Annotated in this window: 116 protein-coding genes, 1 tRNA gene, 1 other RNA gene and 15 pseudogenes (2 of these 133 running past the window's edge); 54 read left to right on the forward strand and 79 right to left on the reverse strand. The window is 35.0% G+C overall.

Annotation, left to right across the window (positions count from 1 at the left end):
- Positions 1–811, forward strand: partial view of a hypothetical protein gene (locus ACWHVF_RS05525; protein ID WP_064125238.1) — the final stretch only. The gene continues 1,067 nt to the left of window position 1, outside the view; the window shows 811 of its 1,878 coding nt (coding positions 1,068–1,878); its start codon lies beyond the left edge, outside the window; its stop codon occupies positions 809–811.
- Here ACWHVF_RS05525 and plsY read toward each other — a convergent pair.
- The 9 genes and pseudogenes from plsY to recA form a co-directional block, all read right to left on the reverse strand.
- On the reverse strand, positions 802–1,380 hold the full coding sequence (gene plsY / locus ACWHVF_RS05530; protein WP_064125242.1) for a glycerol-3-phosphate 1-O-acyltransferase PlsY: 579 nt from the start codon (positions 1,378–1,380) through the stop codon (positions 802–804). The two genes, ACWHVF_RS05525 and plsY, sit on opposite strands and share 10 nt — an antisense overlap.
- Positions 1,380–1,649 carry a hypothetical protein gene (locus ACWHVF_RS05535; protein ID WP_064125237.1) on the reverse strand — a complete coding sequence of 90 codons (270 nt, stop codon included), beginning with the start codon at positions 1,647–1,649 and terminating at the stop codon, positions 1,380–1,382. The genes plsY and ACWHVF_RS05535 overlap by 1 nt, the downstream gene beginning before the upstream one ends.
- Before the next feature lie 10 nt (positions 1,650–1,659).
- The gene (locus ACWHVF_RS05540; RefSeq protein ID WP_064125236.1) at positions 1,660–3,126 is read right to left on the reverse strand and encodes an alanine/glycine:cation symporter family protein; all 1,467 of its coding nucleotides are present in this window, start codon (positions 3,124–3,126) and stop codon (positions 1,660–1,662) included.
- 1 nt (position 3,127) lies between these two features.
- Positions 3,128–3,829 (reverse strand): annotated as a pseudogene (locus ACWHVF_RS05545) (alanine:cation symporter family protein); the annotation flags it as partial.
- Between the two features lie 9 nt (positions 3,830–3,838).
- Positions 3,839–4,842, reverse strand: a pseudogene (locus ACWHVF_RS05550) (IS630 family transposase).
- 83 nt (positions 4,843–4,925) lie between these two features.
- Positions 4,926–5,569: pseudogene (locus ACWHVF_RS05555) on the reverse strand (alanine:cation symporter family protein); the annotation flags it as partial.
- 22 nt (positions 5,570–5,591) lie between these two features.
- Positions 5,592–6,362, reverse strand: coding sequence for a CDP-alcohol phosphatidyltransferase family protein (locus tag ACWHVF_RS05560; RefSeq protein WP_182319661.1), 771 nt, complete (start codon positions 6,360–6,362; stop codon positions 5,592–5,594).
- Positions 6,359–7,051 (reverse strand): phosphatidylserine decarboxylase, encoded by a 693-nt coding sequence (locus ACWHVF_RS05565; RefSeq protein ID WP_064125340.1) that lies wholly within the window; start codon positions 7,049–7,051, stop codon positions 6,359–6,361. The genes ACWHVF_RS05560 and ACWHVF_RS05565 overlap by 4 nt, the downstream gene beginning before the upstream one ends.
- A gap of 164 nt (positions 7,052–7,215) precedes the next feature.
- Positions 7,216–8,283 (reverse strand): recombinase RecA, encoded by a 1,068-nt coding sequence (gene recA / locus ACWHVF_RS05570; protein WP_064125339.1) that lies wholly within the window; start codon positions 8,281–8,283, stop codon positions 7,216–7,218.
- A gap of 141 nt (positions 8,284–8,424) precedes the next feature.
- On the opposite strand from recA, the gene truA reads away from it, so the two are divergent.
- The gene (gene truA, locus ACWHVF_RS05575) at positions 8,425–9,162 is read left to right on the forward strand and encodes a tRNA pseudouridine(38-40) synthase TruA (protein WP_064125338.1); all 738 of its coding nucleotides are present in this window, start codon (positions 8,425–8,427) and stop codon (positions 9,160–9,162) included.
- 88 nt (positions 9,163–9,250) lie between these two features.
- Here the strand turns inward: truA and dnaN are convergent, their stop codons facing one another.
- The 3 genes and pseudogenes from dnaN to ACWHVF_RS05590 all read right to left on the reverse strand — a co-directional run bounded on the left by dnaN (position 9,251) and on the right by ACWHVF_RS05590 (position 11,906).
- Complete coding sequence (gene dnaN, locus ACWHVF_RS05580; protein ID WP_064125337.1) at positions 9,251–10,408, reverse strand: DNA polymerase III subunit beta; 1,158 nt, start codon at positions 10,406–10,408, stop codon at positions 9,251–9,253.
- Between the two features lie 115 nt (positions 10,409–10,523).
- Positions 10,524–11,020: pseudogene (locus ACWHVF_RS05585) on the reverse strand (invasion associated locus B family protein).
- Positions 11,013–11,906: an RNA polymerase factor sigma-32 gene (locus ACWHVF_RS05590; RefSeq protein ID WP_064125336.1), complete on the reverse strand. Its 894-nt coding sequence runs from the start codon at positions 11,904–11,906 to the stop codon at positions 11,013–11,015. Before ACWHVF_RS05590 ends, ACWHVF_RS05585 begins: the two are co-directional and overlap by 8 nt.
- Positions 11,907–12,105: 199 nt before the next feature.
- Here ACWHVF_RS05590 and ACWHVF_RS05595 point away from each other — a divergent pair, with 199 nt between their 5' ends.
- Positions 12,106–12,255: a hypothetical protein gene (locus tag ACWHVF_RS05595; protein WP_156488216.1), complete on the forward strand. Its 150-nt coding sequence runs from the start codon at positions 12,106–12,108 to the stop codon at positions 12,253–12,255.
- Between the two features lie 583 nt (positions 12,256–12,838).
- Here ACWHVF_RS05595 and dapF read toward each other — a convergent pair.
- Entirely contained in the window at positions 12,839–13,627 is a 789-nt protein-coding gene (gene dapF, locus ACWHVF_RS05600) for a diaminopimelate epimerase (protein ID WP_179945588.1), read from the reverse strand.
- The gene (locus ACWHVF_RS05605) at positions 13,608–14,195 is read right to left on the reverse strand and encodes a nitroreductase family protein (protein ID WP_447933241.1); all 588 of its coding nucleotides are present in this window, start codon (positions 14,193–14,195) and stop codon (positions 13,608–13,610) included. The genes dapF and ACWHVF_RS05605 overlap by 20 nt, the downstream gene beginning before the upstream one ends.
- Positions 14,196–14,280: 85 nt before the next feature.
- On the opposite strand from ACWHVF_RS05605, the gene ACWHVF_RS05610 reads away from it, so the two are divergent.
- From ACWHVF_RS05610 to ACWHVF_RS05625, 4 genes are all read left to right on the forward strand, one after another.
- A complete protein-coding gene (locus ACWHVF_RS05610; RefSeq protein ID WP_447933242.1) occupies positions 14,281–14,808 on the forward strand; it encodes a biotin transporter BioY in 528 nt (175 codons plus the stop codon).
- Entirely contained in the window at positions 14,805–15,200 is a 396-nt protein-coding gene (locus ACWHVF_RS05615) for a DUF1284 domain-containing protein (RefSeq protein WP_064124750.1), read from the forward strand. Before ACWHVF_RS05610 ends, ACWHVF_RS05615 begins: the two co-directional genes overlap by 4 nt.
- 72 nt (positions 15,201–15,272) lie before the next feature.
- On the forward strand, positions 15,273–16,148 hold the full coding sequence (locus ACWHVF_RS05620; protein WP_447933243.1) for a tetratricopeptide repeat protein: 876 nt from the start codon (positions 15,273–15,275) through the stop codon (positions 16,146–16,148).
- 487 nt (positions 16,149–16,635) lie between these two features.
- Positions 16,636–17,647 (forward strand): IS630 family transposase gene (locus ACWHVF_RS05625; RefSeq protein WP_447933057.1). Its coding sequence is split into 2 segments (ribosomal slippage): positions 16,636–17,097 and positions 17,099–17,647, totalling 1,011 coding nucleotides; the frame shifts between segments, so codons are not numbered across the junction.
- Positions 17,648–17,856: 209 nt separating this feature from the next.
- Here the strand turns inward: ACWHVF_RS05625 and recG are convergent.
- Positions 17,857–19,878, reverse strand: a complete 2,022-nt coding sequence (recG, locus tag ACWHVF_RS05630) for an ATP-dependent DNA helicase RecG (RefSeq protein ID WP_064125204.1) — start codon at positions 19,876–19,878, stop codon at positions 17,857–17,859.
- A 171-nt stretch (positions 19,879–20,049) separates the two neighbouring features.
- Here recG and ACWHVF_RS05635 point away from each other — a divergent pair, with 171 nt between their 5' ends.
- Positions 20,050–21,000 (forward strand): hypothetical protein, encoded by a 951-nt coding sequence (locus ACWHVF_RS05635; protein WP_064125205.1) that lies wholly within the window; start codon positions 20,050–20,052, stop codon positions 20,998–21,000.
- Between the two features lie 9 nt (positions 21,001–21,009).
- Here the strand turns inward: ACWHVF_RS05635 and miaA are convergent, their stop codons facing one another.
- Complete coding sequence (gene miaA / locus ACWHVF_RS05640) at positions 21,010–21,903, reverse strand: tRNA (adenosine(37)-N6)-dimethylallyltransferase MiaA (protein WP_064125206.1); 894 nt, start codon at positions 21,901–21,903, stop codon at positions 21,010–21,012.
- A gap of 75 nt (positions 21,904–21,978) precedes the next feature.
- Between miaA and ACWHVF_RS05645 the strand changes: the two genes are divergently transcribed.
- Positions 21,979–22,449 (forward strand): hypothetical protein, encoded by a 471-nt coding sequence (locus tag ACWHVF_RS05645; RefSeq protein ID WP_064125207.1) that lies wholly within the window; start codon positions 21,979–21,981, stop codon positions 22,447–22,449.
- A gap of 151 nt (positions 22,450–22,600) precedes the next feature.
- On the opposite strand, the gene ACWHVF_RS05650 is transcribed toward ACWHVF_RS05645, so the two are convergent.
- Positions 22,601–22,738 (reverse strand): hypothetical protein, encoded by a 138-nt coding sequence (locus ACWHVF_RS05650; RefSeq protein WP_156488202.1) that lies wholly within the window; start codon positions 22,736–22,738, stop codon positions 22,601–22,603.
- A 110-nt stretch (positions 22,739–22,848) separates the two neighbouring features.
- On the opposite strand from ACWHVF_RS05650, the gene ACWHVF_RS05655 reads away from it, so the two are divergent.
- From ACWHVF_RS05655 to ACWHVF_RS05670, 4 genes and pseudogenes are all read left to right on the forward strand, one after another.
- Complete coding sequence (locus ACWHVF_RS05655) at positions 22,849–23,436, forward strand: L-threonylcarbamoyladenylate synthase (RefSeq protein ID WP_064125208.1); 588 nt, start codon at positions 22,849–22,851, stop codon at positions 23,434–23,436.
- A gap of 17 nt (positions 23,437–23,453) precedes the next feature.
- Entirely contained in the window at positions 23,454–24,275 is an 822-nt protein-coding gene (locus ACWHVF_RS05660; protein WP_064125209.1) for a DNA polymerase III subunit delta', read from the forward strand.
- A gap of 73 nt (positions 24,276–24,348) precedes the next feature.
- Positions 24,349–25,199: pseudogene (locus ACWHVF_RS05665) on the forward strand (hypothetical protein).
- A 58-nt stretch (positions 25,200–25,257) separates the two neighbouring features.
- Positions 25,258–25,908, forward strand: a complete 651-nt coding sequence (locus ACWHVF_RS05670) for a VirB8/TrbF family protein (protein WP_064125210.1) — start codon at positions 25,258–25,260, stop codon at positions 25,906–25,908.
- A gap of 6 nt (positions 25,909–25,914) precedes the next feature.
- Here the strand turns inward: ACWHVF_RS05670 and ACWHVF_RS05675 are convergent, their stop codons facing one another.
- The 5 genes from ACWHVF_RS05675 to ACWHVF_RS05695 all read right to left on the reverse strand — a co-directional run bounded on the left by ACWHVF_RS05675 (position 25,915) and on the right by ACWHVF_RS05695 (position 30,547).
- Positions 25,915–27,411 carry a proton-conducting transporter transmembrane domain-containing protein gene (locus ACWHVF_RS05675; RefSeq protein ID WP_447933244.1) on the reverse strand — a complete coding sequence of 499 codons (1,497 nt, stop codon included), beginning with the start codon at positions 27,409–27,411 and terminating at the stop codon, positions 25,915–25,917.
- Between the two features lie 156 nt (positions 27,412–27,567).
- The gene (locus ACWHVF_RS05680) at positions 27,568–27,762 is read right to left on the reverse strand and encodes a hypothetical protein (protein WP_156488203.1); all 195 of its coding nucleotides are present in this window, start codon (positions 27,760–27,762) and stop codon (positions 27,568–27,570) included.
- Between the two features lie 11 nt (positions 27,763–27,773).
- The gene (locus ACWHVF_RS05685) at positions 27,774–28,145 is read right to left on the reverse strand and encodes a holo-[acyl-carrier-protein] synthase (protein WP_064125212.1); all 372 of its coding nucleotides are present in this window, start codon (positions 28,143–28,145) and stop codon (positions 27,774–27,776) included.
- The gene (gene proS, locus ACWHVF_RS05690; RefSeq protein WP_064125213.1) at positions 28,142–29,410 is read right to left on the reverse strand and encodes a proline--tRNA ligase; all 1,269 of its coding nucleotides are present in this window, start codon (positions 29,408–29,410) and stop codon (positions 28,142–28,144) included. The genes ACWHVF_RS05685 and proS overlap by 4 nt, the downstream gene beginning before the upstream one ends.
- Before the next feature lie 60 nt (positions 29,411–29,470).
- Complete coding sequence (locus ACWHVF_RS05695) at positions 29,471–30,547, reverse strand: hypothetical protein (protein WP_447933245.1); 1,077 nt, start codon at positions 30,545–30,547, stop codon at positions 29,471–29,473.
- Positions 30,548–31,692: 1,145 nt separating this feature from the next.
- On the opposite strand from ACWHVF_RS05695, the gene recR reads away from it, so the two are divergent.
- The 3 genes from recR (at position 31,693) to ACWHVF_RS05710 (ending at position 34,601) form a co-directional block, all read left to right on the forward strand.
- Positions 31,693–32,280: a recombination mediator RecR gene (gene recR, locus ACWHVF_RS05700; protein WP_179945578.1), complete on the forward strand. Its 588-nt coding sequence runs from the start codon at positions 31,693–31,695 to the stop codon at positions 32,278–32,280.
- 162 nt (positions 32,281–32,442) lie between these two features.
- Positions 32,443–33,315: a hypothetical protein gene (locus ACWHVF_RS05705; RefSeq protein WP_447933246.1), complete on the forward strand. Its 873-nt coding sequence runs from the start codon at positions 32,443–32,445 to the stop codon at positions 33,313–33,315.
- 59 nt (positions 33,316–33,374) lie between these two features.
- Positions 33,375–34,601 (forward strand): KAP family P-loop NTPase fold protein, encoded by a 1,227-nt coding sequence (locus ACWHVF_RS05710; RefSeq protein WP_064125179.1) that lies wholly within the window; start codon positions 33,375–33,377, stop codon positions 34,599–34,601.
- Positions 34,602–34,646: 45 nt separating this feature from the next.
- Here the strand turns inward: ACWHVF_RS05710 and ACWHVF_RS05715 are convergent, their stop codons facing one another.
- Positions 34,647–35,270, reverse strand: coding sequence for a hypothetical protein (locus ACWHVF_RS05715; protein ID WP_064125180.1), 624 nt, complete (start codon positions 35,268–35,270; stop codon positions 34,647–34,649).
- A 78-nt stretch (positions 35,271–35,348) separates the two neighbouring features.
- On the reverse strand, positions 35,349–36,650 hold the full coding sequence (locus tag ACWHVF_RS05720) for a pyruvate dehydrogenase complex dihydrolipoamide acetyltransferase (protein WP_064125181.1): 1,302 nt from the start codon (positions 36,648–36,650) through the stop codon (positions 35,349–35,351).
- A 70-nt stretch (positions 36,651–36,720) separates the two neighbouring features.
- Between ACWHVF_RS05720 and ACWHVF_RS05725 the strand changes: the two genes are divergently transcribed.
- Positions 36,721–37,212: an SH3 domain-containing protein gene (locus ACWHVF_RS05725; RefSeq protein WP_064125182.1), complete on the forward strand. Its 492-nt coding sequence runs from the start codon at positions 36,721–36,723 to the stop codon at positions 37,210–37,212.
- On the opposite strand, the gene ACWHVF_RS05730 is transcribed toward ACWHVF_RS05725, so the two are convergent.
- The 7 genes from ACWHVF_RS05730 to ACWHVF_RS05760 form a co-directional block, all read right to left on the reverse strand.
- Entirely contained in the window at positions 37,209–37,712 is a 504-nt protein-coding gene (locus ACWHVF_RS05730; RefSeq protein WP_447933247.1) for a WBM0748 family T4SS-associated protein, read from the reverse strand. The two genes, ACWHVF_RS05725 and ACWHVF_RS05730, sit on opposite strands and share 4 nt — an antisense overlap.
- Positions 37,713–37,824: 112 nt before the next feature.
- Positions 37,825–40,770 carry a hypothetical protein gene (locus tag ACWHVF_RS05735; RefSeq protein ID WP_064125184.1) on the reverse strand — a complete coding sequence of 982 codons (2,946 nt, stop codon included), beginning with the start codon at positions 40,768–40,770 and terminating at the stop codon, positions 37,825–37,827.
- Complete coding sequence (locus ACWHVF_RS05740) at positions 40,751–43,105, reverse strand: VirB4 family type IV secretion/conjugal transfer ATPase (RefSeq protein WP_064125185.1); 2,355 nt, start codon at positions 43,103–43,105, stop codon at positions 40,751–40,753. The genes ACWHVF_RS05735 and ACWHVF_RS05740 overlap by 20 nt, the downstream gene beginning before the upstream one ends.
- Before the next feature lie 44 nt (positions 43,106–43,149).
- The gene (locus ACWHVF_RS05745) at positions 43,150–43,521 is read right to left on the reverse strand and encodes a hypothetical protein (RefSeq protein WP_064125186.1); all 372 of its coding nucleotides are present in this window, start codon (positions 43,519–43,521) and stop codon (positions 43,150–43,152) included.
- A 95-nt stretch (positions 43,522–43,616) separates the two neighbouring features.
- Positions 43,617–44,873, reverse strand: a complete 1,257-nt coding sequence (locus tag ACWHVF_RS05750; RefSeq protein ID WP_064125189.1) for a hypothetical protein — start codon at positions 44,871–44,873, stop codon at positions 43,617–43,619.
- Positions 44,874–44,995: 122 nt separating this feature from the next.
- Positions 44,996–46,024: an NAD(P)H-dependent flavin oxidoreductase gene (locus ACWHVF_RS05755; protein ID WP_064125187.1), complete on the reverse strand. Its 1,029-nt coding sequence runs from the start codon at positions 46,022–46,024 to the stop codon at positions 44,996–44,998.
- Between the two features lie 5 nt (positions 46,025–46,029).
- Positions 46,030–46,551 (reverse strand): cytochrome b, encoded by a 522-nt coding sequence (locus ACWHVF_RS05760; protein ID WP_064125188.1) that lies wholly within the window; start codon positions 46,549–46,551, stop codon positions 46,030–46,032.
- A gap of 942 nt (positions 46,552–47,493) precedes the next feature.
- Between ACWHVF_RS05760 and ACWHVF_RS05765 the strand changes: the two genes are divergently transcribed.
- Positions 47,494–47,853: a TrbC/VirB2 family protein gene (locus ACWHVF_RS05765; protein WP_064125292.1), complete on the forward strand. Its 360-nt coding sequence runs from the start codon at positions 47,494–47,496 to the stop codon at positions 47,851–47,853.
- A 2-nt stretch (positions 47,854–47,855) separates the two neighbouring features.
- On the opposite strand, the gene ACWHVF_RS05770 is transcribed toward ACWHVF_RS05765, so the two are convergent.
- The 5 genes from ACWHVF_RS05770 to ACWHVF_RS05790 form a co-directional block, all read right to left on the reverse strand.
- Positions 47,856–48,854 (reverse strand): pyruvate dehydrogenase complex E1 component subunit beta, encoded by a 999-nt coding sequence (locus ACWHVF_RS05770; protein ID WP_064125291.1) that lies wholly within the window; start codon positions 48,852–48,854, stop codon positions 47,856–47,858.
- A 67-nt stretch (positions 48,855–48,921) separates the two neighbouring features.
- Positions 48,922–49,197: an IS5/IS1182 family transposase gene (locus ACWHVF_RS05775; RefSeq protein WP_064125290.1), complete on the reverse strand. Its 276-nt coding sequence runs from the start codon at positions 49,195–49,197 to the stop codon at positions 48,922–48,924.
- Positions 49,184–50,195 (reverse strand): IS630 family transposase gene (locus tag ACWHVF_RS05780; protein ID WP_447933057.1). Its coding sequence is split into 2 segments (ribosomal slippage): positions 49,184–49,732 and positions 49,734–50,195, totalling 1,011 coding nucleotides; the frame shifts between segments, so codons are not numbered across the junction. Before ACWHVF_RS05780 ends, ACWHVF_RS05775 begins: the two co-directional genes overlap by 14 nt.
- Positions 50,196–50,247: 52 nt before the next feature.
- A complete protein-coding gene (locus ACWHVF_RS05785) occupies positions 50,248–50,631 on the reverse strand; it encodes an IS5 family transposase (RefSeq protein WP_447933248.1) in 384 nt (127 codons plus the stop codon).
- A gap of 6 nt (positions 50,632–50,637) precedes the next feature.
- The gene (locus tag ACWHVF_RS05790; RefSeq protein ID WP_447933249.1) at positions 50,638–50,781 is read right to left on the reverse strand and encodes a hypothetical protein; all 144 of its coding nucleotides are present in this window, start codon (positions 50,779–50,781) and stop codon (positions 50,638–50,640) included.
- A 533-nt stretch (positions 50,782–51,314) separates the two neighbouring features.
- Between ACWHVF_RS05790 and ACWHVF_RS05795 the strand changes: the two genes are divergently transcribed.
- The 5 genes from ACWHVF_RS05795 to ACWHVF_RS05815 all read left to right on the forward strand — a co-directional run bounded on the left by ACWHVF_RS05795 (position 51,315) and on the right by ACWHVF_RS05815 (position 55,254).
- A complete protein-coding gene (locus tag ACWHVF_RS05795) occupies positions 51,315–51,446 on the forward strand; it encodes a TomO hydrophobic C-terminal domain-containing protein (protein WP_447933250.1) in 132 nt (43 codons plus the stop codon).
- A gap of 87 nt (positions 51,447–51,533) precedes the next feature.
- Complete coding sequence (gene topA, locus ACWHVF_RS05800) at positions 51,534–53,984, forward strand: type I DNA topoisomerase (RefSeq protein ID WP_447933251.1); 2,451 nt, start codon at positions 51,534–51,536, stop codon at positions 53,982–53,984.
- A gap of 55 nt (positions 53,985–54,039) precedes the next feature.
- Positions 54,040–54,633, forward strand: a complete 594-nt coding sequence (locus ACWHVF_RS05805) for a hypothetical protein (RefSeq protein WP_082860888.1) — start codon at positions 54,040–54,042, stop codon at positions 54,631–54,633.
- Positions 54,634–54,786: 153 nt separating this feature from the next.
- Positions 54,787–54,936, forward strand: a complete 150-nt coding sequence (locus tag ACWHVF_RS05810; protein ID WP_156488234.1) for a hypothetical protein — start codon at positions 54,787–54,789, stop codon at positions 54,934–54,936.
- 42 nt (positions 54,937–54,978) lie between these two features.
- A complete protein-coding gene (locus ACWHVF_RS05815) occupies positions 54,979–55,254 on the forward strand; it encodes a hypothetical protein (protein WP_447933252.1) in 276 nt (91 codons plus the stop codon).
- 73 nt (positions 55,255–55,327) lie between these two features.
- Here ACWHVF_RS05815 and trhO read toward each other — a convergent pair whose 3' ends face one another.
- Entirely contained in the window at positions 55,328–56,176 is an 849-nt protein-coding gene (gene trhO, locus ACWHVF_RS05820) for an oxygen-dependent tRNA uridine(34) hydroxylase TrhO (RefSeq protein ID WP_064125491.1), read from the reverse strand.
- Positions 56,177–56,305: 129 nt separating this feature from the next.
- On the opposite strand from trhO, the gene ACWHVF_RS05825 reads away from it, so the two are divergent.
- The gene (locus ACWHVF_RS05825; protein WP_064125490.1) at positions 56,306–57,904 is read left to right on the forward strand and encodes an ABC transporter permease; all 1,599 of its coding nucleotides are present in this window, start codon (positions 56,306–56,308) and stop codon (positions 57,902–57,904) included.
- A 145-nt stretch (positions 57,905–58,049) separates the two neighbouring features.
- On the opposite strand, the pseudogene ACWHVF_RS05830 reads toward ACWHVF_RS05825, so the two are convergent.
- Positions 58,050–58,421: pseudogene (locus ACWHVF_RS05830) on the reverse strand (hypothetical protein); the annotation flags it as partial.
- A gap of 143 nt (positions 58,422–58,564) precedes the next feature.
- Entirely contained in the window at positions 58,565–59,278 is a 714-nt protein-coding gene (locus ACWHVF_RS05835; protein WP_447933253.1) for an IS5 family transposase, read from the reverse strand.
- Positions 59,279–59,321: 43 nt separating this feature from the next.
- Between ACWHVF_RS05835 and ACWHVF_RS05840 the strand changes: the two are divergent.
- The 4 genes and pseudogenes from ACWHVF_RS05840 to ACWHVF_RS05855 all read left to right on the forward strand — a co-directional run.
- A pseudogene (locus ACWHVF_RS05840) lies at positions 59,322–59,567 on the forward strand (terminase gpA endonuclease subunit); the annotation flags it as partial.
- Positions 59,554–59,778: a gpW family head-tail joining protein gene (locus ACWHVF_RS05845; RefSeq protein WP_064125487.1), complete on the forward strand. Its 225-nt coding sequence runs from the start codon at positions 59,554–59,556 to the stop codon at positions 59,776–59,778. The pseudogene ACWHVF_RS05840 and the gene ACWHVF_RS05845, both read left to right, overlap by 14 nt.
- A 19-nt stretch (positions 59,779–59,797) precedes the next feature.
- Positions 59,798–60,829, forward strand: a complete 1,032-nt coding sequence (locus ACWHVF_RS05850; RefSeq protein ID WP_064125486.1) for a PDDEXK nuclease domain-containing protein — start codon at positions 59,798–59,800, stop codon at positions 60,827–60,829.
- Positions 60,829–61,043 (forward strand): annotated as a pseudogene (locus tag ACWHVF_RS05855) (phage portal protein); the annotation flags it as partial. The gene ACWHVF_RS05850 and the pseudogene ACWHVF_RS05855, both read left to right, overlap by 1 nt.
- A 41-nt stretch (positions 61,044–61,084) precedes the next feature.
- On the opposite strand, the pseudogene ACWHVF_RS05860 reads toward ACWHVF_RS05855, so the two are convergent.
- Together ACWHVF_RS05860 and apaG are read right to left on the reverse strand one after the other, a co-directional pair.
- A pseudogene (locus ACWHVF_RS05860) lies at positions 61,085–61,207 on the reverse strand (PD-(D/E)XK nuclease family transposase); the annotation flags it as partial.
- A 160-nt stretch (positions 61,208–61,367) separates the two neighbouring features.
- A complete protein-coding gene (gene apaG, locus ACWHVF_RS05865; RefSeq protein WP_174516854.1) occupies positions 61,368–61,769 on the reverse strand; it encodes a Co2+/Mg2+ efflux protein ApaG in 402 nt (133 codons plus the stop codon).
- A gap of 99 nt (positions 61,770–61,868) precedes the next feature.
- On the opposite strand from apaG, the gene ACWHVF_RS05870 reads away from it, so the two are divergent.
- Positions 61,869–62,936 carry a 5-(carboxyamino)imidazole ribonucleotide synthase gene (locus ACWHVF_RS05870; RefSeq protein WP_064125485.1) on the forward strand — a complete coding sequence of 356 codons (1,068 nt, stop codon included), beginning with the start codon at positions 61,869–61,871 and terminating at the stop codon, positions 62,934–62,936.
- Between the two features lie 134 nt (positions 62,937–63,070).
- Here the strand turns inward: ACWHVF_RS05870 and ACWHVF_RS05875 are convergent.
- A pseudogene (locus ACWHVF_RS05875) lies at positions 63,071–63,474 on the reverse strand (hypothetical protein); the annotation flags it as partial.
- 125 nt (positions 63,475–63,599) lie between these two features.
- Between ACWHVF_RS05875 and coaE the strand changes: the two are divergent.
- Both coaE and ACWHVF_RS05885 read left to right on the forward strand, forming a co-directional pair.
- Positions 63,600–64,187, forward strand: a complete 588-nt coding sequence (coaE, locus tag ACWHVF_RS05880) for a dephospho-CoA kinase (RefSeq protein ID WP_064085566.1) — start codon at positions 63,600–63,602, stop codon at positions 64,185–64,187.
- Positions 64,188–64,206: 19 nt separating this feature from the next.
- Positions 64,207–64,428 (forward strand): hypothetical protein, encoded by a 222-nt coding sequence (locus ACWHVF_RS05885; protein WP_447933254.1) that lies wholly within the window; start codon positions 64,207–64,209, stop codon positions 64,426–64,428.
- Between the two features lie 40 nt (positions 64,429–64,468).
- On the opposite strand, the gene ACWHVF_RS05890 is transcribed toward ACWHVF_RS05885, so the two are convergent.
- The 9 genes and pseudogenes from ACWHVF_RS05890 to ACWHVF_RS05930 form a co-directional block, all read right to left on the reverse strand.
- On the reverse strand, positions 64,469–65,647 hold the full coding sequence (locus tag ACWHVF_RS05890) for a ribonuclease D (RefSeq protein WP_064125462.1): 1,179 nt from the start codon (positions 65,645–65,647) through the stop codon (positions 64,469–64,471).
- A gap of 73 nt (positions 65,648–65,720) precedes the next feature.
- Positions 65,721–66,492, reverse strand: a pseudogene (locus ACWHVF_RS05895) (IS3 family transposase); the annotation flags it as partial.
- Between the two features lie 276 nt (positions 66,493–66,768).
- Positions 66,769–67,479, reverse strand: coding sequence for a class II aldolase/adducin family protein (locus ACWHVF_RS05900; protein ID WP_064125461.1), 711 nt, complete (start codon positions 67,477–67,479; stop codon positions 66,769–66,771).
- Between the two features lie 63 nt (positions 67,480–67,542).
- Positions 67,543–68,793, reverse strand: a complete 1,251-nt coding sequence (locus tag ACWHVF_RS05905; protein ID WP_015589409.1) for a citrate synthase — start codon at positions 68,791–68,793, stop codon at positions 67,543–67,545.
- Between the two features lie 80 nt (positions 68,794–68,873).
- Entirely contained in the window at positions 68,874–69,143 is a 270-nt protein-coding gene (gene rpsT, locus ACWHVF_RS05910) for a 30S ribosomal protein S20 (RefSeq protein ID WP_006279236.1), read from the reverse strand.
- Positions 69,144–69,194: 51 nt separating this feature from the next.
- The gene (locus ACWHVF_RS05915; protein ID WP_182319746.1) at positions 69,195–69,920 is read right to left on the reverse strand and encodes a lysophospholipid acyltransferase family protein; all 726 of its coding nucleotides are present in this window, start codon (positions 69,918–69,920) and stop codon (positions 69,195–69,197) included.
- Positions 69,921–69,975: 55 nt separating this feature from the next.
- Positions 69,976–70,962: a tyrosine recombinase gene (locus ACWHVF_RS05920; RefSeq protein WP_064125458.1), complete on the reverse strand. Its 987-nt coding sequence runs from the start codon at positions 70,960–70,962 to the stop codon at positions 69,976–69,978.
- 361 nt (positions 70,963–71,323) lie between these two features.
- The gene (locus ACWHVF_RS05925; protein WP_064125457.1) at positions 71,324–71,959 is read right to left on the reverse strand and encodes a DnaA ATPase domain-containing protein; all 636 of its coding nucleotides are present in this window, start codon (positions 71,957–71,959) and stop codon (positions 71,324–71,326) included.
- Positions 71,960–72,088: 129 nt separating this feature from the next.
- On the reverse strand, positions 72,089–73,153 hold the full coding sequence (locus tag ACWHVF_RS05930; RefSeq protein WP_064125456.1) for an AI-2E family transporter: 1,065 nt from the start codon (positions 73,151–73,153) through the stop codon (positions 72,089–72,091).
- A 486-nt stretch (positions 73,154–73,639) separates the two neighbouring features.
- Between ACWHVF_RS05930 and ispD the strand changes: the two genes are divergently transcribed.
- The 4 genes from ispD to ACWHVF_RS05950 all read left to right on the forward strand — a co-directional run bounded on the left by ispD (position 73,640) and on the right by ACWHVF_RS05950 (position 77,584).
- Positions 73,640–74,851: a 2-C-methyl-D-erythritol 4-phosphate cytidylyltransferase gene (ispD, locus tag ACWHVF_RS05935; protein WP_064125459.1), complete on the forward strand. Its 1,212-nt coding sequence runs from the start codon at positions 73,640–73,642 to the stop codon at positions 74,849–74,851.
- Between the two features lie 852 nt (positions 74,852–75,703).
- Positions 75,704–76,588, forward strand: a complete 885-nt coding sequence (era, locus tag ACWHVF_RS05940) for a GTPase Era (RefSeq protein WP_064124728.1) — start codon at positions 75,704–75,706, stop codon at positions 76,586–76,588.
- A complete protein-coding gene (locus tag ACWHVF_RS05945; protein ID WP_064124729.1) occupies positions 76,581–77,375 on the forward strand; it encodes a 3'-5' exonuclease in 795 nt (264 codons plus the stop codon). The genes era and ACWHVF_RS05945 overlap by 8 nt, the downstream gene beginning before the upstream one ends.
- Before the next feature lie 29 nt (positions 77,376–77,404).
- The gene (locus ACWHVF_RS05950) at positions 77,405–77,584 is read left to right on the forward strand and encodes a hypothetical protein (protein ID WP_064124730.1); all 180 of its coding nucleotides are present in this window, start codon (positions 77,405–77,407) and stop codon (positions 77,582–77,584) included.
- Between the two features lie 538 nt (positions 77,585–78,122).
- On the opposite strand, the gene ACWHVF_RS05955 is transcribed toward ACWHVF_RS05950, so the two are convergent.
- A complete protein-coding gene (locus tag ACWHVF_RS05955; protein WP_064125063.1) occupies positions 78,123–79,379 on the reverse strand; it encodes a lipase family protein in 1,257 nt (418 codons plus the stop codon).
- Positions 79,380–79,732: 353 nt separating this feature from the next.
- Here ACWHVF_RS05955 and ACWHVF_RS05960 point away from each other — a divergent pair, with 353 nt between their 5' ends.
- The 6 genes from ACWHVF_RS05960 to ACWHVF_RS05985 all read left to right on the forward strand — a co-directional run bounded on the left by ACWHVF_RS05960 (position 79,733) and on the right by ACWHVF_RS05985 (position 83,473).
- Positions 79,733–81,637 (forward strand): WD0745 family porin, encoded by a 1,905-nt coding sequence (locus ACWHVF_RS05960; protein ID WP_064125062.1) that lies wholly within the window; start codon positions 79,733–79,735, stop codon positions 81,635–81,637.
- 113 nt (positions 81,638–81,750) lie between these two features.
- On the forward strand, positions 81,751–81,975 hold the full coding sequence (locus ACWHVF_RS05965) for a TA system antitoxin ParD family protein (RefSeq protein ID WP_064125061.1): 225 nt from the start codon (positions 81,751–81,753) through the stop codon (positions 81,973–81,975).
- Complete coding sequence (locus ACWHVF_RS05970) at positions 81,972–82,250, forward strand: type II toxin-antitoxin system RelE/ParE family toxin (protein WP_064125060.1); 279 nt, start codon at positions 81,972–81,974, stop codon at positions 82,248–82,250. Before ACWHVF_RS05965 ends, ACWHVF_RS05970 begins: the two co-directional genes overlap by 4 nt.
- A 68-nt stretch (positions 82,251–82,318) precedes the next feature.
- On the forward strand, positions 82,319–83,125 hold the full coding sequence (locus ACWHVF_RS05975) for a DUF2163 domain-containing protein (protein WP_064125059.1): 807 nt from the start codon (positions 82,319–82,321) through the stop codon (positions 83,123–83,125).
- A 31-nt stretch (positions 83,126–83,156) separates the two neighbouring features.
- Positions 83,157–83,243: transfer RNA gene (locus tag ACWHVF_RS05980), tRNA-Ser, on the forward strand.
- Between the two features lie 80 nt (positions 83,244–83,323).
- A complete protein-coding gene (locus tag ACWHVF_RS05985; RefSeq protein WP_245611032.1) occupies positions 83,324–83,473 on the forward strand; it encodes a hypothetical protein in 150 nt (49 codons plus the stop codon).
- A gap of 115 nt (positions 83,474–83,588) precedes the next feature.
- Here ACWHVF_RS05985 and ACWHVF_RS05990 read toward each other — a convergent pair whose 3' ends face one another.
- Positions 83,589–84,770 carry a class I SAM-dependent methyltransferase gene (locus ACWHVF_RS05990; protein ID WP_064125058.1) on the reverse strand — a complete coding sequence of 394 codons (1,182 nt, stop codon included), beginning with the start codon at positions 84,768–84,770 and terminating at the stop codon, positions 83,589–83,591.
- Between the two features lie 101 nt (positions 84,771–84,871).
- Between ACWHVF_RS05990 and ACWHVF_RS05995 the strand changes: the two genes are divergently transcribed.
- From ACWHVF_RS05995 to ACWHVF_RS06005, 3 genes and pseudogenes are all read left to right on the forward strand, one after another.
- Entirely contained in the window at positions 84,872–85,243 is a 372-nt protein-coding gene (locus ACWHVF_RS05995; RefSeq protein WP_064125057.1) for a hypothetical protein, read from the forward strand.
- Entirely contained in the window at positions 85,244–85,528 is a 285-nt protein-coding gene (locus ACWHVF_RS06000) for a DUF2610 domain-containing protein (protein ID WP_064125056.1), read from the forward strand.
- A 173-nt stretch (positions 85,529–85,701) separates the two neighbouring features.
- Positions 85,702–86,454, forward strand: a pseudogene (locus ACWHVF_RS06005) (IS5 family transposase).
- A gap of 172 nt (positions 86,455–86,626) precedes the next feature.
- Here the strand turns inward: ACWHVF_RS06005 and ACWHVF_RS06010 are convergent.
- A protein-coding gene (locus ACWHVF_RS06010; protein WP_447933057.1) for an IS630 family transposase occupies positions 86,627–87,638 on the reverse strand; the annotation gives its coding sequence in 2 pieces (ribosomal slippage) (positions 86,627–87,175 and positions 87,177–87,638; 1,011 coding nt in all).
- A gap of 142 nt (positions 87,639–87,780) precedes the next feature.
- Positions 87,781–88,611: a 2,3,4,5-tetrahydropyridine-2,6-dicarboxylate N-succinyltransferase gene (gene dapD / locus ACWHVF_RS06015; protein WP_064124715.1), complete on the reverse strand. Its 831-nt coding sequence runs from the start codon at positions 88,609–88,611 to the stop codon at positions 87,781–87,783.
- 73 nt (positions 88,612–88,684) lie between these two features.
- On the opposite strand from dapD, the gene ACWHVF_RS06020 reads away from it, so the two are divergent.
- Positions 88,685–89,113, forward strand: a complete 429-nt coding sequence (locus ACWHVF_RS06020; RefSeq protein ID WP_064124716.1) for a zinc-ribbon domain-containing protein — start codon at positions 88,685–88,687, stop codon at positions 89,111–89,113.
- Positions 89,114–89,231: 118 nt separating this feature from the next.
- Entirely contained in the window at positions 89,232–89,912 is a 681-nt protein-coding gene (gene rpe / locus ACWHVF_RS06025; protein ID WP_064124717.1) for a ribulose-phosphate 3-epimerase, read from the forward strand.
- Between the two features lie 136 nt (positions 89,913–90,048).
- On the opposite strand, the gene ACWHVF_RS06030 is transcribed toward rpe, so the two are convergent.
- The 4 genes from ACWHVF_RS06030 to truB form a co-directional block, all read right to left on the reverse strand.
- Complete coding sequence (locus ACWHVF_RS06030) at positions 90,049–90,324, reverse strand: hypothetical protein (protein ID WP_447933252.1); 276 nt, start codon at positions 90,322–90,324, stop codon at positions 90,049–90,051.
- Positions 90,325–90,533: 209 nt separating this feature from the next.
- On the reverse strand, positions 90,534–92,807 hold the full coding sequence (gene pnp, locus ACWHVF_RS06035; RefSeq protein WP_064125478.1) for a polyribonucleotide nucleotidyltransferase: 2,274 nt from the start codon (positions 92,805–92,807) through the stop codon (positions 90,534–90,536).
- 14 nt (positions 92,808–92,821) lie between these two features.
- A complete protein-coding gene (rpsO, locus tag ACWHVF_RS06040; RefSeq protein WP_006279944.1) occupies positions 92,822–93,094 on the reverse strand; it encodes a 30S ribosomal protein S15 in 273 nt (90 codons plus the stop codon).
- A 12-nt stretch (positions 93,095–93,106) separates the two neighbouring features.
- A complete protein-coding gene (truB, locus tag ACWHVF_RS06045) occupies positions 93,107–94,045 on the reverse strand; it encodes a tRNA pseudouridine(55) synthase TruB (protein ID WP_447933255.1) in 939 nt (312 codons plus the stop codon).
- A 140-nt stretch (positions 94,046–94,185) separates the two neighbouring features.
- On the opposite strand from truB, the gene ACWHVF_RS06050 reads away from it, so the two are divergent.
- Positions 94,186–94,587: a collagen-like triple helix repeat-containing protein gene (locus ACWHVF_RS06050; RefSeq protein WP_447933256.1), complete on the forward strand. Its 402-nt coding sequence runs from the start codon at positions 94,186–94,188 to the stop codon at positions 94,585–94,587.
- 21 nt (positions 94,588–94,608) lie between these two features.
- On the forward strand, positions 94,609–94,788 hold the full coding sequence (locus ACWHVF_RS06055; protein ID WP_064124730.1) for a hypothetical protein: 180 nt from the start codon (positions 94,609–94,611) through the stop codon (positions 94,786–94,788).
- Positions 94,789–95,309: 521 nt separating this feature from the next.
- Here the strand turns inward: ACWHVF_RS06055 and ribD are convergent.
- Together ribD and ACWHVF_RS06065 are read right to left on the reverse strand one after the other, a co-directional pair.
- On the reverse strand, positions 95,310–96,551 hold the full coding sequence (gene ribD / locus ACWHVF_RS06060) for a bifunctional diaminohydroxyphosphoribosylaminopyrimidine deaminase/5-amino-6-(5-phosphoribosylamino)uracil reductase RibD (RefSeq protein WP_064125437.1): 1,242 nt from the start codon (positions 96,549–96,551) through the stop codon (positions 95,310–95,312).
- Positions 96,551–97,750, reverse strand: a complete 1,200-nt coding sequence (locus ACWHVF_RS06065; protein ID WP_064125436.1) for a deoxyguanosinetriphosphate triphosphohydrolase — start codon at positions 97,748–97,750, stop codon at positions 96,551–96,553. Before ACWHVF_RS06065 ends, ribD begins: the two co-directional genes overlap by 1 nt.
- A gap of 47 nt (positions 97,751–97,797) precedes the next feature.
- On the opposite strand from ACWHVF_RS06065, the gene ACWHVF_RS06070 reads away from it, so the two are divergent.
- Positions 97,798–98,259 carry a HesB/IscA family protein gene (locus tag ACWHVF_RS06070; protein WP_064125435.1) on the forward strand — a complete coding sequence of 154 codons (462 nt, stop codon included), beginning with the start codon at positions 97,798–97,800 and terminating at the stop codon, positions 98,257–98,259.
- A 314-nt stretch (positions 98,260–98,573) separates the two neighbouring features.
- Positions 98,574–99,248 carry an ABC transporter ATP-binding protein gene (locus ACWHVF_RS06075; RefSeq protein ID WP_064125434.1) on the forward strand — a complete coding sequence of 225 codons (675 nt, stop codon included), beginning with the start codon at positions 98,574–98,576 and terminating at the stop codon, positions 99,246–99,248.
- A 238-nt stretch (positions 99,249–99,486) separates the two neighbouring features.
- On the opposite strand, the gene ACWHVF_RS06080 is transcribed toward ACWHVF_RS06075, so the two are convergent.
- Positions 99,487–100,185, reverse strand: a complete 699-nt coding sequence (locus ACWHVF_RS06080) for an alpha/beta hydrolase (RefSeq protein ID WP_064125433.1) — start codon at positions 100,183–100,185, stop codon at positions 99,487–99,489.
- A gap of 155 nt (positions 100,186–100,340) precedes the next feature.
- Here ACWHVF_RS06080 and ACWHVF_RS06085 point away from each other — a divergent pair, with 155 nt between their 5' ends.
- Together ACWHVF_RS06085 and ACWHVF_RS06090 are read left to right on the forward strand one after the other, a co-directional pair.
- Positions 100,341–101,477, forward strand: coding sequence for a cysteine desulfurase family protein (locus tag ACWHVF_RS06085; protein ID WP_064125432.1), 1,137 nt, complete (start codon positions 100,341–100,343; stop codon positions 101,475–101,477).
- A 1,010-nt stretch (positions 101,478–102,487) separates the two neighbouring features.
- A pseudogene (locus ACWHVF_RS06090) lies at positions 102,488–102,742 on the forward strand (IS4-like element ISWosp8 family transposase); the annotation flags it as partial.
- A gap of 411 nt (positions 102,743–103,153) precedes the next feature.
- Here ACWHVF_RS06090 and ACWHVF_RS06095 read toward each other — a convergent pair.
- Both ACWHVF_RS06095 and fumC read right to left on the reverse strand, forming a co-directional pair.
- Positions 103,154–103,468 (reverse strand): GIY-YIG nuclease family protein, encoded by a 315-nt coding sequence (locus ACWHVF_RS06095; RefSeq protein WP_064085789.1) that lies wholly within the window; start codon positions 103,466–103,468, stop codon positions 103,154–103,156.
- A 169-nt stretch (positions 103,469–103,637) separates the two neighbouring features.
- Positions 103,638–105,032: a class II fumarate hydratase gene (fumC, locus tag ACWHVF_RS06100; protein ID WP_064125156.1), complete on the reverse strand. Its 1,395-nt coding sequence runs from the start codon at positions 105,030–105,032 to the stop codon at positions 103,638–103,640.
- 509 nt (positions 105,033–105,541) lie between these two features.
- Here fumC and ACWHVF_RS06105 point away from each other — a divergent pair.
- Positions 105,542–105,802: a hypothetical protein gene (locus ACWHVF_RS06105; RefSeq protein WP_064125155.1), complete on the forward strand. Its 261-nt coding sequence runs from the start codon at positions 105,542–105,544 to the stop codon at positions 105,800–105,802.
- Positions 105,803–105,816: 14 nt separating this feature from the next.
- Here ACWHVF_RS06105 and ispG read toward each other — a convergent pair whose 3' ends face one another.
- The 15 genes and pseudogenes from ispG to ACWHVF_RS06180 form a co-directional block, all read right to left on the reverse strand.
- On the reverse strand, positions 105,817–107,097 hold the full coding sequence (gene ispG, locus ACWHVF_RS06110) for a flavodoxin-dependent (E)-4-hydroxy-3-methylbut-2-enyl-diphosphate synthase (protein WP_064125154.1): 1,281 nt from the start codon (positions 107,095–107,097) through the stop codon (positions 105,817–105,819).
- A gap of 17 nt (positions 107,098–107,114) precedes the next feature.
- Entirely contained in the window at positions 107,115–107,735 is a 621-nt protein-coding gene (locus ACWHVF_RS06115) for a TRP75-related protein (RefSeq protein WP_064125153.1), read from the reverse strand.
- Positions 107,736–107,932: 197 nt separating this feature from the next.
- Entirely contained in the window at positions 107,933–108,376 is a 444-nt protein-coding gene (locus ACWHVF_RS06120) for a hypothetical protein (RefSeq protein WP_064125152.1), read from the reverse strand.
- Between the two features lie 152 nt (positions 108,377–108,528).
- Positions 108,529–110,643, reverse strand: a complete 2,115-nt coding sequence (locus ACWHVF_RS06125; RefSeq protein WP_064125151.1) for an FtsK/SpoIIIE family DNA translocase — start codon at positions 110,641–110,643, stop codon at positions 108,529–108,531.
- Positions 110,644–110,922 (reverse strand): YggT family protein, encoded by a 279-nt coding sequence (locus ACWHVF_RS06130; protein WP_082860921.1) that lies wholly within the window; start codon positions 110,920–110,922, stop codon positions 110,644–110,646.
- 171 nt (positions 110,923–111,093) lie between these two features.
- Entirely contained in the window at positions 111,094–111,243 is a 150-nt protein-coding gene (locus ACWHVF_RS06135) for a type II toxin-antitoxin system RelE family toxin (protein WP_447933304.1), read from the reverse strand.
- A 115-nt stretch (positions 111,244–111,358) separates the two neighbouring features.
- On the reverse strand, positions 111,359–111,580 hold the full coding sequence (locus ACWHVF_RS06140; protein ID WP_006279415.1) for a hypothetical protein: 222 nt from the start codon (positions 111,578–111,580) through the stop codon (positions 111,359–111,361).
- Positions 111,581–111,663: 83 nt separating this feature from the next.
- Positions 111,664–111,975, reverse strand: a complete 312-nt coding sequence (locus ACWHVF_RS06145; RefSeq protein ID WP_064125150.1) for a type II toxin-antitoxin system RelE family toxin — start codon at positions 111,973–111,975, stop codon at positions 111,664–111,666.
- On the reverse strand, positions 111,956–112,177 hold the full coding sequence (locus tag ACWHVF_RS06150) for a hypothetical protein (protein WP_064125149.1): 222 nt from the start codon (positions 112,175–112,177) through the stop codon (positions 111,956–111,958). The genes ACWHVF_RS06145 and ACWHVF_RS06150 overlap by 20 nt, the downstream gene beginning before the upstream one ends.
- 102 nt (positions 112,178–112,279) lie before the next feature.
- Entirely contained in the window at positions 112,280–112,573 is a 294-nt protein-coding gene (locus tag ACWHVF_RS06155) for a type II toxin-antitoxin system RelE family toxin (RefSeq protein ID WP_306700832.1), read from the reverse strand.
- Positions 112,554–112,772, reverse strand: a complete 219-nt coding sequence (locus ACWHVF_RS06160; protein WP_006279413.1) for a hypothetical protein — start codon at positions 112,770–112,772, stop codon at positions 112,554–112,556. Before ACWHVF_RS06160 ends, ACWHVF_RS06155 begins: the two co-directional genes overlap by 20 nt.
- 200 nt (positions 112,773–112,972) lie before the next feature.
- Entirely contained in the window at positions 112,973–113,401 is a 429-nt protein-coding gene (locus ACWHVF_RS06165; RefSeq protein WP_064125157.1) for a ClpXP protease specificity-enhancing factor SspB, read from the reverse strand.
- Between the two features lie 22 nt (positions 113,402–113,423).
- Positions 113,424–113,759: a transfer-messenger RNA gene (gene ssrA, locus ACWHVF_RS06170) on the reverse strand.
- Between the two features lie 24 nt (positions 113,760–113,783).
- Positions 113,784–113,911, reverse strand: a pseudogene (locus tag ACWHVF_RS06175) (IS3 family transposase); the annotation flags it as partial.
- Between the two features lie 376 nt (positions 113,912–114,287).
- The gene (locus tag ACWHVF_RS06180; protein ID WP_447933305.1) at positions 114,288–114,875 is read right to left on the reverse strand and encodes a hypothetical protein; all 588 of its coding nucleotides are present in this window, start codon (positions 114,873–114,875) and stop codon (positions 114,288–114,290) included.
- A 156-nt stretch (positions 114,876–115,031) separates the two neighbouring features.
- On the opposite strand from ACWHVF_RS06180, the pseudogene ACWHVF_RS06185 reads away from it, so the two are divergent.
- Positions 115,032–115,343 (forward strand): annotated as a pseudogene (locus ACWHVF_RS06185) (IS110 family transposase) (its annotated part continues 111 nt past the right edge of the window); the annotation flags it as partial.

Here is a 115,343-nt window from a genome sequence, read left to right on the forward strand (position 1 = left end):
TGAAAATCAAAAAATAGTTGATGATTTCATCTCAGAAGTAAGTATTCCTTTAATGAGAAAATTATTGAGTATTACTTCTCAATATAGTGAACAAATTGTGCTAACGTTAATGAAAAATATTAGCTCTATAAAGTTAAATAAATTACAATGTTGTGAGCTGGTTCAGCACATGAGAAATAAACTGCAGGAGCATGGTTTAGGTGACCAAGAAAGTTTACTCGAAAACATCGGAAAAAAAGTATTCTTAGAGCTATTAAATCGAGATCTACTCGAGACAGATTTTTCTCTCAAGGATTCATCTTTGGATGGAGCTAAGAGAATAGCTAATAAGATAATAGTGGAAGAAGTGAAGGAATTTAAATTAAAAGCTGAGGGGACTATTGAGGGTCAAGTGGTTAGGATGTTAGATGGATTAAGGTTTCTACCACAAGAAAAAAAACTCTATAGAGTATATTCAGAACTCAGTCGAAATAACGAAAATGATAAGGAAAAAATAAAGAAAATTTTGCAAGAAAGGTTAGAAGTAACAAAAGCAGCAATGGATGAAATGTTAAAAGAAGGAGCTTCACATAAGCTAGAGTTAGAAATTGAAAGTGTATATGAAGGAAATAAAGATCACGTTACTCAACTTTATAAAAAAATAAGAGAAACAAAAAAGGAATTCATTGAAGATGGTCTTTTAACACCTCAAGAAGTAGAGAGTATAACAAAAGCAAAAATTATAAACTTAAACAAAGAAGACAAAATCATACCATCAAGCAATTTGTCTCGTATTTTAAGTGTCAATAATTTGGCAGTACATTATCTATAAAATTTATACTCTTTACCTTGCAGAAGATTCACAATATTTCTGTGGTGTTTTAGGAAGACCAGTGCTCCTATAATTAGTAATGTTAAGAACAAATTCCTCTGAAAAAAAAAGGACCATGCTACAGCCGTTGAAGTAGCACTGAGTGAAGCAAGGGAAGAGTATCTAAAGGCAAGAAAGACTATTATCCAAATTATTACGAATACTAAAGTAATATCGATGTTAAATGCTATCAGTATCCCTAGAGTGGTTGCAACGCCCTTTCCTCCACTGAATTTTAGCCAAATAGGAAACATGTGTCCTAAAACTGCTAAAATTGCAGATACATATATATAAAAATCGTTATTATCACAAAATTGTTGTGCTATATAAACGGCAATAAACCCCTTAAAGGAATCCAGAAATAATGCCAAAGCAGCAAGAAATTTATTTCCCGTCCTTGCAACGTTTGTAGCACCAATGTTTCCTGAACCTACTTCTCTTAAGTTTATCCCTTTTATTCTTGTAATGATTAAGCTAAACGGTATTGAACCTAATATGTAGGATAGTGTAAGGATTACGTACCTCTCCATCATTCTAGCATCCTCTCTCTTGTCATCCCAGTGCGTGACACTGGGATCCAGCGAACTTTGTTCGCAAACGAATCTAGTAGATAAATATAAAATTTTACATTAAAACATAGCACTATGGTGGAACTATATGCAAAATAGATCCCAGTGTCAGTTACTCGGATGACAAGAGGGAATTTTGGGATGACAAGAAAGAGTTTTGGGATGACAAGAGAGAGTTCTGAGGTAACAAGAAGGTGGTACTGGAATGACATCTGTTGTTGTACCTTCATATGCCAAAATTTAATTAATTTTATTATTCCTCAGCCTTTTTAGGTAGCACTGAACTTCATCGTTAATCTGATTACTAAACAGTATAAGCGCTGTCATGTTGATGAGAGCTAAACAAGAGAACAAAGTTCCACCGATATTGGCAATAGCCATTATATCTTTAGAAAGACCAGAAAAAAACGCTACAATTATTACTGCTATGCGGTATATCACTATACTTTTTGCACCGAATAAATATAGCCACCCCATTTCACAACAATATACAAATGAAATTACCGAAGAAAATGCAAACAAAGGTGCAGCTATGGTTAAAAGTATAGGAAACCATGGAGAAACTGTCTCAAATGCCTTTTGAGTAATTAATATCCCTTCACCAACACTAGTCTGGTATGCACCTGTTATTACTATTGTTATTCCTGTTAAACAGCAAATTAACATTGTGTCAAAGCATGGTTCTATCATAGCGACTAGTCCAGTTCTTACTGGTTCTTCATCTTTAGTTGTTGCATGAGTAATTGCAGCAGAGCCGACACCCGCTTCGCTGGCAAAGATTGCCCTTTGAATTCCAGCAACAAATGCTCCTACCATCCCTCCGCCAACAGCATTGAAATCTATCATAGTGGAAAATAATATTTTCAACGTATAACCAAGGTTATGAATATTAAATGCAATAATAATAATACAACTAAAGATATATATAAGTGACATAATAGGCACTAGTGCAGAAGATACTCTTGCTATCCTTTTAATTCCGCCAATAATCACTAGAGCAAGCAGCGCAGAAATTATGGAAGAAAGAAACCAAGAATGACCATCTACCCAACTTGAATAGCCAGATAATATGGAAACCATTTGGTTGGTTTGAAACGCTACACTTCCACCAAGACCTGATAATACAAAGAATACTGCATACATGGCAGCCAGCACAATACCAAGTTTTTTAAATCCAAATTCCTCCAGACCATTCCTTATATACTGAAAGGGACCACTAAACAATTGGTCCTGATCTTCTGTTCTATGTCTAAACGCCAACGTTACCTCAGCAAATTTTGCTGACATACCAAAAAAACCTGTAATCATCATCCAAGGCACCGCTCCTGGCCCTCCCATTGAAACTGCAATTGCGACTCCAGCAACAGTTCCAAGGCCTACTGTGCTTGAAAGTGCAGTCATAAATGCCTGAAAATGCGTAATATGACCATCATGGTGATTCGTGTCATATTTTCCACATAAAATAGCAAATGCATGCTTAAACATTCTTATGTTGAGAAATCCAAAACGTAATGTTAGAAACACATAACCAAAAACTAGTAGAAGGATTATAAATGGCACGTAAAGGATCTTGAAAAACAGTACTTCATTCATGAAATTATTTATTCCATTCAACACAGCATCATAACTTTCGTAAAAACCTGAAGCAGCGTACACATCATTAAACAATAGGCAAAATAACACCATACAAAGCAATCTATAAATCATGTTAATACCCTTTAGAATTGTAATAAGAATCTATTGTATTCAAAACTTCCCTTCTTAGTAGATATATTGCAACAGCATTTGGAATCATAAGGCACATAAACAAACTGTCACCTAGATAAGATATAAATTCTATATTTTTTGACATACAACTGATATACACTGAAACCACTATAAGAATTTGGAACGGTATCAGTATTTTTTTACTACCAAATAAATACAGCAGAGCAACTTCACAGTAGTAACAATAAGCTATTATTGTGGAAAATGCAAAGGAAAACATCATTAGCGGAAAAACTAACTTGCTGAACAAGGGCAAAGCTGTTGAAAATACCGAACTAATTAGTGTAATATCACCCACGTTATCAGTGCTGTGCATACCAGTGATAATTATCACGATACCAGTCAAAAATGAGATTAATATTGTGTCTATCAGTGGTGCAATCATTGCAACGCACCCAACTTTAATTGGATCTTCTTCTTTTACAGCTGAATGTGCTATAGCTGCTGTTCCGGTACCTGCTTCGTTAGCAAACACTGATCTTCTCACTCCGGCTATTAATCCGCTCAATACTCCGCTTCCTATAGCTGATTTATTGAAGATGTCTTGGAATATTATGGATAGAGCATTCAGCAAATTACTTCCGTTTACATAAATTAAATATATACACATACCCACATATAGCACTATCATAATTGGTGCTAATACCAATTCTCATTGTTGTGCAGTCAAATAGGATACATAGCAGAGTTGTTTAATTGTGGAGTAGGTAAGAGAAGTAATAAATTTACACAAAGCACTCTCAAGCAAAGCAATAGTATCGTATATTTTATTGCGCAAAATGTTCTGTTTTACATACAACCAAAGCCTCTCGACAGTCAGGTGAATATGGAGGTAGGTATATAATCTCAATATTTTTAGGTACCTTTAAATTTTTTGACTTATGCCAACTAGCACAGTCCATAACGAGAAAAGCCTTTCGTGTCCCCAGATATTGCGACATTTGCTCAAGAAATACATTCATGCAATCAGTATTAACGTTTGGTGCAAGCAAACTGGAACTTTCTCCATTTTCAGGGTTAACTGCACTGTAAAGATAAAAATTATGCCTACCTAATTTTATTTTAACCCGAGTCCTAGTGCCTTTTTTAAACCACCCGTGTCCAACTTTTGAATGTGTGCCAAACCGCGATTCATCGAAGAAAAACAGCTCTTTTTCAGGATACTTGCCAATAACTTCGTTGAGATTTTTTTTTGAATTCCTCTTGTTTTCTTTTATCTTGTACATTGTGTACTGGTCTTGGTGTAATATAAGAGAATTTCATCTTTTGCATATAGCGGTGTACTGTAGATTTGCTAATATTTAAGCCGAACTTTTCCTGGATTCTTATTCTCATTTCTTTAATGGTAATATTAGGATTTTCTCCTACCCATGCTTCAACTTGCTGTAGTTGAGCCTGATTTAATTTAGTTTTTCTACGCCGTTGTGGAGGAGCAAACAATTTTTCTTCTCTGCCTAATTTCAAGAGTTTTATCCACGAAGTTAGTGCGCTTCTTGAAATGCAATATATTTTTGCTACAGCCGTTATACTATGCTTTTTTGCTGCAATTACAGCATTTAGTTTTTTTGCAACATATGCATTGTTCCTTACTTTCTTCAGCATTTTTTTTGCTGATTTTACTACTTCTTCATCCAATAATTTTGATCTTAGTGCCATTTATACCTCAACTATTTTACTTACTTCATTATGGCTTTTCTTCCATTGTTGTCCATCTGTTTGCCGTGTAATGGGAATTGGTATAAGCTCGTTGAAACGAAAGCAATGCGCTTTATTCCTCCCAATATTACAATAAAGACAAGCAGGGATATAATAATGGATGCGTTGTATTCTAGGAGGTTATTTGATAGTGCTGCTATTTGATTTGCTTGAAATGGTATACCGCCCAAAATCATTGCAATAAGTAGCATAATCGCATAAGTGAAGGCAAGAAATCTACCAGTTTTTGCAAATCCAATCTTTGCAAGCCCGTATTCCATGTAATAAAAAGCACCACCAGTTGTATTTTCAGAGCGATAAGTGAATGCAAGCACCACCTCGGCAAACTTTATCGACATACCAAGTATTCCGGTAATTACCATCCAAAAAACTGCACTTGGCCCCCTATTGTGATAGCTATTGCAACTCCTGATATTGTTCCAAGACCAACTGTTCCTGAAATTACTGTTGCAAACGCTTGAATATGAGTGATTATGCCATTGTTGCTGTTATTACACTTTAGATTGAATAGTGTCTGTATTCCATATTTAAGTAACCTAAAGTTAATGAATTTGAACTGGGCAGTACAAAAGATTCCAGTTGCAATTACCCAAATAATTATAAATGGAATGTTGAATATCTTTATATACAGAAATGAATTTAATAGTTCACTTATCTTCAAAATCATGCAGTTTTCTATTTTTTGTTAGCTAACGAGTTTTATATGTAAAATATATATAAAACCCAATGCTTATTGGAATAGTAAGCGTATACACTATACCTAAAATTGGTAGAGTCATCCAGGGCTTACTGATGAAAAATACAATAAGTACTCCAAAAAATGACACAAATATATAGGATAGGCTTTTGGGAATATAAATATACTTTGCGGAGAAAGTTGGAATGTGACTTATCGAAAAAAATGAAATGGCCAAAAAGTAACAAGCTACGTTTCTTGTGTTAAAAAATCGCTCTATGAGAAGTAAGTATTCACTCTCATGAGATTGAAAGGTAATAATTATTGGTAACAAAGAAAGTAAAGCACACACTGGAGCTGGAACACCAGAAAAGAAAAATTTTTCCCAATGTGATTGTTCTGAGTGTAGCGAAACATTGAATCTTGCAAGTCTTATTGATATGCAGATTACGTATATCATTACTAAAATCCAACCTATGACTTTGATTTCGTTTAGCTTCCAAAAATACAAAAGAAATGCAGGCGCTGCACCAAAATTTAGAAAATCTGCAAAAGAATCAAGCTGGGCTCCAAAATCGCTAGTTGATTTTAGAATTCTAGCTATTCTGCCATCCATTCCATCTATTATTGCTGCAATGATGATAAAAATTACTGAGAATTCCCATTGTTCATTAAATGTAAATTTAAGTGAAGTGAGACCAGAACATAAACCCAATAAAGTTATAAAGTTTGGGAATAATTTAGTAATAGGTAAGAATCTACTGTTACTTCCATCGTTATTCATATAACGTCAAAAGTAAGCTTCTCTTGAACGTTTTCCTTATTTAAGTTTGCTATAATTGTTTCACCACCAATAACAGTTTGCCCTTCTGAAACTCTTACTTCTATATCAGCAGGAACATAAATATTTACTCTACTGCCAAATCTTATAATTCCAAACCTTTCACCTGTTTTTACGTTCTGGGATACTCCTAAATTACAAACGATACGACGTGCAATTAATCCAGCTATTTGCTCCACAATAATTTCTTTTCCCTTTTCGTATTCAATCACAATAACCTGCTTTTCATTTTCATTACTAGACCTATTGCTCATTGCGGATACAAACTTGCCTTTTTTATAACTCATTTCCTTTATCGTACCAGATATTGGTATACGGTTCACATGGACGTTCAAAACACTTAAAAATATGCTAACAAGCGTAAACTTCTTCTCTTCTCCATTTTCTGCCGATAAAGGATAATTAACTTCTTCAATTTTTGAAATCACACCATCAGCAGGACTTAATATAAGATCCTTATTGTTTGGCACAGCTCTTGCTGGATCGCGAAAGAAATAAGTACACAATAATGTCGGAAACAAGCACGTAACACCAAACCCCCAAGATATAGAGAATGCTATACACGTTACTATAAAGGAAACTACTATAAATGAATAACCTTCCCTATTTATATTAGGTAAACCAAAACACATAATCTTATTAACAATAATCTACTATTAACAACTTATCATCTATCACTCTTCATGAAAAGCTTTTTTTAACTGCTTCAGCAAAGTCCTCTTGATACAAGGTAACATTACAGATTAGCACACACCGTCATACTGTAACAACCCATCCAACACAAACTAAGTTTAGATCAGAACACGGATTCTTCTAAAAGTTGCTCACTATCCTCGTCTATTATAATAGAATTATCATGACTTCTGAGTAAATCTCTGATTTTTGTTTCTATTTCATTTGCGACTTCTTTGTTTGTTTTTAGGTAAGTTTTTACATTCTCTCTTCCTTGTCCAAGGCGTGTGTTGTTATATGAATAGTAAGCGCCTGCTTTTTCAAGCACACCAAGCTTTGCTCCCATATCTATTATTTCTCCGAGTTTTGATATACCTTCATTGTACATTATATCAAATTTCGCTTCTCTAAACGGAGGAGCAACTTTATTTTTTACAACTTTAACTCTTGTTTCATTGCCTGTAATATTTTCTTTGTCTTTTATTGTACCAACCTTTCTTATATCAAGCCTTATAGAAGTATAGAATTTTAATGCATTTCCACCCGTGGTAGTTTCAGGATTTCCATACACTACTCCTATTTTCATACGAATTTGATTAATAAATATCAATATACAGTTCGCTTTTGAAACGGCAGAGGTTAGCTTTCGTAGCCCGTGACTTAGAAGCCTTGCTTGCAGCCCCATATGTTGATCACCCATATCACCTTCAATTTCAGCTCTTGGAGTTAATGCTGCGACAGAGTCAATAACTATCACATCAACCGCACCAGAACACACTAAATACTCAACAATATGCAACGCCTGCTCTCCAGTGTCTGGTTGTGAAATCACTAAATCATCAGTGCTTACCCCAAGTTTACGAGCATATAAGACATCCAATGCATGTTCTGCATCGATAAATGCGCATGATCCTCCTTTTTTTTGTGCTTCAGCAATCACGTGCAAGGCAAGAGTGGTTTTACCAGAACTCTCGGGGCCAAATATTTCAATTATACGCCCTTTTGGCAGACCTCCAACACCTAGAGCCGAATCAAGCGCAATTGATCCTGTGGATATTGTGTCTATTTTTTCTACAGGGTTTTGCTTCAACTTCATTATTGCACCTTTACCGAATGCTTTTTCAATTTGGCTTATTGCATTATCTAATGCTTTTTGCTTATCATTACTTCTTTCTTCTAAGTTGTTTGCCATGGATCATTTATTAACTTGTATAACTTCCATGATAATCGAACGTGAACAACCTGCCAAGGGTTTTTTAATAACGAAGAACGTTATCGTAGAAAAATTAGCTACCTAAATTATATTAAGATAGAAAGTTAGATAGACTCTGCAGTGCGATACAAAATAACGATAGAATACAATGGTAGTAGTTTCTCTGGCTGGCAGAAGCAGCAACACTCTGCTAACTCAATCCAGGAGAAGATAGAAAATGCTATATTTAATTTTAGTGGTGAGAAAGTTACTTTGTACTGCGGTGGCAGGACTGATGCAGGGGTTCATGCTTTAGGACAAGTTGCTCATTTTGATATGGAAAAGGAATTTGAGCTTTATAGAATAAGAAACGCAATAAATTATCATTTAAAATCAATTCCCATAGTCGTGCTTAATGCAGAAGTTGTAGATGATGCGTTTCACGCACGGTTTTCAGCAAAAAGAAGATATTACGAATACAGAATAGTTAATCGCTATGCTCCTGCCGCTCTGGAGACAGGTTATGTATGGCAAGTGTTTAATCCACTTGATGTAAATATTATGCGTGAAGCTGCTAAACATCTACTTGGAAAACATGACCTTTCAAGTTTTCGTTCAAAAGATTGTCAAGCTGCAAATCCGATAAGAACAATTGATGATATCGATGTAATACAAAACGGGAGCCATATACACATCAAAATATCTGCTATTTCCTTTTTACATAACCAAGTGAGGATTATTGTGGGTACTTTAGTTGAATTTGGAAAAAATAGAACCAATCCGCAAGAAATGCTAAATATATTAAACCAATGCAAAAGAAATGCAGCTGGAGTTACTGCACCACCTTTTGGCTTATATTTGGTAAAGATAGATTACTAATTTAATAAAAAGTAACATGCTTAGTGAAATAAGTGTCATACCGCCACGGTATCTCCAGATCCTGCTAACAAGAAGCGGGATGACAAGTTTAAGTTCTCATTGGCATCACTACATATAATACACTTGAATCGTCTTCATCAGTGATAATTGTAGCACTATCACCATCGGCTAAGCTAAACTTACATTTATTTTTTATGCAGGATAGAACATCAAGCAAATAACGCGAGTTAAACCCTATTTCTATAGGAGCTTCATTGTAGTCCACTTCTATGGATTCAGTTGCATCACTGCACTCTTGAGAGTTTGAATGCAGAGTCAGCAGCTTTTCTTGTAGTGAGAATTTAATGGATTTTACTTTATCAGATACAACAACGGAAACTCGATCTATAACATCTGAAAGTTTTTTACTTTCAATAATCATATGCTTGTCTTGAGATGCTGGAATAACTGCTTTATAATTTGGAAAAGTTCCATCTATTAATTTTGATATTAGAATATATTCACCGCATGTAAACTTGATTTTTCTGTCTGAGAGTTTTACATTAATTTCATTACAATCGTCCAATATTTTTAACAGCTCCATAACAGTTTTACGTGGAATGATCACACCAAATTCGTCATTGATGTTCCCAGGCTTTGGTCTCTTTATACATGATAAACGGTGACCATCAGTTGCAACGCAGTACAGAAACTGCTCGTCTGTATGTAGATATATTCCATTTAAATTATACCTTGTATCATCTAGCGATACAGCAAATTTTGTTTTAGTTAATAAGTCTATCAGGTCCGTATTTAGTAGAATAAAATCATGTTTATAATTGTCTTCTTCAAGAGCAGGAAAGCTGCTTGAAACCACATTCGGTAAAGAAAAGTTTGCATTTCCGCAAGACATCAATAATTTTCTTTGGTTGTTTACTTCAAAATTGACACCCAAATCGGCGGGTAACTTCTTCACTATGTCATGTAAAGTATGCGCTGAAATTTTTACTTCTCCTTCTGTTAATACGGTTGCAGCAAGTGAGGCAAACATTGAAATGTCAAGATCAGTTGCCATTAATTTTATGCTGCCGTGTTGTGCTTTGATATTTATACACGCCAAAACATCTATTGCATTACGCCTTTCAACCACTCCACTTACTCTGGATAATGTATTTAAAAGACTTGTGCGGCTCACGCTAAAACGCATCTGCTCACACACAGAATTTTGCTTTTTGATTTCTGTATCTACACCTGCAACCTCTGACATTACTAACTCTCAAAAATATATTTTAAATGATATCCGCATTCCATATAAAGTAAAGTGCTATTCATTGAAAGAGTAGTCTAGTTTATACTATAGCTGGATATTCTGTTACAATGATTTACTTTGTATGGCATAAATCATGCATTTTTTGATACGCTTTTTGAAAACCAAGTAGGGAATAAGTATCATCAATGGTTACTGTTTTTGCTTTTCCATTCACTACCATTGATAATCCCTGCTTCATTTTTAGAATGAGATCTTGATCTATTTTTGTATGCTCTGCCCACGCAAAACTTCCCTGTATTATAGGCAGTGTATATTTAATTTTTTTGTCGATATTGAGAGCTACAGGCTCCTTATCATACTGAAAACCAGAGGTAACGCTTACCTCATCTGCTTTTCTATCAACATAACTGACCATTACATACGGCTTGCGATTGGTTGTATAATGCTCGCTTTTTTTTTAGGATAGGATACAATATAACATACTTTCTCTCCATCTTCTGATGCAGTATATACAAGCCAATCTTTATATTTTTCCTTCAATTGCACATCACTAACTGATGCAAAAGCGCCTATTGAAAAAAATATTAGAAATATAAAAAAACTACGCATGCAAACCAAATTTCAAACTTTCTGATTGTATATATTGTTTTACCTTAGCCATCGCCTGCTCAGCCAACTGTCTTATTCTTTCTCTTGAAACACAATATTTTTTACTAAGTTCATCCAGAGTTTGAGTGTTTTCGCACAAGTATCTACTAATAAAAATGTCTCTTGCCCTTTCGTTAAGGCTCGCTAGTGCATTGTTTAAAATTGTTTCTTTTAATTCTTTCTCTTCATGATTCTGATAGGTTACTTCTTGACTGACCAAGTTACATGGGATCATATCTTGCAACTCCCTTTTAGAGTCATCACCTATTTTTATGCAATCATTTAGCGACTGATCCTTACAAGCCAAACGGTAATTCATCTGTATAACGTCTCCTTCGGATACAGAAAGCTCATTAGATATTGCTTTTATTTCTTCATTATTTAAAGTTTCTCTGTTTGTATACTGTAAAATTCTTTTTTTTATTTTACGTAAACTAAAAAATAGTCTTCTTTGTGCTTGCGTTGTGCCTATTTTCACGAACGACCAAGATTTCAATATAAAGTCTTTTATTGAAGCTTCAATCCACCACACTGCATAAGTTGAAAAACGAAATCCTAAATCAGGATTAAACTTTTTTACTGCATGCATTAAACCCATATTCCCTTCCATGACCAGGTCCATCAACAATAGTCCATAATTTTTGAATTTCATTGCAATTTTCACTACCAAATTCAAATGGCTGGTAATCAATTTATGAGCAGAAGAAATATCCTTATATTGGTTCCAATTTTTTGCTAATCGTACCTCTTCCTCTTGAGACAGCATAGGAAATTTTTGCACTCTAGCAATATATTGCATGAGATTGGTTCTGTTATCAACACATAAGCTTGCCATTGGGGTCAACATAACAACTTAAATTAAAACTTCATATATATAATATATTGATTTTCCAGCAAAAATTCAAGCTTTGATTTGAAAAAAAGTACAAACCTTCTATCTAATTGGGATCTTAAAGACGATAAGCCCCAACATCAGCTACCTGAACACTATATATGACATCCTGCCAGCGCGTAATGATGAACATTATAATTTAAATACATAGTAAGTGGTGTTATTCCAGTGCCTTGCTTCTGCGTCATACCGCCACGGTATCTCAGCAGATCCCGCTAACAAGCAGCGGGATGACGGTTGTCAGGGCCAGCGCCCCTATGATGTCATCCCAGTGCTTGACACTGGGATCCAGTTTTTAATTTAACGTAATCAAGAACGTTGTAACCACTTTCTATGTTAGTTTACAAGCAAACTTTCCTGGATCCCAGTGTCAGCTACTCGGATGACACCCTACTAGCAGAAGTTACTCTCAAATGTTTGTTCATGTTAGCTACAAACATTAAGAAATTTACTAAATGAAAAAAAAGGCAAAAGAAGCCCTGGTCATTGTCTATTTTCAGTATCGGCATTCTTTAAGTCTTAAACACTGCAATTTAGCTGCTTTTAAGTGCAACTAACTTAAGCTATAAATGTTTAAGAAATTTACTAAGCAGAAAAAAAGGCAAAAGAAATCCCGTGTTAGCTAGTTGTCACTCTCTAATCCTGCAAATTGGCGTACTATACTGTCTTAAACGACTTATAAGCGCGTTTCAGCTTATATAGGTAAAAACCCAGAAATGTTGTGAAGACATAAGGTGCACATAGTGCAAAAAATTAAAAATAAGACGCCAACTACGTTGTTTTCTTGCTGTTTAATCTGCACAGATGAAGATAACTGAATACCTTCAGTTTCATGATAAGGGGGCTGGCGGAGTTTGTAAAGTAGTTTTGCATTGTGAAAGCAATTATCACAAAAATCCTATATCACCGGTCATGAATACGTTATTTGCCCATTCGATTAATAACTTCCCTCCTGGTAAATTTACTGAAGTCTGTTGGACAGTCAGATATCCACGTAGTGTGGATGTAACAAGTGCTGCACAGGCTGCACTACCGCATGATGCAGTAATGCCTGTACCTCTTTCCCAAACTCTTAAAGCTATTTCTCCAGACTTTTCAACTTGTGCAATACTAACATTAATTTTCTGAGGAAATAGTACGTGATTTTCTAGCTTTGGTCCTAAATTTCGCAATGGTATTTCACTTATGTTATCAACAAAAAAAACTATATGAGGGTTACCAATATTTACTGCAACAGGATCTTTTAGCATTTCAAGCTCTATAGGTAAGTGAAGAGTGTCACACTCAGTAGACAAGGGAATTTCATGCCATTTTAGCAAAGGTTTGCCCATGTTAACCTTTATGGATTTATCACCCACTTTAAAACACTCTAAAATGCGTTTGTTTACCAGCTCAATAGTGATATACTCAGTACCTTTTTCTGACATTATCAAATATCCAACACAGCGTGCTGCGTTTCCGCACATTTCAGCTCGACTGCCATCAGCATTATAGATATGCATAAAACAGTCTGCAGCATTAGACATTGTTATAATTATCACTTGATCACAACTGCTTTGATCAGCAATTTGTCTATGGTTCCAGTCTAAATTGTTTGTTGAACGTGAGTCTATGATAACGAAGTTGTTACCAGTGCCGTGCATTTTGATAAAATTTTCAGGACCTTGGCCACTCATCATAAAAAAATATTTCTTCTATTGGTCTCCTTTTTTTCTTACTTGTTTCAGCGCCCTCTTCTTCGTAACCAACCGCTATCACTGACATTACATTAAAATCATCGGATATGTTGAATTTTTCTACTATTTTATCTCTATCAAATCCACCCATTTGATGAGCCATTAAGTTCACAGATGCAGCCTGTAGCATAAGTGCATAATTTGCTGCACCAGTATCATGACTAGCCCAAAGATTTTCACCTTTGTCAGATTTACGGAAATTCTTAGCGCTTAGAGATATAATTAGTATTTGTGCATCTTTTGCCCATTTTTGATTAGATTCATCAAGGCAATTTAGCAGCTTTTCCCATGCGCTTTGATTGTTCTGTTTGTTGCATATTACGTATCTCCAGGGTTCATCACCAAAACATGAGGGAGTCAGCCTTACAGCTTCCATTAAAATATCCATGTCTTCCTGAGATATTGCTCTTGTAGGATCGTATGAACGTCCGCTGTGTCTTGCTTTCATCAACGATAATAGATCTTGTTTACTCATCATTTTTAATTTAATAGTGCATAAATAATTCATTGTAGCACAATATAAGCAAAATTTAAATTGCAAAACCTCTCATACACATATATTACATTTAATAAGTTATTTTTATTGGGAAGGTATGTTTATAACACAATCTAGCAGCAGATCAACACTGGCTGAAATATTGTCTTGCGTTTTACTTTTATTCTTGATGGCTCAAATAAGTATACCATTGCAGCCTGTGCCTATCACATTGCAAACTTTAGGAGTAATGCTTATTGGGCTTAAATTTAACCGCAGAACAGCATTCTATTCTGTGCTTACATATCTATCACTTGGTGCAGCAGGATTGCCTGTTCTTGCAAATTTTTCTGGTGGTTATCACGCTCTCCTTGGACCAACAGGTGGATATTTAATTGGCTGTTTAGCTGCTGTTATGGTAATGAGCAAAGTAAATGAATTACTGAACTCTAAGTATAAATCATTTGTATGTAATTCTTTAAGTTGTCTGGCTGGTACAGTTATAATCTTTATTTGTGGTGTTAGTTGGCTTGCTGTTTACTTGGGTCTAGAACAAGCAATAATGGTGGGTGTTTTACCATTTATCCTTCCTGGTTTGGTAAAAATTTTTCTACTTGTGGCAGTTTTGCAGTACTTAAAAAAGTGATAAGGTTTCGTCCTCATCATTTCATGTGCACTCTTGCATTTCAAGGGTATGGGTATTCTCATGGTTTTGTAGAAAATTACAAAAAGATAGCAAGTAAAGTAATCAGTGATCCTAATGCTCAAATCGAAGTAGTTGATAGCCTTGACAGTATTTGTAGTGCCTGCCCAAATCAGACTAAACAAGGTAAATGCACCAAACAAGCTAAAGTTTTAGAGCTAGATAGAAGACATAAGGAGGTTTTAGGGATAAAAGTTGGGGAGATTTTAACCTGGAATGAAGCAGTAAAAAGAATTAGAGAAAAAATGTCTTTAGAGAAATTCGACTACGCATGTGAGGGGTGTAATTGGCAGAAATATGGAATGTGCAGAAGCGCCCTTTTGAACTCACTCTAAATAGTGTCAGCCAATTAATAATATCTTTATTATTGTATGAGATAGGTAATTTAGCATTTATGAATTTGTAATGTGTTACGCATAGCTCAAAGAAATAAGGTTTACTGGTTACACGCTGCAGCCAATGCCACAACACTAGGATCTATGTTTGTCTGCATGTTAATTTGCGTTGTGATTTTATGGAGGTCTTCTGTTACCTATGCTAGTGAAAATTTGGAGATACAGAAGGCCTTTGATAGTGTTGTCAAGCATATAAAAGCTGATAAAAAATATAAAGATCTTGATGTTATCGAGAGAAAAAGTGACAAATTTAATATCAAAATTTCGCAGAATTCTGGCAAGAATTTTGACATATACTCTATTTTAAAAAAAGCAAAAGATTCCTTTGAGTTAGGAAATAATGAGACAGCTACTTCTCTCCTTAATCAGATCATCACAAAGTTTCCTTATCATAAAAATGCTTTAATTGGATTGGGAAATATTTATTACGCTAATAAAGAATACAAAAAAGCTGTAGAGATTTACACAAGACTGTTAAAAGAATACCCTAGTAACCCTTACATATTAAAAAATTTTCTGACGATAATCTCACAATATGATCCTGATCTGGCGTTGAGTGAAATGTTGAAATTGTATGATATACATAAAAATTATGCTCCTTTATTAGCAAATTTAGGTCTGATTTATATGAAAAAGGAGGATTATGTAAAAGGTAAAGAGTATATGACAACTGCTATTTCCCTTGATGAAAACAATATTTTTTATACCTATAATTTAGCTGTTATTCTAGATAAACTTTCAGATTTTAAAAATGCTACAATATTCTACTTAAAGTTGTTGAACATGGCTACAACTTCGAAAGATGTGAGTGAAAAAATACCTTTATACAAAGTGACAGAAAGACTAAAATTTATAAAACTCCACAGCACGCACCCAAAGATTTCATAAAAGCTTATAGCTTACCTAAATCTAATTTATCGTATCTGTTCAAGGGAGTGGCTAATGTGCAAATATTGAAGCAAAGTGTGTGACACACAGCTGTACGAACATTTGTTTGCAAAGGTAATTTGCACAACAAATGCATAACTGTACGAACATTGTGATTTTGGCCCATCAGGAGGGTGTCATCCCAGTGCTTGACACTGGGATCCAGGAATTTTATTAAGTTGGCGAGCATAAAAATAGCTGTTTTATGTTAAAATACAACGTTTTAATGATTATGAAAAAGCTGGATTCCAGTGTCAAGCACTGGAATGACACCATTCTTTTTTCTGGATCCCAGTGTCGGCTACTTGGATGACACCATTTATTGTAAGGACTTACCTCACATTTACTCTATGATTATCTTTTTATACCAATTCCCATTACACGGCAAACAGATAGACAATAATAGAAGACAAGCCATAATGAAATAAGTGAAATAGTCGAGGTATAAATGGCACTAAGATCAAAATTATTGGATGAAGAAGTAGTAAAATCAGCAAAAAAAATGCTGAAGAAAGTAAGGAACAATGCATATGTTGCAAAAAAACTAAATGCTGTAATTGCAGCAAAAAAGCATAGTATAACGGCTGTAGCAAAAATATATTGCATTTCAAGAAGCGCACTAACTTCGTGGATAAAACTCTTGAAATTAGGCAGAGAAGAAAAATTGTTTGCTCCTCCACAACGGCGTAGAAAAACTAAATTAAATCAGGCTCAACTACAGCAAGTTGAAGCATGGGTAGGAGAAAATCCTAATATTACCATTAAAGAAATGAGAATAAGAATCCAGGAAAAGTTCGGCTTAAATATTAGCAAATCTACAGTACACCGCTATATGCAAAAGATGAAATTCTCTTATATTACACCAAGACCAGTACACAATGTACAAGATAAAAGAAAACAAGAGGAATTCAAAAAAAAATCTCAACGAAGTTATTGGCAAGTATTCTGAAAAAGAGCTGTTTTTCTTCGATGAATCGCGGTTTGGCACACATTCAAAGACCGGGCATGGATGGTTTAAAAAAGGCGTCAGAACAAAAGTTAAGGTAAAATTAGGTAGGGAAAATTTTTATCTCTACAGTGCAGTTAATCCTAGAAATGGGGAGAATTCTAGCTTGTTTGCACCGAATGTCAACACTGATTGTATGAATATATTTCTTGAGCAAATGTCTCAATATTTGGGACCACGAGAAGCCTTTCTTGTTATGGATTGTGCTAGTTGGCATAAGTCGAAAAGTTTAAAGGTACCTAAAAATATTGAGATTATATACCTACCACCATACTCACCTGAACTCAATCCAGTTGAGAGGCTTTGGTTGTATGTAAAACAGAACATTTTGCGCAATAAAATATACGATACTATTGCTTTGCTTGAGAGTGCTTTGTGTAAATTTATTACTTCTCTTACCTACTCCACAATTAAACAACTCTGCTATGTATCCTATTTGAATGACCAACAATGAGAATTGGTATTAGATAAAAACCCAGAAATTTTTAAAGACATGCGATGCACGTAGTGCGAAAAATTAAACATGAAACGCCAAATACCCTAAGTTTTTTGTCATTAATCTGCACAGATTGCGAAGATAAATAAATAGCTTCAGTCTCGTGATAAGGGGGCTGGCAAAATGTGTCAAGCAAGTTTTTCGTTTCTGCGGGCTACCTGGTTTTCCTACTGAAATTTTGAAAAATGTAATCTACTTCTATATTCAAATATATCAAGCAGTAATTCAAAATCAGCCATTGCACCTTTTGCGTTATTATACGCGAGGTTGAGCAGCTCTCTGTCCTGATATAAATCAGCAAATTTAAATTCCATACATCCTGATTGTTTTGTGCCTAAGATATCTCCACTGCCTCTTAGCATCATATCCCTTTCAGCAATGTAAAATCCGTCCTGTGACTCACACATGATCTTTAACTTTGAAGATGAGCTTTTACTTAAATTATCGTATAATAATACACAAAAAGATGGCTTGTTTCCTCGCCCTACTCTGCCTCTTAACTGATGCAATTGCGATAACCCAAATTGCTCTGCATTTTCTATAATCATAATGGTTGCATCTGGCACATCTATACCAACTTCTATCACAGTGGTTGCAACAAGCAGAGAAAATTCATTTCTTTTGAAGGAAAACATAACTTGATCTTTCTGCTCCTGAGTCAATTTTCCATGTATTATGCTAACTTTATCAAGAAATGTTTTTTGTAATTCCTGAAAACGCATCTCTGCTGCAGCAATATTGGTCTCTTCGTTTTCTTCTATATATGGACAAATCCAATATGCTTTTTCGCCCCTGTTTATAGCACCTTTTAGCTTTTCAATAACATCTGGCACCCTACTAATGTTCATAGTTACAGTTTTTATTGGCAATCTGGATTTTGGTTTTTCTTTCAAAATTGAACATTCAACGTCACCATACATAGCTTGCTGCAAAGTTCTTGGAATGGGAGTTGCAGTAACGAAAAGTATATCGGCATTTTCTCCTTTTCCTACCAAGCGATTTCTCTGCATCACTCCAAATCGCTGTTGTTCGTCTATTACTGCAAGCCCTAAATTTTTAAATGTAACGTTAGCTTGAAATAACGCGTGGGTGCCAATCACTATATTTAAAACACCACTTGCAAGTTCGTTCATAATAATCTTTCTTTCCTTGCGCGAAGTTTTACCAGTAAGCAGCGCAACTTTTATATCGGTACAGGATAAAACTTCCTCAATCCAATTATAATGTTGCTCCGCCAAGATAGTAGTCGGTGCCATTAGAGCTGCTTGCATGTTGTTTTCTACCACATTTAGCATCGCAAAAAGTGCAACTACGGTTTTGCCACTACCAACATCACCTTGCAGCAAGCTTATCATGCGATACTTGGATTTTTGTCTCTCTGAGATCTCATCTATTGCACGAATTTGATCGTTTGTTAATTGAAACGATAATTCATTTAAAACTTGCTCTTTATATTTATTCAATACTATAAATTCTCTTCCCCTTTCTTTCACATGATTTTTTCTTGCAAGTTTCAGCGCTAGCTGATACGCAAACAATTCATCATAAGCAAGCCTTTTTCTACAAACCTCAGCTTCCGCCAATGAGCTTGGTCTGTGCAACTTTATGATGCTTTCCCTCCAACTTAACCATTTTTTTTGCTTGATTAATGTATCATCTATCCACTCTGGTAAATCAGGCAATTCCTTTAGATTAGAGCTTATTATGTTCCCAATGCGCTTATTGGTAATGCCACGGCATAATTGGTAAACTGGCTCTATGCAAGCTATTTCTTTAAATTGGTTGATGTCAAGCGACACGTAATCTGGATGAGTAATTTGCCAATGTTCAGCAAATTTTTCGAGTTTGCCACTGATGATCACATTCGCTCCAATTGGAAATAGTTTATATAAATACTTAACTGAGTAATTAAAAAAGACTATGAATATATACTGACTCTCACTTTCAACGACTATTTTATATGGTCTACCTCTAAAAGTGGGCGACTGATGCTCATAAACTTTTGCAATAAAAGTTATAAATTCTCCAGCTTGAGCGTCGGGCAGTGACTTACTTCTATCTACATAACTAAGTGGCCTATAAAATAGCAGGTCCATCACTTTGTCCCCACCACAAAGTTTAGGCAATATTGCGGAATGGAACTTAGGTATATTCTCCAGCCTGCTATTTAGAAAAATCTGATTGCTCATTGAGATTCATACATGTGTAAAACTGTTATAGAGTCTTCTTAAGATCCTGTCACCTTATAGTCAAACTATTTGCTATCATAGGACTTGCGTTTATATAAAATATTTTTATTGACTTATTAATCATTTTATGTACTATTATACTATTAGTAATTCATATACAGGGTATTAACAATGGATAGCTTTATACCAGAAGAAAAGGAAAATCCAGTAGTTACACTAAAGGCTCAAGCAGAAAAGTTTGATTTTAGCAAATTAAGAGCTGATGAAAAGAATACATTAGCGAATTCTGGTGAGGCGATGTTCTTAGATTTTTATAGAATGAGTTTTGTTGTTAACAAAAAAAGTATAGATAGCACTTTAATTTTTGCTTTAACAGAAGGAGCTAAGAAGAATGGGCTTGAAAAAGCTTGGGATGAACATTGCAAAAACGAGAAAGCTCCTGATGATAAAAAAACTGACCAGTACAAAAAGAAATTTGAAGAATTTTACAATCTAGGTACAAATTATACTAACCTATTACCAAAGGAAGAAGCCAGAAATTATCGACCATTTGCAAAACAGGTCTTTAAGGAGATGTTTAAACACGCTGGAGCTCAAGTCCCAAGCGACCCTATCTTGGAAGAACTAGTTACCAATTGTAATCAGGCAGGGTACGTAGGTGCATTATACGCTGAAGATAAACCTCTTTTTCATGTAGCTACAGCACATGAGTTAGTTTTCGGTTCTAGTCATACAACATATATTGATTGTAGTGATCCAAGTCATGCAACAATCAGAATTGAAGAAAAAATTGCAGTTTGCACTTTAGCAAAACCAGAAGAAGAATTATGTAAATTGGATAGTTCACTAAAATTCACACTTCAGTCTCAAGATGGAAAAGATGATGTGATATATAAAGATGGCAAATTGTCACTCACTGTTCCTAAGAGACTGAAGGACTATAATATGGGTGATAAAAACTTGTTTAACATCATAAAAGAATGCTTTCAAAAATTGTGCGAAAAATTTGGATTTTTTAAAATAAAAATAGGGCATGAATTGGATAAGCAACCGAAAGTGAACAACCATCTGGAAAGTGTAGAACCTCCTGTCCATAGCAATGAACATGGAAATACACCCTAAAACTAATAATCAAAATATCCCAAATTCTGTCAATTTGCTTGCACAGTAAATTACTTCAGCATTTGGAAATTGATTTTTAAACCAAGTATACTGACGTTTCGCGTAGTGTCTTGTGTTTGTTTGAGCAATTTGTATCGCTTCGTCTAAAGTAATCTCACCTTTCAAGTACTTTATAATTTCTGGCACTCCATGTGCTTTCATAGCTGGCAAATGTGGAGCTAAGTTCATACTAAGTAGCTTTTTTATTTCATCAATTGCTCCATTTTCGATCATTTTGATAAAACGAGAATTTATTTTTTGGTATACATCCTCACGTTTAGGCAGAATTGTATATATCTTAAGATTATTGAATAAAGGAGGCTGTCTATTTTCTTGCCATACAAAGATTGTCTTACCAGTTTCAGTGATAACTTCAAGTGCCCTTGAAAGGCGGTGCGAGTCATTCATGAATACTTTACCTTGAATCCTTGGATCTTTGCTTAGCACTAATTTGTGAAACTCCTCTTTACTTAAATTTTTCCTTAATTCGCTTACATTTTTTCTCACTTCCTGACTTATTTGTGGCATTGATGATAAGCCTTTGATTAAACTGCTGATGTAAAGCCCGCTTCCTCCAGTGATGATAGGTATTTGAGCATTTTCTAATGCGTGATTAACTTCTTTTTCTAAATCCTCTAACCATAGACCCACGGAATAATTTTCTTTTGCTGAAACATAACCATATAATTTATAAAATTCTTCTTGCTTTAGTGGTTGAGCAGTAATTATGGGAATTTCTTTGTATACCTGCTTTGAATCACAATTTATTATACTAATATTTCCATATTTTTCTATCAGGTTATCGCATAATTCTGATTTACCTGAAGCTGTAATTCCTGTAATAATTACTATATTGTTTCTCATTTATATTAATTTAATTAACATATGATAAGGTGTAGTAAAAATTTGGATTCTACAATCTAAAGTTTGGAGATTTTTATGGCAGAAAACAACGACAATAATTCATTTACTAAGCGTTTCACAAACAGAACTCCTGGCGGTACAGGGGAAGGTTTTTCCAGTAAGTATTCGTCTCAAAACACCAAAGAACGTGCGCTAGGGGAAAAAGGAAAAATTTCTGAATTAGCAAGCAAAAAAACCGAATCCAAGGAAGCTTTTTCTGAAAGTGGCGGCATAAAAAGTAAAAGCAGAACTGTCAATGAAAGATCTTTTGCTGATGCAACAAAAAGAAGTAGGTCAGATCTTATATACTTAGTCCGTGGTAAAGATCGTGGAAAATCAGCGTGGCATTATGTATTAGTTGATAAAGAGAAAAGAGAAATGTTTCTAGCAAAAAGCAGAACTGGCTCTATAGATGTTGCAGACTATGGAGAGATTTTGTATTCAGGATGGGGAGAGGATCCACCACAGGCAATAGTTGATAAAGTCAATGAAGAGTTTGGGTTGTAGCAAGTCTGCATAACAAATGGTAAGCTGCGTTGTATTATATTCACAAAAACTAGCGTATCTGTTTAGAGGAGTGGCTAATGTGCAAATATTGAAGCAAAGTGCGTGACACACAGCTGTACGAACATTGCAATATGGTACATAGTAAACGATGTCATTCCAGTCTGGAATCCAGCTTTTTCATAATCATCAAAATGTTGTATTTTAACATAAAACGGCTACTTTTATACTTAATAAAATTCCTGGATCCCAGTGTCAAGCACTGGGATGACACCATTTGTTGTAAACTCACTTTTACTCTATGGTCTTGCCGCTATCCTGAACGGATACAAACTAGCAGTTACTATATAAGATACAATGCAACAAAACTGATCTAGTTGTTATAAATAAGTTTTGAGCTATATGGTATCTAAAATAATAAATGCAATACAGAACAACTTGTTAGTGTGTTTTCCAACAGAAACAGTGTATGCTCTTGCTTGTAATGCACTAGATAATGAATCTATAGGAAAAATATATCAGATAAAGAAACGCTCTCAAAATAAACCACTGTCTATATTTGTTAGTGATATTTACAATTTGACAAAAATAGCAAAGGTAAAGGAAAGATATATTGATTTAATAAACCACTTTTCTCCTGGACCAATTACCTACATTTTACCACTTAAAAACAACAACATATTGCCAAACGAATTCTTTAAAGATAGTATAGGTATCAGAATCCCTGAGCATCCTATTGCAATTTCAATATTAAATAAACTGAAAGTTCCAATAGTTGCAACTAGTATAAATATTTCAGGAGAAAAAAGTGTATGTAAGGCAAACGATATACCACAATCCATTAAGCAACATTTATCTGTAGTGATTGAAGATGACGAATTAGTTTCTGGTATAGAATCTACTATTATTGACTTAACCGAAGATAAGATTAAGGTTTTAAGGGAAGGTGCAATTTTATTACAAACAGTAAACAATGCATTTTCAAACTAAGATCTATAGGAGAAAAAATGAAAAGAGTAATAGGTCACAACCAGGCCAAAAAAAAATTAATGAACAACTTATCTGTTCAGTCTTGGCTGATCTGTGGTAAAAAAGGTATAGGAAAAGCAACATTTGCAAAATCCTTCTCCAATTGGTTTCTTACAAAAAACTATGACGTAGCAGCATTGGACTTACACATTATTGAAGGTGATACTATCGGAATAGAAAAAGTCAGAGAAATGAAAAACTTTCTACACTTAAGTCCCATTCAATCAGAACACAAAATAGCTATAATAGATAGCTTAGAGGCAATGACTAATAACGCTAAAAACGCAATATTGAAAATATTAGAAGAGCCGCCAAAAAATTCTAAGATATTTATAATTAGCCATAAGCCATATGATATACAAACCACTATCTGGTGTAGGTGTTTTCAGTTGAATTTACTCCCATTAACTTATGATGAAACAAAGCAAGTTGCTTCATCTCAATGTAAGTTTGATGATCAAACGTTTGATGAAATGATTACTTTATTTCCTGGAATGCCAGGAATGATAATAAATGCAATAAGTAGTGATGCTTATGAAGCATACAAATGCTTTTATAAATTTCTTCATGATTTAAAGAATCCCAATATGATTAATAAAGTAATTAATAGCGAAATCGAACTAGAACTAGCATCATATATAATTCAGGCCTTCATTTTAGAAAGCATAAAGAGAGAGGTAAATGGTGTTGAAATTTTACTAAGTCAGTGGAAAAAAATAGATAAACTTTTCGTTGCCGCAAAGCAACTCCACTTAGATAAAAAGCATGTTTTAGCTAATGTAGTTAATATCATGACATAAGTTTACGAAGTATAATACTTTTAACATAAATTCATGATAAAATTCTGTTAATTTAATACTCGAAGTATATAATTTGACTGATAATAAATTAACTGTATGGCAATCAATAGAAGTTTTGACGAAAGCCATACTAAACATGCAGAAAGAATTAAGTTCAATCAAGAATATAGCTTTAGACCAGGACGTCACCTTAGAAAAAGGAAAGGAGTTGTTAAGTGGCATTTATGAAGCAAATTTTAAGCTAAACAAGACAATCAATATAGCTACTTTGCCAAAAATTGGCTATCATATGCTAAATGATGAACTTGTTGTACGTAATCATATTACGGAAGAGGAAGTAAAGATTCCTAGAGATTTTCATTACCTTAAAGTCGTTAAATCCGATCATGATAATTATAAATTAACGTTTTGTAATTTTTTAGGTAATGAGTTTTTTGAATATAAAAAGTATGATCCACAATATTCTGGCGTTTCAGATGAATATAAGTTTGTGGATTTTGGTAGTGTAAAAAAGACTCATAATCTAAAATTTAAGGAATACGTTGGTCATGCACCTAAGTTTTTTGCTGCAGAAGGGCCTATTGAGCCTGGATCTCAAAACCATGCAATTGATCTATTTAGGCTAGTCAAAGATGGTAAAGGTAGCAAAGTGGGAACCCTCGCTGATGAATTTGGTTATTTTGATGATCAAAATAAATTACATTATTATAATTATCACAAAAGTGCTGAAAGTAATATTTACAATCCTGAAAATTTCAGTGTAAAAATGATAAATAAAGTGCTGAAAGTAATATTTACAATCCTGAAAATTTCAGTGTAAAAATGATAAATATAGATGTGAGCAAAATCGACAAATTCTACCTTATTGCGGAACAAGGTGATATAATCATTCATCCTATTTTGGAAAATTTAGACATATTTTAAAGTTTTTTAGAATATCTAATCTTGTTGTTATTATAATTGGGTTTGGTAGCATTGTGTTATGGAAGATAAATTGCTTGAATCAGTAAAAAACAAAAGTTATTTCAGTAAAGCAGTCGAATGGTACTGCCATAGATATCTGTTTTGTGCAGCAGAAAGATCTTGGATGGCATTAATAGTATCGCTTCTCCTAGTATGCTTATGTTTATTAGTATTAAACATATACCTGTTATTTCCTGTTAAAAAAGATTTAAATTTTGTGAAGTACATGAACCACACAGAAGATGAGTTCTCTGCAATGCATAAGCTTAGTTTCAGTAAAAAGGAAGATGAATACACTTCCACAGCAAGGTACTTAATAAGTAAATATATTGAAATATATGAGTCCATTAATATCGTTGAACCAAAGTACCAAGAAAATTTTATAAGAAACAATTCTATACATAAAGTCTATCAAGGCTTTCAGGAAAAAATGAATAGTGAAGCTGTTTCATCTAAAAAAAAGAGCGTTAACGTAAATGTAATAAAGTTATTTATTGACCGATCGATCAAGGACCTAGTTACATTTGCTGGAAATGCTACTGTAATTTTTACAACTGCGCAAAATAAGGAGGATACTGTGGAGATTAGCTTCACTTTGTCGAATATAAAAGCAACTCTGGCTGGTATAATACCATTTAAATTTATTGTTAATGGTTATAAATATAGATGATCACATTCAAAATATTACTTGGTAGCTAAAAAAAATAACTAAAGTGCATGTAGCAGTAATAACTGGAGGTAAAACTAGAAGAATTGGCGTTTTTTTAATAAAGTAATTCTGAGAAGGTTTTAAGAAAAAGGCATTGTAAATTATCGGTAAAAAGTACAGAGCGTTAAGTATAGTGCTAACAATTAACACTAGAGTTACAAACACAGAAAGTATTACATTGCCAGAGTTGAAAACAGCTTGAAAAATGAGAAATTTACCCCAAAAAGTCGGAGCAGGCGGCACTCCTACCATAGACAATGCACCTATAGTAAATGCTGTCATGCTAATTGGCATACTGCGTCCTATACCGTAAATCTTATCTATATATTTCTCACTTGCTCTCGTTATTATTGCTCCGGCAACGAAAAACAAAGTGATTTTTGCAAATGCGTGGCAAACTAATTGAAAAATTGCAACCCTCATGCTGAGCTCACTAAAAATTGAAGCAAATAATATAATATACGACAATTGAGAGATGGTAGAGTAAGCAAGCAATTTCTTTAATTCTTTTTGCTTTAATGCAATCAATGATGCAGTAATAATAGTAAATCCAGCAGCGTACGGAAGCCACCCTCCAGCAAACCAATTTTGCTGCGCAAAACGTTGCATGTTATCGACGCCGAAAGTGTATAATATAACTTTTATGATGATGAAAACTCCGGATTTCACAACAGCAACAGCATGCAGTAGTGCGCTTACAGGAGTTGGTGCAACCATTGCTTTTGGTAACCAAAAATGCATTGGCATTAATGCAGCTTTTCCTATTCCATAAATCAGCATAGCAAAACACACTGCAATGAAAGTGATGAGTGAAGTATCAAATTTGAATATTCCACCACTTACAAAGTCTAAAGTATGAAATTCATTATATAAAAGGCCTATTGCAGGAAAAAATAATATCAAAGAAGAGAAAAATAGCACGCCAAAGTAATAGCGTCCTGCAATCATTGATTCATTTGTTGAGTTGTAAGTAACCAGAGGGTATGTACTAATAGTTAGAAGCTCATAAAAGACAAATGTAGTGAGCAAATCTCCAGAAAAAGCAATAAACATTGCACAGCTAATCGATATTGAAAAAAAGCATAGAAAACTTGAGTGATTGCTATCAGCATAGTTATTCTGCATATAACATATTGCATATATACTGGTTAGTATCCATAAAAACGATATTAATAAACTGAACACTACTCCAGTAGATTCTAGCTTTAAACTAATATGCAAATTATTACCAAAATCCATGAGAATAAATTGAGAATAATCGCCATATACCCAATATAAAGTGCACAGGCACGTATACGTAAACAGAAGTACAGAAGAAGTGACAGTGATACTATTGTTCACTCTGGGCCATTTACCAGTAAGAAAAATAGCTAACGCATTTAAAAGTGGAATCAACGCAGTAATTAATAAATAATTCTCGGTAATTGAAAATGGTAAGGAAAGATACATTAAGATATAGTCCATTAAATTTTCTGCTTAGGTAAAGCTAGAATTATACTCAAATCGTAAAAAAACCGCTATGGTTTTTTGGTAAACTAGTTGTTTGTGTATGCTATAGCTATACCGCGATTCATTCCACAACTGTACGAACATTTGTTTTTGTTAAACACAACAAAGATGTCATCCCAGTGCTTGACACTGGGATCCAGGAAAGTTTGCTTGTAAACTAGCATAGAAAAACGTTTTCGATGAGATTGCAGAAAGCCAGTGTCTGGGCACTGGGATGACAAAGGAGGACAGTGTCAAGCACTGACCATTTGCTGTGCAGTTTACCTTTAAAAATGAATGTTCATACAGTAAGCCATAGGATGACAAAAGAGTAAACTTTATCTGTGTGAGCTATAGACGCAAATTACAACAAATGCAGTAGCGTAATCTCCATCGTCACTTAGAGAAAGATGAATTTTGGAGATAAAATCCTTTCTGACAGCAATATATGGTTTTCCTCTTACATCGCTGTATATTTCTATACCTTTCATTGTAATGCCCTGACCACTGCCTAGTGCTTTAATAAAAGCTTCTTTTGCTGCAAAACGTTTAGCAAAATACCTTGCTCGCATTTCTTGACTATTATACTTTCTACTTAGCTCTATTTCTTTTTCAGTGTAGATTCTATTGAGAAATTTTTCCCCGTATTTTTGTAATATTCTCAATATTCTTGGTATATATACTATGTCAGTGCCGATACCGTGTATCATTTTGCGCTAAAGTGATTTATTGCTTCTTCAATCTGCATTTCCTTTACCTCGCCAGTTGCTCTATTTTTTACTTCAACTATATTTTCACTTACTGCTTTCTTTCCGACAATTATTTGCCACGGCAAGCCTATCAGATCCATTCTAGAAAATTTTACTCCTACACTCCCTTCCGTATCATCGTAAAGCACTTCATCGCTCTTCAAAGCTTTGTATATTTTATCTGCAGCCTCCGGTACTTTCGGTTGTAAATTGATTAAACCAATTCTAAAAGGAGCTACTGCCTCTGGCCAGATAATTCCTTTATCATCATGAAAAGCTTCTATTATTGCTCCAACAAGTCTTGAAACCCCAATGCCATACGAACCCATATGTATATTGACATTTTTTCCATCTTGAGAAGTAACACTTGCCTTCATAGGCTTCGAATATTTATCACCAAAATAAAAGATATGTCCTATCTCAATACCTTTACTAACATTTAACTGTTCTTGCGGCACAAGGCAACTTTTAGGATCATGCATATCGTCTGCAACTGCGTATATACTCTTTAAACTTTCAACATCTTCACTCTCTAGTAGTTCAGAAAATTTATTGTCATAATATAAAGTGCTCTCACCAGTGTTTGCCAATATATGAAACTCGTGACTCAAATTTCCTCCAATTGGCCCCGTATCAGCTCGAACTCCAATTGGAGTAAGTCCCATGCGTTTGAAGATTTTTATGTAAGTTTTGTACATCAAATTATATGAATTCAGTGCACCTTCGTAATCTACATCAAAACTGTATGCATCCTTCATCAAAAATTCCCTACCCCTCATAACACCATAACGTGGTCTTACCTCATCACGGAATTTCCACTGGATATGATACAAACAAAGTGGTAAATCTTTGTAACTTTTTACCACATCTCTAATTAGATCAGTTGCTACCTCCTCGTGCGTTGGCCCGAAAAGCATATCTTCCTCATGCCTATCCTTTATACGCAACATTTCCTTACCGTAATCATCATAGCGTCCCGATTCTCGCCAAAGACTTGCCGGTTGCACACAAGGCATTAACACTTCAATTGCACCAGATTTATCCATTTCATCTCTGATGATGTCTTCAATATTTTTAAGCACGCGCAGACCAAGTGGTAACCACGTATAGATGCCAGATGCTATCTGCTTTATTAAACCTACACGTAAAGAATATTGATGGGAGATAATTTTAGCATGGGTAGGCTTTTCCTTTAGAGTTGGCAAATAATATTTGGATAAACGCATATAATAGATCTGATTGCATTAAACAATCTTAATACAATCAGACCTGTAGGTAAACTTATTTTAAGAAGAGAAGACCGGGCTACCCCCCAAATTGTTAAACATCTCCGTGAGACCCTTAACAGAACGAGTAGATGAGTTTTTCACTTCAGTCACTGTTGTTGCAGGAGGAGCTTCAGATTTCGTTTTTAAATTAACAGGCTTAGGCGATATCAGTGGCTTCTCTGCCTTTGGTTCAGGAGGTAACGGAGACGTGAGTTTAGAGTGTACATCATCACCAGATATATTACCACTGTCAGGACTCTCGCTTCTTTCTTTATGGAACGATTGGGGTTTTGAACACTCATTTTTTTCATCGCTCCAATCCTGTTCAGACTCTTCACTGCTATTACTTGACACACTATTACTACGACTCCGTGGTGGTAAGATCATATTTGATATTTCACCAAACACTCCTGGCAAGTTATTTGGCTGTTGTACGTCGTCCTCTTGCTTTCCAGAAATTCCTTTCCTTCGGCTTTTGAGCTTTTCGGACAACTCATCGATCAAAGTTTTTTGTTGCTTGCCACCTCCCGGGGGTGTTGATTTTTTAGTAGTAGTGCTTTTTTGTGTAGTACCAGCAGGAGATTTTTCACCAGTAGTATTAGCACTATTTTTTTGAACAGCAACACTTGCTTGATTCAATTGCTTAGGAGTTGGCTCAGGAGGAGGGGGTGGCGGAGCACTGACACTTGGTTGTGTACCCAATGTTACTGGAGGCGGTGTAGGAGTAGGCACACTTGATTTATTCTCCAGATTAGTACAATTTTCACACACAAATTTTTGTGGTTCTTGAGATGGAGTATGGCCGAATTTCTGTCCATTAAGACCTACTTCTTTCTTATTGTCAGCTCTAGAAACGGCTAGTCTAATGAGATATATTGTTGAAATCAATGCAACAACCGTAGAAACAGCAAAAATTGCTAAAGGAACTGCTACAATGGCACCAGAACCAGAAACTGCTACAATAACATAAGGAAGATATTGACCAGATATGAAACTAAATATAGATAATGATGAAATAGCAATTAAAGGTTTCCATATAATCCCCTTAGTTTTCTGACTATCTTTTAGCAATGGGGAACTATTGGATGTCATCATTTTTTTACCTCATTTGTTAACGATAATTTAATAATAACCCAATTAATAATTTCTGTCAATAATAAATTATGAAAAATAAAGTTACAATTTGAATAATATACAACCAGCAATAATAGACTTCTTGCATAATCCAAACTAAGTAGAAAAAAGGTATAGCTAACACGTAGCGGGATGACGATTGTCAGGCCAGCGCCCCTATGATGTCATCCCAGTGCCCCTATGATGTCATTCAAGTAGCTGACTACTTGGATCCAGGAAAAAGAATGGTGTCATCCGAGTAGCCCCTTTTTTGTCATCCCAGTGCCCTGACTACTTGGATCCAGGAAACTTAGTTGCAAGTAATGCATTGGGTTTGGTGAGTATGGGTTTTGCGTTATAGAATGAAGCACTTTTGGTGAATTTATAAGGAAAGCTGGATCCCAGTGTCAGCTACTCGGATGACACCCTACTAGCAGAAGTTACTCTCAAATGTTTGTTCATGTTAGCTACAAACATTAAGAAATTCACCAAACGAAAAAAAAGGCAAAAGAAGCCCCGTTGGTGACTAGTTATTTATATGTACTTCAAAATATTGGCGTTTTTTAAGTCTTAAACGCTGCAATTTAGCTGCTTTTAAACGGCAACTAACCTTAGCTTTAATATTTAAGAAATTTACCAGGCAGAAAAAAAAGACAAAGAACCCCCGGAGTAGCTAGTTATTCCACTCTTTAATTTTAAAATTTGACGTTGGGTGATGTCTTAAACGCTTTATAAGCGCTTTTCAGCTTATGTGGGTAAAAACCCAAAATTTTTATAAAGACATAGTATGCACATAGTGCAAAAATTAAACAATAGTACGCCAAATACAAGTCTTCTTGTCGTTTTAATCTGTACAGATTGGGAAGTTAAATAATATAGCTTCACTGTCATGATAAGGGGGCTGGCGGAGTTTGTCAAGGAAGTTTTTCGTTTCTATTCCCAATGTTATATGGTTATGCAAGAAGTCTATTGTAATCAGGCTTTAAGTGTGCGGAAGTAATTTTTTGCATTAGAGTAAAAAATTTTTTCTATAGCTAATCAAAGTGGATCAAGAGAAACTTACCACTTTCTTTACAAAGGGTTTGATGTTACCATTTGATGAACTATTCTGAATTTATTGAATGAACATTAACATAAAGAATCTAGTTCATGCTTTTTCTAAATTGCCAAGTTTAGGACCATCATCATCACGCAGGTTGGTTATACATTTACTCCAAAACAAAGAGAAAGTTATGCTACCACTTGCATCTTTGATTAAAGAGCTAGCAGATCTTATAATAGAGTGTGAGGTTTGCGGAAATCTAGATACTAAATCACCTTGTTCTATTTGTACTAACCCAAAACGTGACGCTAAGTTACTGTGTGTAGTAGAAGAATTGGGTGATCTATGGGCGTTTGAAAAAGGAAATATATATTCAGGTTTATACCATGTTTTGGGTGGCAGGTTGTCTGCGATAAATGGCATAGGTCCAAAAGAACTCAACCTTGATACTATTCTGAAAAGAGTGACGGAGTCTAAAATTGAAGAGATAATTATCGCAATTAATCCAACATTAGAGGGCCAAGTTACTGCACAATATATAACTCAATTGCTAAAAAACTTGAATGTGAAAATATCACGTCTTGCTTGCGGCATACCAATGGGCGGAGAAATTGATTATCTAGATGAAGGAACGTTAAAAGCAGCTCTCACTTCAAGACAGGATATTAAATAATTATCACAGTCATTCCATTTTTTTTAGCAAGCTATAAGTTTTTTATCATACTACCACTACTTATAAAATACTAAATTTTAGTGACATACTTCAGCCTAAAAACTTGCTTTACTAATTGAAAATATTGTACACTCAAAACATAGTGTTTTAAAATGAGGAGTTATGTTAACTTTTGCACTAGATGGAGTACGTTATACTTATAATTGGTTAATCAAAAAATCAAGATCAATCGCTCTTGATTTCATTGCGCTATTTAACAAAGAATACGCAGATAGTAAACGAATTGGATATATAATAGAAGATCATCTGGTTAAAAAAGATCTGATAAATATTGAGCCTGAACTTGAAATCAAATATGACCTAAAAAGAGATCTGATGAATATTGGACCTAAATTTGAAATCAAATATGACCCATATGTCCCAAAAATAGATTCTTCAAAAATGTTTAAAGTAATGGAACAAGAGCATAGATCTATTGAAAATCTGAAAAATGTGATTCGAGTAAGAATTGATGATCAAATTAGGTCGGGGGTATCGAGGTTTAGTTATTCTTATGATGGCAAAGATCCTTATACTTATGCAATCTTTCAGGCAAATAAAATAAAGGAGATAACAAAAGATAATACGGACTTAGTTCTTCTTTTATGGCTAATGTATGTTCATGTGCCTATAGGTGAACATAGAAAAATATTAGAGGATCTTGTAAAGAATCACTCTGGTAATAGAGCTGAGATGATAAAAAAGTTATATCTACTTCAAGAAGAAGGTAATTTATCAATAAACATTCGTGAGAGCCTAGATGGGATAATTAAAATATCCCCACTTATAGAGAAGCAGTATATTTCAAATGGGAAATTTTCTGTTATGCAAATGATAAGTTCTGGCAATGTACATGATTTAGCAGAAAGGTTAACAGAAGATATAGAAGGAAGGGTAAAAGAATTAACCGGCATAGATATTCAATATAGTCCCAAAAGCAGCTTGAAGAACCTTTCCATTCATGCAGTGATAGAAAATTATGGATTATTTAAGTAAATGATTGTTTGGGCTCTTAATTTATAAAATACTATAATAAAATATAGTGTAAGAGTCTTATGTGCTTAAAAAAACTTATATCATGGATAACATTTAAAAAGAAAGAAGCAGCACCACTACCCGAGGTGGTGTGGGAGAATGACTATCTTGGCTATAAGCAATTTTCAGGCAAATTCAACACTATAATTAAAACGATTGATCAGTCTTTTACAATAATATCTTTGGAAGGATATGATGGATGGGGCAAGACGTTTTTTTTGAAAGAATGGGTAAAAGAGTTAAAACAGCAAAATGAAATCGCAGCTTACTATAACGCATGGGATATCAATGCACTGGATCAACCGCTTCCTTCTTTTTTAAATTTCCTATTTGAAGATTTATTTGTATCGTATAAAGTAAAAAGAAGTGTTATACAACAGTTCAAGAACATAAACCAAGAGCTATTTTCTCTAAACACACTAGGAAAGCTGATCAGTAAATCTCCACTTGCTATGCTTTCAGTATTTCTTGATGCTGCAAAAGAGGCTGATAAAAAAGACATAGGTTTTGTCTTGAGTGAATTAAGTCTTCTCCAAAGAAGAAAAGAGAGTACTAGAGATTTTAAAACACAGTTAGCGGATGTGGTTAATAAAATCAGAAAAGACAAAAACATTTATATAATGGTGGATAATCTTGATGTGTGCCGTCCTAAATTTATCGTTGATTTTTTGGAATCTATAAAGTACATGCTTGATGTGGAGGGGCTGGTTTTCATTATTTCTGTCAGTAAAGATAAGAGCAATATGCATAAAGCCATTAGCACGATACTTGGACCAAATTTTGATCTAAAATCTTTTACTGATCTCTTTTTACATTTACCAAAACAACCGATAGAAAAATTTACAAAAGAACTGTTTCAAAATATTAAATTGCCGAAAAAATCAAAAAGTTTAATTATAGATAGTTTTATATTTTATGCAGAAAGCCTATCACTATCGCTGAAAACAATAGAATATTGCGCAAAAAAAATAAAACTATGTCTTCTGAATTATATAAAGGAAGAATTACCTGATCCGAATTTGTTTTCATTTTTGGTAATACTGCAATCGATAAATATTGATATATATGAAGAATTAGATTTATTGTATCAAAAAGCGCTGGAGAAGATTGAGAGTGAGTATAAGTCTCTAATTTTGGCTCAAATAAATGGTCAAGAAGAATGGGAAAGACTTAAAATTTCTCTAGAAACTGCCTTTGCAGAGAAGAAGTCAAAAATTAACAAAGCTATAAAGAATATAATATTTTGAAAAGATACCCTACCTTTGCATATACAAAGATAGGGTAACATTTGATTAACGCCTTTTTACTATGTTATTATCTTGTTCAAATTTTCTGATTAATTCGCTTACATTGACATTAGATAATTTTTTGCCTGTAGATTTGTCATTATGTGAAGCATCAGGTTTACGAATGTCTTCCTTACTGTTACTCCTAGTAATATTACATCTGACAATGCTTGAGTTGTGAGACTTATCGCTTATATCTGAAATATTGCTTTTTTCACTACATGAAGACGAATTACTCGACATATTGTCTAAACTAAAACGCTTTTTACCTTGATAGATTGGATTCCAATCAAGTGGATTATAAGCTTTAGCTTTTTTATCAAGAGTGCTGCTACTAACATCACTAACACCACTATCCCCTGAATCACGGCGTTGTTTGTTAGGAGTGCTATGAATATTGTCTTTCATGAGTTTTTGCATTGTTGGGCCAAATGTTCTTCCAAGATTGCTACTTACTGTTTTATTGCTATCATTTGCTTGGGAATGAGATGCATTTCGCTCAAAAATCGCTTTTATTCCAGCAAATTTAGCTTGGGAAGATTTCGGAGGAACAGGTGGAGCAACCATACCTTTTGAGTTTTCATTTTTAGGAAAATTTTTTGAATTATTTTTTTCTACTGTATTATTCATTTTTTTACCTCTAAACCTATTAACTAATAAAAGTATAAATTGAGAGTATTAATTTTATAATAACGATGCTAATAGGTTTCAAATAAGCATCGCCAGAGGACTCTCTATATAATGCTTAAAGGCGTTTAAAAATTTTGCTCCGAGTGCTCCATCAACTGCTCTATGGTCAACAGAAAGTGTTACTGTCATTATTTCTGCTATCTCTATTTTCTCATTCATAACAATTGGTTGTTTTTTGGATGCACCAACTGCCATTATGCAGGATTGCGGCGGATTGATTATAGCACTGAAGGCTTTTATACCAAACATACCTAAATTAGAAATAGTAAACCCTCCTCCTTGAAACTCTTCAGGTTTCAATTTTCCAGATCTTGCTCTGCTTACTAAATCTTTCACTTCTTTTGATATAGATAAAATACCCTTTTTATCAGCGTTTTTCACTATAGGAGTAATTAATCCATCTTCAAGTGCCACGGCAATTGAAATATCTATATTTGAATATCTCAGTATTTTATTATCTATCCACGAAGAATTTATATCAGGAAATTTTTTCATGCTAAAAGCCACAGCTTTTATAATTAAGTCATTAATTGTTACTTTATTGTTTTCATCTGCTGAGTTAATCTCATTTTTGAGCGATATTAACTTATCAACTCGGCAGTCTACAGTTAAATAAAAATGTGGAACATTCTGTTTGGATTCAGTTAAGCGCTGTGCTATCACTTGGCGCATATTACTTACTTCAACTATTGTATTTTCCTCAGGACTTCCAGTGCGTGTACCACTGCTTAAAGACTCCAACACATCAGCCTTAATTATGCGACCATATGGACCTGTACCTTTTAATTGCTGCACATTAACCCCTTCATTTTGAGCTATTTTCTTAGCTAATGGGCTTATTTTTGTTCTACCTTCTACATAACCCTCTGTCATCTGAGTAGCTGACACTGGTTCTTTTCTTCTGGATTCCAGCGTCACGCGCTGGAATGACACCGAAGAATGACTTGTTGGCTTTCCGTTTAAATCTTGGTGTTCTGATTTTTGATTATCAACAGCACTTTTTGTCACTTCCTTTTTAACTGCACTATTGATGGAAGTTGAGGTATAGTTATTAAGCACACTGCTATCTTCTCCTTCTTCCAGCATTAAAGCTATTGGTTGATTTACAGGCACGCCACTTGTTCCTTCTGTTACTAAAATTTTTGCTAAAACTCCTTCATCTACAGATTCAAACTCCATTATGGCTTTATCAGTCTCTATCTCAGCAATTACATCGCCTACTTCAACTTTGTCTTGTTCTTTTTTATGCCACTTGACAATTTTTCCTCCAGTTTTGCTCATTGTCGGTGAAAGAGCAGGCATTAATATTTCTATAGGCATCGATTTTGCATTTAAAGATCTATTCAATTTTTAATTTACTCTTTATCTTATGTCAATCTAATCGTGAATTATGATGAATAAGTCTGTTACACTATCTCTCACGTTATCCCAGTGCGTGACACTGGGATCTTGGTTCAGTACTATTATCCTATTGTTTTTATTATTTAGCCATAGCTTGTTTGCTAATAACTTTGTTTCAACCAAATCAAATAAAATCAACATGAGAACGGGACCAGGATTTCACTATCCTGTAAAATGGATATACACTTGCAAAAATCTGCCCCTGAAAGTGATAGAAGAGTTTGAGAGCTGGAAAAAGGTTTGCGATATAGATGAAGACTGCGGATGGATAAAAGGCAATCTGCTTAGTGATAGGCACCACGCAATGATAAAAGAAGATACTTATGGATATCAAAAACAGAGTGTAGACAGCAAGATTACTATGAAAATAGACAAGTTCGTTGTAATGAAAATAGAAAAATGTAACGAAGAATGGTGCTTTCTTTCCACCCCAAAACGTAAAGCATGGGTACAAAAAAAACATATATATGGGGTTGATTAGGTTGATAAAGGATCTGGATTAACACTAGTTTCCGGACCTTCTGTAGCGGACTCTTCAGATGAAGCAGGAGTTGCACTAACTTCTTGAGGTTCTGGAGAATTATTTTGCCATATAGTGCTGTCACAAAAACTCTGTAACATCTTCTCAGCAGATGAATCTAAAATTTGTACAATAGACTTTTCACTTTGTTCTCTTAGCGATTGATCCATTCTAGAAATCAACTTAAGAAACTCACTACCTGATTTTTCAGCTTCACTTTTTATTTTACTTTCTATGCTTGCAATATTACCTTGATCAAATTCTTCTTTTGTTATGTTGAATGAATTTGCAACATCTTGATATCCAATCTTGCAATTTCCACAACCAATTATGCAAAAAGCAATAGAATTAGATATTTCATTTGCAGCCCACTTGTGTATAGTGTAAGCCAAATAATTGTCATGGTATTTAATGCTAAATTGTTGTTCTATTAGCTCAGAAATTTTATTCTTTAGAGACATAAAGTACCCTCCTTACATTCGTTATACCTTTTTGTTAAGATACACCATTTACTACATGCTTTACTTTAATTAATTATTAAAACAAGAGCATAATTTTCAGAGTTATATCTTTTTACCTTAACAATTCTTTTTTGAGTTCCTCTTCAATCATCTTAGTTAAACTCGTGTCAAACTCACTCCTCGAAAAATCCCTAACCTCCCCGGGATCATATTGATTTCCTATTTTTTTTTCAATAGCATCCTTTATTATGTTTTTGTCAAATCCCTTTATAATAGGCGTTACCTTCACTTGCCCTGCAGAACCTTTACCATAAATTCCTTTGCTTTTATCAATGCAACCACCTGCACCAGGTTTACTGCTTCTAAAACCACTTCTACACTCTACTGTTTCATACTTGATTTCACCATTTTCTATATATGCTATTTTATTATCTTCATCAGACTGCGGTCTTACTATTATGACTCTGTCTTTTAATTCTACACTATCATCAATTATTGTTTCCGTATAATCTGTATAATCTGTATAATTCGTATAATTATCTCTATCCGGATACATTTTATAGATACCTCCACCTCCCATAGTGATTAAATCCTTGCACTCTTGTTTGCCTACACTACACTTTCTTACAAAAATAGGCCCCCCATCCTTATCTGTGTATCTAAATTCTTGGTTACCTCCTCCCTCCGAAACTTCAATGTCAATGATAGGATAATCAGGATCAATTTCCAATTTAGCTTTAATATAATCTCCTGGCATTCCTGCTCTAGTTTCAGTGGAACAGGCATTCTTCCCGGTGGCATCATCTACATAACGTTTGCAGTTAGCGGGTGTATCTTTTATGTGACCTGCTTCACCACATCCCCACACTTCTATTTCAACACGGCTAGATGTTATTTGTGAGCCATCCACATCATGATTTCCACTTCCAAAATCATGGGACTTTTCGCTCTTTTTTTCCAGTTCTTTCTCGATTATCTCTTTTAATTTCTCTTGTAATTTTTTCTCTTTTAATTTTTCTTTTACTTTCTCTTTTAAACCTTCCAAGTCAAGCCTACACAATTTATCAGCGTAAAAGACCTCTGTTCTGTTTGCTTTAATCGGTTGATCTTTTAATTGTGTGCACTTTTGTACTTCATTTTTTTCATCTCTTAATACTTTACCATCCTTATCTTTACAATCCACTTCCTCATACCTTAAGTAGAATGGCTTATCATCTTCATTTTTATTCAAATATTGTTTTGAACGGCTACACTTTCCATCAAAGCAGATGCAACCATCATCACCTTGCTTGCATCCTTCTTTATGCTCTACATCCGTCAATTTGTATACTACTTTCAGTCCTTTACTAGATTTAAATGCGTCGTCTATCTCATCATTTCTTGTTACACAGTAACTGCATTTCCCCTTTTCCTGTTTATTGTCGTCAGGGAAGAAAACATACCCTTGTTTATTGAATATTATTTTATCCAACTTATCTTGAGGTCTGTTTAAGAGGTCAACTATTTCCCTTTTCTTGCTTGGAAGATAATAGAACTGATTTGATTCCTTTGAGTAAACAGCATTGTATTCAATATATTTTGTTCCCATTAATTTTAGTGGTATTATCTCATCTCCTCTTTTAAGGACAAACTCTTCTGGTTCTGGCTGCCATCCAGAAAGACAGAGCATTTTACTGTTAGAATTTTCTTTATACTTTACTTCTATTTCTGGTTGTCCTAAGTTGTTCAATTTGCATTTATTTCCTTGAAACTCTTTACATTCTGTTTCAATATCAGGAACATAGCCATATTCTTTCAGAACTTTAAATTGTTGCGGATTACTTTCTAATATACCTTCTATAATATTATCAATATAACTTTTTTCGTTATTACTATCAGTTGTTTTTGCTACTATTGCTGGTTGTACTACTTTTAAAGATAGAGGGCCAATGTTTGTAAAAGAACCAGCATTAACATTAAAAGTACAGAAACCATTGCTGTAGACTCCATGTGCTCTATAAATACAAGTGCTCTCGCTCATCTTCATTTCTATTTCTAATGTATTTGCATCCACTATCCTTAATATTTTAGGCTCTGGAGCAGGTGGTGCCGGGAAACAGCGGACGAACTGTGGATTTTTTTCATCTATACTTTGAGTTCCAAGGTATTCAGCGCAGAGCTGGCCCTTTTTTCTATAGGTTTTGAAGTAGTACGTGATGCCATCTTTGTCTAGTTTATTTTCTCCATACCCTTTAGGGAAATCTAATTTTTCTCCAATCTCTCCGTCTCTTCCTTTCAGATCACTAATGATTACCTTAACCTTAGGATCAAAGTAATCATTATCTCCATTTGTTATAGGAACAATTCTAACTTGTGGAGGTGACATCGCAAGTTGTTCACAAAGTGGAGGCGGGCCAGGTGCAAGTGGCACAGGGGCACATTTTACTTTTTCCTGATAGCAAGTATCACAGGTATTTGCCGTATATCCAGGGCGAAAAATATTTGCTCCTTCACCTATTTTAGTAAAATATGAGAAAAAATCCCCCATGCAGGCTGCTTTTTGACTGCAGGCGCATATCTTAGGGGCATTAGCAAATTTTCTTTTTTCTTCATCAGTCACATCATTTGCCCACTCCCATCCAAGACCTTTCGCAATCCCTTCCTTAATTTTTCCATCATCTAATATTGTATCTCCTTCCCAGTCGATAAAAACTGCTGCAGAAATTCCAGCCCCGCTCGTCTGCGTTCCGTATATCTGGCGGCAGGACGTTCCATTAGGTAATACATAACAATTACCTCCTTCATAGTCGCAAACTTGAATCTTTGGGTTGAAATAACCACCAACTCCTTGGTTTTTTATTGCTGTAACACTGATATATTGTAATAACTTTTCATCAAAATCTAGATTGTTCCAATTAAAGGTAAAGAAATTTGCTAAGCCTTTTCCAGTTTTGTTAGCTGTAGCTTCAGCTTCAGTACGAAAACGTATATTTCCACAGGTATCAGAATATCCATTACTTGCAATTAGCAAAATTAATACTAGAAAAAAAAATTTGGCTTTAAGCTTTACACTTTTCATAAAACACCGGTAACCACTCATTAACTTCTTCTCCTTTTTCCTTTATTGCCTCGTACATATACTTTATAGTCTCTTTGTTAGCTGAAAGTACATGTATTTCTTGCATATTCTTTAAATCTAAATTTAAAGTTACTAACCCTTTATACTGTTTTATCAAAAATAAACCTTCCTGTGTTGGCGTCTGCAGAATTATATTCAGCTCCTCTTTTGATAAAGAAAATGCCTTCATGTATAATCTATTTGCATTGACGTTCGGCATTAAGATTCTTGTATCAACATGTTTATCTAAATATTGAGTAAATTTGCTAGCAAATGCGAGATTCAAATTTTCAGTACTTAGGATTACCACAACATTTAGTTCCGTCATTCTTTGCATCCAGTTATCAAACTCTTTCTCTGTAGGAAAGATATTACTTATCTCCCATGCTTCATCCAAAACAAGTATTGCAGGCGAGCCATCACATTTTGCCTCAAAAGAATATAAAAAATAGTAAAGTATCACGGACATACATTCTTTTCGTTTTGTGAGGTTTGCGGTGTTGAGAGATATAATTTTTGTTTCCCAGTCAATATCTGATTCATTACCATCTTGAAATAAGTAAGCAAACTCACCACCTTCACACCATCTACTTATTTTACCCCCGAGGAGCAAAAGCACCTCAGAAATTTGCGCAATAGAACGTGACTCCTTGGGTATAGCAAATATAGAATCCACAATTTTTCTTATCTTTTCTTCTACGTCCACCAAGCTCATATCGGCTACCATTCTTTTGATCAGTTCAACCAACATATTGCGATTGGAAGCACTATCTTCAATGTTTAGTGGATTAAATTTTAGGCTTTTGTCTTTATACTTCGGATCGATTATATAATATTTACCACTCACTGCTTTAGTAAAAATTATCGACTTTCCAGTGTTATCCAATATGACAATTCTTGGGTTAAACTTTCTTGATTCTGATAATAGGAAATTAATGAGTGAAGTTCTGCCTGAATTTGGAGCTCCAAGTATCGTAGTATGGCCATTATTTCTTTTTCCATGGAAATTAAAGAAGTAAGGATTTCCTTCTTTTGAGAAAAAAACTGTTACCGCTTCTTTCCACCTTCCTCCTTTTAATGTACCTGACGTAAAATCATGCAGCATAGCAAAACTGCAAGCATATTTTGCTAATATATTTTTCGGTTGTGTAATAAAGGTAAAATTGCCCGGAAGTTGTGCCCAAAAATGACTTTCCATATGTAGATCAGTTCTAAATATCATGAAGCCAATCAATGACGTTATAGAGGATAAATCACCAATACTTTCAGCTAACTTATTCCTATCGTCTGTAAATATTGTAAAAATAATTTTCTGTTGGCAGAAGTCTATACTAGAGGTCTTTTCAAGCTCTATTATTTCTTCAATTCCTGAGCTTTTAAGTAAGGTATTATCCTCACTAATTTGCAGCATGTTAATTTGTTTATTAAATTCTTTTATTGCCTTACTATTACTAGTAAATATCATTATTTCTGTAATGATAAATTCAGATTCAAGCTGCAAGCACCTATCTATATTGCCTAAGGAGATTTCTCGGTATTCCTTTATGCTGAAAACAGAGCCAAATTTCTGTTGATTTTCAAAGATTGTCTGAAACGTATTGAAACCAAAAGCTATTTTAAAATTTCTAATATATTGCGACAGGTCCCTTTCATGTACTGGATAATCTTTGTGCGTTAATGTAACAATATAGTGGAGAAATTCTATCATTTCAGAATATATTTTACCTTCACTAAATCTTAGACCCAGTTTTTTAGCTCCAAAAGGTCCTAAATCATCGTGAATTAAGTCAGTTATCTTTTGCAACTCCTGATGGCTTTCTTGTAAAGACAACTTATGCTTATTCTTTATTCTATTGAAAAAAAACGAATTATTAGTATGCTTGCCAAAATCGCTAAACAATATTACAATGTATAGTTCATTTATATACTGTAATTTACTATCAGTGAGTTTATCAAACCGCGCTGAATGTAGCTTATCAGAGAAGTCTTCAGTTTTATTCCATTTCAAGCTCAGTTTATTGCGCTTTCTAACGGTATGAATCCAAACGGTAAAATACAGGCTATTAATATTTTTTGATATGCTTTTTCTAATTTCAGTTCTGAGGTCGCTGTAGTTATCAACAGAAGAATAATCTTCTAACTTGATTATTTTTAACAATTCTCCCTGTTTTGTTAGTATGGTTTCTTCATCGTAATGACAAGCATAAGGAACAAAATCTAAATCGATCCTTTCTAGTAATGCTAAGTTGTTCTTTTTTTCAAGCTTAGAGTTAACTGTTGGTACTTTTAACTGCATATGCGTATTCAATAAAGATAATTAAAAAAGATAAAAATACTATCTTAATTTTTATCTTTTTTTTCGCTATCGGATTGTAATTTTATATCTTTTGTAAAGTTAAATTTTTCTTTTAAGTAGTCTGTTGCCTTTTCTGTGCTACCAAACATTATGACTAACACACCAAACATTATCATAAAAAAGATCAGACCTCTAAACACTATTGCAAGTATCACTGCAGCCATACACAACCCTATGATTGTTGAAGGACTCATATTTTCTACAGTCTCTTTAATTGAAAATGAAGAAATAAAATCTTTTACCGTTTCTTGTACATCCTTTAATTCATCACTCACCGAAGCTTCGCTAGAATATGATGCAAAAATGAAACTTAATAAGGCTATAAAAACCAAAACTTTATTCAATTGAATGCGCATCAACTAAATACCCTTTAAATATTCCTCAAATATAACAACTTTTATATCAATAGGCAAGAACTGAATTCACTTATCCACTACAAGTAACACATATTTTAATTTTTACCGCTGCGAACATGCTGTAAGCTCTTATCATCAACAAGAGGACTCACATTAATGGATGTTAATTTGCTTGACAGAAAGTTTGAATGCAATTCAGCTACTGCTGCTATAGCAAACACTGCAGCCATAGCAAGTAGTCCTGCTCCTATCAATCCTGATGTCATTGCTCCTGCAACAATGCACCCTATTGTAGAGAGAGCACAACCTGCTACAAATGCAACGTGAAGATTTCTGTTATTGGGTTGTTTCTCAGGTGGCGTACCTTTACTATTGTTTTTGTTTGCAGAAGGTTTTTGCACAATGGGAGCGGTGTTCTTTTTTTCTTCAGGTTGCAATGGCTGACTACCTGTCATCTGAGTAGCCTGACCATCTGGGTCCATATTTTCTTTTTTTCTGGATCCCAGTGTCAAGCACTGGGATGACACCTGAGCTGGCTCTTCTTCTGCGGTCTGTTCTAGCAGCACTTTATTTCCAGTTTCTTCTTTTTGTGGATTACTATCTTCTTCAGTAGAGCTTAATGTTGAGCTTATACTGCTCCTTCTACTACTTGATGCTAAGCCAGGTGAATTTATTCCACTATCTGATTCACTGTCACTACTGAGTTTAGAAGTTTGCTTCTCCTCTTCTTCCACAACCTTGCTATATTTTTCAAACACTTCCTCTGTAACATCTGAATTACTAAGTATTTTATTATCACCACTTTTTTTCTCAGCTACATTCAAGGGTGTTTCTTGTGTGTTGTTTTGCTCTTCAATATGTCCTAGCTGCATTTGATCTTCAATATTTTCTTTAACAGCACTTGGTATTGAGCTTACACTGCTGCTCCTGTTAGTAATATCCAAAATTGTTTTTACTATTTTTCCTCTTTTTGTTTGTGGTCTTTGTGATTGTTCTATTCCATTGCCAAATACTGTAGATACAGCTAGTGCTTCTGATTTTATTACTTCATCTTTCAATACAGGAAGAAAGTTTTTGATATAATACTTATAATGTTTTTGATATTCCTCTTGTTTTTCCGGTGATTTTTCTAATTCAATTCGTTCTCTCAGCGATTTTTCTAATTTAGTTAATACCTCAGGGTCAGCCTCTTTCTTGAATAACTCTATGCATTCTTTCAGAGTTCTGTCTTTTTCAGATTGTGGGCTTGGATGTTTGTGCTCTTTTTTTGTTACCTTTTTGTATATAGTGTTGTGCAATTGCTGGTTAATATCTTTTTCATTACTCTTAGATTTTTTTACAGTACCTGGCATAGACTCCTCCATACATAATAAAATGTATAGATACCTCTTTAGCGTTAATTTTACATTAAAACTGGGCAATTATGCCATATTATGGATAATTATGGCAACTTGCTTATTGTGAGGTCGCTTAACTATTTGCTTTCTGGGTTTTCTACTTCTACAGATTTGCTCTCAATATAATTGTTTGCCTGTTGAACTAACATGTCTATCACTTCTTTTACAGGCTTTTCCTTATCAACCATGCCAACACTTTGACCGGCCATTAGAGATCCTGTTTCAACATCTCCATCAATTACTGCTCTTCTTAAAGCTCCAGCCCAGAATTTTTCTATTTCAAGCTGCCCATCTTCTTTTGAGATCTGGCCCTTTTGGTATTCATCAATAACTTTTTTTTGATGCTTCATAAAATCATCACTTGCTTTGTTGGCTATAGCTCTTACTGGAATTACAGGAAAATCAGCACTTATCTGTACAGAAGGTATTGCATTACGCGCAGCTGATTTAATAAACACTTCCTTGAAATTTTTGTGGGCAATTGACTCATTAGTGCAGACAAATAATGTACCTATTTGACAGCCACTTGCTCCCATGTCTAAGTAATTAACTATCATTTCACCTCTTCCTATTCCACCTGCAACAAACACTGGTATTTGTTCATTTTTAAAATGAGGCAATATCTCTTGTGCGAGAACAGAAGTGCTAACTGGCCCTATGTGCCCGCCTGCTTCCATTCCCTCTATTATTAACGCATCCACTCCCATTTTTACTAACCTTTTCGCAAGGCTTAATGCTGGTGCAAAGCACATAACTTTAATGCCCGCACCCTTGATTTTTTCTATATTAGGCTTTGTTGGCAGTCCACCGGCAAGCACTATATGGCTTACTTTCGTTTCAATGCACACATCTATCAACTCACTCAACTTTGGGTGCATAGTAATTAGGTTTACACCAAATGGTTTGTTAGTTAATTTCTGTGTCTCTATGATTTCTTTTTTCAATAGGTCTGGAAACATTGCACCACATGCAATTACACCGAAACCACCAGCGTTTGAGATTGCCGAAACCAAATTTCTCTCCGAAACCCAGCTCATAGCACCACCCATTATAGCAAACTCACTACCAAGAAAATCTGTTCCTTTTTTCCAGAGGCTACTTAACATATAACCTATATCATACGTTTAAAAATGTTTTGCTTATCTATAAATGTGTGCTTCAAAGCGCCAAGTATATGTAAGATTATAAAGAGTACCATAAAATACGCAAACATCGAATGTAGCTGATTAGCCGTGTTAGCTAGATCTTTGTTTTGATTAATCAACAAAGGGATATGAAAAAAATATTTGATCTTTTTGCCAGAAGCAGAAGACATAACATAGCCAGATAGTGGCATTAGCACCATCAAAGAATATAAACCAAAGTGTACTGTTTTACTTGCATTGATTACAAACCGAGAAAAATTTGCTGGAAGTGGTGGAACATAAGTAAAGACGCGAAAAAATATGCGTACTATGATTAATCCAAGAATAGTGATACCGCAAGCCTTATGAATAGCGTATATGTTGAACTTAATTTCATTGCTAAGTGGTAAGCTTTTCATATAAAGTCCAGAGCAAAGCATACCGATAATAAAAACAGCCATCAACCAATGGATAACTCTTAAACCTAGGCTATATTTATTGTCTTCCATTTTGATTACCCTAAAGTAGCATTTATATAATAGAAAAACTATTTTTCAATCAAAATTATGAAAGCAATTTAGATTTACCGACAATGTAGCTATACAAATTCGACCCAGCCGGGAGTCAAGTAGCTGGCTGGCACCTAAGCCATAAACGGATTAAATGCAAAACTTGCTTGACAAACTCCGCCAGCCCCCTTATCATGACAGTGAAGCTATATTATTTAACTTCCCAATCTGTGCAGATTAAAACGACAAGAAGACTTGTATTTGGCGTACTATTGTTTAATTTTTGCACTATGTGCACCGTATGTCTTTATAAAATTTCTAGGTTTTTACCTACATAAGCTGAAACGCGCTTATAAAGCGTTCAAGACATCACCCAACGTCAAATTTTAAAATAAAGAGTGGAATAACTAGCTACTCCGGGGATTCTTTGTCTTTTTTTTCTGCTGGTAAATTTCTTAAATATTAAAGCTAAGGTTAGTTGCATTTAAAAGCAGCTAAATTGCAGCGTTTAAGACTTAAAAAACGCCAATACTGAAAATAGACAATGACTAGGGTTTCTTTTGCCTTTTTTTTATTTGGTAAATTTCTTAATGTTTGTAGCTAACATGAACAAACATTTGAGAGTAACTTCTGCTAGTAGGGTGTCATCCGAGTAGCTGACACTGGGATCCAGCTTTCTTTATAAATTCACCAAAAGTGCTTCATTCTATAACGCAAAACCCATACTCACCAACCCAATGCATTACTTGCAACTAAGTTTCCTGGATCCAAGTAGTCAGGGCACTGGGATGACATCGTTTACTATGTGATATCGTGCCATATTACAATGTTCGTGCAGTTGTGTGTCAACTACTTTCGTGGCATCGTTAATCTTTATGCTAGTTTTACTAAAAATTATAGTATTTTAGGTATAATTGCAATATCTAAATTTAAGGTATAGGGATGAACCCTACAATCAAGAGAATTTTCAATATTTTTCTTATAGTATTATTTATTTCTTTCTCTCATGTTGGGAGTGCTGCTAACGCCAATGACGATACAACTGCTCAAGTAATATGTAATATCATTGGCTACGTTTGGGGAATAGGCGGACCGCTTATGACCGTAGTGATAATAGGTGCAGCTTTGCTTGCGATATTTGGTAGAATGCCATGGCCGGCTCTTTTTGCACTCGGTATATTTTGTGCTGTATTTTTCGGTGCTAAAACTATTGTGACAAAAGTAATGGGTGGTATAGGCAGCACTGGAAATACTTCCTTGATGGACCAATGTGGAACAGGAGACACAAAAAAGAACCAATAGGGTTATTTTTTTCTAAAGCAGACCTGATGCACGGCTTCAACTATATCTTCCACTTGCGGTAATGCTTTTTTTTCTAGGTTTGCAGCGTAAGGTAAGGGGATGTCCTTGCCAGTTACGCGCATAACTGGAGCATCAAGGTAGTCAAATCCTTGTTCCATAACAACGGCTGACAGCTCTGCTCCTATTCCTGCAAATGGCCATCCTTCTTCTACACTAACTAACCTATTAGTCTTCTGAATAGAGTTAATAACAGTTTGAGTGTCAAGTGGTCTTAAGGTTCTGAGGTCAATAACTTCAGCTTCTATACCTTCACTCGAAAGTAAATCTGCTGCATTTAAGGCATCCATTAATTTTAATGAAAAAGCAGTGATAGTTACATCCTTTCCTTCCCGTATAACAGCAGCTTTGCCTATCTCAAGTAGATAATCTTTGTTTGATAGCTCAGAGTCAGAAACTTCATGCTCATGTCCATAAGCTATCTCGTTTTCTAGAAATATCACTGGATCTGGATCACGAATTGCAGCTTTAAGCAGACCTCTGCAATCGCAGGCAAAATAGGGTGCTATTACTTTTAACCCCGGTATATGCGAATACCAAGATGCAAAGCATTGAGAGTGTTGTGCAGCAACTCTTGCTGCAGCACCATTTGGCCCACGAAATACTATGGGGCATCCAAGTTGTCCACCTGACATATAATTTGTTTTTGCTGCGGAATTCACGATTTGGTCGATAGCCTGCATAGAAAAATTAAAAGTCATAAATTCGACAATTGGCTTTAATCCAGCGAATGCTGCTCCAATAGCAAGGCCAGCAAATCCATGTTCGGTAATAGGCGTATCAACCACTCTATTTTCTCCGAACTCTTTCAGTAATCCTTTTGTTACTTTATAGGCACCATCATACTCTGCAACTTCTTCACCGATGATTAACACGTCAGGGTCGTTTTGCATTTCTTCTCTGATCGCTGTGCATAAAGCTTCTCTTACACTTAAGGTTGCCATTTATAAACTTTTATAGACTTTAACTAAAGTAACTATATCAGAATTACTAGGCTCTGTGGACAAAATTTTAGAGAAGCCATATGAGAGCTCCAACAAAATTTAGAAATCCCATGTAAACCTCTGCGGTCTTGTCAAATCTGGAAAAAATGCGCCTAAAATTTTTAATTTTACCGAAAAAGCACTCAATCAAATGACGTTCTTTATAAATATGCTCATCATAGTATCTTTGCACTTTTCGATTCCTTTTTGATGGAATTACGATTTCACATTTCCTGTTTTCAAGGCTGACCACAAAAGCATTGCTGTCATAACCCTTATCATACCAATTCTCATTGTTGGTCATTCAAATAGGATACATAGCAGAGTTGTTTAATTGTGGAGTAGGTAAGAGAAGTAATAAATTTACACAAAGCACTCTCAAGCAAAGCAATAGTATCGTATATTTTATTGCGCAAAATGTTCTGTTTTACATACAACCAAAGCCTCTCAACTGGATTGAGTTCAGGTGAGTATGGTGGTAGGTATATAATCTCAATATTTTTAGGTACCTTTAAACTTTTCGACTTATGCCAACTAGCACAATCCATAACAAGAAAGGCTTCTCGTGGTCCCAAATATTGAGACATTTGCTCAAGAAATATATTCATACAATCAGTGTTGACATTCGGTGCAAACAAGCTAGAATTCTCCCCATTTCTAGGATTAACTGCACTGTAGAGATAAAAATTTTCCCTACCTAATTTTACCTTAACTTTTGTTCTGACGCCTTTTTTAAACCATCCATGCCCGGTCTTTGAATGTGTGCCAAACCGCGATTCATCGAAGAAAAACAGCTCTTTTTCAGAATACTTGCCAATAACTTCGTTGAGATTTTTTTTTGAATTCCTCTTGTTTTCTTTTATCTTGTACATTGTGTACTGGTCTTGGTGTAATATAAGAGAATTTCATCTTTTGCATATAGCGGTGTACTGTAGATTTGCTAATATTTAAGCCGAACTTTTCCTGGATTCTTATTCTCATTTCTTTAATGGTAATATTAGGATTTTCTCCTACCCATGCTTCAACTTGCTGTAGTTGAGCCTGATTTAATTTAGTTTTTCTACGCCGTTGTGGAGGAGCAAACAATTTTTCTTCTCTGCCTAATTTCAAGAGTTTTATCCACGAAGTTAGTGCGCTTCTTGAAATGCAATATATTTTTGCTACAGCCGTTATACTATGCTTTTTTGCTGCAATTACAGCATTTAGTTTTTTTGCAACATATGCATTGTTCCTTACTTTCTTCAGCATTTTTTTTGCTGATTTTACTACTTCTTCATCCAATAATTTTGATCTTAGTGCCATTTATACCTCGACTATTTCACTTATTTCATTATGGCTTGTCTTCTATTATTGTCTATCTGTTTGCCGTGTAATGGGAATTGGTATCAGCTACTACAATGGAGTTATAGACATTTTTTGTTAATACTTCAGCTTGTGTAATTTCATTCCTCTGGCCAGGAGTAAGTATAAATTTTAAAGGATTTCCCAATGCATCAACAAGTGCATGAATTTTAGTCGTAAAGCCACCTTTACTTCGCCCTAAAGCCTCTTGATCCTTCGAATCTTTTGTATATCCAGCCGAACATGGATGGGCTCTAATGATCGTACCGTCGATTATGACGGCTTCTAAATCTGGCTCTTGTTTTGTGTACTCCAATAAATTTTTCCAAATACCCCTTTCGCACCATCTCTTAAATCGTTTGTGTATACTTCTGTAATTGCCATAGATTTTCGGCAAAAGTCGCTATTGGCAACCACTTTGCGCCATATACCACACTGCTTCTATGAATATTCTTAAACGTTTTTCGTCTTTACTATGCATTCCTTTTATGCCTTTTATGAATTCTAAAATTTGTTTCCAATTTCTTTCTTTTATATAATATTCCATTCGGTAGTTTCTCCATTTTTATGTTCATTTGGTTAAACTACCACTTTTTTTCTCCCTCTTCATATTTTTTGTCCACAGAGCCTAGGAAGCGTACAAATTAAGTTTTACAAACTGACCTTACCCGGATGATATGAATAAGTATTACTTGGTTGAAAGCAAGAGAAGATAATAACTTCTCAGAGTGGATAGGTGGCAGTTCTTTTGAGGCACTATCTGCTCTTACATGGAGTGTAGGAAGAAGACCTCGTGACCCAGATTCTGCCACCGGTGAGGCTCAGTCACCTTTTTGATAGCCTGAAGATGGCTTTATGTTTCCTGTTTCTCTTTTCCTTTTCCTCTATAAATATATTGTTTTTATATTCAGTTTAAATATTTCACTAATTCTTTTTATCGTCATTGTTTTTTCATCAACTGCTTTGAGAACTCGTTCTCTGAGGTCTTCACTATATGGGCTTGGCATTTCTCATCTCTTTAATATGCCATTATAACCTATTCTATCCTTCAGGTAAACCTTTCTTGGGTTAGCTATAGCAGTGGGAATAGTAGTTGGAGCTTGTTGTCTTGTTGCTGCTGCAATCATATACTATTGTAATAGACCTTCAAATTCACTTGAAAATAGCAAGGTCCAAGGGTTTTCTGTAAACCATGAACAACCTACTCTGTAAAATTCACAAGACCTATTAAAATATTTTTTTACTTTTCATCGTATATTTCTCAACATATTATCTTTAAATACTAAAATAATTAACAATATGGCATTATTAATAGTTGAATCACCTGCGAAAGCGAAGACAATAGGCAAATATTTAAGTAAAGAGTTCAAAGTAGCTGCATCTTTTGGCCATGTGAGAGATCTTCCAGTGAAGAACGGTTCTGTTGATCCGGATAACGATTTCGCTATAAAGTATGAGATTATTGAAAGGGCAGAAAAATATGTAAAAGAGTTGGCAAAGGAAGCAAGTAAAACATCAGACATATACCTTGCAACAGATCCAGATAGAGAAGGAGAAGCAATAGCTTGGAATGTGATAGAGGCACTAAAGGAAAGGAAAGCAATCAATGATGAAAGTAACATTCATAGAGTAGTCTTTAACGAAATAACAAAAAGAGCAGTGCAAGAAGCTATAAAAAATCCACGTGGAATAAACATGGACTTAGTGCGCGCACAGCAAGCACGCAGAGCTTTGGATTATCTAGTTGGATTTAGCTTGTCACCGCTGTTGTGGACAAAATTGTCGGGAAGCAAGTCTGCAGGGCGAGTGCAGTCTGTTGCATTAAAGCTTATATGCGAACGAGAAGATGAAATCAGTAAGTTTATAACACAGGAGTATTGGAGCATAAAGGCAGAAATGCAAAATAGCAAAGATGAGGCTTTTTTTGCTATGCTAAGCCACTATGACAATAAAAAGCTGGAAAAATTTGATATTAAGAATGAAGAAGAGGCAAAGAACTTAGTCAGGGAGATTGAATTAAGGCAATATGCTGTAAGCACAGTAGAACGCAAGCAAGTTAAGAGAAACCCACTTCCTCCATTTATTACTTCAAGTCTTCAGCAAGATGCAGTGAATAAACTGTATTTTAATGTGAAAAATGTTATGCGAGTAGCGCAAAATTTATATGAAGGTATCAATATTGGTGGTGAAACCGTAGGGTTGATAACTTACATGCGTACAGATGGGTTTCATATTGCAGATGAGGCTATAAACTCAATTAGAGGGTCAATTAAGTCGTTATATGGTGATAAATATTTACCACAGTCTCCTCGTAAATATGTAAAAAAGGTCAAAAATGCTCAAGAAGCACATGAAGCAATCCGGCCAACTGATATTAATAGAACGCCGAGTAGTATTAAGGATTACTTAACGCCAGAGCAATTTAAATTGTATGATTTAATCTGGAAAAGAACCATTGCAAGTCAAATGGAATCGGCGATCCTTGATCAAGTGGTAGTCGAAATTAGTTCTACTGACCAGAAAGTAATTCTGCGAGCAAGTGGATCAAGTATATTCTTTGATGGTTTTTATAAAGTCTATCAAGATAACATGGAAGCCGAAAATGAAGGCCTGCTACCTGCCATGAAAGAAGGGGAAGCATGTAAGCTGATTTCAGTTGAGCCAAAACAGCATTTCACTCAACCACCACCTCGTTATAGTGAAGCAAGTATCGTTAAAAAAATGGAAGAAATCGGTATAGGCCGCCCATCAACTTATGCAACAATTATTTCGGTATTACAAGATCGTGAGTACGTTTCATTGGATAACAAAAGATTTATTCCAAGCAGCCGCGGTAAAATCGTTACTATATTTTTAGAAACCTTTTTTCAGCGTTGTGTAGAGTATGACTTCACAGCACAAATGGAAGAAAAGCTTGATTTAATTTCAAATGGACATGCAGATTGGAAAAAAGAATTGAACCACTTTTGGGTGCCATTTTTTGGTCATGTAAACTCTGTTAAGCAAATGACGCATGATGAAGTTTTCAGCGGCATTCACGATTTGGTAATCAATTGGTTTTGTTCAGAGGAAGGAAAAGAAGAAATAGGTAAGAAATGCCCTGCTTGCTCTGATGGTATATTAAAATTGAACTTTGGGCGAGCAGGAGTGTTCCTTGGATGTTCTAACTATCCTGAATGCAACCATACAAAAGAAATTACGGGCAGTAATGACAATTTAGAATATCCAAAAAGTTTAGGTATAGATGATATAACAGGACAAGAGGTAGTAATTAAAAAAGGTCCTTTTGGGCTTTACCTGCAGTTTAATAATGAGTCAGAAAAGAAAAAAGCGGTTTCTATACCAAAAGATATAAATGTTAATGAGATTGATCTGAGCACCGCTACTCAATTACTTTCCTTGCCGAAAGTAATCGGAGAACACCCTGAAAACGGAAAGGAAGTAAAAATAGGCCTTGGACGATTCGGGTACTATATTTTCTATGATGGTAGATACTTTTCTCTTAAGAAAAGCTCCAAAGAGGTGCTGAATACAGAATTGAGCGAAGCTGTACAAATTATTGCAAACAGTCCACGCAAAGAGTTAAAATCTCTCGGAGTTAATGAAAAAGGAAAAGAAGTTTTTATCTGCAATGGTAGGTACGGATTCTATATAAAATGCGGTAAAACAAACGTTGCTTTGGGCAAGAGTGCAGATATTGAGAGTATAGATTTGAAGAAGGCTTTAGAGTTGATTAAGAATAAAAAGTAGACTTTTGTTGAAATATTAGGTAAAATTGAAATATATTTGACAATGCTTAGGGAGAATGGCAATAGAATTTAATAGATATATCCGAGGTAAAACTTTAGATTTACATGAGTTGGATAACGTAGATACAACCGAGTTATTAGGCTTTGTTAAACAAAAAACGGAAATCAAAGTGCTTGATCTTGGTAGGAACAGTATTAATGATGAATATGAAGAAGAATTACTCAAACGAGGTATTGTAATAATAGAAGATTGCAGTGAAGAAGAGTTAGCCAGTGATTTAAAAGATGATTTAAAAAATAGTTTGGGAAGTTATTTAGAAAGTGGTTTAAAAGATGATTTAGAGAATGATTTAGAAAGATGCAATACTAGCAATAAAAGCGGAAATGTAAATCAGTTATCAAACTCGCAAGAAAAACTTAAAAGCAGTAGCAAATACTATATTTGTGGAGCAGCAGTTGGTTTAGTTATTGGTTTAGTTGCAGCATATTGTTTAGGAGCTGCTGCTTTAACTCCTGTTGGCGTCTCTGTTGCAGTGTTTATTGCATCTGCTGTGGTTGGCGCGTTACTCGGAGCTGGGGTGGGTTATGCTGTGAGTACATATCTTGAAAACACTGAAGTTAAAAATATGCAGTCTCACAAGAGTTATTGAAGATCTGTATTAAATACTAGCACAGGGGCTTTCTTCTATAGCTAACACAAGACTATTTCAAGACCTCGTCATCCCGCTGCTTGTTAGCGGCTGAGATACTGCGAATGAATCGCGAGTATCCGTTCAGGATAGCGGCAAGACCATAGAGTAAAAGTGAGTTTACAACAAATGGTGTCATCCCAGTGCTTGACACTGGGATCCAGGTTACTATATATGAAAAGTTATTATGTTTATATACTTGCAAGTGAACGAAAAAGAAAGCTTCAGCAAAAGTTTATGATGTGTTTTTGTTCTAGCAAGTAGTCAGGTATCCGTTCAGGATAGCGGCAAGACCATAGAGTAAAAGTGAGTTTACAACAAATGGTGTCATCCCAGTGCTTGACACTGGGATCCAGAAAATTTGATTGTGTACTATACAACATTTTCGATCAAAAGCTGGATTCCAGTGTCAAGCACTGGAATGACATCACAGGGGCACTGGAATTTTTGTTTCAATATTTGTACATTAGCCATGCATCTGAACAGATACGGAAAATAAACTTAATTGAAAAAACAAACCAAGAATGGAAAGATTTATATGATGAAATCGTATCTGGATTCCAGTGTCAAGCACTGGAATGACACCATTTGTTGTACAAATTACCTTTGCAAACAAATGTTCGTACAGCTGTGTGTCATGTACTTTATTTGCACATTAGCCACTTCCCTGAACAGATACCTTATTATAGCTATAACACTGAAGTTTACAATCAGAACAAACCACTTGGCCACGTGGAACTGACTTCAGCTTGTCCGTTGAAACTTGATTTGAGCAGAATATACATTTTATTGTGTTGCTTGGAGTAAGTGAGTTATCAACAGCAATTCTATCATCAAAAACAAAACACTCACCTTCCCAATTACCATTTTTATTATAAGTTTTTTCAAGGTAAGAAAGAATGCCGCCTTTCAGGTGGTACACATTGTTAAATCCAAGATTTTTCATGTACGCTGTTGATTTTTCGCATCTAACCCCACCAGTGCAGTACATAGCCACTTTCAGGTCTTTACTCTCAGAGAAAGACTTTGCCCACTCAGGAAAATCGCGAAAACGCTGAGTATGTGGATTGATTGCATTTTTAAACTTGCCTAATTTCACTTCATACTCATTTCGTGTATCTATTACTAAAACGTCAGGTTGAGAAGTAAAATCATCCCAATGCTCTGGATCAACATATTTACCCTTAAGGGAAATATCAAGATTGCCTACACCAAGATTCACAATCTCTCTTTTTAACCTTACCTTCATCTTACTAAATGGTTGATATTCTGCTGCACTCTCTTTCCATGTAAGGTCCCTTAGCCTATAATCAGAACGTAGAAAATCGAATATTTTATCAATCGCGTTTCTTTCACCAGATACGGTTGCATTAATACCCTCTTCTGCAAGGAGTATAGTGCCTTTTAATTCAACGTTGTCGCATGCAGCTTTTATTTCGTCTTTCATGTCATAATAATTAGAGAGTTCTACAAAGTGATAGAAAGTTGCAATGACGAAGCTCATGATTATTCACTTATCAACTAAAAACATGATATACAAAATTATAAAGATATTCAATAGTACGGCTGTTAATTACTGGATATCTTCAGTTTTTACATATAACATTTTAATATCAAATATAGATCCAAATTAATGTTTTTGAGAGTATTTAAAAATATATTCTTATTTTCAGTAAGTATATTATTCGTCTGTCCTATACTATCGTTAATATCGATTCTATTTACAGAGTCAGCAAATTCTGGATGGGTAATCAGCACACTTTTCCCTGAATATATACTGAGTACGCTAATTTTGATGATAGGAGTGGGGGGGATATCCTTCATATTTGGAGTGATTCCAGCATGGCTCACCACATTTTTTTCATTTCCTGGAAGTAAAATTTTTGAGATTGCTTTGTTCTTTCCGATATCGATTCCTGGATATATAGTAGCGTTCGTCTATGTGAATACACTAGAATTTTCAGGTCCGGTGCAGAGCTCATTAAGAGACATTTTAGAGTGGGGCAAAGGTGACTATTGGTTTCCTGAAATAAAATCCCTAGGTGGTGGAATATTAGTAATGGGATTTAGTTTATATCCATACGTTTATATGCTAGTCCGCTCAAGTCTAAAGAATGTTAGTAACTCAGTCACTATTGCGTCAACACTTGGGTTCTCCTCATTGAAGAGCCTGTTTTCTGTCATCATACCTTCCATACGTCCATCAATTATAGCTGGGTTGTCCTTGGTGCTAATGGAGGTAATTACAGATTTCGGCACACCACAGTTTCTTGCTATCGATACTTTTACGACAGGAATATATCGCACTTGGTTTTTACTGCATGATAAATATTCAACTACTGTTTTAGCAGTTGCAGAATTGATTTTCGTTGCAACATTAATAGCTATCGAAAAAAAACTACAAAAAAAAGGAATATCTTACTCTTCAATCAATACCAATTCAGATTATCACAACAAACGGAGTATAAGTGGCACTATACCATTGATCTTTGCTTATCTTATGTGTGTATTGCCGATATTAATAGGTTTTATTTTGCCAATGATTCCGCTCATATATTGGAGCATAGAGAAGGGGTTTTTCATATATGAAGCAAGATTCTATAACATAATAGCAAATAGCGTTAGTTTATCATTCATCACTGCACTAATCTCAATTAGCATTGCAATAATTATTGGATATACGGCGCGTAAAAATAAGGTAATCAATAATGTAGCACGTCTTATTTCTTTAGGCTACGCAATTCCAAATGCAATTATCGCAATCAGCATAATAATATTTTTAAGCAGAATATCCTCTTTCATTACTCAATATATTGTGGAAATTAGCTTGGTAGGAACTATTGGCGCATTAGTTTACTCATATTTATTTCGTTTTTTTGCTATATCTTTCAAGGCGGTAGAGTCAGGGCTCAAAAAAACACCAAATGAAATTGAGTGGACTGCATATACTATGGGTCATGGACCTATTTCCACATGTTTGAATGTTCATATCCCTCTCATCAAGAAGAGTATACTATCGGGATTTTTGCTCGTATTTATGGATACTATCAAAGAGCTCACAGCAACACTTATTATAAGACCATTTAATTTTGAAACTATATCAACTAGAATATATGAACTTGTAAGCGATGAGCGCTATAGAGAAGCTGCCCCATTTTCGTTAATAATAGTTATAATAGGCTTAATCTCTACAATAACCTTATTTACACTTGATGATAAGGATAAAAAATAAACGTAACCGTTCACACAATGGCGTCAACTTAAGGAAAAATATCAGCGATAGTGTATAAAATTTCTCTCTAAATTTTTTATCATTAAATTATCCAAAGAGTGCAATAAACAGCACTTTTGTTTCTGTTTTATTTCAACAAAGAAGTCTAAAATGTGTCCTTAAGTTGACGCCATTGACCGTTCACACTTAATTCTTTAATCTCACTAATGGAAAGACCAGTGCACTCAACAATAATGTTGATGTCAACATTATTAGCCAGCATTGCTTTTGCGACTTCAATTTTCCCTTCAATTTTCCCTTCCTCTTTACCAATTTTTTTGCCTTTTTCAGTAGCAAGATCAAGTCTGTATTCAAGAATGGCTTCTTCTTTGCGTAGATCCATTATTCTTTCTTCGTAAGCTACTAAATCTTTTTCGTTCCAACGAAACTTGTCTAATTCATCATATGCTAGCTTTATTATTGGCGCTTTTTCTGCTATCTCTTTTAAGTCCTCTTCTGTTGTTTCTTCTGCGTATTGTTGTCTAAGAGCTTGTCCGCAAATCAGTAAATTCAAGCATATTCCCTCTTCAGCATAACCCTACTCATAGCCAAATATATGAAATTTTCGGTAGATGTTGTAAGGAGATCGTATTCTTTAGATAACCTTCTATTCCTATTGATCTAAGCAAAAGTCCTTTCTACAACCCACCTTCTCGGCTGCACTTTAAATCCTGGCTCCACTTTTGGTAATAGCTCTGGTGGTGTATCTTTATGCACCCAAAATCTGCACGGAGGCCTTTTAACAATTTCAATATCTATATTGTGCTCTATTTTTACGTAATCTTTTAGCTCTTTTCCTTGATATCCCATATCAGCCCACATTTTCCTAACATTAGTATATTTTTTCCTCATATTATCTAATGCTATCTTAACTCCATCTCTGTCATTTTCATTTGCAGCTCCCACATAACATCCCAATATAAAACCCTGAGTATCCGTGATTATATGCCTCTTTCTACCTTTAACTTTTTTTGCTCCATCGTAGCCTTTTGTCCCCCTTTTTCTGTCGTTTTTACAGATTACTATACACGCACTTGGCTCCTCATTTCTTCCCATTTTTGACCTGCTATATTTAGTGATATCGTAGTTCATTTTCTCAAAAACTCCTTGCTTTTTCCATCTCCTAAATTGCTCGTGTACTGCTTTCCATGACGGAAAATCGTTTGGTAAATACCTCCATTGGCACCCTGTACGCAGTACATAAAGAATTGCATTTAATACCTCTCTTTTGCTGTATTTTAGCGGCCTTCCTCCCTTCTTATACGATACTCTCAAATACTTCTCTATTAACTCCCATTCTCTTTCGCTTAGGTCCGTTGGATACTCCTTTCTCACCTCTAACCTCTTATTTAAATCTACACCTTTTTTAGTTTGTGGACAATCTCTTACTGCAGAACAACTAATTACCAAAGTAGTAAAAGGATATACCAAGCAAGAGTGGCAAAAGATAAGGGATCGAAATGAAGTACTAGATTGCCGAATTTACGCAAGAGCAGCATCGATAGCACTGGGAATAGATAGATGGCCAGAGAGTAAGTGGGAAAGTTTAGTAGGAGAAAAAGCTAAAAAGCCTAAAAAGGTAAGAAAGAGTAGATGGCTGGGTGAGAAGAATGTACAGCAGTGAATATTTAGCCCAAGTTGAAGAAGCGATAAGGAAGCTACAGAGCGGGGAAAGAGTAGTATCGATTGCATATGGTGACCATGTGGTTAGGTATGGAGAAGTGCAGATAAAAGATCTATTGGATTTAAGACAACGAATTAAAGCTGAATTGAAAGTAGCAGGTGTGAAGCCAAAAAGAAAGATTGTTATTTCAACGAATAAAGGGATCATATAATATCGTTGAAAGGAACACTATGACAAAAATTATAGGAAAAGAATATACAGAATTTTTAGAGCAGTTGAAAGAACAGATTGCTACTAGTCGTTATAAAGCAGCACTAGCAGTAAATAGCAAGCTTATTGTGCTTTACCACCATATTGGTACAGAGATCTTAAAGCGCCAAAAAGAACATGGCTGGGGTGCTAAAATCATAGATCAGCTAAGTAAGGATTTAAGAAGCGCATTTCCAGAAATGAAAGGTTTTAGTCCTAGAAATTTGAAGTATATGCGTAAGTTTGCTGAGGAGTATTCTGATATTGAATTTGTGCAGGAGCCTCTTGCACAATTAACTTGGTACCATAATGTTACTCTTTTAGAAAAGATAGAGAGTCGAGAAACAAGGTTGTTTTATATAAAAGAAGCAATTGAACATGGCTGGTCAAGAAACATCATGGTAATGCAGATTGAACTTGGGTTGCATAAGCGTCAGGGAAAGGCTATCACTAATTTCAAAGAGAAGCTACTTTCACCTCAATCAGATTTAGCGCATTACACACTAAAAGATCCATATGTTTTTGATTTTTTAAGTATAGGAAAGGATGCTAATGAAAGAGAAGTAGAAAAAGGGCTTGTAGGCCATGTAGAGAAGTTTTTGCTAGAGCTTGGTGAAGGCTTTGCCTTTGTTGGCAGGCAATTTCACTTAGATGTTGGAAATAAAGACTTCTATATTGATTTATTATTTTACCATTTAAAGCTACGTTGCTTTGTAGTAATCGAGCTAAAAGACAAAGATTTCAAGCCAGAATATGCAGGAAAAATGAATTTTTATCTTTCAGCCGTTGATGATTTACTGAAACATGAGACAGATCAACCATCTATAGGATTAATTTTATGCAGATCAAAGGATAACGTACTAGCTAAGTATACACTGAAAGACATAAGTAAACCGATAGGGTTGGCAGAATATCAAATTACTGAAAGTCTACCAAAGAATATAAGGACAGCTTTGCCAACCATAGAAGAATTAGAAGCTGAGTTATCAAAAATTTCAGATAAAGAGAAGTAATGCTGCTCAAATCATTCAAACAACTATTTAGTAAGCCAAAAATCAAAAGTTCAGCCTGGGATGCATCAGGTTCAGGAAGGAGATTATTGCACTTTCAACCAGAAGTAGGAGTATAAATAGCTTACTTTCCCAGAGCCTTGAACACCTGCGTAGTCGATCACGTGACATGGTAAGAAAGAACTCGTATGCAGCAAACATCATCGATACGATAGTAATACCAATTCCCATTACACGGGAAACAGATGCACAACAATGAGAATTGGTATCAGTAAACCCTAAAATATCGTTCAAAAAGTGGATCAGGATATTCTTATTTTTTTCCGTTCCAAAGATTTTTTTGAAACATAAATCATTGCGAGAAATTTTGATGGCAAAAATGCTTGAAAATATTAATAATTATACACACAATTATTCAACCATATTTTTGGAGATAGCTAGTTTCTGTATTTATTTTAAATTGAAGAAAGCTCAAATGAAAGATCGTGCTTTGCTAAAAATCACAGAATGCAGTCTGGTTACAAATAAACTATTTTGACAGTTAATGGGGTCTAGTTTTGACGTATGGACTATCCAAAGAAAAGGGTGGTATCATAACCTCAAAAATTTTTATGCTTTCTTCATTCAGAAATTCATACTTACCCTGCATTATTCCTGACGGTGCATTTAAGTATGTTCCACTTGTGTATTTGAATACCTCTCCAGATTTTATCACAGGTTGTTCTCCGATAACACCAACTCCGGCAATTTCGTTTACTTTTCCCTTATAATCTATTATTTGCCAATGACGACTTAACAATTGAATAGTTGATTGGCTTTTGTTTTTTATCTTAACGTTATACATCCATACATAGCAATTTTCATAAGGAATGGATTGTTCTTCAATGTAAATTGGTAAAACTGTAACTTCAACAAAGTTGGTAGTTAGTGTGTATTCTAGAATCATTATAGAATATTCATGATAAAAAGATAACATTCTAATTATATACTTTTTTCATAGATTTTTCAAGTATACTTTAATTAGGAAATATCAATTTATAGTATGAATGGACCAGATGCGCTGAGCAAAAAAGTAATAGGAATAATAGGTGGTGGACAATTAGGTAAAATGACTGCTATCGCTGCAACAAAACTTGGACAAAAAATACATGTTTTTGCCAGTGCTAAAGATGATCCGGCTTGCTCTGTTGCTGATGATTTCACAATAGCAGATTTCTCTGATAAGAAAGCTCTTGAATCTTTTGCACAGAGTGTGGATTTAGTTACTATTGAGTCTGAAAATATTCCATGTAGTGCAATTGATATCGATGTAAATTTTTATCCGGGTAAAAAAGCGTTACACATTTCGCAGAACAGACTGAGAGAAAAGGATTTTATTAAAAACTTGGGTATAAAAACTGCTAACTATAAGAGTATACAAAATTATAATGAGCTACTGAAAAGCAGTAGAGCTTTTGGCTATCCAATAAGGCTGAAAACAACAGAAATGGGTTACGATGGAAAAGGGCAATATGTGCTTGAGAATGATTCTGAAGTGAAGCAATTTGCTTCCTTTGATTGGAATACAGAGTACATTCTTGAAGCAAGTGTTGATTTACTGAAAGAGGTTTCAATAGTTATTGCAAGAGATAAAAACGGTAAAGTAGCTTTTTTTCCTATAGCAGAAAATTACCACGTTGATGGAATACTTGATACTTCAACAGTGCCAGCTAAAATAGATAGCAAATTAACTCAAGAGGTACAACGAGCTGCAAAGAAAATAGCAAATGCGCTCGATGTAATAGGAATTCTGGCTATTGAATTTTTTGTTACTAAAGATAACGAGTTGTTAGTTAATGAACTAGCTCCAAGACCTCACAATTCTTGCCACTGGAGCTTGGATGCATGTAACGTTAGTCAATTTGAACAGCTGGTTAGGATAATATGCGGGCTACCTATGCAGGAAGTAGTATTACGCTTTCCTTGTATGACGAAAAATATAATAGGTAACGATATATATGATTCTCATAAGTATTTGAGCAACGAAAAAGCTAGTTTAACCATATATGGGAAAAAAGAGGTTAGAGATAAGCGTAAAATGGGACATGTCAATATAGATTTAAGTTATTGAGTCTCTCTTATTAGGTGTACAGTCCCAGAGTGTGATGGTATAAGTTTAATATAAATAATTCAGGAGCATTGAGAACATATAAATTCAAAAGGAGTAAGACCATTAAGAGTTTTGAGTCTCTTTGCATAATTGTAGGCCATATATAGATATAGTTTTCCCTCCTCTGTTCTGACTTCTGCAATATCAATATGCTATAGGATATTTCTTAAATTTCTTTTTTGGTTTAATCAACATCTGGCAGTTTGCTAATGTTATAACAGCGATGCAGGCTAGAAGTGCGGAATTGTAGACTGCAAGGCAATCATCTAGTGGTAGAAGTGTATGCTTCCGAAATGCGACCTTCTTCTTCTAAAGTTAGAACAGTTGATCTTGGATGTTTTGAGCGTCTTTAGTGAATGAGCGTTTTCGACAATAGTTTTTGGATTAAGGTTTGGAAAGCTTTGCTATACTATTTTGTATTGCTCTACGCTGTTGTCCGGGCGCACCCATGTAACCACAATTCCTCCTTCGATGGTATCTTTTTCTTACATTTTATCATACCATCACACTCTGGGACTGTACATCTTATATCATCAGAGCCTCTGCATAGCCAAATTTGGGTTTTGAGTAGACACAGCAGCTACTGTAATATAGTTTCGAAAGAAGTCTAATGTATTTTGCTATATGATCATAGGTCTAACAGGCGGAATTGGGGTAGGAAAGAGCTTTGTAGCTAGTTGCTTTCAAGAGTTTGGTGCTGCTGTGTTTGATGCTGATTCTGTTGTACACCAACTTTATAAAGTGGATAAAAGCATAATAAGTTATGCAGAAAAAAATTTTCCTGGAGTGGTAGTAAATGGTGAAATAGGTAGAACAGTACTGTCTAAATATTTCTTAGCCTACGATGAAAATTGGAAACAATTTCAATCTTTGGTTCACTCTGCTGTGCTGCGTGAATTAGAATTTTTTATTGCTAAGGAAAAAAAGATCGATAGAAAGCTTTTAGTTTTAGATGTGCCGCTTCTATTAGAAACAAAATTCTATTTATATTGCAACCTTATTGTTTTCGTCCATGCAGATAGCGTTGTGCAAGCTCAAAGACTCAACGAACGCAACATAGATAAAGAAAAGCTAAATTTAATCTTCAATGTTCAGTTATCTATTGAGGAGAAAAGGAAGATGAGTGACTTTATTATCGATACCAGTGTAAGCAAAGAGTATGTTTTTTCTCAAGTAAAAAAAATAGTGGATTCATTAAACCTAAACACGTAGCTTTACGTCATACCGTCACTTGGCCGCTAACAAGCAGCGGGATGACGGTTGTCAGGGTAGCTGTCATCCCAGTAGCCTCCCTCTCCTGTCATCCCAGTGCTTGACACTGGGATCTAGCTTTTTGGTAATTTTATCGAAAATGTTTGCTCGTTTACAATCAATTTTCCTGGATCCCAGTGTCAGCTACTTGGATGACACCCTACTTAACCGTCATACCGCCGCGGTATCTCTTAGCCACTAACACGTAGCGGGATGACGATTGTCGATAAATCTAAGTTACTTTAGCAACAGTTATTCTCCACTAAATTACTCTGAATTTTGGTTATATTATTTGCGGATTTCACTGCTGAAATCTCAAATTTTGAGCTTGTGTTCAGAAATAATTCGATTGACCTGCCAAAAAAATCGTATCTCCACCCCTTGAATAGTTTATCTATCTGCCCAGATATTGACCCGGTTAACTCATCTTTTGAAGAAACTAATTTCCTTGATATATTACTTTCTTTACATTTACTATCTAAAATAATTGAGAGTATATCGAATACAGATTTGTCATAATTATTCGGTAAGATGCTGTTTTGCTGCATCCAATTTTTTTCATTTTCATTAAAAATATTCACAAACTCTAGTAAATCTGCATCTTTTATATTTTTTGCATTCCTCTTGAGATCATCTAAAATCTCATCAACATGCTCTACATTTTTTTCAATAAAACCAGCTATGACAGCATTATTAATTACTTTATTACGATTCATATTATAGCGCTGTGCTAAGGTCTCTTGCCATTCACTAACTGCTTTAACAGTTAATACCAATCTTGGATTTGCTTCATAATTAAATTTAATTCTCTTCCATGCATCTTTTGGACTATGTAAATACTTATTTATATTAACTATTGATTCCATCTCTTCTTGAAACCAACACGTCCTATTATTTTCTTCAAGTTTATTGCACAATATTTGGTATAAGTCATATAGGTGTACCACGTCGTTTATTGCATAGTCTAACTGATCCTTGGACAACGGACGCCTTAACCAATCTGAATTTTTAGCTTTAATTTTATCCAGCACTACTCCTTGATATTGCTCTACTACTTTTGAGTAACCAATAAAGTCATGATAATAATGACAAAACATAGCGGCAACTTGGGTATCAAAAATGGGAGTGGGAATACATTTAAACACAGTGAGTAAGGATTCTATATCCTGCCGGCAGCTATGAAACACTTTGGTTATCCCCTGATTTAGCATTATTTTCTTAATGAATGATAAATCAATTTCTGGCACTAATGCGTCTACAATAAAACTCTTCTCTCCGTAAGAAATTTGAATTAACGATAATTTTGGGTAGTAGGTTAAATTATTTCTAATGAACTCCGTGTCAACTGCTATAAATTTCGGCTTTTTTGCTATTAATTCTTCACACGTATCTTCCAGCTCTGATATTGTACTAATTAGCATATATTTTTCACTTGGTGGTTCTACTTTATCTGACCTTACCCAGAAAAAGTAGAGAAAAGTTAAGACGTTTTTATCATGAGAATGATGCATCAAATTGTACAGGAATGCAATAATTAATAGTAGAATGCCTACGTTGTTTGTTATAAAAGATTTCTATGTATTCAAATATGGCAGTTCTGGTTTGTTGAGCGAGAAGTATCAATAAGCAGCTCCCTTTTGAGTGAACTTTTCTGCAACAGAGTTATCGTAACAACATCCCTTATGGCTCATGCTGGAAATGATGTTTTTTGTGTTCAATAGAAATTGGTAATTTTGAGAGGTATACTGTGACCCTTGATCGCTATGTAACAGCAGATTTTTTCGGGTTTGCGCTTATTAACGGCCATCAATTTGGCTGATCAGTGGTGAATCTTTGATCCAATATGTTCGGAGCCACAACTCGGTTGCTTATTTGCTGTTTTTTATTTTTGAACCTTGCATCACACTTTGTACTGTTTTAATTTTTGCCTAAAGCTTTTAATTCAGCGTGAATTTTAGGGATCTGCATTTGGATGCTTTTTTTGAATATCTGCTAGAAGCCCATCTCTTGCTAATTCCTTACTGCTTTTTCCCTTAGCAACCCATACCACCAGCAGATATGTCTAAAACCCTACATAGTTCCTGTATTTTATAGCAATTTCTATATAAAAGAATACTTTACTCTTTTTGTTTGGTCAGGGCTTTTTTTTATGTCTCTTTCTCTTGTTACTCTTGCTAGTTCTTTTTTTAGATCAAATCTTTCTTTGTCATAAGGAGCCTTTGTCTGGAAATGCGTATGCTTCTGACATTTTTCCATCATATTTTCTTACTTAACATACTGCCATCTATGCCTAGATCTTTTGCTATTTTTGTACTTCTGTTTCTTTAACCAGCTTAACAGCTTCTAATTTGAATCCTGCTGCTTCTATTTGCCATATTTTGAAAAAACGTTTTATTTTACTCCAAAAACGTCTTAACTTTCTCTCTACTTTTTCTGGTTAAGGTCAGAGTATCCACTTTAACCTCTCTAAATTTGCTCATAACCTCTTAACTTGACGCGTATGATTCCCTACTTGGATGACAGATAGTAGTGCGAAAGCCTCTTACAACTTACTTTTAATTAGTCTAACCCATGCGTGCCAATCCCTCTCACCAAGATTGCTTTCAAAAGATAGGAGATCCTTTACAGCTTTTGAGCAAATTTCTTCACTTGGAATTGATAACTCCCTATTCATTGCTAACGTTAAACATTGAGTTTTGCACGCTTGTTCTAAATGATACGTGTAAAACATTGCTTCTTGTATAGTACGACCACACGTTATAGATCCATGATTGCGCATTAACATGACAAAATTTTCTTTCAGATCAGCTATTAACCACTTTCCTTCTGTATTGCTAAGTGCTAGGGAGTTATAATTATGGTAAGAGATTTTATTGTAAAAGTGCAGTGCCCATTGACTTATTGGAAGTAGTCCATCTTTTAGAGAAGAAACTGCTACAATAGAAGGTGTATGCAGGTGAAAAATTGCTTGAATGTCTTTCCTTGCTTGATAAACAAAACCATGAATTATATAGCCAGTTTTATTATATTGATATTCTCTACCCTCAATCACATTTCCATCTAGTGATACTCTCATCAATGAATTTTCATTCACTTCATCAAAGCGTATACCAAATGGGTAAATATAAAACGACTTTTGATCTTCAGAACGTACCGAGAGGTGAGTATATGTATGATCATCCAGTTTAAGGTAAGACAAAATCTGATAGGCATAGACTAGATCCCTTTTTACTCTGCTCTTTGTTAACAACACAATCCTCTGTTAGAACCTGTACATGATCTCAAAGAAGGAATAAAGAATGAAGTGAAAATAAATTTATTTACCAAAATAGAGTTGCCTTGGTCTACAGATCTTAGTTTCTTTATCATTTATCATTTCATACCACTGAGTAACCCAACCAGTGGTTCTTGCAAGTGCAAAAATAGGCGTGAACATATTTGAGGGAATATCGATAGCATTCATTATTATACCTGAGTAAAAATCAACATTTGGATATAACTTACGCACGATAAAATATTCATCCTTTAAAGCTATTTCTTCAAGTTTTTTTGCAATTTTAAGCAGTTCATTATTTTGTTCTAGTTTACTTAGAACCTCATGGCAAGCGCCTTTCAATATACGCGCGCGCGGATCATAATTTTTATAAACACGGTGTCCAAATCCCATCAATTTAAATGGATCTTTATCATCTTTAGCTTTTTCGATGAATTTATCTATATCTCCACTTTGCTCTATCTCTTTTAGCATATTTATAACTGCCTCATTAGCTCCACCATGTGCTGGTCCCCAAAGTGTAGCAACTCCTGCAGAGAGGCTTGCAAACAGATTAGAACCAGCCGATCCCACCAATCTGACAGCCGCCGTAGAAGCATTCTGTTCATGATCAGCATGGAGAGTAAATATTTTATCCAGAGCTTTTGCAAAAAGGGCGCTTTTATCATTATCAACAGCATCGCCAAATATCATCTTTAAGAAATTTTCACTGTAACTTAATTCATTGTTAGCATTTATGAATTCCTGATTGTTGATATGCCTATAAATCATTGCAATAATTGTGGAAACTTGCGCTATTGCAGAAATTCCAAAATCTAGGTCTTCACCATTGACATTGTTGCCATGCTTTTCATGATAAGATGCTGACAAACTTGCAAAACATGCAACTAAGATTGACATAGGGTGAGCAGTTTTTGGAAATGCTTTAATTACATTTGTAACTTGCTCTGATACTTTGGATGATTCTTGTATTTTGAGAAGAAATTTTTTGTGTTGCTCTGAACTGGGTAATTCACCATAGAGCAATAAATAAATCACAGCAGTAAAATTATTATTCTCTGCCAAATCAGCTATATTATGTCCCCTATATTTAAGAACTCCTTCATCTCCATCAATGAATGTAATTGTAGAAGAGCATGAAGCTGTAGAAACAAACCCTGGATCGTAAGTGAATAATCCTGTCATCTTATATAAATCCTTGATATTTAACACATCAGGACCTGTTGTTCCGCTTAATACAGGTAGCTCGATTTTTAATCCATTACTTAGTTCTAATAGCACTTTTTTATCCATCACTTAAGCTACTTAAATTTTATACAGAATATACAAACTGAGGAGTATATATTAATACAGTTAACTTTACATTAACCGTATTAAGCGGTCATCAATGCTTTTACTTTTGCATTTAAGCGACTTATTTTACGCGCAGCAGTATTCCTATGAATAACACCTTTATTCACACACTTGTGTAAATTAGATTCAGCATTCCGAAATGCCAGAACAACATTTTCTTTGTCGCCAGACTTGATTATATCAACCAATTTTCTAATAGCGGTACGAGTTTTACTTTTCCGCATCTTATTTATTAAAGTGCGTTTTGCTATTACCTTTATCATTTTTTTAGCACTCTTATGATTTGCCATATATTAATACCTAAAATACTATACTTTTCTTTTAATTATAAAGTTTTTTTGTTAATTTGCAATATCAGTTTTTTCTATGGTTAATCTACTGCTTCTCTCTTCAATAATTTTTTCTAAACTTTGCAAGAATTCATTTTTGTTTAACCCAGGATATATTGGGGGCAATATTTCTATTACTGCCTTTCCGGGATTCTTTCTCAGAGAAAGTATGCTTTTTGGCCAAAACAAACCAGTGTTTAAAGCAACCGGTAACACAGGAACAGATAATACGCTATATAAAGCAGCAATACCTGGTTGATATTTTATATTTTGGTTTATAGTTGTTCTTGTACCTTCAGGAAATATTATTATGCTTCTATTTTCTTTTATACGCATTTTTGCTAGTTTGATTATATGGCGTATAGAACTGATACCATCTGAACGGTTAATAAAAATCATTTTCAGCGCTATAAGATGCAAACCAATGAATGGAATCCATTTCAATTCACGTTTTAAAATAAAAACCGCTTTTCTAAATAGTAGTATAAAAATAAATGTTTCAAATGGAGATTGGTGTTTAGATGCAATGATAAAAGGTTGCTTAGGGATGTTTTCCATTCCCCTCACTTCATATTTAATGCCACATAATAAACGCAGCATGAATAATACAACTCTCACCGAACAGACGAGGAAAATGGTTATTACACACTCAGAAAAGAAAATTACAGGGAGAGTAATGAAAGTATAGAATACCTCCCATAATATAAGAAAGAAATTAAACAATAAACTTGAAATCACAAACTCACATAAATTTATTTAAATTTAACTTTATTACAAATTAAAAACAATAAATTTAATTATTGCTCATCTGAGTAATAGGATGCGAATCAGCTAATTTGTCCTTTAACTTTTCGTTAGCAATATGAGTATATATTTGTGTTGTAGAAAGGTTAGTATGGCCAAGAACTTTCTGTATCAACACAATATTTGCTCCGCTATTCAGTAGATGGGTAGCAAAAGAATGCCTAATCACGTGTGGAGAGATCTTATTTTCATCAATATTGCATTTTCTTGCTAACTCCTTCATTAATTGACCGACCCTCTGCCTTGTAATTGGTTTATTAGGTTTATCACCTGGGAATAGCCAATCGGATTCCTTTCCGTTAAGGATCAGATTGTCACGAACTGATAAATAATTTCTAAGGCTCTGCAATGCTTGTTCATTAAAAAGAATTTGCCTCTCTCTACCACTTTTTCCTTTTATTATTATATAGCATTCTTTGTTATTACTGTTTATTAAATGTGACACTTCACATAACTTCATATCAATTAGTTCAGAAACACGCATTCCAGAAGAGTAAAGGATATCTAAAATCGCACATAGCCTTTTACTGCTTATCTCTTTATTCGATTCGCTTGCTGATTTTCTCACTGTGTCCATTAGCAAAAATATTTCTTCGACACTTAAATACTTAGGCAAAGGACGAGAAACTTTTGGATTCTTTAACTCAGCATCATTAGCCGGTGCTGGATTAAAATCTATTATTCCGTCATTAAATAGACACTTATAGAAATTTTTCATAGCGGATATTTTTCTTGATATGGAGCTACTTTTATATTTTTTTTGTGTACATAGAAATTTCACATAATCTTTAATATTGGTTTTGTTTGCGCCAACCAAGGTAGTGTCGCTTTCTAATAAAAATTCTTCAAACTGGTGTAAATCCGAACGATAACTTTCCAGAGTATTTTGTGTAGCGGACCTCTCTGAAGCTAAAGCATCTATGTAATATGTTATGTAAAGATTTTCTTTTTTATTTTGCGACTGTTTATTTTTCATTACCAGCTCCTATATTTATTTCTTTGGCTATAATTTGATTAGAAGTATTCCCTGTGTTTCTTATGAGAAAATATGAGACAAATAAGGCATTTATCAATAAAGTGAACATCACAAACCTTTGCTTTAACCTTTTTTTTAAATTTAATCTTACTTTTATCATAGTTAAATTATAACGTCAAATCTATAAAAAACACCTTATAAAGTGAGCTCTACTATAAATATAGAATACTTCTTAGCTGTATCTATATTTATTATAATATAATATTTATTATGATTCTAACATGGACAGATAGAGATTTCAATTACGTTAGTGTTATGGGTGTTAATAAATTTTTAATATATACCTTTACAAAAGAAGAAATCAAATGGCATCTTTTTTTAATAAAGTGCTAATAAAAGGAACGGTCACATTTGACCCTATAGATTCATTATCTATCTTCTCTATAATTTTATCAATGCTATAGAAAGAACGTTCTATTCTTGCTAAAATATAATTAATCACTTTTAAATCAATTTTTAACTGTTTATCTGAAAATCGTTTTATTAGCATAATTCTTAATAATTCCTCGCTTGCAGGCAAAATTTTTACGCTGGTAGTTGACAATATTCGGGAGCTTAAATCTCTTAGTTTGAAGTTAAGCTTTTTTGGTGAAATTGAAGAAGTGATTAGCAGCCTCTTGTCACTTTCTTTCATGTAGTTGTAACAATGTAATAACATTGCTTCATCTTTAATGTTTTGTACGTCTTCTAAAATAAAAGCATTGCTATACCTAATCTCGCTTACGAAGTTACTCACATTGATAAAAATTGCATCGTTTATTGATTGCCAAATATGAGCAAGATGAGTTTTACCGGAGCTTTTAGGTCCAAAAAGAATCAGACATTTCCAAGATAAATCATTAACTACCGAATTATACACGTGCTTATTTTCATCTAAGATGATGTAATTTTGCCGACTATAATCAGCTTGATTGTTGTTAAATAAATTTAATTGCACATTAAACCTCTTACGTAACCTCTTTCTGGTAGTAATTTTTGCGCAGAAATTTACTTACGCTCCTCAAATGTGTCAGGTATTCTGGATTCATTTCTCCTCTTACCATAAATTGATTATACAAAAGGTCTGTTAGCCGTTTTTATAAAGCTCACTTTTAAAATATTTATTGATTGCATATTCTACTGATACATTGAACATTGCTATTATTGGAATAAAAAGTAATATACCTGTAAATCCAAAATATGAAGCGCATATAGTAATTCCCAGAATAATTACAGCTGGATGTATATGAACTTTTTTTCCTATTAATAAAGGAACTAATATGTTTGAATCTATTAATTGTCCAATACCAAATAATAGCAAAACAGCAGCACTTTCAAACCATCCACTAAATTGAGTGATAGCGCTCAAAAAACCAATAATGGTATATAATAATGGTCCTACGTAAGGTATAAATGTTAATATTCCTGATAAAATTCCAATAACAATAGAGTGTTTCAATCCGATTATGCTCAGGCTCACAGAGTAAAAGACCATCATGACAATACATACATTTACCTGCCCCTTTAGATAACTAGATATAATGAAATCTACTTTGGAAAAATAATCTGCAATTTTTCCCCTGTAAGGAATAGGGATTAATTTATTAGCTTTTTCTATAATTAAAGGCCAATCACGTAATATATAGAAAAACACTACAGGAGTAATCACCATTAATGATACTGTGTTAAAGCTTGAACTTAACACTTGGATTATAAAGTTACTAGCAATATCAAGAGCATTCATGAAATAAGATACATAGTTGCTGTAATTTTCTGCTAGGTTTTTAGATAAGTGATCAAATAAGCTATCCTCGATTTTTATATTAAGAAATTCTAATACAGAGGGGATTACTTTAAGCTTTAATGAAGGCACTTTACTCACTAAGAAATTTAATATTGAGGTAATTTGAACATATATAATAGGTAAAACATATGTTATAACTAGTATAAAAGCTATTAATAAAACAAGTATTATAAAAATTACAGAACATAAACGCGGTATTCTATACTTTTCAAACTTGACTACTAGCGGATTAAATAAATATGCAACAACAATGGATATTAAACATGGAAAAATCATAGGACGCATCAGGAATAACACCCCTATTATAAAAAGCAGTATAAAACAAATAGTTATATGACGTTTTTGCATGCTTTTAGCATAGTCAATTTACTGAAAAATATGCAATTTATTTTTCCTATGTTGAAAGTATTTGATGATTTGTAATACTATTTATTACTTCTGTTAAGTAGTAGTTTTTTGTTAAGAATATGGAATTTTAGGCATAGAATTCCCCCATGTGAAAAAAGATTCAGAAAAAATGCAGTGCCATACGACAGAGATTAAGCATGTGTGTGCACCCACATACGCTGAAGAAGATACGCTACATTTTTAACTGAATTTTAGATGCGTAATAGAAAGGCCTGCAGGCAAAGATAGATTTTGAGCTCTCTAAATATCTCTTTTGCTATTATAATTATGCTAATTAAGTAGGGGAAGTAATTTTTTATATAAAGTCAAAAATTTTTTTTGAAAAGAATTTGGGGTAAAGAGGGAAGCCTCTGCAAAGAGAAAATAGGCCTCTTCTTAATCCTATTGAAATTTTAGGTAGCCTGCTATTATACACTTATGCTGAAAATGATAAATATGCACACTAACAGACTTAAGAAATACAAAATAGCAGCATTAATAGTTGCAGCGGGAGTAGGCAGTAGATGCAATTCTACGATTCCTAAGCAATATATAAAACTTGCAGGTAAATCTGTTTTATTTCATGCAATTAAAAGATTTCTGGCTAACCAATATATAGATTACATAAGAATAGCAATTAATAGAGACCATGAAAGTTTCTATGAGAAAGCTATATCACTAATTACAGACACTAAATTACTAAGCCCTGTATACGGAGGAGAAAGCAGGCAAAGTTCAGTTAAACTAGGGCTTGAAAGCTTACAAAAAATTAACCCAGATTTTGTAGTTATACACGATGCTTGTAGGCCTTTTGTGTCAAATGTTCTGATAGATAACTTGGCTCAGTCCATGATTAATGATCAATATACAGGAGTAGTACCAGCAATAGAAGTCGAAGACACTATGTCATTGGTGGGTAATAATTTCGTTGAATCTACGATTTCAAGAGGAAAACTCAGAGCCATACAAACTCCTCAAATTTTTAATTTCAAAGAATTATTATCGTGCCATCAATCAGACAAAGAATTTACTGACGATTCATCACTAATGGTAGAGCACAAAAAACATGTTGCGATTATTAAAGGTGAGAAAAGCAATTTTAAGTTAACCACAAAAGAGGATATCAATATGGCAAAGCTTCTCTTTGAAGAGCCAAAATTTCGTGTCGGAACTGGTTATGATATACATAAGTTCATTAAAGTTCAAAATGGTGCTGAGAGCTTTATAAAAATTTGCGGTGTGAAAATTGAACACAACATGGCAATAGAAGCGCACTCTGATGGTGATGTTGCAATACATGCAATCGTTGATGCAATACTCGGAGCACTGGGATGTGGCGATATAGGAGAGCACTTTCCTCCTAGTTCCTCTGAATGGAAAGATTGCAATTCATCTCACTTTCTTGACTTTGCTGCTAAAAAAGCAAAGGAAAAAGGGTACAGCGTGTCTAATTTAGATATTACTATAGTTTGTGAGGAGCCTAAAATATCGCCTTACAAAGTAGAAATGAAGAAATTCATATCAAAAGCATTAGAAATTGGTGATGAATTTGTAAATATCAAAGCAACTACTGCAGAAAAATTAGGTTCTATTGGAAGAAATGAAGGAATAGCAGCACATGCTTCTGTGTTATTGCATACAAACTTTTATTGGGAATAGAAACGAAAAAATTACTTTACAAACTCCGCCAGCCCCCTTATCATGAAAGTGAAGCTATTTATTTATCTTCGCAATCTCTGCAGTGGATTAATGACAAAAAACTTAATGTATTTGGCGTAAGTCATGCTTAATTTTTGCACTATGTGCACCTCATGTCTTTATAAAATTTCTAGGTTTTTACCTACATAAGCTGAAAAGCGCTTATAAAGCGTTCAAGACATCACCCAACGTCAAATTTTAAAATAAAGAGTGGAATAACTAGCTACTCCGGGGGTTCTTTGTCTTTTTTTTCTGCCTGGTAAATTTCTTAAACATTAAAGCTAAGGTTAGTTGCCGTTTAAAAGCAGCTAAATTGCAGCGTTTAAGACTTAAAAAACGCCAATACTGAAAATAGACAATGACCAGGGCTTCTTTTGCCTTTTTTTTCATTTGGTAAATTTCTTAATGTTTGTAGCTAACATGAACAAACATTTGAGAGTAACTTCTGCTAGTAGGGTGTCATCCGAGTAGCTGACACTGGGATCCAGCTTTCTTTATAAATTCACCAAAAGTGCTTCATTCTATAACGCAAAACCCATACTCACCAAACCCAATGCATTACTTGCAACTAAGTTTCCTGGATCCAAGTAGTCAGGGCACTGGGATGACAAAAAAGGGGCTACTCGGATGACACCATTCTTTTTCCTGGATCCAAGTAGTCAGCTACTTGAATGACATCATAGGGGCGCTGGCCTGACAATCGTCATCCCGCTACTTGTTAGCGGGATCTAGAGATACCGCGGCGGTATGCGTAGGGGTTGCCGAGATTCCAGTGCTTGACACTGTCATCCAGTTTTCTTTATAATTTCCTTTGTGAAAGAACAAAAATGCTTATTTGTAACCATAGCTGGCTTACCAAATGCTGGGAAGTCTACATTAATTAACAGCATCATAGGCAGAAAGATTGCAATTGTTACCCCCAAAGTGCAAACAACAAGGACGCAGATAAGGGGTATTGCAATATGCAATAACACACAAATTGTCTTTACTGATTCTCCGGGAATATTTTCAGCAGAAACAAAACTTGAGAAAGCTTTGGTCAAATCTGCATGGTCAGCAATCAAGGGTGATGACATCACTTTGTTGCTTGTTGATGTAAGCAATTATTTGAAAAACATAGAAAGAATTAAGACTATATTTATGCGGCTGCAGCGCACAAAAGGCAGATGCATTTTGGTTATCAATAAAACTGATTTGGTAAAAAGGCCAGAACTCAAGATGGCTCATGAGCATCTGAATTTGCTTTATAAATTTGAAAAGGTGTTTACGATATCAGCATTAAAGAATGATGGACTTTCTGATTTGATGAATTACTTGTCTGAAGTTGCACCGGTGAGCCCCTGGTTTTATAAAGAAGATCAAATAACCGATTCCTCAGCAGATTTTTTATCAGCAGAAATTACGAGAGAAAAACTATTCTTGAACCTGCGTGAAGAATTGCCATACTCTACTGCTGTTATAACTGAACAATTTGAGGAAAAAAAAGATAAGAGTTTAGTCATAAAACAGATCATATTTGTGTTAAAAGATAGTCATAAAAAAATAGTGCTAGGGAAAGATGGCAGTAATATTAAAAAAATTAATATCGAAGCGCGTGCTGAACTAGAAAAATTATTTGAGTGCAAAGTTCATCTCTTTTTGTTTGTAAAAGTGCGACCTTGGATAGACCGTCCGGAGGAGTATATAGGCAATGCTTAATTCTTTATTGGTATTTGATATTGAAACTATACCAGATGTAAATTCCTGCAAGAATTTACTCAATATTAGTGACAATAGTAGTGTAGAAGAGAAGAGGGATGCATTAACAAAATATCATCTCGAAATAACAAACGGGCAAAACTCTTTTCTGCGCCAGCCTTTTCACCAAATTGTAGTTATTAGTTTTTTACTTTGTAATATAAGCTATCAGAGCGGTTACGAAGTGTTTACACTGCAAGAAATAAGATCTGGAGGCACACTAAATTCCAGTGAAAAAGAGCTAGTAAAAGGATTTTTTAACTACATATCAGAGAAAAAGCCAAGATTAGTTTCCTTCAACGGACGCACTTTTGATATACCAGTGCTGAAGTATCGTGCTATGGTTCATGGCATTCAAGCAGAATACTTTCATAAAGCTGGTGATAAGTGGAATAGTTACAATCAGAGATATAGTAGTGATTGGCATTGTGATTTGCTTGAATCTCTCTCTGATTTTGGAGCTTCTGCGAGAGTAAAAATGAACGAAGTTTGTGCAGCATTTAATCTTCCTGGTAAGATTGGAGTTGATGGGTCACAAGTTATGGGCTTATATGATAGCGGCAAGATACAAGAGATTCGAGATTATTGTGAAACAGATGTGATTAACACTTATTTGATTTACTTGAGGTTCATGCATCATCAGGGAAGGATTACTACTGAAAGCTACAACAAAAGCGTGGAAGAGCTGCTTTTAGAGTGCGAAAAAAAAGAACATCTAAAAAAATTTAAAGAGGAATGGTTGTGGTGAAAACTTTTATATTGTATCTGTTCAGGTGCATGGCTAATGCTGAAACAAAAATTCCAGTGCTCCCTTTCTTGTCATCCCAGTGCTTGACACTGGGATCCAGATTGGGCACTAAGTTGATAAACACGAAAGCGGTTAATCCTTTAAACGTTTTTGATGGGTATCTGTTCAAGGGAGTGGCTAATGTGCAAATATTGAAGCAAAGTGTGTGACACACAGCTGTACGAACATTTGTTTGCAAAGGTAATTTGCACAACAAATGCATAACTGTACGAACATTGTGATTTTGGCCCATCAGGAGGGTGTCATCCCAGTGCTTGACACTGGGATCCAGGAATTTTATTAAGTTGGCGAGCATAAAAATAGCTGTTTTATGTTAAAATACAACGTTTTAATGATTATGAAAAAGCTGGATTCCAGTGTCAAGCACTGGAATGACACCATTCTTTTTTCTGGATCCCAGTGTCGGCTACTTGGATGACACCATTTATTGTAAGGACTTACCTCACATTTACTCTATGATTATCTTTTTAGATCACCTTGTCTACCTATTTTGCCACTCTGCTGAACGGATACTTTGATGGAACTGTGCGAAAGGACTGGATCCCAGTGTCAAGCACTGGGATGACACCATTTGTTGTGAACTCACTTTTACCCTATGGTCTTGCCGCTATCCTGAACGGATACTTTATATTGAATTTAAATGAATAGATATTATGGAGCAATCTAACAATTGCTCCATAATGGCAGCTATCCGCCCATTGCAATAGATGAGGAATTTTCATGTGCTATTTGCTCAACTTCCAATACTTCAAATTTATCATTTTGGTATTCTTTTTTCACTTTCTCAAAGAAGTTTGATCCACCTAAAATATAACCCCCTAATTTTGCAGCATAATATTGAGCATTACCTAGAACTGCAGAGTTAATTCGGCTTAATATTCTCGAAGGGTAGTAAAAGAGAGAAACGTTATTGTTTGACCGGAAGTCATTCTCATCCATTATTTTAATGGCTTCATGATAACCATCTATTTGATGAACAAAATATCCTTCAGGTACTGATATTCTCAATTGTGCACCTACATGAGCATAACCACAAATACCAGGTGATACCGCTGGTACTGGGTCTTGTCTATGTTGAGTTACTCTAATGGTTTTTTCTTGAAGAACATCATTATAAAATTCACTAGCAGTAAGATCAAAAACTCGTGGATCACCAAAAGTTGCAACATGAACATCTTCAGCTCCTTCTGTTTTATTGAGGCATAAAGCAGCTATCTTAGCAATAGCTCCTCCCATACTGTGACCTGTGAGATTGATTTTAAAATCTTTGATTTCTGATTCTTGTTTTTCAGCATAAGATTTCAAAATGCCATAAAGATTAGGCCATGAATCCGTAAATGAATTATAAAATCCTCTATGCATTCTTCCACCTTCAGGTAAAAGTTCTGAAGTAGTAAAAAGTACATTTGCATCAGTGATTCCATCATTGAAGCCACGAGTACCGTGGTAAGCTACCGTTATTTCTTTACCTTTTATGAAAACATGACCAGCATCTTTTTCAAAGCTATTACCAAATGGAATGATTTCATAACCTTCGCTAATAAGTTCAGCTCTAGTTTTATACATTTTTTCAGGGGATGGAATAATTTCATAACCTTCCGTAGTAACTTCAAATCCAGTTTTGTATACTTCTTCAGCTAAGGCGTTGCATCTTTTTTCACTTAACTTATTGTCGTTATCACCATAGCTTATTTTACAGAAATTACTCATTTCTAATAATTTCTCTTTATTAAACCCTGCAATTTCTACAATACTTTCATCTATTTGGTAATCAGAAGGTAAAGAACGTGGCTCATTTGAGTCAGCAGGATTGATAAATTCATCATCTATCTTACATTTGCTGTCATCTGCTAAAATAGAGCTTGATTGTTCTAATTGTGAATCTATACTACTTGCACCAGTACTTGTGGTACTAAACCAATTGCGTAAAAAACTAAAATCCATAACTACCTCAATCTACTATCAGCTAAACAATTTATTTAACTATAATGTAGATTGATATTATTGTCAATAGTATTTTTCATAATTTATTTTTTTAACATAGCTATAGTTTCTTTTCCTTTCAATTACTATTGTTAGAATAAAAAAATTTTACTTCCATAGAATAAATAGTGGAGTTATAATGCACTAGCAAGCGAACCTCTGTACTAAATTTTGGTTAATATGCACGTTGAGCGTATTAAGAAAGTTGCTTTTTACTTTTATTTCCGTTATAAGGTTGCTTTAAGTTGAATTTTCAACATTTTTATATTATTTACATTTAAGACAATGATTTCGAAATTTTTTGGGGGCACTTCATGAAAAAATCTATTTATACTAGAACTGCTCTAGTTTCTTTATTAACTTTATGTTCTTTCAGCAGTTTTGCAGCTGACTTTCCTGATGAGAGTATGAAGGAAATAAAAAAGCAAGAGAGCACAAAAACTTCTGGAAAAACAGAAGTTATGAAAACATCAAATAAAAAACTGAAAGAAAAGATGGACAGAATATGTAATGCTGATCCAAGAAAAAAAGCTGAAGAGCTTAAGAAAAAAGAGGAGATTAGGCTAGCAAATGAGAAAAAAGCAAAGCTTATAGAGGATTCAAAAGCGAAAGCTCTAAACGCTAAGAATTCTAATATAGAAAAAGGTAAAGTTTCAAAAACTAAGCGTTCTAAAACTAAGAATGCTAAAGTTGAAGCTAAAGATGTAAAGAAGGATGTAAAAGTTGTTAACAAAAGTACAGAGGAAAAAGGTAAGGCAAGTCCTGTTGTTTCAGTTGGTGGGGTTGATATTATCGATACCAACCAAGGAAAAGATGGCTTAAGAATAACTTTCGGTGGTGTTGTTGATGCTCAAGGTCATGGCAAACTTGGAATAATTGGTGATAAGCGTTATAACATTATGCCAGGGAAATCTACAGATTATTTTAACAATGTTCCAGATGACATAAAGGGAGCAAATCCAGTATTTCCTGAAGGGATAGGAAATATTGGTGATTACAGCGAAAGCATGGGCATGATTTCAGATGCAATATTGCACTTAAGAGCTGAAAACAAAAATGAAGATATTGGTCTTCTTTATGGCGCTGATGTGCAATTTCATGTCCCAGTTACTGAAGGTAAGGGAGCATCACAAGGTGTGAATGCTGCAAGGAGCAGAAGTGCACATGTGTTTTTGAGTTCAAAATATGGTGACGTAAAGCTTGGTTACCAATTTGGTCCTGAGGCTCTGATGAGACTTGATGCAACAAGAATTGCAACTGTCGATGGGGCTGCAGATAGTGACTGGTTCAGAAAAGTGAATTTAGAAGGAAGTGCTGCAAATTTTCCATTTTACGTAACACCACGTCTTTACACTGAAAGCTTCTCGAGCGAGAGTGAAAAACTCTCCTTCCGTATGGCAGGGAAATACAACAAAGACGTTATGACTACACTGCCGTTTAGAGTTGCTTACTACTCACCAAACTATATGGGTGCAAAATTTGGTATTAGCTACTCACCTCGCTATGATAGTAGTTTATTTATTGTGAAGGAGGGTGATGATATAAGACATGTCGGTCCAGACTATGAGCACATAGTAAGTGCTGGCGTATCATATGAATATGACTTTGATAAACACAAGGTGAAAGTTAAAACTTCTGCAGTTGGTGAATATGGTCAAGCGAAAAAACCAAGTAAAGATAAGCATCTTTATAAGGAATTTGTAGAGTACAATGACCTTATGGGTGTTAATTTGGGTGTAAGCGCTGATTATAAGATTAATGAAGATCAAGGCATAAAATTTGCTGCCTCTTTTGCATACTTGGGCAAATCTGGTCAACCGAAGGGTATTAAAAAATTAGTTGGTGATACCTATACAGAAATTGATGGTAAAGGTACTACTGATGATGACAAAAGAGTACAAGGGCTGAAAGCTCAATTTGGCGAAGATAGTATAGATACCATGTATTGGACTGTAGGAGCTGGTTATCAATATGAGAATGTCTACACAAGCTTTACATACTTTGGCAGTAGAATGAATGATGGAGATATGCTTCACGATGGTGCACTTGGCGTTCAATATGATCTTTCTCCTGCTTGCAGTAAGAGCAAATTTGTTCCTTATGCAGCTCTCCATTATTTTATGACTGAAGAAAAAGGTGCGCTGAAAGATCAAAAGGGTACTGATGTACCTTCTAACAAAGGAGTTCTTTTGCTCACTGGTGTGAAGTTTTCTTTCTAACCAACCAGTACACACCACAATTTAATGTGGTGTGTATTTCCAGATGAAAATTATTTATATTGAAAAAATTTCCAATATATGGTATAATAGCTTAAAGTAGAAGTAACAATATCATGGATATAACAGTAAATCTTGATGGAGAATTTGAAAAAGTAGTACAATCTCGTTCTATGTTACAAAATCGTTCTATGCCGCAACAAATCGAGCATTGGGCTAAAGTTGGTCAAATTGTTGAGGATAACCCTGAGCTCAGCTATAACATCATTAAAGAAGTTCTATCAGGCATTGAGGATACTAAATTAGGCAATATTGAAGAGTATAAGCCTATAAAGCTTTGAAAATTCTTCTTACCAATACTTTTAAGCGGTCAATGAAGAAGCTACATAATAACCAGCTATCTAGACTTGAAGAAGTTATCAAGCAAATTCAAAATAATCCACATATTGGAGAGCTAAAGTTAGGTGACCTTGCAGGTGTTCGTGTGTATAAATTTTCCATTTTTAATCAACTTACTTTGTTAGCTTATTTTTATAATGAACAAAATAATGAACTAACACTTCTTGCCCTTGCTCCACATGAGAATTTTTATAGAGATCTGAAGAAGCGAATATAGACGAGATTTATTAGCGATCATTGTAGCTACTACTTATTTTTCTCTACCATTATTTATAGGAGGCAACTATGCAAACTACATTAAAAAATCATTTAGCTCAAGAATTACTTACCATCGCTACGTGCTGGAAATTAACGCTCGCAGGTGGAGAAGTAATGGGATCCACTGACTATGATGAAGATTTAAATATTGATAATATACTCTATAAATCTTCAAGTGGATTTACAGCCAGTAGTATAATATTAAACAGCGATTTAAAAACTGATAATCTAGAAATTGAAGGGATATTAAATAGTGCTGATATTAAAGAAGAAGATGTTTTATCAGGAAAGTACGACTTTGCAAATATTGAGATATTTCTTGTGAATTATAAAGACTTGACCCAGGGGACAATGAATCTACATTCAGGAACTTTTGGTAAAGTGACATTAAGTAGTGGAAGATTTATTGTTGAAATTAGAGGGCTCTCAGCAAAGCTTGAGAGAAGCATAGCAGAATTATACTCTCCTGCATGCAGAGCACAATTTTGCGATGATAAGTGTAAAGCCGATACTAAAAAATTTAGTAAAATAAGTACAATCACTAAAGTAATAGACGAAAGAAGATTTGAAGACACGAATTTAACTGAGAGTGATGAATATTATAAGCACGGAGTAGTAAAATTCTTTGGCTCAACAGCATTTGAAGGTGTAGTAAAAGAATATAAAAATAAAGTAGTTACGTTGTTTACTTCGCCTCCATACCAAATTTTTGCTGGAGATAAATATTCAATACTCGCAGGTTGCAATAAAACATTTCCAACTTGCAGAAGCAAGTTTAACAACACTGTGAATTTTCGTGGTGAACCATATATACCAGGTTTTTATATTGTTTAGCAGTACAATTTTCAATATTATGAATAAGCATGGAAAGGTGGCTGAGTGGTCTAAAGCACACGCTTGGAAAGCGTGCACATATGAAAATATGTCGGGGGTTCGAATCCCCCCTTTTCCGCATATCACTTCTAGAATGGTATAAAACCCTCGGTCGCGCGCACAACTGTACAAACATTGTAATATGGGCCTACCAGGAGGGTGTCATCCCAGTGCTTGACACTGGGATCCAGTTTTCTTTACAAATTCACCAAAAGTGCTTCATTTTATAACGCAAAACCCATACTCACCAAACCCAATGCATTACTTGCAATTAAGTTTCCTGGATCCCAGTGTCAAGCACTGGGATGACAAGAAGAGGGTACTTGGATAAGAGGCATTGCCCTCCTGGTAGGCCCATATTGCAATGTTCGTACAGTTATGGAATGAATCGCGGTATGACGTAGGGAAACCTTTCTTGGGTTAGCTATATCAATAGCATTGCTTTAAAAAGAGTGCCCATATTTTCAGTCAACCTTAAGAATTCACTAAAGATCCTATTCTTTTGTTCATCATTTGCGCTTTTCATTAAAGCCTGGGTTCTTTCTTTTATGCCAAAAAGATACAAAAATTCTCTTTGAGTTAAAATCTCGCAATCTACGTGTTTTAATGAATCTTTTAATGCTTGAAAGTTCACAAGTGCAGTAATATCACTATTACCAACATTCTCAAGAAAATTAGCATACTTATGTTGTTTTATCGATTGCAAAGTGCTCTTATATGCGGGGTATACATAACCGTAATCTATAATCAAAGCAGCTCCTTTATTATTATGTATCTTCTTCTCAAGTTTTTTTAATATTTCAACCCCAGTCGAACATATTTCCACCACTGCACCATTAAAAAGTTTTCCATTTGTCATTCTAGCGCTTGGTATACAACTGCACGACTTGCAGATGGTGTCATGAAAGTAACTGACACTGGAGTCCAGTTTTTTGATCGAAAATGTTGCATAGTGCGCTTGTTTACAATCAATTTTGCTGGATCCCAGTGTCACGCACTGGGATGACAAAGAGGGGGCACTGGGATGACGAGGAAGGGGCACTACACACTGGCATGACACCAAGAGACTGCCATCATCTTGTTTTGTCACCCTATTTTCATACCACCCCTCATAACGATATACAAACTGATCTATCGGAAGAGCATCAAAGAACTCATTTGCTAAAAAAATGGTTGGTTGTTCTGGTAGGTTGTCAATATCTTTGTGCCAATTAACACCTAAGCCTTTTAATTTTTCCTTTTGTATCTTCCGTAAAGTAGGGCTTATTTCAACTAAGTGGATCAACATTGAATTAAAAAAGCTGCTGTATTTTCTAGTGACTCTTATTATATCGTGAATCAGTGTTCCTTTGCCTGGCCCAAGTTCAACTAGAGAAAATTTTGATGGCTTTCCTAATTTTTCCCATGTATGCATTATCCAAACTGCAATTACTTCACCAAATAATTGGCTGATCTCAGGTGCAGTAGTAAAATCACCATCCTTACCAAGCGGTAATTTACTTGTATAATAGCCGTATTTTTCATGGTACAAAACGGCATTCATGAAATCACTGATGGATATTGATCCTTGACTTTTGTCAATTAATTCGTGTATATAAGTGAGCATGTTATTAATAAATGTTTAACTATAGCGTGCCATAATATAAAATAGTAGAGTATTTATATATATAGTATAAACTTAAGTTTGTGAGTAATAGTGCTTCAGTTATGGACGACAAAAACACCGATTATGTTGCCCTTATACCTCAAGATGATAGTATTGAATACAAATTTGAAGAAGCTGTCAATTTTATAGAAAACAAGGTTATAAATGCTGATGGGCTAACTTTAGCGGAAGTGTTTCAAGTGCTAGTTCAAATGCTAGATGGTGATCTAGCATTGGTAAAAAAAGTACTAGCATATGCTAATATTATGGCAAAGCATGGAATGAAGGTAGCAAAAGAGTCGCAATTAAGCAGAGCTGATGTTCGCCGAGCTTTGGAAGGTAGAGAAAGTGTTGTCAATAGACAAGATTTTATAAAGAAACCACCTCTTCCACCTGCTATAAAATCGACCAAAAAGAAAAGTAGAGGTCTTTAAATGGCCGAATCTATAAAAAAATTTACTGTACAATGTGACTTCAAAGGACAAAGTTCACCTTTTGCAATATACATAGGAAATCCAAAAAGTGATGCTCATCCAATTCATCATCAAGATTCCTGGCTTGTAAAAGAACGTGGAGGGAATATTCCTAATAAAGTAAAAGAAAGTCTACAAAAATTATATAAACTATCTCAAGAAAATGGAGTCTCTTTCTCAGAGTTATGCGCGTATGCCATTACTGTGGTTAGTAATAATGATAAAAAAAGCGATAGCAAAAAATAGCAAACTGCTCTCTTATCATCCAATATCTTCTTCCTGTCTTTCCTATACCTTCTCTCTTGTCATCCCAGTGCTTGACACTGGGATCCAACTAGGCTCTGTGGACAAAAAATATGAAGAGGGAGAAAAAAAGTGGTAGTTTAACCAAATGAACATAAAAATGGAGAAACTACCGAATGGAATATTATATAAAAGAAAGAAATTGGAAACAAATTTTAGAATTCATAAAAGGCATAAAAGGAATGCATAGTAAAGACGAAAAACGTTTAAGAATATTCATAGAAGCAGTGTGGTATATGGCGCAAAGTGGTTGCCAATAGCGACTTTTGCCGAAAATCTATGGCAATTACAGAAGTATACACAAACGATTTAAGAGATGGTGCGAAAGGGGTATTTGGAAAAATTTATTGGAGTACACAAAACAAGAGCCAGATTTAGAAGCCGTCATAATCGACGGTACGATCATTAGAGCCCATCCATGTTCGGCTGGATATACAAAAGATTCGAAGGATCAAGAGGCTTTAGGGCGAAGTAAAGGTGGCTTTACGACTAAAATTCATGCACTTGTTGATGCATTGGGAAATCCTTTAAAATTTATACTTACTCCTGGCCAGAGGAATGAAATTACACAAGCTGAAGTATTAACAAAAAATGTCTATAACTCCATTGTAGTAGCTGATAAGGGTTATGACAGCAATGCTTTTGTGGTCAGCCTTGAAAACAGGAAATGTGAAATCGTAATTCCATCAAAAAGGAATCGAAAAGTGCAAAGATACTATGATGAGCATATTTATAAAGAACGTCATTTGATTGAGTGCTTTTTCGGTAAAATTAAAAATTTTAGGCGCATTTTTTCCAGATTTGACAAGACCGCAGAGGTTTACATGGGATTTCTAAATTTTGTTGGAGCTCTCATATGGCTTCTCTAAAATTTTGTCCACAGAGCCTAGGTTGGTGAATATAAAAGTAGCTAATCTCATTTATATTAAAACACTACGTTTTTGATGGGGTTGCGTGAAAAACTGGATTCCAGACTGGAATGACACCACCTGCCACACAAATTGCCTACAAATTACAATGTTCGTACAGTAATACCAATTCTCATTGTTGGTCATTCAAATAGGATACATAGCAGAGTTGTTTAATTGTGGAGTAGGTAAGAGAAGTAATAAATTTACACAAAGCACTCTCAAGCAAAGCAATAGTATCGTATATTTTATTGCGCAAAATGTTCTGTTTTACATACAACCAAAGCCTCTCAACTGGATTGAGTTCAGGTGAGTATGGTGGTAGGTATATAATCTCAATATTTTTAGGTACCTTTAAACTTTTCGACTTATGCCAACTAGCACAATCCATAACAAGAAAGGCTTCTCGTGGTCCCAAATATTGAGACATTTGCTCAAGAAATATATTCATACAATCAGTGTTGACATTCGGTGCAAACAAGCTAGAATTCTCCCCATTTCTAGGATTAACTGCACTGTAGAGATAAAAATTTTCCCTACCTAATTTTACCTTAACTTTTGTTCTGACGCCTTTTTTAAACCATCCATGCCCGGTCTTTGAATGTGTGCCAAACCGCGATTCATCGAAGAAAAACAGCTCTTTTTCAGAATACTTGCCAATAACTTCGTTGAGATTTTTTTTTGAATTCCTCTTGTTTTCTTTTATCTTGTACATTGTGTACTGGTCTTGGTGTAATATAAGAGAATTTCATCTTTTGCATATAGCGGTGTACTGTAGATTTGCTAATATTTAAGCCGAACTTTTCCTGGATTCTTATTCTCATTTCTTTAATGGTAATATTAGGATTTTCTCCTACCCATGCTTCAACTTGCTGTAGTTGAGCCTGATTTAATTTAGTTTTTCTACGCCGTTGTGGAGGAGCAAACAATTTTTCTTCTCTGCCTAATTTCAAGAGTTTTATCCACGAAGTTAGTGCGCTTCTTGAAATGCAATATATTTTTGCTACAGCCGTTATACTATGCTTTTTTGCTGCAATTACAGCATTTAGTTTTTTTGCAACATATGCATTGTTCCTTACTTTCTTCAGCATTTTTTTTGCTGATTTTACTACTTCTTCATCCAATAATTTTGATCTTAGTGCCATTTATACCTCGACTATTTCACTTATTTCATTATGGCTTGTCTTCTATTATTGTCTATCTGTTTGCCGTGTAATGGGAATTGGTATAAGTACTGAAGTGACATCATTTACTATGTAATATTGTGTCATATTACAGATATATAGTTTAATCCCTCAATATTTCATTTATAGAGATTTTCGATCTCGTCTTTTCATCCACTTTTTTTACTATGACTGCACAATAGGTTGAAATATTATTTTTAGATGGAATAGACCCTGGTACCACTACAGAATAAGGTGGCACTTCGCCATAAAATACCTCGCTAGTTTCTCTATCAATAATCTTTGTTGACGCTCCAATAAACACACCCATGCCAAGGACTGATCCTTCTCTCACTACCACACCCTCGGCTACCTCGCTACGTGCTCCAATAAAGCAATTATCTTCTATAATGACAGGTGAAGCTTGAATAGGCTCAAGGACTCCACCTATTCCCACTCCACCGGAAATATGGCAGTTTTTTCCTATTTGCGCACAGCTACCAATCGTTGACCAGGTATCTATCATTGTTCCTGAATCAACATATGCACCAACGTTGATAAAACTTGGCATTAGAACAACATTTGTACCTACATAAGCAGATCGGCGGACAAAACACCCAGGAACTGCTCTAATTTTTAACTGGCGAAATTTCTCCTCATTCCATTCACTAAATTTGTTACCGATCTTGTCAAACCAGCAATTGGTATTGTCTATTATTTTGTTTTCTTCAGTGAGAAAATTTAATAATATTGCCTGCTTTATCCACTTATGTACTACCCATTCTCCACTTGATAGCTTTTCTGCTATTCTAATTTTGCCACTATCAAGGAGCTCAATTACCTCTTTAATTGCTATTCTTGCTGTTTCCTTTAGGTTACAGTCATTAAATTTTTCTCTATTTTTCCAAATATTTTCTATCTCACTTTGTGTTTTTTTTAGTTGCAAACCTTCCATTTGTTATATATATTAATATTAAATTTATAGTTCTGTACTATTTGAGCTTGTTACTACTTTATATGTAAGTGCTATGAAAATACAATGTAATAGTTGTACTAAAACTTACTTAGTATCTTCTGAGCAAATTGGTGCATTTGGAAGAAAGGTAAAGTGTACGAACTGCAATCATATATGGCATGAACATCTAGAAGAAGCATCAAACAAATCGCACTCTGCTAATATACAGGAAAAAAAAATTAGTGGAAGGAATTTTTTACAAAGTCTAGCATTTACCACTCTAGCTTTTGCAACAGCTACAGGGTTATGCGTCGTAATTGCTAATGGCATCTTTCCTAGAGAGGTGAACAAAGCATACAAAATGATCAGTTCATATAAGGATTCAATAAGCTATAAATTAGGGTACAAAAAAGAACAAACAGAAAATCCAAATGTAAAAAAACTTGTTGTAAATAAGTTTTATCAAGACTACCTTTTTTTATCTAATTTAAGATCTAGTTAAATAGGCATAAACCATCGCCGATATCGGTATCCAGTTCCTATAACTACTCAGATGATGCAAATAGGTATTAGGGTGACAGAGTTTTAAAAATAAGTTATTTTTTAGTAAAAAACAGCTCATGAGTATTAAAATTGCACCTTCTATACTTTCAGCAGACTTTGCAAAATTAGGAGAAGAAGTAAGAAAAATTAGCGATTTAGGTGTAGATTACATACACATAGACGTTATGGATGGGAATTTCGTTCCAAATATTACAATTGGTCCTAGCGTTGTCTCTGCAATACGTAAATATAGCAATCTTCCTTTTGATGTGCATTTAATGGTCAAATCTCCTGGTAACCACATTGAAAGCTTTATAAATGCTGGTGCTGATATTATCACTGTACATGCAGAAGCAGAGATACACCTTGAGAGATTGATAAGAAAGATAAAGTCATACAAAAATGTAAACGACGCAAAAAAACCGATTCAAGCTGGAGTCTCAATTGTTCCTTCAACTTCCCCAAGTGTGCTTGAATATATAATACATGAGCTAGATATTGTGCTGATTATGACAGTCAACCCTGGCTTTGGAGGGCAGGAATTTATTCATTCACAGTTGAACAAGATATCTACTATAAAAAAAATGATACAGGAGCGTAATCTTAAAACACAAATTTCAGTAGATGGTGGAATTAACTTTTCTAACGCAGCTGATATAATAAAAGCAGGTGCTGATATTTTAGTTGCGGGATCGGCGATATTCAAGGCTGAAGATATTAAGAAGGCCGTAAATGATCTTAAAAATCCATCGTGGTAATCCTATATAGCTAGTGCAGCCCTACGTCATACCGCGATTGTATCTGTTCAGGGAAGTGGCTAATGTGCAAATAAAGTACATGACACACAGCTGTACGAACATTTGTTTGCAAAGGTAATTTGTACAACAAATGGTGTCATTCCAGTGCTTGACACTGGAATCCAGATACGATTTCATCATATAAATCTTTCCATTCTTGGTTTGTTTTTTCAATTAAGTTTATTTTCCGTATCTGTTCAGATGCATGGCTAATGTACAAATATTGAAACAAAAATTCCAGTGCCCCTGTGATGTCATTCCAGTGCTTGACACTGGAATCCAGCTTTTGATCGAAAATGTTGTATAGTACACAATCAAATTTTCTGGATCCCAGTGTCAAGCACTGGGATGACACCATTTGTTGTAAACTCACTTTCACTCTATGGTCTTGCCGCTATCCTGAACGAATACCCGCGATTCATTCGCGGTATCTCAGCCGCTAACACGTAGCGGAGTGTTGGCAAACCTAAGATCTTTAGCTAGTTAACACAAATTATTTCTATTATCTACCAATTTGAAAAAGTCTCTGGTCCAAGTAGTCAAGCTACTTGGATGACAAGAGGTAACGCAAGAAGTTTACTCTTAATAAAAGCCTGATGATGAATCATTATTACCAAATTTCGGCCTATTTCTGTTGCTGAAACCAGAACGAGGACGAGGAGGCCTCTTATGGTGACTTCCTCCAGGTTTTCTATTAAATGAATTATTGTAATAATTATCCCTGTCATTTGGACCATCTTTCCTTTCCTCATTGTAAAGCTCACCTTCAAAAAACTCTCCCGTCTCTTGATCAACTCGACGTCTTGACAACTTTGGACATCCACCTTTTTCGAAGTCAATTACTAGTGCTTTGAAAGTATCACCTTGTTTGAGTATGCTCTCTATAGAATCTATGTGTTCATTAGCTACTTCACTTATGTGCATTTTTCCTTTTCTGCCATTAAGAAATTCAAGCTCTACAATAGACTTCTCTATTTTTACAACTTTGACATCAACTATAGAACCTTGTTCTAGTTCTGTTATTGAATCAATCATCATACTCTTTGCAATTTCAGCTTCAGTGCCACTCGTGGCAAAAACAGAAACTTTACCATCATCTCCTATTTCAATTTTTGCATTACTTCTCTCACACACACTACGTATATTTTTTCCTTTAGCACCAATAGCTGCAGAAATTTTGTCTTTATCTATGTAAAATGATAACATCCTTGGTGCATGGTCTTTGACGTCATCACTGTGTTCTGAAATCACTGCATTCATTTTTTCTAAAATATGTAATCTTCCAGCTTTTGCCTGTTCTAAAGATTTTTCAACAATTTCAAAGCTTATACCAGAAATTTTCATGTCCATTTGTAACGCCGTAACTCCTTCACTAGTTCCTGCTACTTTAAAGTCCATATCACCAAGATAATCTTCATCACCCAATATATCGGAAAGTATTACATACTCGTCTTTATCTTTAATAAGGCCCATAGCAATTCCAGCAACAGGGGCCTTTATTGGTACACCCGTATCCATTAAAGCAAGAGAAGTCCCGCAAACTGTTGCCATAGAAGAAGAACCATCAGATTCCATAATTTCAGATACTACTCTTATTGTATAGGGGAATTCAGATTTATCAGGTAAAACAGGATGAATTGCTTTCCAAGCAAGTTTACCATGACCGATTTCTCTCCTTCCTGGTGCACGTATAGCAGAAGCCTCTCCAACAGCAAATGGAGGGAAATTATAATGCAGCATGAAATGCTCACGTCTATCTCCTTCAATATCATCCACAATTTGCTCATCTTGAGTAGTACCAAGAGCAGTAACAACCAATGCCTGAGTGTTACCTCTTGTAAACAGCGCAGAACCGTGAGTTCTGGACAGAATATCAACTTCAACTTCTATCTGACGTATCTCATCATGCTTACGACCGTCTATCCTTACACCTTTCTTCCTAATTATTTCACGTACTAAAGATCTTTCAAAGTTTTTTACTGCATACGTAATTAACTTTTCATCTTTTCCAGTCTCTTTAAGAGTATTCAATATATTCTCTCTAACCGCTTCTAGAGCTTGAACTCGCTCTTGTTTTACTGTTTGCGAATATGCTTTTTCAAAATCTTTACCGTATTTTTCGAGCTCTTGTGTTATATCTGATGTATCAACAGGAGCAAAGCTTTCAGGCTTATTGCCAACTGTATCAGCAAACTCTTTTATGAGCTTAATGACAGGTTTAAGGTGTTCATGGCCAAATTTTATTGCATTAAAAACATTTTCTTCAGAGAGCTCTTTCACTTCTGACTCAACCATTAAAATCGAATTTTCATCACCAGACAAAAACAGATCCAAGCTGCTTGCTTTCATCTCTTGAACAGAAGGGTTGAGTATATAGTTATTATTTTCATCACAACCAACTATCACTCCAGCTATAGTAAAGTGAAAAGGAACACCAGAAACCGCAAGAGCTGCAACAGCACCAATCAATGCTGGCACTTCAGGAGGATTGACTGTATCATAAGTTAATAGATTACACACCACACTAATTTCATCATGAAATCCTTCTGGAAAGAGTGGCCTTACACTCCTATCTATTACTCTTGAGATTAAAGTTTCTCTATCAGATGGCTTGCCTTCTCTTTTAAAAAAACCACCAGGGATCTTACCCATGGCATAGCTTTTTGCGATAAACTGCACATTTAAAGGTAGGAAATCAACGCTTTCTTCCTTCTTTTTATGTACAACAGTTACTAAAACAGAAGTACCACCGTAATTTACAACTACTGAACCATGAGCTTGGCGTGCTATTTTTCCTGTTTCTAAAGATAAGGTACAACCACCCCACTCTATAGATTTTTTTATAATTTTAAACATACTAAATTCCTCGATTATTTTCTAATGCCTAACTTCTCTATTAATTCCTGGTAGGCTTCATTACCAAATTTACGCTTTATATAATTTAAGTGCTTGCGTCTTCTACCTATCAATATAAGTAAACCACGCTTAGAGTGATGGTCATGCTTGTGCACTTTAAAATGCTCAGTTAAGTTACTGATTCTCTCGGTCAAAATTGCACATTGTACAAAAGATGAACCTGTATCATCTTCTTTAATTGCATATATATTTATCAAACTCTTTTTCTTTTCGGATGTTATCGACATCTAAACCTCATTTTAAATATTAAAAACACGAATAGGTTTCACACAACCATAAATAAAACTGCAGATTGCAATAGTTACACTACCCACTATCGTACAACAAATATCATAATTCTTTAAATTACGCAAGTTATTTAATACAATTTCCTGACCTTTTCTGATTTTCCCCGCATCTTCTGGGGAAATTTCAACTTTGAACATCGATCTTAAAGCCGATTCAATGGGAATGATGAAACTTTTTGCATTACTCCCTGTACCTTCTATTACTCCAGTATCACCTTTTGTTATCGGAGAGTAAGTTGTTGTGTTTCTTTCAGCGAGCTGTTCAATTGTCACTGATTCGTTTTCTCTAAAGTCACCTACCATAGTTCTTCTTAATTTCGTAATGTGTCCAAAACAATTTAATGCAATGCCAAGATCACGAGCAATTGATCTCACATATACACCACTACCGCACATCATAGAAAAATCTGCACTATTATTTATGGTATCCACAGATATCAATTTCAGTTCATGTATTTTGACTTGTCTGGGCTTTATATTCACCTTTTGCCCACTTCTTGCCAATTTATACGCCCTTGCTCCTTTGATTTTTATTGCTGAAAATTGAGGAGGTGTCTGCTTGATCTCACCAATAAAATTTTCAATTGCACAATTTATTTGATTATATTCTGGTCTTATATCACTAGTTCTAATAATATCACCATCTAAATCGTCTGTGGTTCTTTGCTCACCCCATTTTATTGTAAAATTATACGCTTTTGAATCGCAAAATAAATAGGGTATAGTTTTTGTTGCTTCACCAAGAGCAATTGGCAACACACCTGAAGCTAAAGGATCAAGTGTTCCCAGATGACCAGCTTTCTTAATTCCAAAGATCTTTTTAACTTGGGTTACAGCTTGTGCAGAACTAATTCCTATTGATTTATCAAGATTCAGCCAACCATGTTTCATAGTTAATTATATACAATTGGTAACAGTTTAGGAAGCAGCTTGAAATATATACTTTAAATAATGATGTAAAAATGGCTTGACTAGCATGCATTATTAACATATACTTAACCTTTTTATTAGCCTTATTTAAGGGGACTATTATGACTATAGGAAACACGAAGTGGGAAAATACTGCACATATAACAAAAATAAGTATTGAAGGTTTAGTTGCAGTTGCATCTTTAGCGGGAGCAATAACAGCAATATTAATTGCTACTAAAGTAATTGCTGGCCCTGCATCTTTAGCACTTGTTGCTAGCCCTGCTGGAATTGCAGTTCTATTTATTGCAGCTATATATTTTGCTGCAGCAGCTTATGCTTCATATCAGCGAATGCATGCGATTGGTGAGAAAGGTGATCCAGGTGAGAAAGGACCTCAGGGTGAGAAAGGCGATAAAGGTGATCCAGGTGAGAAAGGTGAAACACTCGATCTTAAATCTGAACTACAAAAACCTGAAGTTATGAAAATATTTCAAGATAAGTTTCAAATAAAAACAGCATAACAAATGTATCTGTTCAGGTGCATGGCTAATGCTGAAACAAAAATTCCAGTGCTCCCTTTCTTGTCATCCCAGTGCTTGACACTGGGATCCAGATTGGGCACTAAGTTGATAAACACGAAAGCGGTTAATCCTTTAAACGTTTTTGATGGGTATCTGTTCAAGGGAGTGGCTAATGTGCAAATATTGAAGCAAAGTGTGTGACACACAGCTGTACGAACATTTGTTTGCAAAGGTAATTTGCACAACAAATGCATAACTGTACGAACATTGTGATTTTGGCCCATCAGGAGGGTGTCATCCCAGTGCTTGACACTGGGATCCAGGAATTTTATTAAGTTGGCGAGCATAAAAATAGCTGTTTTATGTTAAAATACAACGTTTTAATGATTATGAAAAAGCTGGATTCCAGTGTCAAGCACTGGAATGACACCATTCTTTTTTCTGGATCCCAGTGTCGGCTACTTGGATGACACCATTTATTGTAAGGACTTACCTCACATTTACTCTATGATTATCTTTTTAGATCACCTTGTCTACCTATTTTGCCACTCTGCTGAACGGATACTTTGATGGAACTGTGCGAAAGGACTGGATCCCAGTGTCAAGCACTGGGATGACACCATTTGTTGTGAACTCACTTTTACCCTATGGTCTTGCCGCTATCCTGAACGGATACAATTTTTTACCTCTTTCTTTTCTCCTTTCATCTGAGTATGTAAAAGTTACAATAGCCTATCCCACACCTCAGCTACATCCTCATCAAAATCTATTACCTTTGCTTTTTTGAACTGATAGCACTTGTTAATAGATTGAATCCCTAAATCTCCTATAAAAGGGATGGCATCATTACCTAGAATTTTACCACTACGGCAGATTATCAGCCTGTCGATTAAACTATGCTTCAGTAGCTCTGTGATTAACACTCCTCCACCTTCAACTAATAATCTTGTTATGCCAATTTCTGAAACAAGTTTTGATGCCATGTCTTTTAGGCAGACTTTGCCGATAACATCATGTTCCGATGTCATTCCAGCGTGTGACCAGTTTTCATTATGCAATTGCTTGAAGTTTTCTGGATCCCAGTGTCTGGGCACTGGGATGACAGGAGAAGGCGTTGGAATGACAGGAGAGTGTGTTGGGGTGACATCTGGAATGACAGGAGGTTTGTGATTTGAATTGACTATCAAATAATTAATGTTTTTTATTTTTCTCTCTACTTCCTTATTTGTGATTACCCAAGTTATTACTTTGTCTGCAGTCTTTGCAATATTATGCTCTTCCTGCAATTTTTCCTGGCTATCTATAATTAGCCTTATTGGTGATCTATTTTCGAGCCCTGGTAACCTGCAAGTTAAGAGTGGATCGTCACTAACAAGGGTATTGCTGCCAATCATAATTGCGTCATATTTTGCTCTGAGCTCATGTATCCAATTTCTCGTATCCTCACTTGTTATCCATTTGCTATCGCCTGTAAATGTTGCGATTTTTCCGTCAAGAGTTGTTGCGATTTTGCAAGCTATAAATGGTCTATGTAATTCTTTAGTGGTTAAAAAACCGACATTCAGTTCTTCTGCCTCTTTTTGCATAATACCTTGCTCAACTTCAATTCCTGCTTCTTTCAGAGCTTTAATGCCTCCACCTGAAACTCTACTATCTGGGTCAATAGTTGCAATTACTACTCTTTTTATGCCAGCTTTTATGATTTTTGCAGTGCAAGGCCCCGTGACTCCGTGATGACAACATGGCTCAAGAGTGATATATATAGTTGCGCCATGAGTTGAATCTTTAGCGTTTTGCAAAGCGACTACCTCCGCATGCGGACGCCCACCAATCCCTGTATATCCCTCACTAACAATTGTACCATCCTTTACAATAACACACCCGACAGCAGGATTTGGTGCAACATTTCCAAGATTTTTTTCTGCAAGCTTTAATGCAATTGACATGAAGTGATCATCTGTCATTAGAAAGAAGTCATTTCATAGGAGGTATCAAAAATTCTTCTGTGCTCGTGTATGGCAAATCTATCTGTCATACCTGAGATATAGTCACATATTATTACTGAACGCTGAGATTCACAAGCGAGTTTGCTCCACTCTGTGGGAAGTAATCTTGGGTTTTCATAAAAACATTGAAAGAGTTCCTGTATTATGCGTTTTGCTTTGTTCATCGTTCTACTCAGTTTATAGCTTCTGTATATTTTCTCCATGTTGAATCTTTTCATTTCTTTTGTAGCATTCGCAACTTCTGGTGAAAATGTGACTAGCATTTTATTTAGACTTCTGACGTCTTCTACGCTTTTTATTTTGTGATCTTCAATATTTCTTTCAGTCTGAGAAACAACATCACTTATCATAGTTCCTATAGTTCCACTCAGTGATTCATGTATGAGTTTGCTCTGAGGTAATTCTGAATATCTGCTCCTTACGTCTTTAAACATTTTTCCAATTAAAGGGACATTCAGCAAATCTTCGATGGTTACTAAATTCGCCCTGAGTGCATCATCAAGATCATGAACACTGTAAGCAATATCATCGGCAATTGAAGCAACTTGCGCTTCAATGCTTGAAAATTCTTCAAGTTTTAGATCATATTTTTTGTTGTATTCTAATAACAGCTGATTACTTGTAGAAGACTCCGCGTTTTGACCAAGCAAGGGACCGTTATGTTTTGCAACTCCTTCAATCACCTCCCAACTTAGATTCATACCATCAAAATCAGCATGTTTTTGTTCAAGATAAGTTAAAATCCTTATAGCTTGAACATTATGATCAAACTCATACTTCTCATTATCAAGATTCAAATCTTGAACTGATTTCTTTAGAGCATCTTCACCTGCATGACCAAATGGAGGATGACCAAGATCATGTGCGAGCGCTATGCATTCAGTGATATCCTCATTTAAGCCAAGTCTACGCGCAATGGACCTTGCAATTTGTGCAACTTCAAGGCTATGAGTAAGCCGAGTACGATAGTAGTCGTGCTCATAATTGATAAAAACTTGTGTTTTGTACTCCAATTTTCTAAATGCATTAGAGTGAATGATACGGTCCCTATCACGCTGAAAGCAACTGCGATTCTCATCTTCTGGCTCTTTGAAGTATCTCCCTTTTGTTTTGCTTGGAAAGCATGCATAATTTAATAGAAAATTATTGTTTGACATGTAAAATTTCTACTATAATAAATTATCAATAATAAACGGTGGTTACTATGTCAACAAATTACAACATCAACTTAACTGATAATGCACTAAAAAAAATCCACTCTCTTGCAGAGCAGGAAGGGGATAAGAGTTCCATTTTACGGGTTGCAGTTTCAGGTGGTGGATGTTCTGGCTTCAAATACAATTTTCTTATGGATCAAATGAATAAAAATCTATCTTTGGATGATGAAGATGATGATTACGATGATGAGTTTGATGACGAAGACGAAGATGATGACTATGAAGAAAGCGAGGACTATAGAAGTCACTCCAATTTTAGCAAAGAAGGTAGAGATATAGTAATTAATGATGAAAATGGCAATCCTGTATTAATGGTTGATAATTGTTCAGCAAAATTTTTAAATAACTCAGTTATAGATTATACTGAGGATCTCAGTGGTTCTGGTTTTCAAATAAAGAATGCCTTTGCTAAATCCCAGTGTGGTTGTGGCAACAGCTTCTCAGTTTAGTCAAAAATTTGATGTCATTCCAGTGCGTGACACTGGAATCCAGCCTTTTACGAAATCCCATCACAAACGTTGTGTTTTAACATAGGATTAGCTACTTTTATGCTCACCAACTTAGTGTCCAATCAAAATTCCTGGATCCCAGTGTCGGAGCACTGGGATGACACTCTTCTCTGGTGGAGGGTGCTCTCAAGTCACAACGTTCATATAGTTGTATACTTGACACTGAGGTTTATTCTTCTATTTCTTTTTTACTGGTCATGCACTATCATTTGCTATGCAAGCACAACATTTGTATGGTTATAGGTCTTTTAAACATGGGTGGTAATGTAGCACTAGAACTAACTTCTGTAGATAAAAGCTTCAAGGATAATTCTGCTGTTGTAAAAGACATCAACCTAAGTGTCACAAGAGGGCAAGTAGTAGCGCTGATTGGCAATTCAGGTGCAGGAAAAACAACTATATTGCAAATCGCAGGCTTGTTGGACAAGCCAACTTCAGGTATAGTTACGATAGATGGAATAAATTGCACACAAGCCAGTAATAAGCATAAAACTCATGTAAGAAGAAATTTTCTTAGTTTTGTTTATCAATTTCACTATTTGTTACAAGAGTTATCGGTGTTGGAAAATATTATGCTTCCTCAACTCATTGCAGGAAAAAGCAAAGCTGAAGCAAAAAAAAATTCGCAAGCAATGTTGGAAAAATTTGGTCTGGAAAACAAAGCAAGTAGCATGGTATCTGAAGTTTCGGGTGGGGAAAGGCAGAGAATTGCAATTGCAAGAAGCATTGTAAATTCTCCAAAGCTTTTACTTGCAGATGAGCCAACAGGAAACTTAGATCCAACAAATTCTTTTAACGTGTTTTTACTGCTACATTCATACGTAAAGGAAAATAACAGCTCTATGCTTATAGTAACACACAATCATCTCCTTGCAGAAAAGGCAGACTGCATTTTCCAATTGAGAGATCGATCATTAGTGAAGTTGTGAATAGAAAAAATAGCACAATTTCTATGCCTTATACTTATCTAACCAATGATCATTAACAGAGTACAACTCGCATGAAACGCTTTCATTGCTTTTTATACACGGACTTTTTAACTTACGCTGTTTACTTAGGGAACACCCCGATAACATAAACACAGCTAAAACAAAAAATAATAGCTTTTTAAACATAACAAAACCTTTTCATTTATATTACTACACTCATTTCTCTTATTTGTAAAGGTTAGGCATATTCTTTTATCCTTACCTCTTTTTTGACCTTTTGAGAAGAAATAGTTGCACTGTTTAAGCGCAGTTTTATATAACCATCTACGATTTGAGTCACTTCCTCTTTTTTATCCCTTAGAAAGTGATTAGTATCGTCTATTATATGGTATTTCATGTGATCACTTTTTACTGAATTTATTAACCTTTTTGCTAATTCTGTTACATCGCTTTCTTCTGAGATTGTATCGTTACTGCTTTGTATTACAAGCCCAGAAACTGGACAGGGAGAAAGAAAAGAAAAATCGTACTTAGTTACCGGAAGAGAAAGAGCAATAAAGCCCACTATCTCAGGGCGACGCATTGTTAGCTGCATAGCCACCCATGCTCCAAAAGAAAAACCAGCGATCCAAATTGGAACGTTGCTAGGATTATGTTCCTGAAGCCAATCAATAGCTACCGCAGCGTCAGTTAATTCTCCTATACCCTTATCAAAAGTTCCGGTAGATTTTCCCACACCACGAAAGTTAATTTTCAATGCAGAAAAATTGTTATCGATAAAAGACGTATATATACCATGTACAATTTTACTACCCATATTACCACCATATTGAGGGTGATGATGTAAAACCAGTACAACCGGCGCGTTGGCATCTTTGCTTTGGTGGTATTCACCTTCTATCTTTCTTGTTGCATTATTCAAAAAAACTTCTACCACGGTAACTCCTAATAAAAACCTGCTTGACAGGTATTGATGACATGAATTATTAATTATGTATTAATTTCGCTGTTTTTGCAATAAATTTTTTATCGTGTTAAAGCTAACGTACATAGTTATGGCTATAGTTGATGGTAACCTTATTTAAGTGACAGATGAGTCCATTCTCTTTAGAAAATAGTGGTTACGTATATGCTGATTACAATGCAACTGCTCCAATTAGTGAGAATGTAAAAAAAAGTATATTTGAGGTCTTGTTAAAACAAACGCTCAATCCATCATCACTACATAAAAGAGGACAAGAAGCGAGGAAGATTCTTCAGGATGCAAGAGATAACATACGTGATGCTATTGGTGTTCCAAGTGATAAAGAAATAGTTTTTACGTCTGGTGCGACTGAAGCGAATAACCTTGTTATGAGAGGAATAGCAGGCTATCTGCATGTAATTTCAGCTATAGAGCATCCTTCAATTCTTAATTCTGCATGTAATCCATATATAATACCCGTTAATCAGGAGGGCATTGTTGACTTTTTAGAGCTAGAAAAAATTCTAAGCGAACTTAAAGGAGACAAAGCAATAGTTTCAGTTATGATGGCAAATAACGAAACCGGAGTTATTCAACCTATTGAGGAAATAGCTAAAATAGTACACAAGTTTGGAGCAATTTGCCACACTGACACTGCTCAAAGTGTTGGGAAAATTAAAGTTAATATGGAAGATTTAGGAGTGGATTTACTCACTTTATCCGCCCATAAATTTGGCGGTGTAGCAGGCAGTGGAGTTTTAATATTCAATAAAGAACTTGCGATAGAACCTATTATAATAGGTGGTGGACAAGAGAAGGGATTTCGTGGTGGTACGGAAAATATTGTTGCAATTGCAGGCCTTTCTGCTGCACTGCAAAATATTCCAGATCTTTTATCAAAAATGGATGAAGTAAAGGAGCTACGCGATCAATTAGAGTGTGAATTATTAAATCTTGCCAGTGACATAAGAATCTTCGGTAAAAACTCTAAGAGGCTGCCAAACACAAGTTTTATTTATATGCCAGGAGTAAAGAGTGATGTGCAGCTCATGCATTTTGACTTGAATCATATTGCAGTTAGTAATGGTTCTGCATGTTCTTCTGGAAAAGTTGAGCCTTCCCATGTTTTGCTTGCAATGGGGGCAACAAAAGAGCAAGCAGAGTGTTCAATTAGAATCAGTATAGGTCCAGAAACTAAACCACAAGACATAAAAAAAATAGTGGATTGTTGGTACAATATCTACAAGAAGAACACCTTGGTATAGATAATACGTGGTATCATGCAGGGAGCTATAAATTAGATGTAAAAACTTACTTGACAAACTCCGCCAGCCCCCTTATCATGAAACTGAAGGTATTCAGTTATCTTCATCTGTGCAGATTAAACAGCAAGAAAACAACGTAGTTGGCGTCTTATTTTTAATTTTTTGCACTATGTGCACCTTATGTCTTCACAACATTTCTGGGTTTTTACCTATATAAGCTGAAACGCGCTTATAAAGCGTTTAAGACAGTAAAAGACGTCAAATAGACAAGGGAGAATTTGAATACTAGCTACCCTAGGGTTTCTTTGCCTTTTTTTCCGCTCAGTAAATTTCTTAACGTTTATAATTTAGGTTAATCGCATTTAAAAGCAGCTAAATTGCAGCGTTTAGAATAAAAAACGCCAATATTTTGAAGTACATATAAATAACTAGTCACCAACGGGGCTTCTTTTGCCTTTTTTTTTGGTAAATTTCTTAATGTTTGTAGCTAACATGAACAAACATTTGAGAGTAACTTCTGCTAGTAGGGTGTCATCCGAGTAGCTGACACTGGGATCCAGCTTTCTTTATAAATTCACCAAAAGTGCTTCATTCTATAACGCAAAACCCATACTCACCAAACCCAATGCATTACTTGCAACTAAGTTTCCTGGATCCAAGTAGTCAGGGCACTGGGATGACAAAAAAGGGGCTACTCGGATGACACCATTCTTTTTCCTGGATCCAAGTAGTCAGCTACTTGGATGACATCATAGGGGCGCTGGGATGACAATCGTAATTCCGCTATGTGTTAGCGGCTAAGAGATACCGCGGCGGAATGACGGTCTGCGGCGGTATGACGTAGGGCTACAGGTGTCATTCCAGTGCTTGACACTGGACACTTTAGACAATGTTACAAAAATAATATCATAGAATTCAATAGGATAATTTCTGGTGTACAGTCCCAGAGTGTGATGGTATTATAAAATATGAGAAAACAATACCATCAAAGGAGGAATTATGGGACCATACACCTAGAGGCTGTATTACAAGAATTTTGGGCGAACTTAGTTATGTGTAATATATTATCGCTTCATATGTGTGATGCACAAGGGCCTTCCCAGATCAAATTACTGAGTATCGTTTAAATTTTTCAGTTTTATTTGGTGTAATGAGGTAGAAACTCTATCAAGTACTTATTGCACCAAAAAACTTTCAAGCCCTTTTTAAGCATGCGTGCTAAAGTTAAAATTCGGTATCCGTTCAGGATAGCGGCAAGACCATAGGGTAAAAGTGAGTTCACAACAAATGGTGTCATCCCAGTGCTTGACACTGGGATCCAGTCCTTTCGCACAGTTCCATCAAAAACGTTTAAAGGATTAACCGCTTTCGTGTTTATCAACTTAGTGCCCAATCTGGATCCCAGTGTCAAGCACTGGGATGACAAGAAAGGGAGCACTGGAATTTTTGTTCAGTATTTGTACATTAGCCATGCATCTGAACAGATACAAAATTCGACCAGGGCAGCCGCAATAAAGTAGATAAGTCCAAACGCCACTATGTTTTTAGGAGAGTTTGCTAATGGAGGCTCTTAAGTTGAGTATCTGTTCAGGGAAGTGGCTAATGTGCAAATAAAGTACATGACACACAGCTGTACGAACATTTGTTTGCAAAGGTAATTTGTACAACAAATGGTGTCATTCCAGTGCTTGACACTGGAATCCAGATACGATTTCATCATATAAATCTTTCCATTCTTGGTTTGTTTTTTCAATTAAGTTTATTTTCCATTTTCTCTGCCAGCTTTTTAGAAGCTTTTCTTTACTAATTGCTAAATTTATGTCTTGAAACTCCTCAAAGTAGACCAATTTACTAACATTGTACTTTGACGTAAAACCGGAAATGGCTTTGCTTTTATGCTCCCAAATTCGTTTAATTAAATTTGATGTTATACCTATATACAAGGTTCCATTTCGTTCACTTGCAAGTATATAAACATAATAACTTTTCATATATAGTAACCTGGATCCCAGTGTCAAGCACTGGGATGACACCATTTGTTGTAAACTCACTTTTACTCTATGGTCTTGCCGCTATCCTGAACGGATACTAAGTTGACGCCATTGACTGAACGGATACCTCTTAACTTGACGCGTATGATTTATTTAACACTCCCAACGGTTACAAATAATTCACCATTTCTCCTGGTTTCACTATCCTTTCAAACTCCTCCTCAGTGAGCAGTTGAAGTTTTGCTGCTGCTTCTTTTAGAGTGATATTTTCTTTATAAGCAAGCTTCGCTATTTTTGCTGCATTGTCATACCCTATATGCGTATTTAATATAGTGACCAACATTAACGACTGATTCAGTAAATCTTTTATCCTCTCTTCATTTGCCTTAATACCAACTACACATTTTTCTGTAAAATTTAAACTTGCATCAGCTAAAAGTCTTATAGACTGCAAAACATTGTAAATTATCACTGGCTTAAACACATTCAATTCAAAATGACCGTTTGAACCACTAATGGTCACAGCAACATGATTTCCCATAACTTGAGTGCACACCATAGTTACTGCTTCACACTGAGTTGGATTCACTTTACCTGGCATAATTGAAGAACCAGGCTCATTTTCCGGTAACATTATTTCCCCAATTCCACATCTTGGACCAGAACCAAGCAACCTTATATCATTTGCAATTTTCATTAAACTGACTGCTACTGTATTGAGTGTTCCACTGAGCTCAACTAAAGCATCGTTTGCCGCTAGCGCTTCAAATTTATTGCCTGCTGAAGTAAATGGGAGATTAGTAATTTCTGCAACTTTGCTTGAAAAATCTTCAGCAAAACCCTTTTTAGTATTGAGTCCCGTACCAACCGCAGTGCCACCTTGTGCAAGCTCGTATATACCACTTAAAGTTGATTTTACTCTCTCTATCCCCTTTTTAATCTGGGCTGCATAGCCAGAAAACTCCTGTCCCAGTGTTAGGGGTGTTGCATCTTGTAAGTGAGTACGTCCTACTTTTATTATATTTTTAAATTCCTGAACCTTATTATCCAGCACCTTATGCAATTTTTCAAGATTTGGAATAAGCAAGCAGTTTATTTGCTCTGCTGCTGCTATATGCATTGCTGTTGGAAAGGTGTCATTTGATGACTGACCATAATTCACATGGTCGTTTGGATGTATCGGAGATTTACTACCCAAATTACCACCTAAAATCTCTATTGCGCGATTGCTGATCACTTCATTCATATTCATATTAGTCTGCGTTCCGGATCCGGTTTGCCAAACAACAAGCGGAAATTCATTATTAAATTTGCCATCTATTACTTCCTTTGCGGCTGTGCAGATTGCGTTCCCTACATTATTATCTATGCTACCCTGCTTCATGTTAACACGTGCTGCTGCAAGTTTTACTATTGCTAATGCTTTAATCAGAGGCTCTGGCATTTTTTCTGTGCCAATCTTAAAATTTTCTAAAGAACGTTGAGTCTGCGCTCCCCAGTAATGTTCACTTGGTACTTTTACTTCCCCTAAGCTGTCTGATTCTATTCTCATTTTTCTATCCATATTTTCCTCCTTAGCGTCATGCAAACTGGTTCACTACATAATTTTTTCATGTCTACTTCTTGGTTAATTAAATCATACTAGATCCAAGTAGTCAAGTGTGACCTTACCCAGAAAAAGTGGAGAGAAAGTTAAGACGTTTTTGGAGTAAAATAAAACGTTTTTTCAAAATATGGCAAATAGTTTATTCTCTTTGTAAAAAACATTCCAAACTTTCTCTCCACTTTTTCTGGGTAAGGTAAGGTCAGTTTAGCTATAGGTAGGAATTTTCTGTATTTACTTTAAATTGAAGAAAGCTCAAATGAAAGATCGTGTTTTGCTAAAAATCACAGAATGCAGTCTGGTTACATCACTAGTGCCTAAAGTGATCTCCTTTATCCTCTCATCTGCTAGTATTTTTAATTCCTTACCGTATCTATAATAATTTCGCTTTATAACGTGTAACTCATCAGCAGAAGAAGAATCTAATTTAGGGTAATATTCGTAATCGCAATTTTCTTCAATGCTTATAGATGATGCTAAAAGTGGAAATAGAATTAATAGTAAAGTTAGTAGGATTCTTGTACACCACGTCCTGGGTAGCGCGTGACCAGAGAAAAAAAGATATGGATTCAAGTAGTCAGGGCACTGGGATGACAGAAGATAGTGCAAGAAATTTCGTAAAAAGCTTTTCATACCAACTATTTAAACTCAATTGTGTTATAAATATATTAATAGCGGAAAAAGAAAAACAAGGTTTAATTTTCTTTTTTTATTTGCGATTTATCTATTAATTAACCGTGAAAGGTTACGTGTAATGCTCCTTCACATAATTGTCAATAATTGCCTTAAATTCTTCAGAGACATTATCACCTTGTAAAGTTTTGAAATACTTGCCGTCTTTGTAGACTGCTGAAACAGGTTTTTCTCCATATCCAGGCAAGCTGATTCCCAAATTTGCGTGTTTGCTTTCTCCAGGACCATTTACTATGCATCCCATAACAGCAATGTTCATATGCTCTACACCTGGATTTTTTTTCTTCCATATCGGCATATGAGTTTTTATATAGCCATTCACTTCTTCAGTTAATATACGAAAACGATCGCTACTCGTGCGCCCACAACCAGGACATGAATTAACCTGAGGGTTAAAGTGTCGCAAGCCTATAGATTGCAGTATTTCCTGACACACCACCACTTCATTAGTACGCAATTCACCAGGATGTTGAGTCAAAGAAGCCCGTATTGTATCTCCAATGCCATTTTGCAATAAATAAGTAAGCCCTGCTGTGGTATTTATCACGCCTTTATTGCCCATACCAGCCTCAGTTAAACCCAAATGCAGCGCATAATTGGAAGATTTTGCAAGTGCCATATAAACTAAAATTAAATCTTGTACTTTGCTAACTTTACATGAAATGATTATTTTGTTTGAATTTAGACCAATTTCTTCAGCTTTTTTTGCACTATCAAGAGCAGACATTACAAGTGCCTTGCGTAATACAACGTCAGAAGGTTTTGGATCACTGGACAAGGAGTTTTCATCCATTAGTTTTTGTAAAAGGTATTTATCAAGACTACCCCAATTTACCCCAATTCTAACTGGAAGATCGTGCATTATTGCATACTCTATCACCCTTTCAAATTTCTCATCACGTTTGTCGCCAAAGCCTATATTGCCTGGATTGATTCTAATTTTACCCAGCATTTTGATGTTGTCTGGATAATCTTGAACTAATTTATCTAGCTCATATTGACCGCAGCCTACCAATATTTTACCGTCAAAACCTTCTTTATTTATCTCTTCTACTATATAAGGTATTGCCCTTGCTACTTCCTCTGAATTCAAAGCAATCCGTACTAACTCTGAACCTGCGCGCGCTAGTTCTGTTATTTCTTTTGCATAATGTTTTGCGCTACTTTTTATATTATCAGAATCTATATGCACACCAAGCGCCATAGATTGTACAACTACAGGATTATTTCCGCCTATCTTTACTTTTCCAATTTCTACAACATGAGTTTTGTGCCTGGAAATTGGCGATAATTCATATGCATCGTCATTCAATATCAGATCTTTATCTAGCATACTTATTAATTGTGATACTATTTTACTGTGTCAGCTACGCTGCCAAATGAACTTGAACCATTCAAACTATAAGCATCTACGTTATCCAAATTAGCAATAGAATCATGTGAACACGTTCTTCTTGATGGAGTTTCTTTTATAGTGATATTTATAGGAGAAACTTTCTTTTCTCGTGTTGAAGTAACTTCCTTCCCTTCTTGTTGTTCACTTTCATGCTGCTCGCTTTCATACTGGGAAACTGGCTCTTGATCTATAAATACAGCACCCTTTAAACGTGCGATATTAATACCATGCTGATTTATCATAGCGCTCTCTTCATCGTCGACTATGCACGCTTCCATGTCATTTGGCTCATTATCAAGACTAGCAATTTTTTTCTCTTTTAATTTTTTGATTAGATCTTCTTTATTTATAGCTCGATCTTGTGACTTTTTTTTCTTGAGCAATTCCCTACGCTTCTCATACAGTTTATATGACTCAGCAAAATCCTCATCTGTATGAAAGTTTGCACCACCAGGGTTACCAGGAGGTATGTATTTCTTACTGAGCTTAGATTTAGCTTCAGCACTATGCACAGTAAAAAAGCTAGAAACCAAAAACATTAATATAAACAAAACTTTAGAAAAAATCCTAAGCATATGGTGCTATAGTAAATATCGTGTTTTAAAAGATAGCAATTAACAAACTTTAAGTAAACCAGAATCTTTACTAACTTTACAATACAAATATTTTTCTAAAAAGTGATATGTTTGCTATCAAAAAAACCTACATAGGCTAAGAGAAGAGTAAGGTGTTACAAGTTGCGTAACACCTCCTCAAGAAGAGTGTTATGCAGCTATATGTTTGCAACTTTTAAGTTATTCTGTAGTTTTTCAGTACCATCGGTAGTATCTACATTACTAAGTTTTGCGTCTGGTGTATCTTTAGACGAGTTCTTTTCTTTCTCCTTTTCAAGTTTAACTCCCTGATAGATGCAGAATGCAACAAAAGAAGTTATCGCTATTGCGGCAACAGCACTGACTATGGCACAAATTAGTAGTGTTTTTTCTTGATCTGCTACTGTGTCTGTGAGTGTTTCCACTTTTTCTTGCAGGCCGTCTAAATACTTTTGTACCTCTTTAAACTGCGTAGCATCACCTATTTGACTTTTTTGCAATTCTTCTAATGCACTAAATACCTTTTGAAACTGCTCAGCATCCATCTGTTGAAGTTTTTCTAGTGCTTTTATTGCCGATTCATTAGAACCGAAAAAAAGATTATGAAGCCAATTTGTTGACATTTTTACCCCCTAGTTAATTAATATATTATAATTTTACATTCCCAATGTTTAAATTATTATTAAGTCAATTGTCATTATGTATTGATCTTTTAATAATTTCGTTTGACTTGCTTTTTGAGGGTGTAGAAACTTAAGTTAAGAAAGAAGCCCTGTTATTCAACCAATATCTCTCTCTTTCCTGAGTAATTTGGAGCGCTGACAATACCTTCCTTTTCCATTCTTTCAACGATGTTTGCTGCTCTGTTATAGCCTATTCTAAGCTGCCTTTGAATGTAACTGGTTGAAACTTTTTGATCTCTTTGAATGATGGCCACTGCTTGATTGTAGAGGTCGTTTTCTTCATTCTCTGTTTCACCTTCTGATTCCACAGAAGAATTTTCATCTTCTTTGGTGATTTCCTCCATATAATTTGGCTCACCTTGCATTTTTAGATGATCAACTATATCTTGCACCTCATTATCACTTACAAATGGGCCGTGAACTCGAATGATCTTACCACCAGAGGCCATATAGAGCATATCACCCATACCGAGTAATTGTTCAGCCCCTTGTTCGCCAAGTATTGTACGGCTATCTATCTTAGAAGTAACAGCAAAACTGATTCTCGTTGGAAAGTTCGCCTTTATCACACCTGTGATCACATCCACAGATGGGCGTTGTGTTGCCATTATGATGTGTATTCCTGCAGCACGAGCCATCTGAGCTAAACGTTGAATAGAGCACTCTATCTCTTTGCCAGCAACAAGCATCAAATCTGCCATTTCATCCACGATCACTACAATATACGGAAATGTCTCCATCTTGATTGGTATTTTTTCAAACAAAGGTTTGCCTGTTGTTGAGTTAAAGCCAATCTGCACAACGCGCTCCAATTCTATTCCACTATTCATTGCTTCTGTGATTTTTTGGTTATAGTTTATTACATTGCGCACATTCAAATACGACATCATGCGATAGCGATTTTCCATCTCTTTTACTATCCACTTAAGAGCAATAACAGCCTTTTTTGGCTCTGTTACTACTGGCGTTATGAGATGTGGTATTGCATCATATATTGAAAGCTCAAGCATTTTTGGGTCAATCATTATCATCTTACATTCATCAGGACTGAGTCGATAAACGAGCGAAAGAATCATAGTGTTAATCGCAACTGATTTACCAGACCCTGTGGTTCCAGCAACAAGCAAGTGAGGCATTTTAGTTAGATCTGCAATAATTGGTTTTCCGCTTATTTCTTTGCCAAGCGCAATTGGGAGATTTAAGCTTGCATTTTGGTACTCTGGTGACTCAAGCAAATCACGCAGCATTACGAATTCTCGTTCCTTGTTCGGCAACTCTATTCCCATAGCATTTTGCCCACGAATTATTGAAATACGTGCAGAGAGTGCACTCATCGAACGTGCAATGTCATCTGCAAGGCCAATTACTCTTGCAGATTTCGTACCAGCTTGTGGTTCAAGTTTGTATAAAGTCACAACCGGCCCATAGCATACACTGATAATTTTTCCTTGCACGCCAAAATCACTCAGGACTTGTTCTAACAGAGATAAATTTTTATTGCTCTCCATTTCATTCAGCTGCTTTCTCTGCAAAGACTCCTCTGCTTTAGAAAGTAAATGGATGCTTGGAAACTTGAACTCACTTAAAATCTCCTCGGTGGCTTTTTTCTGTCTTTCTTTTGGTTGTTGTTTAGTAGTGATTTTAATTCTATGTTTTTCTTCCACTACTAATGGTGCAACTGAATATTCAGCAGTTTTACGTAATCTGAAGAATAGAGTCTTTACAAATAAGTAAGCTATTTTTTTACATAAGAAGAATAGAAAGTGAATTGTTCTCTTCCAACCAATTAGTCCTACAAGACCTATTGATGTTACTATCACAAATACATAAAATGGGCAGTTATTAACGAGTACATTCCCTATTATTCCACTGTGTCTGTACCTTGCTGTGATGCCTAGCGAAAGTTGTGGTAATATAGCACATATCCCTAAATTAATTAATATTAAATAGAGAATTTTCAGCAGCCTTTTTGCTGGCCTGAAGATCAACAAGTAAACTATGGTTGTAGCTATTGTAACACTAGTTAATCCAAGAAATTGAACCAATATATCAGCTAAATATGAACCTACTATTCCACCTAAATTTGTCACTTCCTCATTTGTAGCCGTGTTTAAGGAAGGATCTTTATAGTTGTAGCTAAAAACTGATATATATACATATATTAAAAGGGATAGATATATTGCTGATTTTAGATATTTTTTTAACATCTACCTAAAGTAGTAAGCTACTGTATATTTTACAAAGTGAATTGTTATTAGCAATATCATTATAGATAAATCTAATCCATTGAACGGTGGTATATATCTTCTAATAATCTTTAGTGGTGGATATGTTAATTGGTTCAAGACGTGCATTATGCTACTGACAGTTTCATTATATATGTTCACCATATTAAGTTTAACCAGCCAGTTTAAGACAACCCAACATATTAGAATGAAGCTATAAAGATCAAGTAACGTGTTGAGTAGATATATGATTGGATGCATACATATCTATTACACGAAAGTTATATAAAAGACAAGTATTTAACCTTTTCAAACTCAAAATGTTGTTTTTGCTGAACCAAAAAAAACTTCATTTTTTGAGCTGCGCAAAGCCACCTAAAGTAGAGAATGGATAAGGAAGGAGGGGTGTATAATATATATTAATGTTGATATTTATTTCTTATAAATATCATCTCTATGTCCTATCTCTGTGATAGTTACTATATGATCTAATTGATTTACTCTGTAAATTACACGATAGTCACCAACTCTTAGCCTTCTACGTCCTTTTAAGTTATGATGTAGTGGTTCACCAAAATTTATTGGGCAACTGTAAGACGTTCTTTTATAGCCTTTTGAACTCTTAGCCTTATTGTCTTTGGAAGGTTTGGTAAATCTTTTTCAACAACACTCTTTAGAGACTTAACCTTGTAACGCTCTAATCCCACTTAATATCTTCAAAATCAACTGTTTCTGCACCTTCAACATCACGCTCATCAGAAATTTTAGATACTAAAAAATCCTCCATTTCAAGCTCAACTGCTTCTCTAAATAGTTTTCCTGCTAATTCTTGAACGGGCTGTTTAGTAAATTCAGATAATTCAGCAAGATGCTTTAAAGTTTCTTCGCTAAGAGCTATGTTAATGCCTGAATTTGCCATATGTTTTACCAAAGTCCACTAATAATTATACAACATTTTTTTTAATTTTTCAATAAAGAAAGGAGTGGTGTATAAAAATATATTTAATGTTTCAGTAGGTCCAATATTGCCTGCTTGTAAATATTGTCCCTGTGTCCTATTGAAACAATAATTACTATACGTTTTGCAGTATTTACACGGTAGACAATACGATAATCATCAGCAACTTTTATTCTTCTATGTTCCTTTAATCTCTTGCGTAGCAACACACCGTTACCAATAGGATCAGTCTCAAGATGCTTTTTTATTGCGTCTTTAATACTTGGCTTTACATCTTCTGGCAAGGAAGGCAAATTTCTTTTAAGAACATGCTTTAGATATTTAATGGTGTATTGCTTATTTCCAGATGTCTTCACTATCCTCTACTTCTTCTGCATCATCAGCATTTAACTCCCTAATAATTTTGGAAAATGCAATATCTTCCGCTTCAAGTTCGATTGCTTCCTTGACTAGCTTTTCTGTTAATTTTTGAACAGACTGCTTGGTGGCTCTAGCTAGTTCAACAAGATGCTGCGAAGTTTCTGGGTTGAAAGTTACACTAACTTTTGAATTTACCATAAGTTTTACCAAAGTCTACTACTATAGCTATTTTACAACATTTTTTTTAATTTTTCAATAAAGAAAGGAAGGAGGGCTGTATAAAAATATATTTAATGTTTATCAAGTAGCCTTCTCATAAATGGTGTCTCTATGTCCTGCTGTAGCAACAAACACCTTATGTTTTGCAATATTTACAGTATAAATAATTCGATAATCACTAACCCTTATTCTTCTATACCCTTTTAGCCTGCCACGTAATGGTTTACCAAATTTAATTGGATCAGTTGTAAGCCGCTCGTTTATCGCTTTTGTAATCCTTGATCTTATTGTTTTTGGAAGATTTAGAAAATCTCTTTCAGTAAAGTTTTTTGAGTAGACAATATCGTATTTCAGTTTATGTCCTCTCCCTTTCAGATAGTACTGTGTTCCAGTCTACATCCTCACATTCCTTAATAGTTTTATATAACGCAATATCTTCTACTTCGCACTCGATTCCTTCGATGACTAACCTTTTTGCTAGTTCTTGAACGGATTCCTTGGTGATTTCAGCTAACTTAGTAAGGTTATGTGAAGTTTTTGGGTCAAAAGTTATACTAATTCCTGAATCTGTCATATGTTTTACCAAAGTCTACTAATAATTATACAACATTTTTCTGAATTTTTCAATAAAGGAAGTTGATGATATGTAAGAAAAATTTTGCCACCTGCGTTAATAAATAATTAAAGATTTAGCATATTTATCTACCCTCTATTCTATTACTTAAGTTAGACCACTTCTTTCTATTAATATTTTTTGTTTACAAAGATGAGCAATTACTCATCACGCAGTTGATCTATGGATATAATACTACCGTTTGATAGTTTTTCAGTACATTTTTCACTTTTGTATTCTTTATCAGAGTCGATACTAAATATTAAAACATCCCCTGAAATTTTATCACGAAACTCACTAATAGCAAAAAACGGTATAGTAATTCGCTCTTGTTTTCCTTGAAAACTCAAACTGACGCTAAATTTATCCTCAGAAACTTTTAAATCATAGAATTGATGCTGTAATATAATAAGCATTTGAGTAGGGTATGACTTTTTCAAACGATCTGGCATGGTCACACCATTAAAATATGTGAAAAATAATATTTCTAAGTAAGGGGTAAAACCATTACCTGATATAACATCTAAAGTCTTTTTGATAACTTGAAACTTGGCAGAATTAAGCAATTTTTTGTAATCTGTTTGCTCCATATAACTTTCACATACATAAACTTTTGGGGAACTTCTGTTACCCGGCGTTCCCTGAACCGTGCTTATAGCAATGAAGTTATAGTGCTTAAATTAAGCAGCTATTGCAACATTGTCTTCAGCAGCAAAATTATCGTTTGCATTTAAATTATGAACTCTTAGCGGTGGTGTCTAACCGAGCAAAACTACCATCTTTACTATGCCTGTCGATCCTTATTCGCCCCCATATAAATTAAAAATATGGTGGAGGCGCCGAGTACTGCCCTCGGGTCCAATACACCTATTACAGGGTGATTTTATTGCTATAGTACACAAAATGTACATAGCTATTATATAGCAACATTAAATAAATGTCAAGATATTATGACCTTAATAAGAAAATTTTTTACAAAAAGAATGATGAATCACAATGTTCAGGAATGCAATAATTAATAGCAGAATGCCTACGCTGTTTTTTGTAAAAATTTCTATGTATTCAAATATAGCAGTTCTAGCTTGTTGAACGGAGTGCTTAGGTCCAAAGTGTGATGGTATGATATATAAGAAATTGCCATCGAAGGAGGAATTATGGTTACACCTTTACAACTTTGTTATATTACGCAAAAAGACTCAAAACCTTATGAATTTATATGTAACCAGTGGACACAAGCATCCTGAATTATTTATACTAAATCCATACCATCACACTTTGGACCTAGTTCTTTACTCATTCTCACGATCCGTGAACGGTTACAAATACTGGAGTTTACCCTCTTTCTTACCATTTTTCTAATCTATAGTTAACGTTCAAAACCATATTCGAAAAGTATCTCATATATTTCCAGATTTTTTTAATGCTGTTTATTTCATCCTCAACATTGTCTCTACTTTTATGAACTAAGTAGCAGCATTAAAAATTATAACGTATTCCTACCTCCAGAGTTGCATCTGGTATTTGTAATGCTTTTATACCACTTAGTTGCCCGCCTGCAGCAATACCAACTGCACCAACTATCTGTGGAGCAATTTCATAATCAACACCAACCTTCAGTTTATAGGAAATAGAACCCAGTATTTTATCTACTACAGATACCTCCTCTGCAGCAGCTCCAACATCTGTGCTTGCAGGTTTGTTACCAAAGCCAAAAGGTATTACTTGTAGGTATCCTCCTAAACCTCCGCTGACATATAGCTTAACGGGATCAATATCAAGGTCAGGGTAATAACGATAATTGGCTAATAAGCTAGCCCCCATTTTCTTTTCTGTACCAAACATATCACTTATGTCAGTGAGAACCTCAAGTTCAAACTTAGAATTTTTGTCATAATTATAACCAAAAACAACGCTAGGTTTCATTTTAAAGCCGCTACCCCATCCAGCACCAAAGTTTAAACCTGCATAGTACTGATCTTCTGACTTACTTGCACTATTATTAGCTGCACCTGCTAGAGATGAAGTAAGCAACACAGCCAAAACGCATAATCTCTTCATTTTCATATAACTCCTCATACAAAAAAATATATAATGCATAAGTATATATCCTTTATATTAAAAAAGATATAACCATGTGTCAAAAAAAGTATACCCACAAAGTAAAGAATGTGCTACTCGGATGTATCCGTTCAGCAGAATGGCAAAATAGGTAGACAAGCTAACGTATTTGTTAAGTTATGTGTAAACAGGAGGTTATGAGAAACTTGTAATAAAGTTGTATAACATAGCTGTTCATAGAGCTCACCCAAATCGGGCATATGCATTTGCAAAAGCCTGCAATCACTTTGCAAAAACCGATAAATTAGATGCAAAACTGTTGGAAAAATATGCTGAATTCATCGCAAAAAACGATGGGGTAAAAGAGTGTATGGTTTCACAAAAGCAAGAAGAATTAAAAGAGCTAAGAGCAATTGAGCGCAATTTAAGCGATATGCAAACAAGTGCCGCTTACAGAATGCCACAGGAAAAGCC

Source organism: Wolbachia endosymbiont of Dactylopius coccus, assembly GCF_977011065.1.

Bases quoted from the DNA above. Each gene is read 5' to 3' on its own strand.
- plsY (WP_064125242.1), bottom strand. From the start codon at position 1,380: ATGGAGAGGTACGTAATCCTTACACTATCCTACATATTAGGTTCAATA.
- ACWHVF_RS05535 (WP_064125237.1), bottom strand. From the start codon at position 1,649: ATGAAGGTACAACAACAGATGTCATTCCAGTACCACCTTCTTGTTACC.
- ACWHVF_RS05540 (WP_064125236.1), bottom strand. From the start codon at position 3,126: ATGATTTATAGATTGCTTTGTATGGTGTTATTTTGCCTATTGTTTAAT.
- ACWHVF_RS05560 (WP_182319661.1), bottom strand. From the start codon at position 6,362: ATGAATAACGATGGAAGTAACAGTAGATTCTTACCTATTACTAAATTA.
- ACWHVF_RS05565 (WP_064125340.1), bottom strand. From the start codon at position 7,051: ATGTGTTTTGGTTTACCTAATATAAATAGGGAAGGTTATTCATTTATA.
- recA (WP_064125339.1), bottom strand. From the start codon at position 8,283: ATGGCAAACAACTTAGAAGAAAGAAGTAATGATAAGCAAAAAGCATTA.
- dnaN (WP_064125337.1), bottom strand. From the start codon at position 10,408: ATGTCAGAGGTTGCAGGTGTAGATACAGAAATCAAAAAGCAAAATTCT.
- ACWHVF_RS05590 (WP_064125336.1), bottom strand. From the start codon at position 11,906: ATGTTGACCCCAATGGCAAGCTTATGTGTTGATAACAGAACCAATCTC.
- dapF (WP_179945588.1), bottom strand. From the start codon at position 13,627: ATGAGTGGCCAAGGTCCTGAAAATTTTATCAAAATGCACGGCACTGGT.
- ACWHVF_RS05605 (WP_447933241.1), bottom strand. From the start codon at position 14,195: ATGAATTATTTATGCACTATTAAATTAAAAATGATGAGTAAACAAGAT.
- ACWHVF_RS05610 (WP_447933242.1), top strand. From the start codon at position 14,281: ATGTTTATAACACAATCTAGCAGCAGATCAACACTGGCTGAAATATTG.
- recG (WP_064125204.1), bottom strand. From the start codon at position 19,878: ATGAGCAATCAGATTTTTCTAAATAGCAGGCTGGAGAATATACCTAAG.
- ACWHVF_RS05635 (WP_064125205.1), top strand. From the start codon at position 20,050: ATGGATAGCTTTATACCAGAAGAAAAGGAAAATCCAGTAGTTACACTA.
- miaA (WP_064125206.1), bottom strand. From the start codon at position 21,903: ATGAGAAACAATATAGTAATTATTACAGGAATTACAGCTTCAGGTAAA.
- ACWHVF_RS05645 (WP_064125207.1), top strand. From the start codon at position 21,979: ATGGCAGAAAACAACGACAATAATTCATTTACTAAGCGTTTCACAAAC.
- ACWHVF_RS05655 (WP_064125208.1), top strand. From the start codon at position 22,849: ATGGTATCTAAAATAATAAATGCAATACAGAACAACTTGTTAGTGTGT.
- ACWHVF_RS05660 (WP_064125209.1), top strand. From the start codon at position 23,454: ATGAAAAGAGTAATAGGTCACAACCAGGCCAAAAAAAAATTAATGAAC.
- ACWHVF_RS05670 (WP_064125210.1), top strand. From the start codon at position 25,258: ATGGAAGATAAATTGCTTGAATCAGTAAAAAACAAAAGTTATTTCAGT.
- ACWHVF_RS05675 (WP_447933244.1), bottom strand. From the start codon at position 27,411: ATGGACTATATCTTAATGTATCTTTCCTTACCATTTTCAATTACCGAG.
- ACWHVF_RS05685 (WP_064125212.1), bottom strand. From the start codon at position 28,145: ATGATACACGGTATCGGCACTGACATAGTATATATACCAAGAATATTG.
- proS (WP_064125213.1), bottom strand. From the start codon at position 29,410: ATGCGTTTATCCAAATATTATTTGCCAACTCTAAAGGAAAAGCCTACC.
- ACWHVF_RS05695 (WP_447933245.1), bottom strand. From the start codon at position 30,547: ATGATGACATCCAATAGTTCCCCATTGCTAAAAGATAGTCAGAAAACT.
- ACWHVF_RS05705 (WP_447933246.1), top strand. From the start codon at position 32,443: ATGTTAACTTTTGCACTAGATGGAGTACGTTATACTTATAATTGGTTA.
- ACWHVF_RS05710 (WP_064125179.1), top strand. From the start codon at position 33,375: ATGTGCTTAAAAAAACTTATATCATGGATAACATTTAAAAAGAAAGAA.
- ACWHVF_RS05715 (WP_064125180.1), bottom strand. From the start codon at position 35,270: ATGAATAATACAGTAGAAAAAAATAATTCAAAAAATTTTCCTAAAAAT.
- ACWHVF_RS05720 (WP_064125181.1), bottom strand. From the start codon at position 36,650: ATGCCTATAGAAATATTAATGCCTGCTCTTTCACCGACAATGAGCAAA.
- ACWHVF_RS05725 (WP_064125182.1), top strand. From the start codon at position 36,721: ATGATGAATAAGTCTGTTACACTATCTCTCACGTTATCCCAGTGCGTG.
- ACWHVF_RS05730 (WP_447933247.1), bottom strand. From the start codon at position 37,712: ATGTCTCTAAAGAATAAAATTTCTGAGCTAATAGAACAACAATTTAGC.
- ACWHVF_RS05735 (WP_064125184.1), bottom strand. From the start codon at position 40,770: ATGAAAAGTGTAAAGCTTAAAGCCAAATTTTTTTTTCTAGTATTAATT.
- ACWHVF_RS05740 (WP_064125185.1), bottom strand. From the start codon at position 43,105: ATGCAGTTAAAAGTACCAACAGTTAACTCTAAGCTTGAAAAAAAGAAC.
- ACWHVF_RS05745 (WP_064125186.1), bottom strand. From the start codon at position 43,521: ATGCGCATTCAATTGAATAAAGTTTTGGTTTTTATAGCCTTATTAAGT.
- ACWHVF_RS05750 (WP_064125189.1), bottom strand. From the start codon at position 44,873: ATGCCAGGTACTGTAAAAAAATCTAAGAGTAATGAAAAAGATATTAAC.
- ACWHVF_RS05755 (WP_064125187.1), bottom strand. From the start codon at position 46,024: ATGTTAAGTAGCCTCTGGAAAAAAGGAACAGATTTTCTTGGTAGTGAG.
- ACWHVF_RS05760 (WP_064125188.1), bottom strand. From the start codon at position 46,551: ATGGAAGACAATAAATATAGCCTAGGTTTAAGAGTTATCCATTGGTTG.
- ACWHVF_RS05765 (WP_064125292.1), top strand. From the start codon at position 47,494: ATGAACCCTACAATCAAGAGAATTTTCAATATTTTTCTTATAGTATTA.
- ACWHVF_RS05770 (WP_064125291.1), bottom strand. From the start codon at position 48,854: ATGGCAACCTTAAGTGTAAGAGAAGCTTTATGCACAGCGATCAGAGAA.
- ACWHVF_RS05775 (WP_064125290.1), bottom strand. From the start codon at position 49,197: ATGACCAACAATGAGAATTGGTATGATAAGGGTTATGACAGCAATGCT.
- ACWHVF_RS05790 (WP_447933249.1), bottom strand. From the start codon at position 50,781: ATGGAATATTATATAAAAGAAAGAAATTGGAAACAAATTTTAGAATTC.
- topA (WP_447933251.1), top strand. From the start codon at position 51,534: ATGGCATTATTAATAGTTGAATCACCTGCGAAAGCGAAGACAATAGGC.
- ACWHVF_RS05805 (WP_082860888.1), top strand. From the start codon at position 54,040: ATGGCAATAGAATTTAATAGATATATCCGAGGTAAAACTTTAGATTTA.
- trhO (WP_064125491.1), bottom strand. From the start codon at position 56,176: ATGAGCTTCGTCATTGCAACTTTCTATCACTTTGTAGAACTCTCTAAT.
- ACWHVF_RS05825 (WP_064125490.1), top strand. From the start codon at position 56,306: ATGTTTTTGAGAGTATTTAAAAATATATTCTTATTTTCAGTAAGTATA.
- ACWHVF_RS05845 (WP_064125487.1), top strand. From the start codon at position 59,554: ATGTACAGCAGTGAATATTTAGCCCAAGTTGAAGAAGCGATAAGGAAG.
- ACWHVF_RS05850 (WP_064125486.1), top strand. From the start codon at position 59,798: ATGACAAAAATTATAGGAAAAGAATATACAGAATTTTTAGAGCAGTTG.
- ACWHVF_RS05870 (WP_064125485.1), top strand. From the start codon at position 61,869: ATGAATGGACCAGATGCGCTGAGCAAAAAAGTAATAGGAATAATAGGT.
- coaE (WP_064085566.1), top strand. From the start codon at position 63,600: ATGATCATAGGTCTAACAGGCGGAATTGGGGTAGGAAAGAGCTTTGTA.
- ACWHVF_RS05890 (WP_064125462.1), bottom strand. From the start codon at position 65,647: ATGCTAATTAGTACAATATCAGAGCTGGAAGATACGTGTGAAGAATTA.
- ACWHVF_RS05905 (WP_015589409.1), bottom strand. From the start codon at position 68,793: ATGGATAAAAAAGTGCTATTAGAACTAAGTAATGGATTAAAAATCGAG.
- rpsT (WP_006279236.1), bottom strand. From the start codon at position 69,143: ATGGCAAATCATAAGAGTGCTAAAAAAATGATAAAGGTAATAGCAAAA.
- ACWHVF_RS05920 (WP_064125458.1), bottom strand. From the start codon at position 70,962: ATGAAAAATAAACAGTCGCAAAATAAAAAAGAAAATCTTTACATAACA.
- ACWHVF_RS05930 (WP_064125456.1), bottom strand. From the start codon at position 73,153: ATGCAAAAACGTCATATAACTATTTGTTTTATACTGCTTTTTATAATA.
- ispD (WP_064125459.1), top strand. From the start codon at position 73,640: ATGATAAATATGCACACTAACAGACTTAAGAAATACAAAATAGCAGCA.
- ACWHVF_RS05945 (WP_064124729.1), top strand. From the start codon at position 76,581: ATGCTTAATTCTTTATTGGTATTTGATATTGAAACTATACCAGATGTA.
- ACWHVF_RS05950 (WP_064124730.1), top strand. From the start codon at position 77,405: ATGGCTAATGCTGAAACAAAAATTCCAGTGCTCCCTTTCTTGTCATCC.
- ACWHVF_RS05955 (WP_064125063.1), bottom strand. From the start codon at position 79,379: ATGGATTTTAGTTTTTTACGCAATTGGTTTAGTACCACAAGTACTGGT.
- ACWHVF_RS05960 (WP_064125062.1), top strand. From the start codon at position 79,733: ATGAAAAAATCTATTTATACTAGAACTGCTCTAGTTTCTTTATTAACT.
- ACWHVF_RS05965 (WP_064125061.1), top strand. From the start codon at position 81,751: ATGGATATAACAGTAAATCTTGATGGAGAATTTGAAAAAGTAGTACAA.
- ACWHVF_RS05975 (WP_064125059.1), top strand. From the start codon at position 82,319: ATGCAAACTACATTAAAAAATCATTTAGCTCAAGAATTACTTACCATC.
- ACWHVF_RS05990 (WP_064125058.1), bottom strand. From the start codon at position 84,770: ATGCTCACTTATATACACGAATTAATTGACAAAAGTCAAGGATCAATA.
- ACWHVF_RS05995 (WP_064125057.1), top strand. From the start codon at position 84,872: ATGGACGACAAAAACACCGATTATGTTGCCCTTATACCTCAAGATGAT.
- ACWHVF_RS06000 (WP_064125056.1), top strand. From the start codon at position 85,244: ATGGCCGAATCTATAAAAAAATTTACTGTACAATGTGACTTCAAAGGA.
- dapD (WP_064124715.1), bottom strand. From the start codon at position 88,611: ATGGAAGGTTTGCAACTAAAAAAAACACAAAGTGAGATAGAAAATATT.
- ACWHVF_RS06020 (WP_064124716.1), top strand. From the start codon at position 88,685: ATGAAAATACAATGTAATAGTTGTACTAAAACTTACTTAGTATCTTCT.
- rpe (WP_064124717.1), top strand. From the start codon at position 89,232: ATGAGTATTAAAATTGCACCTTCTATACTTTCAGCAGACTTTGCAAAA.
- pnp (WP_064125478.1), bottom strand. From the start codon at position 92,807: ATGTTTAAAATTATAAAAAAATCTATAGAGTGGGGTGGTTGTACCTTA.
- rpsO (WP_006279944.1), bottom strand. From the start codon at position 93,094: ATGTCGATAACATCCGAAAAGAAAAAGAGTTTGATAAATATATATGCA.
- truB (WP_447933255.1), bottom strand. From the start codon at position 94,045: ATGAAACATGGTTGGCTGAATCTTGATAAATCAATAGGAATTAGTTCT.
- ACWHVF_RS06050 (WP_447933256.1), top strand. From the start codon at position 94,186: ATGACTATAGGAAACACGAAGTGGGAAAATACTGCACATATAACAAAA.
- ACWHVF_RS06055 (WP_064124730.1), top strand. From the start codon at position 94,609: ATGGCTAATGCTGAAACAAAAATTCCAGTGCTCCCTTTCTTGTCATCC.
- ribD (WP_064125437.1), bottom strand. From the start codon at position 96,551: ATGACAGATGATCACTTCATGTCAATTGCATTAAAGCTTGCAGAAAAA.
- ACWHVF_RS06065 (WP_064125436.1), bottom strand. From the start codon at position 97,750: ATGTCAAACAATAATTTTCTATTAAATTATGCATGCTTTCCAAGCAAA.
- ACWHVF_RS06070 (WP_064125435.1), top strand. From the start codon at position 97,798: ATGTCAACAAATTACAACATCAACTTAACTGATAATGCACTAAAAAAA.
- ACWHVF_RS06075 (WP_064125434.1), top strand. From the start codon at position 98,574: ATGGGTGGTAATGTAGCACTAGAACTAACTTCTGTAGATAAAAGCTTC.
- ACWHVF_RS06085 (WP_064125432.1), top strand. From the start codon at position 100,341: ATGAGTCCATTCTCTTTAGAAAATAGTGGTTACGTATATGCTGATTAC.
- ACWHVF_RS06095 (WP_064085789.1), bottom strand. From the start codon at position 103,468: ATGAAAAGTTATTATGTTTATATACTTGCAAGTGAACGAAATGGAACC.
- fumC (WP_064125156.1), bottom strand. From the start codon at position 105,032: ATGGATAGAAAAATGAGAATAGAATCAGACAGCTTAGGGGAAGTAAAA.
- ACWHVF_RS06105 (WP_064125155.1), top strand. From the start codon at position 105,542: ATGATGCTAAAAGTGGAAATAGAATTAATAGTAAAGTTAGTAGGATTC.
- ispG (WP_064125154.1), bottom strand. From the start codon at position 107,097: ATGCTAGATAAAGATCTGATATTGAATGACGATGCATATGAATTATCG.
- ACWHVF_RS06115 (WP_064125153.1), bottom strand. From the start codon at position 107,735: ATGCTTAGGATTTTTTCTAAAGTTTTGTTTATATTAATGTTTTTGGTT.
- ACWHVF_RS06120 (WP_064125152.1), bottom strand. From the start codon at position 108,376: ATGTCAACAAATTGGCTTCATAATCTTTTTTTCGGTTCTAATGAATCG.
- ACWHVF_RS06125 (WP_064125151.1), bottom strand. From the start codon at position 110,643: ATGTTAAAAAAATATCTAAAATCAGCAATATATCTATCCCTTTTAATA.
- ACWHVF_RS06130 (WP_082860921.1), bottom strand. From the start codon at position 110,922: ATGCATCCAATCATATATCTACTCAACACGTTACTTGATCTTTATAGC.
- ACWHVF_RS06140 (WP_006279415.1), bottom strand. From the start codon at position 111,580: ATGGCAAATTCAGGCATTAACATAGCTCTTAGCGAAGAAACTTTAAAG.
- ACWHVF_RS06150 (WP_064125149.1), bottom strand. From the start codon at position 112,177: ATGGTAAATTCAAAAGTTAGTGTAACTTTCAACCCAGAAACTTCGCAG.
- ACWHVF_RS06160 (WP_006279413.1), bottom strand. From the start codon at position 112,772: ATGACAGATTCAGGAATTAGTATAACTTTTGACCCAAAAACTTCACAT.
- ACWHVF_RS06165 (WP_064125157.1), bottom strand. From the start codon at position 113,401: ATGGAGCAAACAGATTACAAAAAATTGCTTAATTCTGCCAAGTTTCAA.
- ACWHVF_RS06180 (WP_447933305.1), bottom strand. From the start codon at position 114,875: ATGAAAATGAAGAGATTATGCGTTTTGGCTGTGTTGCTTACTTCATCT.